This window comes from Dehalococcoidia bacterium (assembly GCA_041649635.1).
Lineage (GTDB): Bacteria > Chloroflexota > Dehalococcoidia > E44-bin15 > E44-bin15 > JAYEHL01.
The window spans coordinates 57,672-173,014 of record JBAZMV010000005.1; the positions used below are offsets into that span (position 1 = coordinate 57,672).

At 53.4% G+C, this 115,343-nt stretch carries 102 protein-coding genes, 9 tRNA genes, 2 pseudogenes and 1 riboswitch (2 of these 114 cut by a window edge); of the genes and pseudogenes, 48 read left to right on the top strand and 65 right to left on the bottom strand.

Features of this window, described 5'->3' with window-relative positions; all coding sequences use genetic code 11:
• Together WC562_07965 and WC562_07970 are read right to left on the bottom strand one after the other, a co-directional pair.
• Positions 1–4,966, bottom strand: the 5' portion of a protein-coding gene (locus WC562_07965) for a PKD domain-containing protein (GenBank protein MFA5056089.1). 2,996 nt of this gene lie to the left of the window's left edge; 4,966 of the gene's 7,962 nt are visible here — the first part of the coding sequence; its start codon is at positions 4,964–4,966; its stop codon lies beyond the left edge, outside the window.
• A 58-nt stretch (positions 4,967–5,024) separates the two neighbouring features.
• On the bottom strand, positions 5,025–5,417 hold the full coding sequence (locus WC562_07970; GenBank protein MFA5056090.1) for a hypothetical protein: 393 nt from the start codon (positions 5,415–5,417) through the stop codon (positions 5,025–5,027).
• Positions 5,418–5,639: 222 nt separating this feature from the next.
• A riboswitch (cyclic di-GMP riboswitch) is annotated at positions 5,640–5,725 on the bottom strand.
• Positions 5,726–5,951: 226 nt separating this feature from the next.
• Between WC562_07970 and WC562_07975 the strand changes: the two genes are divergently transcribed.
• From WC562_07975 to WC562_08005, 7 genes are all read left to right on the top strand, one after another.
• Positions 5,952–6,899 carry a hypothetical protein gene (locus tag WC562_07975; GenBank protein MFA5056091.1) on the top strand — a complete coding sequence of 316 codons (948 nt, stop codon included), beginning with the start codon at positions 5,952–5,954 and terminating at the stop codon, positions 6,897–6,899.
• A gap of 387 nt (positions 6,900–7,286) precedes the next feature.
• Entirely contained in the window at positions 7,287–7,583 is a 297-nt protein-coding gene (locus WC562_07980) for a hypothetical protein (GenBank protein ID MFA5056092.1), read from the top strand.
• A 469-nt stretch (positions 7,584–8,052) separates the two neighbouring features.
• A complete protein-coding gene (locus tag WC562_07985) occupies positions 8,053–8,958 on the top strand; it encodes a hypothetical protein (GenBank protein MFA5056093.1) in 906 nt (301 codons plus the stop codon).
• 222 nt (positions 8,959–9,180) lie between these two features.
• Entirely contained in the window at positions 9,181–9,606 is a 426-nt protein-coding gene (msrB, locus tag WC562_07990; protein ID MFA5056094.1) for a peptide-methionine (R)-S-oxide reductase MsrB, read from the top strand.
• Positions 9,607–9,756: 150 nt separating this feature from the next.
• Positions 9,757–10,680: a branched-chain amino acid transaminase gene (locus WC562_07995; GenBank protein MFA5056095.1), complete on the top strand. Its 924-nt coding sequence runs from the start codon at positions 9,757–9,759 to the stop codon at positions 10,678–10,680.
• A 103-nt stretch (positions 10,681–10,783) separates the two neighbouring features.
• Complete coding sequence (locus WC562_08000; protein ID MFA5056096.1) at positions 10,784–11,233, top strand: MarR family transcriptional regulator; 450 nt, start codon at positions 10,784–10,786, stop codon at positions 11,231–11,233.
• A gap of 12 nt (positions 11,234–11,245) precedes the next feature.
• On the top strand, positions 11,246–12,865 hold the full coding sequence (locus tag WC562_08005; GenBank protein ID MFA5056097.1) for an MDR family MFS transporter: 1,620 nt from the start codon (positions 11,246–11,248) through the stop codon (positions 12,863–12,865).
• Between the two features lie 36 nt (positions 12,866–12,901).
• Here WC562_08005 and folE read toward each other — a convergent pair whose 3' ends face one another.
• The 18 genes from folE to WC562_08095 form a co-directional block, all read right to left on the bottom strand.
• A complete protein-coding gene (gene folE / locus WC562_08010; GenBank protein MFA5056098.1) occupies positions 12,902–13,456 on the bottom strand; it encodes a GTP cyclohydrolase I FolE in 555 nt (184 codons plus the stop codon).
• A gap of 27 nt (positions 13,457–13,483) precedes the next feature.
• Positions 13,484–14,050, bottom strand: a complete 567-nt coding sequence (locus WC562_08015; protein ID MFA5056099.1) for a flavin reductase family protein — start codon at positions 14,048–14,050, stop codon at positions 13,484–13,486.
• Positions 14,043–14,999 (bottom strand): diacylglycerol kinase family protein, encoded by a 957-nt coding sequence (locus tag WC562_08020; protein ID MFA5056100.1) that lies wholly within the window; start codon positions 14,997–14,999, stop codon positions 14,043–14,045. Before WC562_08020 ends, WC562_08015 begins: the two co-directional genes overlap by 8 nt.
• Complete coding sequence (locus WC562_08025; protein MFA5056101.1) at positions 14,999–15,964, bottom strand: diacylglycerol kinase family protein; 966 nt, start codon at positions 15,962–15,964, stop codon at positions 14,999–15,001. The genes WC562_08020 and WC562_08025 overlap by 1 nt, the downstream gene beginning before the upstream one ends.
• Before the next feature lie 4 nt (positions 15,965–15,968).
• A complete protein-coding gene (gene thrC / locus WC562_08030) occupies positions 15,969–17,018 on the bottom strand; it encodes a threonine synthase (protein ID MFA5056102.1) in 1,050 nt (349 codons plus the stop codon).
• Between the two features lie 2 nt (positions 17,019–17,020).
• The gene (locus WC562_08035) at positions 17,021–17,659 is read right to left on the bottom strand and encodes a hypothetical protein (GenBank protein ID MFA5056103.1); all 639 of its coding nucleotides are present in this window, start codon (positions 17,657–17,659) and stop codon (positions 17,021–17,023) included.
• Between the two features lie 60 nt (positions 17,660–17,719).
• Positions 17,720–19,018, bottom strand: a complete 1,299-nt coding sequence (locus WC562_08040) for a homoserine dehydrogenase (protein MFA5056104.1) — start codon at positions 19,016–19,018, stop codon at positions 17,720–17,722.
• Between the two features lie 15 nt (positions 19,019–19,033).
• Entirely contained in the window at positions 19,034–20,014 is a 981-nt protein-coding gene (locus tag WC562_08045; GenBank protein ID MFA5056105.1) for a peptidylprolyl isomerase, read from the bottom strand.
• 88 nt (positions 20,015–20,102) lie between these two features.
• Entirely contained in the window at positions 20,103–20,423 is a 321-nt protein-coding gene (rpsR, locus tag WC562_08050) for a 30S ribosomal protein S18 (GenBank protein MFA5056106.1), read from the bottom strand.
• A 22-nt stretch (positions 20,424–20,445) separates the two neighbouring features.
• Positions 20,446–20,847 carry a single-stranded DNA-binding protein gene (ssb, locus tag WC562_08055; GenBank protein ID MFA5056107.1) on the bottom strand — a complete coding sequence of 134 codons (402 nt, stop codon included), beginning with the start codon at positions 20,845–20,847 and terminating at the stop codon, positions 20,446–20,448.
• A gap of 15 nt (positions 20,848–20,862) precedes the next feature.
• Positions 20,863–21,150, bottom strand: a complete 288-nt coding sequence (gene rpsF / locus WC562_08060; protein ID MFA5056108.1) for a 30S ribosomal protein S6 — start codon at positions 21,148–21,150, stop codon at positions 20,863–20,865.
• Positions 21,151–21,217: 67 nt separating this feature from the next.
• A complete protein-coding gene (gene glyA, locus WC562_08065; GenBank protein MFA5056109.1) occupies positions 21,218–22,486 on the bottom strand; it encodes a serine hydroxymethyltransferase in 1,269 nt (422 codons plus the stop codon).
• A gap of 155 nt (positions 22,487–22,641) precedes the next feature.
• A complete protein-coding gene (locus WC562_08070) occupies positions 22,642–23,349 on the bottom strand; it encodes a ComF family protein (GenBank protein ID MFA5056110.1) in 708 nt (235 codons plus the stop codon).
• A 59-nt stretch (positions 23,350–23,408) separates the two neighbouring features.
• Positions 23,409–23,621, bottom strand: a complete 213-nt coding sequence (locus WC562_08075; protein MFA5056111.1) for a hypothetical protein — start codon at positions 23,619–23,621, stop codon at positions 23,409–23,411.
• Positions 23,622–23,735: 114 nt separating this feature from the next.
• On the bottom strand, positions 23,736–26,339 hold the full coding sequence (locus WC562_08080) for a hydrophobe/amphiphile efflux-3 (HAE3) family transporter (GenBank protein ID MFA5056112.1): 2,604 nt from the start codon (positions 26,337–26,339) through the stop codon (positions 23,736–23,738).
• 15 nt (positions 26,340–26,354) lie between these two features.
• Positions 26,355–26,864 carry a MarR family transcriptional regulator gene (locus WC562_08085; GenBank protein MFA5056113.1) on the bottom strand — a complete coding sequence of 170 codons (510 nt, stop codon included), beginning with the start codon at positions 26,862–26,864 and terminating at the stop codon, positions 26,355–26,357.
• Positions 26,865–27,203: 339 nt separating this feature from the next.
• Positions 27,204–27,785 carry an RNA 2',3'-cyclic phosphodiesterase gene (thpR, locus tag WC562_08090; protein ID MFA5056114.1) on the bottom strand — a complete coding sequence of 194 codons (582 nt, stop codon included), beginning with the start codon at positions 27,783–27,785 and terminating at the stop codon, positions 27,204–27,206.
• On the bottom strand, positions 27,786–28,619 hold the full coding sequence (locus WC562_08095; GenBank protein ID MFA5056115.1) for an amidohydrolase family protein: 834 nt from the start codon (positions 28,617–28,619) through the stop codon (positions 27,786–27,788).
• A 536-nt stretch (positions 28,620–29,155) separates the two neighbouring features.
• On the opposite strand from WC562_08095, the gene WC562_08100 reads away from it, so the two are divergent.
• From WC562_08100 to WC562_08110, 3 genes are all read left to right on the top strand, one after another.
• Positions 29,156–29,983, top strand: a complete 828-nt coding sequence (locus WC562_08100) for a transketolase (protein ID MFA5056116.1) — start codon at positions 29,156–29,158, stop codon at positions 29,981–29,983.
• A gap of 1 nt (position 29,984) precedes the next feature.
• Complete coding sequence (locus WC562_08105; protein MFA5056117.1) at positions 29,985–30,932, top strand: transketolase family protein; 948 nt, start codon at positions 29,985–29,987, stop codon at positions 30,930–30,932.
• A 94-nt stretch (positions 30,933–31,026) separates the two neighbouring features.
• A complete protein-coding gene (locus WC562_08110) occupies positions 31,027–31,629 on the top strand; it encodes a hypothetical protein (protein MFA5056118.1) in 603 nt (200 codons plus the stop codon).
• Here the strand turns inward: WC562_08110 and WC562_08115 are convergent.
• The 4 genes from WC562_08115 to WC562_08130 all read right to left on the bottom strand — a co-directional run bounded on the left by WC562_08115 (position 31,619) and on the right by WC562_08130 (position 35,988).
• Positions 31,619–32,884 carry a glutamate-5-semialdehyde dehydrogenase gene (locus WC562_08115; protein MFA5056119.1) on the bottom strand — a complete coding sequence of 422 codons (1,266 nt, stop codon included), beginning with the start codon at positions 32,882–32,884 and terminating at the stop codon, positions 31,619–31,621. The two genes, WC562_08110 and WC562_08115, sit on opposite strands and share 11 nt — an antisense overlap.
• 373 nt (positions 32,885–33,257) lie before the next feature.
• On the bottom strand, positions 33,258–34,382 hold the full coding sequence (proB, locus tag WC562_08120; GenBank protein ID MFA5056120.1) for a glutamate 5-kinase: 1,125 nt from the start codon (positions 34,380–34,382) through the stop codon (positions 33,258–33,260).
• A gap of 71 nt (positions 34,383–34,453) precedes the next feature.
• Positions 34,454–35,290, bottom strand: a complete 837-nt coding sequence (locus WC562_08125) for a DUF5677 domain-containing protein (protein MFA5056121.1) — start codon at positions 35,288–35,290, stop codon at positions 34,454–34,456.
• Between the two features lie 35 nt (positions 35,291–35,325).
• Positions 35,326–35,988, bottom strand: coding sequence for a hypothetical protein (locus WC562_08130; GenBank protein ID MFA5056122.1), 663 nt, complete (start codon positions 35,986–35,988; stop codon positions 35,326–35,328).
• Between the two features lie 294 nt (positions 35,989–36,282).
• Here WC562_08130 and WC562_08135 point away from each other — a divergent pair, with 294 nt between their 5' ends.
• The 7 genes from WC562_08135 (at position 36,283) to WC562_08165 (ending at position 45,520) form a co-directional block, all read left to right on the top strand.
• Complete coding sequence (locus WC562_08135; protein ID MFA5056123.1) at positions 36,283–36,723, top strand: CBS domain-containing protein; 441 nt, start codon at positions 36,283–36,285, stop codon at positions 36,721–36,723.
• 268 nt (positions 36,724–36,991) lie between these two features.
• Positions 36,992–40,294, top strand: coding sequence for a transcription-repair coupling factor (gene mfd, locus WC562_08140; protein MFA5056124.1), 3,303 nt, complete (start codon positions 36,992–36,994; stop codon positions 40,292–40,294).
• A gap of 535 nt (positions 40,295–40,829) precedes the next feature.
• Positions 40,830–41,561 (top strand): hypothetical protein, encoded by a 732-nt coding sequence (locus WC562_08145; GenBank protein MFA5056125.1) that lies wholly within the window; start codon positions 40,830–40,832, stop codon positions 41,559–41,561.
• A 148-nt stretch (positions 41,562–41,709) separates the two neighbouring features.
• Entirely contained in the window at positions 41,710–42,186 is a 477-nt protein-coding gene (gene greA / locus WC562_08150) for a transcription elongation factor GreA (protein ID MFA5056126.1), read from the top strand.
• Entirely contained in the window at positions 42,186–43,649 is a 1,464-nt protein-coding gene (gene lysS, locus WC562_08155) for a lysine--tRNA ligase (protein ID MFA5056127.1), read from the top strand. The genes greA and lysS overlap by 1 nt, the downstream gene beginning before the upstream one ends.
• Positions 43,650–43,670: 21 nt before the next feature.
• Positions 43,671–44,930 carry a serine--tRNA ligase gene (gene serS / locus WC562_08160; GenBank protein MFA5056128.1) on the top strand — a complete coding sequence of 420 codons (1,260 nt, stop codon included), beginning with the start codon at positions 43,671–43,673 and terminating at the stop codon, positions 44,928–44,930.
• A 32-nt stretch (positions 44,931–44,962) separates the two neighbouring features.
• Positions 44,963–45,520, top strand: a complete 558-nt coding sequence (locus WC562_08165; GenBank protein ID MFA5056129.1) for a transposase — start codon at positions 44,963–44,965, stop codon at positions 45,518–45,520.
• Between the two features lie 91 nt (positions 45,521–45,611).
• On the opposite strand, the gene WC562_08170 is transcribed toward WC562_08165, so the two are convergent.
• Positions 45,612–46,322 (bottom strand): phospholipase D family protein, encoded by a 711-nt coding sequence (locus WC562_08170; GenBank protein ID MFA5056130.1) that lies wholly within the window; start codon positions 46,320–46,322, stop codon positions 45,612–45,614.
• Between the two features lie 274 nt (positions 46,323–46,596).
• Here WC562_08170 and WC562_08175 point away from each other — a divergent pair.
• The 6 genes from WC562_08175 (at position 46,597) to surE (ending at position 50,176) form a co-directional block, all read left to right on the top strand.
• A tRNA-Ser gene (locus WC562_08175) sits at positions 46,597–46,684 on the top strand.
• Positions 46,685–46,713: 29 nt separating this feature from the next.
• Positions 46,714–47,007: a helix-hairpin-helix domain-containing protein gene (locus WC562_08180; GenBank protein ID MFA5056131.1), complete on the top strand. Its 294-nt coding sequence runs from the start codon at positions 46,714–46,716 to the stop codon at positions 47,005–47,007.
• Between the two features lie 25 nt (positions 47,008–47,032).
• Positions 47,033–48,202 (top strand): ADP-forming succinate--CoA ligase subunit beta, encoded by a 1,170-nt coding sequence (sucC, locus tag WC562_08185; GenBank protein MFA5056132.1) that lies wholly within the window; start codon positions 47,033–47,035, stop codon positions 48,200–48,202.
• Between the two features lie 16 nt (positions 48,203–48,218).
• Positions 48,219–48,527 carry a hypothetical protein gene (locus WC562_08190; protein MFA5056133.1) on the top strand — a complete coding sequence of 103 codons (309 nt, stop codon included), beginning with the start codon at positions 48,219–48,221 and terminating at the stop codon, positions 48,525–48,527.
• Between the two features lie 9 nt (positions 48,528–48,536).
• Entirely contained in the window at positions 48,537–49,412 is an 876-nt protein-coding gene (gene sucD / locus WC562_08195; protein ID MFA5056134.1) for a succinate--CoA ligase subunit alpha, read from the top strand.
• Positions 49,409–50,176, top strand: coding sequence for a 5'/3'-nucleotidase SurE (gene surE, locus WC562_08200; protein MFA5056135.1), 768 nt, complete (start codon positions 49,409–49,411; stop codon positions 50,174–50,176). Before sucD ends, surE begins: the two co-directional genes overlap by 4 nt.
• Before the next feature lie 32 nt (positions 50,177–50,208).
• Here the strand turns inward: surE and WC562_08205 are convergent, their stop codons facing one another.
• The 13 genes from WC562_08205 to mnmE form a co-directional block, all read right to left on the bottom strand.
• Positions 50,209–52,773 carry a hydrophobe/amphiphile efflux-3 (HAE3) family transporter gene (locus WC562_08205; GenBank protein ID MFA5056136.1) on the bottom strand — a complete coding sequence of 855 codons (2,565 nt, stop codon included), beginning with the start codon at positions 52,771–52,773 and terminating at the stop codon, positions 50,209–50,211.
• 242 nt (positions 52,774–53,015) lie between these two features.
• Positions 53,016–53,399 (bottom strand): LiaF domain-containing protein, encoded by a 384-nt coding sequence (locus WC562_08210; protein MFA5056137.1) that lies wholly within the window; start codon positions 53,397–53,399, stop codon positions 53,016–53,018.
• Positions 53,400–53,445: 46 nt separating this feature from the next.
• A complete protein-coding gene (locus WC562_08215; GenBank protein MFA5056138.1) occupies positions 53,446–53,964 on the bottom strand; it encodes a MarR family transcriptional regulator in 519 nt (172 codons plus the stop codon).
• Between the two features lie 57 nt (positions 53,965–54,021).
• The gene (locus WC562_08220) at positions 54,022–55,509 is read right to left on the bottom strand and encodes a CoA-binding protein (protein MFA5056139.1); all 1,488 of its coding nucleotides are present in this window, start codon (positions 55,507–55,509) and stop codon (positions 54,022–54,024) included.
• A 57-nt stretch (positions 55,510–55,566) separates the two neighbouring features.
• Positions 55,567–55,652 (bottom strand) — tRNA-Leu (locus tag WC562_08225).
• A gap of 90 nt (positions 55,653–55,742) precedes the next feature.
• A tRNA-Cys gene (locus tag WC562_08230) sits at positions 55,743–55,815 on the bottom strand.
• A 35-nt stretch (positions 55,816–55,850) separates the two neighbouring features.
• Positions 55,851–55,925, bottom strand: a tRNA-Gly gene (locus WC562_08235).
• 3 nt (positions 55,926–55,928) lie between these two features.
• Positions 55,929–56,015, bottom strand: a tRNA-Leu gene (locus WC562_08240).
• A gap of 3 nt (positions 56,016–56,018) precedes the next feature.
• A tRNA-Trp gene (locus WC562_08245) sits at positions 56,019–56,094 on the bottom strand.
• Between the two features lie 157 nt (positions 56,095–56,251).
• The gene (locus tag WC562_08250) at positions 56,252–56,614 is read right to left on the bottom strand and encodes a LiaF domain-containing protein (GenBank protein ID MFA5056140.1); all 363 of its coding nucleotides are present in this window, start codon (positions 56,612–56,614) and stop codon (positions 56,252–56,254) included.
• Positions 56,615–56,733: 119 nt separating this feature from the next.
• Positions 56,734–56,810, bottom strand: a tRNA-Arg gene (locus tag WC562_08255).
• Positions 56,811–56,911: 101 nt separating this feature from the next.
• Positions 56,912–56,987, bottom strand: a tRNA-Ala gene (locus tag WC562_08260).
• A 76-nt stretch (positions 56,988–57,063) separates the two neighbouring features.
• Positions 57,064–58,401, bottom strand: coding sequence for a tRNA uridine-5-carboxymethylaminomethyl(34) synthesis GTPase MnmE (gene mnmE / locus WC562_08265; protein MFA5056141.1), 1,338 nt, complete (start codon positions 58,399–58,401; stop codon positions 57,064–57,066).
• 110 nt (positions 58,402–58,511) lie between these two features.
• On the opposite strand from mnmE, the gene WC562_08270 reads away from it, so the two are divergent.
• From WC562_08270 to WC562_08280, 3 genes are all read left to right on the top strand, one after another.
• On the top strand, positions 58,512–59,738 hold the full coding sequence (locus WC562_08270; protein ID MFA5056142.1) for an MFS transporter: 1,227 nt from the start codon (positions 58,512–58,514) through the stop codon (positions 59,736–59,738).
• 26 nt (positions 59,739–59,764) lie between these two features.
• Positions 59,765–60,355 carry an NYN domain-containing protein gene (locus WC562_08275; GenBank protein MFA5056143.1) on the top strand — a complete coding sequence of 197 codons (591 nt, stop codon included), beginning with the start codon at positions 59,765–59,767 and terminating at the stop codon, positions 60,353–60,355.
• A gap of 71 nt (positions 60,356–60,426) precedes the next feature.
• Complete coding sequence (locus WC562_08280; GenBank protein ID MFA5056144.1) at positions 60,427–60,768, top strand: hypothetical protein; 342 nt, start codon at positions 60,427–60,429, stop codon at positions 60,766–60,768.
• Positions 60,769–60,788: 20 nt separating this feature from the next.
• Here WC562_08280 and panC read toward each other — a convergent pair whose 3' ends face one another.
• The 8 genes from panC to polA form a co-directional block, all read right to left on the bottom strand.
• On the bottom strand, positions 60,789–61,625 hold the full coding sequence (gene panC / locus WC562_08285; protein MFA5056145.1) for a pantoate--beta-alanine ligase: 837 nt from the start codon (positions 61,623–61,625) through the stop codon (positions 60,789–60,791).
• Between the two features lie 41 nt (positions 61,626–61,666).
• The gene (locus WC562_08290; GenBank protein MFA5056146.1) at positions 61,667–61,966 is read right to left on the bottom strand and encodes a GYD domain-containing protein; all 300 of its coding nucleotides are present in this window, start codon (positions 61,964–61,966) and stop codon (positions 61,667–61,669) included.
• Positions 61,967–62,034: 68 nt separating this feature from the next.
• Entirely contained in the window at positions 62,035–62,871 is an 837-nt protein-coding gene (gene panB / locus WC562_08295; protein MFA5056147.1) for a 3-methyl-2-oxobutanoate hydroxymethyltransferase, read from the bottom strand.
• A complete protein-coding gene (panD, locus tag WC562_08300) occupies positions 62,868–63,233 on the bottom strand; it encodes an aspartate 1-decarboxylase (protein ID MFA5056148.1) in 366 nt (121 codons plus the stop codon). The genes panB and panD overlap by 4 nt, the downstream gene beginning before the upstream one ends.
• A complete protein-coding gene (locus WC562_08305; protein ID MFA5056149.1) occupies positions 63,187–64,116 on the bottom strand; it encodes a DUF2520 domain-containing protein in 930 nt (309 codons plus the stop codon). The genes panD and WC562_08305 overlap by 47 nt, the downstream gene beginning before the upstream one ends.
• Before the next feature lie 261 nt (positions 64,117–64,377).
• Entirely contained in the window at positions 64,378–65,196 is an 819-nt protein-coding gene (gene mutM / locus WC562_08310; protein MFA5056150.1) for a bifunctional DNA-formamidopyrimidine glycosylase/DNA-(apurinic or apyrimidinic site) lyase, read from the bottom strand.
• 143 nt (positions 65,197–65,339) lie between these two features.
• Positions 65,340–65,900, bottom strand: a complete 561-nt coding sequence (locus WC562_08315) for a hypothetical protein (protein ID MFA5056151.1) — start codon at positions 65,898–65,900, stop codon at positions 65,340–65,342.
• Positions 65,901–66,186: 286 nt separating this feature from the next.
• Positions 66,187–68,913: a DNA polymerase I gene (polA, locus tag WC562_08320; GenBank protein MFA5056152.1), complete on the bottom strand. Its 2,727-nt coding sequence runs from the start codon at positions 68,911–68,913 to the stop codon at positions 66,187–66,189.
• A 604-nt stretch (positions 68,914–69,517) separates the two neighbouring features.
• Between polA and WC562_08325 the strand changes: the two genes are divergently transcribed.
• From WC562_08325 to WC562_08345, 5 genes are all read left to right on the top strand, one after another.
• On the top strand, positions 69,518–71,143 hold the full coding sequence (locus WC562_08325) for a CTP synthase (GenBank protein MFA5056153.1): 1,626 nt from the start codon (positions 69,518–69,520) through the stop codon (positions 71,141–71,143).
• Positions 71,144–71,597: 454 nt separating this feature from the next.
• Positions 71,598–72,245: a fructose-6-phosphate aldolase gene (fsa, locus tag WC562_08330; GenBank protein MFA5056154.1), complete on the top strand. Its 648-nt coding sequence runs from the start codon at positions 71,598–71,600 to the stop codon at positions 72,243–72,245.
• A 2-nt stretch (positions 72,246–72,247) separates the two neighbouring features.
• Entirely contained in the window at positions 72,248–73,564 is a 1,317-nt protein-coding gene (gene rho / locus WC562_08335; GenBank protein MFA5056155.1) for a transcription termination factor Rho, read from the top strand.
• Positions 73,565–74,576: 1,012 nt separating this feature from the next.
• The gene (locus WC562_08340) at positions 74,577–78,362 is read left to right on the top strand and encodes a hypothetical protein (GenBank protein MFA5056156.1); all 3,786 of its coding nucleotides are present in this window, start codon (positions 74,577–74,579) and stop codon (positions 78,360–78,362) included.
• Between the two features lie 735 nt (positions 78,363–79,097).
• On the top strand, positions 79,098–82,244 hold the full coding sequence (locus WC562_08345) for a hypothetical protein (GenBank protein ID MFA5056157.1): 3,147 nt from the start codon (positions 79,098–79,100) through the stop codon (positions 82,242–82,244).
• A gap of 466 nt (positions 82,245–82,710) precedes the next feature.
• Here WC562_08345 and WC562_08350 read toward each other — a convergent pair whose 3' ends face one another.
• From WC562_08350 to hrcA, 7 genes are all read right to left on the bottom strand, one after another.
• Positions 82,711–83,361, bottom strand: coding sequence for an MBL fold metallo-hydrolase (locus WC562_08350; protein ID MFA5056158.1), 651 nt, complete (start codon positions 83,359–83,361; stop codon positions 82,711–82,713).
• 1 nt (position 83,362) lies between these two features.
• Positions 83,363–84,739: a sodium:solute symporter family protein gene (locus WC562_08355; GenBank protein MFA5056159.1), complete on the bottom strand. Its 1,377-nt coding sequence runs from the start codon at positions 84,737–84,739 to the stop codon at positions 83,363–83,365.
• 9 nt (positions 84,740–84,748) lie between these two features.
• A complete protein-coding gene (locus WC562_08360) occupies positions 84,749–85,717 on the bottom strand; it encodes a biotin--[acetyl-CoA-carboxylase] ligase (protein ID MFA5056160.1) in 969 nt (322 codons plus the stop codon).
• A 188-nt stretch (positions 85,718–85,905) separates the two neighbouring features.
• Complete coding sequence (locus WC562_08365; GenBank protein ID MFA5056161.1) at positions 85,906–86,889, bottom strand: beta-ketoacyl-ACP synthase III; 984 nt, start codon at positions 86,887–86,889, stop codon at positions 85,906–85,908.
• Positions 86,890–87,039: 150 nt separating this feature from the next.
• Complete coding sequence (gene dnaK / locus WC562_08370; GenBank protein ID MFA5056162.1) at positions 87,040–88,959, bottom strand: molecular chaperone DnaK; 1,920 nt, start codon at positions 88,957–88,959, stop codon at positions 87,040–87,042.
• A 48-nt stretch (positions 88,960–89,007) separates the two neighbouring features.
• Complete coding sequence (locus tag WC562_08375) at positions 89,008–89,619, bottom strand: nucleotide exchange factor GrpE (protein MFA5056163.1); 612 nt, start codon at positions 89,617–89,619, stop codon at positions 89,008–89,010.
• An 11-nt stretch (positions 89,620–89,630) separates the two neighbouring features.
• Positions 89,631–90,653 carry a heat-inducible transcriptional repressor HrcA gene (hrcA, locus tag WC562_08380; protein MFA5056164.1) on the bottom strand — a complete coding sequence of 341 codons (1,023 nt, stop codon included), beginning with the start codon at positions 90,651–90,653 and terminating at the stop codon, positions 89,631–89,633.
• Between the two features lie 173 nt (positions 90,654–90,826).
• Between hrcA and dnaJ the strand changes: the two genes are divergently transcribed.
• Genes dnaJ through WC562_08395 form a run of 3 tightly spaced genes read left to right on the top strand, consistent with a single transcriptional unit; the run spans position 90,827 to position 93,732 of the window.
• Complete coding sequence (dnaJ, locus tag WC562_08385; GenBank protein MFA5056165.1) at positions 90,827–91,957, top strand: molecular chaperone DnaJ; 1,131 nt, start codon at positions 90,827–90,829, stop codon at positions 91,955–91,957.
• A gap of 23 nt (positions 91,958–91,980) precedes the next feature.
• Positions 91,981–92,727, top strand: a complete 747-nt coding sequence (locus WC562_08390; GenBank protein MFA5056166.1) for an RsmE family RNA methyltransferase — start codon at positions 91,981–91,983, stop codon at positions 92,725–92,727.
• Between the two features lie 60 nt (positions 92,728–92,787).
• Positions 92,788–93,732 carry a DUF5050 domain-containing protein gene (locus WC562_08395; GenBank protein MFA5056167.1) on the top strand — a complete coding sequence of 315 codons (945 nt, stop codon included), beginning with the start codon at positions 92,788–92,790 and terminating at the stop codon, positions 93,730–93,732.
• Positions 93,733–93,752: 20 nt separating this feature from the next.
• Here the strand turns inward: WC562_08395 and WC562_08400 are convergent, their stop codons facing one another.
• The 8 genes from WC562_08400 to WC562_08435 form a co-directional block, all read right to left on the bottom strand.
• Complete coding sequence (locus WC562_08400) at positions 93,753–94,751, bottom strand: NAD(P)H-dependent glycerol-3-phosphate dehydrogenase (protein ID MFA5056168.1); 999 nt, start codon at positions 94,749–94,751, stop codon at positions 93,753–93,755.
• Positions 94,748–95,386, bottom strand: a complete 639-nt coding sequence (plsY, locus tag WC562_08405; GenBank protein ID MFA5056169.1) for a glycerol-3-phosphate 1-O-acyltransferase PlsY — start codon at positions 95,384–95,386, stop codon at positions 94,748–94,750. Before plsY ends, WC562_08400 begins: the two co-directional genes overlap by 4 nt.
• On the bottom strand, positions 95,383–96,696 hold the full coding sequence (gene der, locus WC562_08410) for a ribosome biogenesis GTPase Der (protein ID MFA5056170.1): 1,314 nt from the start codon (positions 96,694–96,696) through the stop codon (positions 95,383–95,385). Before der ends, plsY begins: the two co-directional genes overlap by 4 nt.
• The gene (argF, locus tag WC562_08415; GenBank protein ID MFA5056171.1) at positions 96,693–97,586 is read right to left on the bottom strand and encodes an ornithine carbamoyltransferase; all 894 of its coding nucleotides are present in this window, start codon (positions 97,584–97,586) and stop codon (positions 96,693–96,695) included. The genes der and argF overlap by 4 nt, the downstream gene beginning before the upstream one ends.
• A 141-nt stretch (positions 97,587–97,727) precedes the next feature.
• Entirely contained in the window at positions 97,728–98,162 is a 435-nt protein-coding gene (locus WC562_08420) for a TIGR03067 domain-containing protein (protein MFA5056172.1), read from the bottom strand.
• Positions 98,163–98,274: 112 nt separating this feature from the next.
• Positions 98,275–98,889, bottom strand: coding sequence for a cohesin domain-containing protein (locus WC562_08425; GenBank protein ID MFA5056173.1), 615 nt, complete (start codon positions 98,887–98,889; stop codon positions 98,275–98,277).
• Between the two features lie 190 nt (positions 98,890–99,079).
• Positions 99,080–99,568, bottom strand: a complete 489-nt coding sequence (locus WC562_08430; protein MFA5056174.1) for a hypothetical protein — start codon at positions 99,566–99,568, stop codon at positions 99,080–99,082.
• Positions 99,540–100,622, bottom strand: coding sequence for a hypothetical protein (locus WC562_08435; protein MFA5056175.1), 1,083 nt, complete (start codon positions 100,620–100,622; stop codon positions 99,540–99,542). Before WC562_08435 ends, WC562_08430 begins: the two co-directional genes overlap by 29 nt.
• A 441-nt stretch (positions 100,623–101,063) precedes the next feature.
• On the opposite strand from WC562_08435, the pseudogene WC562_08440 reads away from it, so the two are divergent.
• The 8 genes and pseudogenes from WC562_08440 (at position 101,064) to WC562_08475 (ending at position 105,994) form a co-directional block, all read left to right on the top strand.
• A pseudogene (locus tag WC562_08440) lies at positions 101,064–101,555 on the top strand (prephenate dehydrogenase/arogenate dehydrogenase family protein).
• Entirely contained in the window at positions 101,544–101,918 is a 375-nt protein-coding gene (locus WC562_08445) for a prephenate dehydrogenase (GenBank protein MFA5056176.1), read from the top strand. Before WC562_08440 ends, WC562_08445 begins: the two are co-directional and overlap by 12 nt.
• Before the next feature lie 18 nt (positions 101,919–101,936).
• Complete coding sequence (gene aroA / locus WC562_08450) at positions 101,937–103,208, top strand: 3-phosphoshikimate 1-carboxyvinyltransferase (protein MFA5056177.1); 1,272 nt, start codon at positions 101,937–101,939, stop codon at positions 103,206–103,208.
• 35 nt (positions 103,209–103,243) lie between these two features.
• Positions 103,244–103,512, top strand: a pseudogene (locus WC562_08455) (DUF370 domain-containing protein).
• A complete protein-coding gene (gene gmk, locus WC562_08460) occupies positions 103,492–104,106 on the top strand; it encodes a guanylate kinase (GenBank protein ID MFA5056178.1) in 615 nt (204 codons plus the stop codon). The pseudogene WC562_08455 and the gene gmk overlap by 21 nt, the downstream one beginning before the upstream one ends.
• On the top strand, positions 104,103–104,297 hold the full coding sequence (locus tag WC562_08465; GenBank protein ID MFA5056179.1) for a PLD nuclease N-terminal domain-containing protein: 195 nt from the start codon (positions 104,103–104,105) through the stop codon (positions 104,295–104,297). Before gmk ends, WC562_08465 begins: the two co-directional genes overlap by 4 nt.
• Positions 104,298–104,303: 6 nt before the next feature.
• Positions 104,304–105,245, top strand: a complete 942-nt coding sequence (locus WC562_08470; protein MFA5056180.1) for an ABC transporter ATP-binding protein — start codon at positions 104,304–104,306, stop codon at positions 105,243–105,245.
• The gene (locus WC562_08475) at positions 105,242–105,994 is read left to right on the top strand and encodes an ABC transporter permease (GenBank protein ID MFA5056181.1); all 753 of its coding nucleotides are present in this window, start codon (positions 105,242–105,244) and stop codon (positions 105,992–105,994) included. The genes WC562_08470 and WC562_08475 overlap by 4 nt, the downstream gene beginning before the upstream one ends.
• A 104-nt stretch (positions 105,995–106,098) precedes the next feature.
• Here the strand turns inward: WC562_08475 and WC562_08480 are convergent, their stop codons facing one another.
• The 4 genes from WC562_08480 to WC562_08495 form a co-directional block, all read right to left on the bottom strand.
• A complete protein-coding gene (locus WC562_08480; GenBank protein MFA5056182.1) occupies positions 106,099–106,929 on the bottom strand; it encodes a TIM barrel protein in 831 nt (276 codons plus the stop codon).
• Positions 106,930–107,027: 98 nt separating this feature from the next.
• Positions 107,028–107,756: a hypothetical protein gene (locus WC562_08485; GenBank protein ID MFA5056183.1), complete on the bottom strand. Its 729-nt coding sequence runs from the start codon at positions 107,754–107,756 to the stop codon at positions 107,028–107,030.
• A gap of 16 nt (positions 107,757–107,772) precedes the next feature.
• Positions 107,773–107,847, bottom strand: a tRNA-Thr gene (locus tag WC562_08490).
• A gap of 64 nt (positions 107,848–107,911) precedes the next feature.
• Positions 107,912–108,406: a hypothetical protein gene (locus WC562_08495; protein MFA5056184.1), complete on the bottom strand. Its 495-nt coding sequence runs from the start codon at positions 108,404–108,406 to the stop codon at positions 107,912–107,914.
• 264 nt (positions 108,407–108,670) lie between these two features.
• Here WC562_08495 and WC562_08500 point away from each other — a divergent pair, with 264 nt between their 5' ends.
• The 6 genes from WC562_08500 to WC562_08525 form a co-directional block, all read left to right on the top strand.
• Complete coding sequence (locus tag WC562_08500) at positions 108,671–109,597, top strand: dihydroorotate dehydrogenase (protein ID MFA5056185.1); 927 nt, start codon at positions 108,671–108,673, stop codon at positions 109,595–109,597.
• A gap of 78 nt (positions 109,598–109,675) precedes the next feature.
• Positions 109,676–111,340: a dihydroxy-acid dehydratase gene (gene ilvD / locus WC562_08505; protein MFA5056186.1), complete on the top strand. Its 1,665-nt coding sequence runs from the start codon at positions 109,676–109,678 to the stop codon at positions 111,338–111,340.
• Between the two features lie 9 nt (positions 111,341–111,349).
• A complete protein-coding gene (gene ilvB / locus WC562_08510) occupies positions 111,350–113,041 on the top strand; it encodes a biosynthetic-type acetolactate synthase large subunit (protein MFA5056187.1) in 1,692 nt (563 codons plus the stop codon).
• Positions 113,041–113,595 (top strand): acetolactate synthase small subunit, encoded by a 555-nt coding sequence (gene ilvN / locus WC562_08515; protein ID MFA5056188.1) that lies wholly within the window; start codon positions 113,041–113,043, stop codon positions 113,593–113,595. Before ilvB ends, ilvN begins: the two co-directional genes overlap by 1 nt.
• A gap of 12 nt (positions 113,596–113,607) precedes the next feature.
• Positions 113,608–114,603 carry a ketol-acid reductoisomerase gene (gene ilvC / locus WC562_08520; protein MFA5056189.1) on the top strand — a complete coding sequence of 332 codons (996 nt, stop codon included), beginning with the start codon at positions 113,608–113,610 and terminating at the stop codon, positions 114,601–114,603.
• Positions 114,604–114,854: 251 nt separating this feature from the next.
• On the top strand, positions 114,855–115,343 hold the start of the coding sequence (locus tag WC562_08525; protein ID MFA5056190.1) for a 2-isopropylmalate synthase. The gene runs 1,026 nt beyond the window's last position; 489 of the gene's 1,515 nt are visible here — the first part of the coding sequence; its start codon is at positions 114,855–114,857; its stop codon lies off the right edge, out of view.

Here is a 115,343-nt window from a genome sequence, read left to right on the forward strand (position 1 = left end):
TGCCGCCGTCATCATCCGTGACGGTCAACGTTACTGTGTAGCCCCCGTCGGAAGAGTATGTATGAGACGGCGTCAGCGTACCGGTGACCGTAGATGTGCCGTCGCCGAAATCCCATGCGATGGTATGGGTATCGAGCCATCCCGGGTCGGTGAAGCTGCCATTGAATCTCACGCTTGAGCCGATGAGCACGCTTGCTACATCCGGCCCCGCGTTCACCGCAGGCGCGACATTGGCTATTGTCGTAGTGGTTGCAACAGTGCCGGTTGCGCCGTTATTATCGGTGACAGTGAGCGTGACTGTGTATGTGCCGTTGTCACCATATGCATGAGTTGGCGCAGGCCCTGTCCCTGTTGATGAGCCGTCTCCGAAGTCCAATTCGTAGCTTACGATTGTTCCGTCGGGATCGTATGAAGTGGAGCCGTTGAATGTGATCGGCGAACCTTCATCAGCCGTGTATGGCCCGCCGGGATTGGCAACCGGCGGCACATTCACATTAATAGCTACGGTATCGGTTCCCGTGCCACCGTCGTCGTCGGTTACCGTTAGCGTTACCGTATAGTCGCCACCAACACTATATACGTGAGATGGTGTAAGCGTGTCTGTGACTGTAGCTGTACCATCCCCGAAGTCCCATGCGATAGTATGGGTATCTAAAGTTCCCGGGTCGGTGAAACTGCCGTTGAAGCTTACGCTTGAGCCAATGAGCACACTTGCTATATCAGGTCCCGCATTGACTGTAGGCGCGACATTGCTTATATCGGATGTCGTTACTGATGTGTTTGTTAATCCATAGTCATCTGTGACAATGAGAGTCACATTATATGTACCATTATCTATGTATGTGTGAGTTGGAATGGCAGTACCTGTAATTGACGATGAGCCGTCTCCGAAGTCCCATTCATAGCTGATAATTGTGCTATCGAGATCATATGAGCTGCTGCCGTTAAAGATTATTGAAGATCCTTCATTTCCAGTGTACGGGCCTCCGGCATCAGCTACTGGCAGCCTGTTCATGATTTCAAATGGTCGGCTATCATAGAAAGGCAGGTAGTCCATATCGCCATCAAAGCCATATTCGATATAGTAGAACTCGCTTGGGGTTTGATTGAGCGTTAGGGAAGCAGTTGCTACACCGTTGGAATCGGTTACGGCCGACGCCGATTGATTTCCAATCGTGAAGTTGACGGTTTTCTCCAGTATGGGACTTCCTACCTCTGTAGTCAGGACAGCGTTTACACCGACAGAGTCAAACCTGTAGCCGCTTGTATCGCCGCTGTAATTCAGTGTTGTTGTTATTCTTTGTTTGTATTCATACGTATATGGCTCTGCAGGGATGTTTTCGATAGAGACATTCTCCGCTAGCACGATAGTAGTAAATCCCCTATTATCCTCATTCTGAGACGTGATCAGCGTGTAAATGTCCGAGGGGCTTGCGTTCGGTGCTGCTATAACCTGGATCGAATAGTTGCCTGTTTTTCTATCCTTTATCAGGACCGAGTCATCCAGTACTCCATCTCCATCATTATCTTCTTCGCTATATATCGCGCCGGGTATTTGATTTATTTCTTTGCTTATAGTAAGACCATCCGGATCGGTGATGATCATGTCAACGGGGCAATCTGTGTTAAATATTTGATCCCAGAAAGATATTATCTGAGTCCAATCAATTGAGCCAGGGGTACTGATTTGAACTATCCTTGCGTTAGGAAGCCCCTTATTTTCACTTGTTTGCACAGCTTGAAAGCCGAACGGGGTCTCCTTGTCCCAATCCGTAAAAGTTATGCCTGTGTTTACTCCATGTAAGTGACCATAGAACTGGAATGCTACACTATTATTTCTAGGATTGTAATCAGGTTGATTGAGGAAGGTGGCCATTGTCTTTAAGTCTTCATTGCTGAATCCGTACCCATAGTATTGATACATAGGGTGATGCGAGAGCAATATTACATCTCTATAAAGTGGGATGTGTATTGGATAGAAATAAATGTCAAATTGGGTCTTGAACCAAGGCCAGGTAGCTTTTACAGAGGAGTCGATGTAATCTACAAAATCATTCAGCTTTGCTTGCGATGATACGCCTGGATTATTTAACGGAGCCTGATCTCTGTCGTTAAAGTCCGATCCGATGAAATGATATCCCCTGTAATCGAAGGCCAGATTTGTGAAACACCACTTCGGACCGCTTGCGGTTTCCTGAACTGGGTCAGATATAGTCCAATTCCAATTGTAGGTGGAAGATAGATTATTATACTGCGGCCCAATTAACTTCGAATAAATCCAATAATCAACAGCGTTATTATCGGCGTCTATTGGATTTTGTGCCTCTGGAACTCCTGAGGAATAAGGCCATACGTCATGATTACCTATCAAAGGTATCCATGGGACATTGAGGTTACTTAGGATGGATTTTGCTTTAAGGATTTCGGAGGTCTCTGCGCTATCCGTTATATCACCCAGAATCACCACGAATTTGATTTTGTATTGCTCAATATTCTGATTGATTTCATAGACGGTTAGACTTAGTTTATTGGTTATGTTGTTTTCTTCACCCGTATCACCGTCGTCCCAACCAGTTCCGCCATAATTAGTAACTCCACTGAGAATATTACCCGACTCTCCAACATGCAGGTCGGTGATAATCGCAAATGACCAGGGCTCGTAAGTAAAGGTAGCGGTAACTGCCTTATTGCCGTTCATGTTGATGGAGGTAGGGTTGGTGGTGCCTGAGAGAGAACCCGACCAGCTGGAGAAGGTCCAGCCGTCGGCTGGGGTCGCGGTTAACGTTACGGGAGTGCCGATGGTATAGGTATGGGTACCGGGGGCGGGAGTAATCGAGCCGCTACCTACAACTGAAGTAGTAAGTGTGTAATATATTGGGTTTTGAGTAAAGGTAGCGTAGACGGCTTTGTTACTGTTCATGGTTATATACACTGGGTTGGAGGTGCCTGAGGCGGCGCCGGACCAGCCGGCAAAGGACCAGCCTGATGTCGGATGGGCAGTGACCTCTACAACTGTGTTGGCGTCATAGGTACTGCCGGAAGAGGGAGAAACCCACCCGCTGCCCGACGATACGCCTGTAGTCAAGGTGTAAGTAGGCGGGGCGCTTTCCGTAGTGAAGGTACGTGTTGAATAAGACCATGTTGAAGATGTAGAGGAACCGCAGTTATGGACCGCTTCAACTCTCCAGTAGTAGAGCGTGCCATAAGCTAGCGATGGATAGAGTTCGCTGTTCCAATACTCTGTACTAGTGTACTTAGAGTCTGGATAAATATGAGTGTCGATATATACATTATAATAACTGACACCAGAAGAATCGGACCAGTCCAGATATGGGTTGATAGTAGTAGGGGCGCCATTGGATGGGCTGGCAAGGTCGAATGCGCCGGGATTGGTGCACGGAGCGGCGCCGGTTTCGAATTCCCATACCGGCCCCCAGACGTAGCTTGAGTCACAGTTCCTGATAGCTTTTATCTGCCAGTAATAGTGGGTGTATTCTGATAATGTATCTAATGAGCAAGAAGCACTTGTTACCGTTGTGTAGTAATAGTAAGAGGGTTGGTAATAAGTACTGAAATAAACCTCATAGGAATCAGCGTTCCCGTACCAGCTGAGATCAGCATTTACGGAGATACCAAGCGCGCTGCTCGACGGACTCGGCGACTGAGGTGTTATAAGGGGAAGACAAGAGATGAAAGTGATAGTGAGCGTGGTACTTGGCATTATGATTATGAACTCATCACCGGATGGTTGGGTGCCGGCAATGTCCCTGCTGCTTCTCAAACATAACTTTGTCCAGACACCTTTTTGCACCCAGGTGGGATTCAGACTAATGTAGTTGTATCCGCTTCCACTGAAACTGCCGGTTCCTAACTGCCCGCCGTTGCCGCTGTAATAGCCTTTGTAGTAGTCATTTAATGATAGAGGCTGCTCAGGATGAGAGGGCATGCCGGTCTGGACTACTATGTTGAAATCCGTTGCTGAGGTATCGTTATTGCCTAACAGACTAATCTGTGCAGAAGTGATGGTAGCGCTAGTGGAAATAGATGATGTGTCATAGTAAAGAAAGTTTCTTTCTACAAAATAGGTTCCATCAATAAGAGCTTGTCCTATCCAGTTTCTTCCTTGAAAGTTGGTGTTTTCATCAGCGGTTGCACGGGACCATACATCCCCATAGGATGAGCCCATGCAATACAGAGATCCGTAATCAGTGCCGCCTATGCTGTCGTCTACAACAACCGGATAGATTGCATCGGCGAACTCAGATGCGTTCACCGTCTTGCCGTTATCGTCAACTATAACCTTAATCGGATTAAGACCGGCATCATATCCGTACGGGTCTCTCAGCCATATGAAGTTGGGAGTTTTATATGCATTGGAGTCGATTCTCACATCGGCACAGGGGTCTTCGTTGAAGATGTAGTTCTCAACCAGCTGCCCCTCAGTTAATCTGAGCTGTCTTATACATACATCGTAATCCCATTCCAGGATGTTGTTCTGATAGTTCTCGTTAGTTGGGTCGATAGCTATCAACTTTGGATTATCGGGAGCTTCGATAACCTGGCCTCCGATATACACTATGGGGTCCCATTGGAACTCCTCTCCGTCTTGGAATGCGGTAACCTGAGACCCGTTGACTATTAAATCAAAAATGTTGGCGCCTGATTGCCAGGTTCCTGTACCCGGATTCCAATGGAATCTTGGATCGATCCTCGTTTGCAGATCAGGCAGATACAGAGGCACAGAACTTATGTTAGCCCGATATTCGTAAACTGTTTGCCCGGTTTCCTCATCTATCGATGAGTTCCCCGTATATTCGGCTTCCGTATACTGATTGAGAACAATTACGCCTGACTCAGGCTCTTCAGCCGCAGCGCTTTGAGGATTTGCCAAGGGAATTGAAACCGCCACGGCTATAGAGCTTACAATCAGAATGAGAGTCAAAACTGCAAACAATAGCCTCTTCATTAAATGCCTCCTTGGGATATTTGCCTGTGATATAAGAGAGATTGCCTTTTTAAAGAAATCACGGGAATACGCCTTGATACCAATTCTCGCTATTGGCTTCGCAATCCTCACCTATGCAGGTAGAATATACGCTACCATTAGTATCAATTGCCCAAATGTAATTGTAATTAGCATTACATCCGCTGCAACCTGCGTCACAGTTATCGTTATCTGAGTTGTTAACGCTGGCGCAGCCATCAGGAACGTAATTAAGATCACCGCCTTTTGAAGTTAGAAGCGCACAGATATCAATGATATGATAATCCGAGTCGTTTATTGTTATAGTACCGTTAATTATGGGCAGTTCTCCATAATTATTATTCATATAAGCTATTACCGCTGATCGTATTTCTCTTCTAGTGGCATAGTAGTTTCCTCCTGGGCTAGGTTTACTAGTTCCTGGTATTGACATCACAATTCCTAAGAAAGCTACTACACAAACAACAGCAAATATCGCAATTAACGTTAAACGTTTTTGATACCATTTTTAAGTTGGTTTTCTTTGTTCTTCACTCATGGCTCATCTTCTTTAAAGCTGCTCATCTTGGTAACCGTTCTGAGACTAAATAGTTACCGTTGTAAAATAAAAAGCTTCTCTCAGTTCAGAGAAAAGCTTACAAATACCCAACCTGTCTTCGGCAGCCCAGCCATCCTTCTTCCTCTATCCCAGGACCTGCGGCTTTGCGCCCCCCGATTCCTCGGGGTTTGCCTTTCTCGAAACCCAATTCACTAATACCTCAATGGGGCATTATAGAATTGTCATAGTGGGTGCTATATTAACATACAGGGTTGTGTGATGTCAACAATAAAATAGGGAGCAACCGTTACCCCGCCTTATGGAGCTCAGGCCTTGAAATGCAGTAAGACTGATTGACAAAGTTCGAACAACGAACTAGTATTTCCTCTATATTAACTACTAATAGCAATACTTCAATAAAGATCCAGTATGCGACTAAAAAGTATATTTGTAATAGTGCTCCTAAGTGTTATTCTGGCTTCTACAATTGCCTGTGAGACAGAAACCTACAGTCTATACACTACGACAGACGGGCAGGGAGTAATATCGCCTTCTTCAGGGACATATGATGATGGAGAAGTAGTTGCAATAACTGCGAGCCCAGCGTCCGGTTGGGAGTTTGATCGCTGGGAGGGATTCTTTAATGGCAGCGAGAATCCGGTTTATATACGAATGAATTCCGATAAGACACTGAATGCTTATTTTACAGAACTCCCGACACCTACTCCAACGGCAACACCCATTCCTACTCAAACGTTTACACCTACCCCAACACCGACCCCTATAGCTACTTCAACCAGTGCACCAACTCCCACTCCGGTTCCATGGAGTCCAGACCTGTGTGGTTCTTATTGCTGTAAGACATTTGAATTTGCCGGAAGCTCTATGGTGATGGCGTGCGGTGTAAGCTGGGAGGATAATGTGTTTGTATATTCCGGGGAGTTTATCTATGAGGATGAGCCTGATAGAGGTTATAGGAATCTCAGAGACCCGTCGTATGCCGAACTTATAGGATTTTTAGCGACTGATAAGACCAATGAGATTACATATAGTTTCCCGGATTTCGTGTGCCTTCAATTCTCGTTGACATTGAGAGAAAACGCGAACAAGCAAGGTTGGCGATGTGCCTTTGTAGAAACAAATTCTGTGCTAATAGGAAGTAGCGGCTATAATTCACATGCTATTTCGGCTTTCAATACTACGGATAGAGGGATCATCTATATTGATCCGCAGACTGACCGTATATGTCTAATTGGAGAGCAAACAACACAGCCTTCTATGTGTTGTGGTGAGAACATAGAAGAATTGTATAACCTTTGCGATATACCTATTGTTAACCAGCCAGGCTATATCTTCCGTATAATCCGTATTTGGTAAGTTGTCATTTATTGTACTCATATCAGTTTGTGCTATAGTCAAAAATAAAGAGGATATTTCCTTCAATCTTCTCTCGAAGCGGGGAATCGTAGAAGGCAGTTCACAATTGAAATAGCCATTAACATATGTTGACATATTACGCTATCCACATTAAAGTAATACTATCTTATATATACCAATAGACCTAATAGAGTCTTGTTAAGAGAGCAGAGATGACATGAATAGGCCGTAGTTTCAGATTAGCAAATCATGTAGGCGGATACGGTATGAAAACTACTGAGATCATTTTATTAGTGATAGGATTGACTGGCATATATATTATTAAGACCACCCAAAAAAGACAAGCAGGAGTAATCATTCTCTCTTCGAGATCCTGAAGGACAGATAATGGCGGCCAAACACGCGAGAAAAGCTAAGCCAGAAAGAAGTGGGATGACAGTTACAGGCATCGTTTTTTTCTGTATAGGAGTAGTGGAGCTTCTCGTCAGCCTCATTCTATTTATCATAAATAGGGGTATTTTTAATGAAGATTTAGCAGGCATACTGATATGGTTTGTTAATTATTTGATAGCACCAACCGGTTTCATTTCCGTACTGACAGGGGCAATTCTGTACGTCGTGGGTAAGAACAGAGAAACGATGCAAAGGAATCTCCACGAAGCGGACGATTCACAATCGGAATAGTTTTGGCAACTTATCCAAGAGGATATAGGAAAAAGATTAGTGGCATCGTTTTGTTCTTTTTAGGAGCAATGCTCTTTGTTACTTGTCTCATGTTGTCGTTTTCTTCTCTGATGGTCGAGCGTTATGAAGTAGGTCTTGTTTCTTTTATTGTAGTAATAACTTGTCTATTAATGGCCATCGCGGGGGTATACATATTCTTCAGAGGAAAGTCCGAGATGAAGAAACAGAAGAATCAAAACACTCCTCTAGCTTGACATATCGTCTCGTTGATATTGATCGTATCGTACTCAGCGTGCGCAGGGTCATGAGGACTGTGGTATGTCAACACCAAAACAGGGAGCAACCCTTAGCCTACATCATAAAATTCAGGATTTGAAACACATGAAAAGCCGATTGACAAAGTTCCATCAACGACATAGTATTTTCCCGATATTTATATTAAATATTTACTTATTTTAGAAGAATCTTCATGCGACTAACAAGTATATTTTTCATAGTGCTCCTAAGTGTCACTCTTGTTTCCACAATTGCCTGTGAGCCAGAAACCTATCATTTGAATACCAGCGTCAGCGGTCAGGGAGTCGTATTACCTTCTTCAGGGGAATATAAGGATGGAGAGGTAATTTCAGTGGCTGCCATCCCGGCGTCCGGTTGGGAGTTCGATCGTTGGGAGGGGTTTTATAACGTTAGTGAGAATCCGGTTTATATACGGATGGATTCCGATAAAAACCTGAGTGCTTATTTTATGGAACTCCCGACACCCACACCGACGCCAACGCCGTCCCCGACTCCTACACCTACTCCGACACCGAAGGGGCCGGAAAAAGCAGGCTGTTGTGATGATAATTGCTTTATGACCTTGGAAGATTATGGTAGTTCAATGAAAATAACACTTGGTGAATGCTGGGAGGATGGCGTATTTGCATATAAAGGAGAGTTCATATATGATGACGAGCCTGATAGAGGATATGACAATCTCAGAGACCCGTCGTATGACGAACTCATTGGGTTCCTTGCGGATGATAAAACCAATGAGATCCCTTATAGTGCGCCAGACTTTATGTGCTACCATTACTCAATGACAGTAAGAGAAAATGCTAATGACCAAGGTCTAAGGTGTGCAGCAGTAATGGTATCCTCTGTCGTACTTGAAGTCGGAGTTTACAGAACATCTGCACACACTATAGTAGCTTTTAATACTACTGATAAAGGGATTATCTACATTGAGCCGCAGAATGATAATATATGCCAGATTAGCGAGCAATGGCAGCCTTTTCTCTGTTGCGTGGAGAATATAGAAGAATTGGATGATGCGTGTAATCCAACCAACTTTCAATTCGAACGTTATATTTTCCGTATAATCCATATTTGGTAGTCTACTGTGTTATTTATATCGGCTTGCTCTATGGCTTGTCAAGCCCAATTTCTTGCAATGGAACAAAAGTCACATACAAAGCCTCCGCTTGCCATTATTATCAATTTATGTAATAAAATATAAACGAGCGGGGGGTGCGCCATGGTTTTCAGTTATCTTTTCGGCCGAGGGGGTTGAGGATCGCGAGAGCGGCCCGTGTGTGCCGTGGAGGAAGTGGGTGTAATGAACGAGGAACATGAGCTTCAGTATCAGGATATACAATATTCCCGTGTGGCCGACGATCAGTGGCGGCAAGTGCTTACTACCGAGCAATACGTGGTTACCAGGCGCGGGAAAACCGAGAGACCGTTCTCCGGCAAGTACCACGATTTCAAAGATGAGGGCGTCTATCAGTGCATTTGTTGCGGAACTGACTTGTTTAGTTCGCATGCCAAATTCGACTCGGGAACGGGCTGGCCTAGCTTCCATTCCACTATCGGCGATCGTGTTGTTGATACGCGCCCGGACAAATCGGAAGGCATGGAGAGGGTGGAGGTTCGCTGCAGAAAGTGCGGGGCGCACCTTGGACACGTGTTCGATGACGGCCCTCAGCCCACAGGCAAACGCTACTGCATCAATTCGGTGGCTTTAAAGTTCAAAGAAACATAAGTAGTCGTTTCCCTGCGGAAGCTTGTCCAACGGCGCGTAACCCGCGTTAATCATTCTCGGTTTTTATTGATAACACCATTTTTCAACCTTGTCACCGCGTCTATTTAAGTTATATAATTAGGCGCAGTCTGCAATTGCAAGGAGTACAAAATGCCTTCCTATACTTTCTTCGACGGTAAATTCACCCCGCTTGCCAAGGCGAAAGTCGGGGTCATGACTCATGCCTTCAACTACGGTACAGCCTGTTTCGAAGGCATACGCGGCAACTGGAACAAAGAGCAGGGACAGATGTATATATTCCGCATTAAAGAACATTACAAACGGCTGCTCGATAGTTGTAAAGTTTTGAAGATAGATCTGCCGTACAGCATCGACGAAATGTGCGGTCTCAGCGTTGAGCTGGTGCGGCGCTGCGGCTGCCGCGAGGATACATATATACGCCCGATCGCTTATAAGAAGACGGAGCAGGTCGGCGTCAGGCTGCATAATCTGGAGCCCGGGTTCGCTATGTTCGCCATGCCTTTCGGGGCCTATCTGGATATAGAGAAGGGTGCGAAATGCTGCATCGCGTCGTGGCGCAGGGTGAGCAGCGATATGATACCGATCAGGGCCAAGATAAACGGCATCTATGTCAACAGCGCCCTGGCTAAGACAGAGGCGTACGAGCGGGGTTTCGACGAGGCCATCTTTCTCACGCATGAAGGACATGTCTGCGAGGGCAGCGGCGAGAACATCTTCTTAGTAATCGACGGCAAGCTGGTGACGCCGCCCAAGTCCGATGACATACTTGTCGGCATCACACGTGACACGATCATGAAGCTGGCGAAGAAAGAGTTCGGCATCGATACCGTGGAGCGTTCCATCGATCCCAAAGAGATCTACACCGCTGACGAGTGCTTTATGACCGGCACGGCAGCTCATGTGACCCCCATCATCGAAGTCGAGGGGCGCAAGGTCGGCAAAGGCTCCATCGGCAAGACGACTAAAAAGCTCCAAGCTATGTATTTCGATGTAATACTTGGCAAGAACAAGAAATACATGAGCTGGTGCACCCCCGTCTACGATGGGAAGTAGTCGATGGCCACAAGAAGCAAAAATCCATTGACAGAAGCGCTTTGTGATTATATAGTTAATTTTGTTAATTATTAACGAAATAAACTATAAGTTTCGATCATCTATGACAATGAGAGATAGCGAATTAGATAGTATAGTCGACAACATACTTGTAGTTCTTCCTCTGTTTCGCAGGAGCTTCCGCAATATTGATTTCGATCGGGTGGCCGAAGGTCTGTCACATCCGCATATTATGGTCATGAGGATGCTTGAGGATCATGAGAGGCTGTCGGTCTCCGCTATCGGCGATAAGCAGTTCATATCCAGACCGCAGATGACTCATATCGTCGATAAGCTGGTGAGCTTGGGTATGGTGGAAAGAATCGTCGATGAAGACGATCGTCGTGTGATTAACGTTGTGCTCACGGACAGGGGCAGAAGCGTTATAAGACAGTGCGATACGATTATTAAAACCAGTATAAAGAAAAGCCTCGCTGTTTTAGATGACAAAGATATAGAGGAGTTGTCGTCGGCGCTGGGCAAGCTGGCCGCAATAGGCTCAAAAATAAAATAATATCGGTGTCGGATGAAGAAAGCAGAAGAGAGCACCATTAATAGAGATAATAAGAGTGCGGGACATCGCGATATGCCGAAACGGCAGGTGGTACTCACTATGGCCGGCATCATGCTGGCCATGTTCCTGTCATCGCTCGACCAGACCATAGTCGGTACGGCTATACCGCGCATCGTCGTCGACCTCGGCGGATTCACCCAGTACACATGGGTAGTCACTGCCTACATGATAGCCGCTACCGTTACAGTGCTCATCGCCGGCAAGCTCAGCGATATATATGGGCGCAAGTGGTTCCTCGTCGTCGGCATCGTAATCTTCCTGGCGGGCTCGGCGATGTGCGGCGCTAGCCAGGACATGGCTCAGCTCATCGGGTTCCGTGCGTTTCAGGGCATCGGCGCGGGAGCCATCATGGGGCTGGCATTCATCACTATCGGCGATCTGTTCCCTCCTTCGGAGCGCGGCAAGTACGCCGGTTTCATGTCGGCGGTGTTCGGCCTTTCATCCGTTATCGGGCCTACGCTGGGAGGCTTCATCACCGACAACCTGTCGTGGCGCTGGGTATTCTATATCAATATCCCATTCGGCATACTGATAATACTGCTCTTCATCTTCTTCTTCCCGCATGTAAGGCCTCAGGTAACGAAACGCAGGATCGACTACGCCGGCATGCTGGCGCTGATACTCACCGTCGTGCCTCTGCTACTGGCGCTGAGCTGGGCCGGCGTCGAGTACGATTGGCTTTCGCCGCAGATTCTCGGCATGTTCGTTTTCTCGGCTTTCATGTTCCTGGCGTTCGTGATTATCGAAAGCTATGCAGCGGAGCCCATATTGCCGCTGTGGATATTCCGCAATCGGATAGTAGGTGTATCATCCATCGTTACATTCTTTCTCGGATTCGGCATGTTCGCCTCCATTGTTTTCATCCCGTTGTATTTCCAGGGCGTGCTGGGCTCTTCGGCTACGGCCAGCGGCAGCTTCCTGACCCCGATGATGCTGGGAATGGTGGCCGGAGGTGTTATATCGGGCCAGATGCTGTCGCGCGCCGGCGGGCACTATCGCTGGCAGGGACTGTTCGGCATCGGAGTGATGGCCGCCGGGATGTATCTGCTTTCATGTATGACGACCGGTACAACTCATGCAACGGCGGTGTTCTTTATCATAATCACGGGCTTCGGGCTGGGCGTTACCATGCCGGTCTACACTATAGCGGTGCAGAACGCTGTGCCTTACAGGATAATGGGAGTGGCCACTGCAAGTAATCAGTTCTTTCGCTCCATCGGCGGCGTGCTGGGGCTGGCGGTGGCCGGATCGATACTTAATAACCGTTTCGCTTCCGAGTTTCTCGGCGGATTGCCGCAGGGTGTTGAGTCGGTCATGCCGCCGGGAAGCCTGGACTCGATAGTGGACAACCCACAGGCGCTGGTGAGCCCGGAGGCGCTGGAAGAGCTTACCAAGGCGTTTCAGTCTCTCGGCGATCAGGGGATGGCTCTACTGGATCAATTGATGACTACATTGCGAGAAGCTTTAAACTCGGGTATTACCGAGGTATTTTTCGTAGGCTTCTGCGTGGTCGGGGCAGCATTTGTCGTCAACTTCTTCATCAAAGAGATTCCGCTGCGAAAGCATCTGTGACAGTGAGGATATCGGGGGCGTCGTCGCATTACATAGCTATTTTATCAGCGACAGGAACTCCGACCGCGTCACGGCGTTGGAACGGAATATCCCCCTCATCGCCGACGTTACGATGTTAGAACCAGGCTTCTTCACCCCGCGCATCGTCATGCACATGTGCTCGGCCTCGATAACTACCGCTACGCCCTGCGGCTGCAGCGCTTCGACGATCGAGTCGGCTATCTGTGTCGTGAGACGCTCCTGAAGCTGGGGCCTCTTCGCAATTATCTCCACGACGCGGCCCAGCTTTGATGCGCCAACTACGCGCCCCTTTGGTATATAACCGATGTGGGCCATACCGTAGAATGGAAGCAGGTGGTGTTCGCACATGGAATAGAACGGAATGTCTTTGAGGATGACCATCTCGTGGTGTCCCTCTTCAAAGCCGACACTGAGCACCTCCCTGGGATCCTCAGTCATGCCGCGGAAGACCTCGGCGTACATCTCGGCGATGCGCCGGGGGGTCTCCCTGATGCCTTCGCGGGATGGGTCCTCGCCGATGGCGACCAATATATCATGAACAGCCTTTTTAATCTTATCCTGATCGATCATGTCCGGTGCTCCTCGTATCGTTTCGTTTTACTTACTGCGCTCTATCATCTTAATGTCGGCATTCGATGGAATGGTGTATCTATCGGCTCCCATATAGAGTACGGGCGAGACGTGGTCCAGGTCAACGGTTTCATCTTCGTTGAAGAGCGCTTTATCGAAATGAGTGGCGACTATCTCTCCAACCAACCAGATGTGGTCGCCGTACTTACGACTGTCGATTAAGCGGCATTCGTACGCGGCGTAGGCGTCACTAATTATCGGCGCAGTCGTCTTGATCGGTTCCTCCGTTTTGATATCGAACCTCTTGTACTTATCGACTTCGGCTCCGGATACGCTGCCCACCGATACTAACAGCTCCGCCTTGTCGAATGATAAGAAATTTATGGCGAACTCCTTCGCTTTTTCGATGAGTTTGTACGTGTAGCGCTTGGGCGCCAGCGAGACGCCGAACAGCGGCGGGGTGTGTGATATCGGGGAGTGCCATGCGGCGGCCATAATCCCCTTCTTACCCTCGAACTGTGCTGTTATTACGGCTGCGTGGCTCGGGTAATGATGATAGAAATTTCCACACCCCGGTATATTGGATTTAACCATTGAGACCTCCCGTTATCACCCTCAGCGCTGATGGTATTATACTAAAACTGGCGGGGGATTCTCCCACAACCTCCCCGTCGAGTTGCAGGAGCAACTTCCCGGATGTCTGTACATCGACACGTTTTGCTTTGTAGACGTCGACCATGGGATGGGTCGTATGTGTCCCCTTGTATAGTCTGGGGAAGTTGTACAGCAGCCTCAGTTTATTCACGTCTCTTACGGTGACTATGTCCAGCAGCCCGTCGCGGGGGTCGGCATCGGGAGTGATCTTCATTCCGCCGCCGAAGTAACGTCCGTTGTTTATTACGATTAGCAGTTGCCGCTCCTGCTTTATACGTCCGTCGATATCGAAGGCAACATTTTTAGCTTTGTATGAAGCGAATACTGTCGCGAAAGCCAGCAGGAACGGGATTGTTCCTCCCATACTCTTGAAACGCTTGGTGCGCTCGGCTACGGCGGAAGCGAAACCGAGAGACGCTGTATTGATGTAGAATCGACTATTTCTATACGAGTCGTTCACATATTCAGCAACACCTAAGTCTGTGTCGACGCTGCTGCGTTCGGCGATTAACTGACAGGCCTTGCTCAAGTCAGCCGGGATATTCAGGCTTCTGATGCAGTCCCGGCCGGTGCCGGTGCAGATGATACCGAGCGTCGCCATGCCCTTGCCGTCGTTATTGACGATTCCGTTAACCACCTCGTTCACCGTGCCGTCGCCGCCGACCGCTACGACCGTTTCATACCCGGCGTTCACCGCCTCTTTCGCCAGGTCGATGCCGTGCCCCGGCCCTTCCGTAAAAGAGGAGTCGAAATGGATGTCGTTTCTTTTTAGCTGCTCGCTTATTTCGGGCCATTGACGGGCGGTTCTGCCTCCCCTGGCGGCGGGGTTAACTACTACCTTTGTGCGAGGGGTGTGAACGGCTCCGGCGTGGTGCTGCGCGTCGGCCATCAGGATATTCCCGGGGTCGTTTCCATTTGGGATTTCTTCTGAGGAGAGTGTACTCTGATCGCGACCTCCAGTGCGGATGGAATCACCCGGAATACCGCCGGAGTCAGTCCGACTATCTCGCCGTCGATCTGTATGGGCAGCCTCTGCGGGGAATCGACGATGACGTTTCGCGCCTTGTGCAGTTTGATCTTCTGCGGGTCGTAGTATGTGCCGGTAAAGAACAGCGGGAAGTTCAGCAGGGCTTCCACCTTGCTGATGTCGCCGATTACGGCTACATCCAGCAGACCGTCGTACGGCGTTGCGCCGGGGAAGGCCCTCCCGCCGCCGAGGTAGCGTCCGTTGTTGACGACGACGCTGAAGTAGCGCTCCTCCCTCTTTTCGCCGTCGATGCAGATCAATACGTCCTTGTTACGGTATTCCAGCGCCTTGGGTATGACGCCTATGGCGTAAGGTATGCCGCCGCCGAGGACCTTGAGCCTGGTGTGGGATATAGAGCCTTCGATTACATCGGTAACGAACCCGATGCCCGCCGTGCTGATGTAGTAACGCCGTCTTACCTCGTTGTTATAGGTGCATTCCACGGCCCCGATGTCGATCTTGACCGTCTTGAAGTTCCTGAAGAGCTGGCACGCCCTCAGATAGTCCCTTGGGATGCCCAGCATGTGGGCGATATCGTTCTGCGTGCCTGCGGAGATAATACCAAGAGCAGCCCTGCATCCGCCGTTTTCATCCATCAGGCCGTTGACGACCTCGTTCACCGTTCCGTCTCCGCCCACGGCGATCACGAGATTATATCCTTTTTCAACAGCTTCTTTGGAAAGCGCAATGCCGTGTCCCTGGCCCTGCATAAATTCATAATCGAAGGGAAGGCCTGTGGTTCTGAGCAGCGTGTTGAGAATGGGCCACGTTTTGCCCGCGGCCCCGCCCCGCGACATCGGATTCACGATGACCTTAGCGTAATACATTGTATTACCCCAGCCCAAGGGCTTGCTCGATGGCAACCATATCCGCCGGCACCGGTTTCGGCGGCTCGGCGCACTTGATGGCCGTGTCCGGGTCTTTAAGCCCGCTGCCTGTGATGATGGCTACCGCCGTTTTACCTTTTAAGCTCAGGCCGCCTTGCGTTGCCTTCAGCAGGCCGGCTATGGATGCCGCGGATGCCGGCTCCCCGAAAACGCCCTCCTCCTGCGCCAGGATTCGGTAGGCGGCGAGTATCTCGTCATCGGTTACTGCGTCAATTATACCACCGGAGTCATCCCTTGCGTTAGTAGCCCCCTTCCAGCTTGCGGGGTTGCCTATGCGGATCGCGGTCGCTATCGTCTCCGGTTTTTCTACGATTTTATTCTGAACGATAGGAGCGGCCCCTGCTGCCTGGAATCCCATCATTTTTGGCTTCCTTGTCGATTTACCGGCGTCGTAGTATTCTTTATATCCCTTCCAGTAGGCGGTGATGTTTCCGGCGTTTCCGACGGGGATGAAATGGTAATCGGGAGCGTCTCCCAGCGTGTCGATAATCTCGAACGAACCGGTCTTCTGCCCCTCGATGCGGAACGGGTTTACGGAGTTCACCAGCGTAATAGGGTGTTTCTTGCTGAGGTCCATTACTATCTTGAGCGCCTGGTCGAAGTTCCCGTCTATCGCGAGGAGCTTAGCGCCGTATATCAGGGCCTGGGCCAGCTTGCCCAGCGCTATTTTGCCTTCCGGGATGATGACGATTGTCTTCAATCCGAACCTGGCGCCGAAGGCAGCCGCCGATGCGCTGGTATTTCCTGTCGAAGCGCAGATGATGGCCTTGCTCTTCTCCTCGACGGCCTTGGCCACGGCCATGACCATGCCGCGGTCCTTGAACGAGCCTGTCGGGTTGCAGCCCTCAAGTTTAAAGTAGAGCTTGCAACCGAACCTCTTCTCTATCGAGCGTGAGCGCACCAGGGGGGTATCACCCTCGCCGAGGGTCAGCATGGGGGTCTTATCGCTTATCGGCAGATATTCGCGGTATCTCTCTAAAACGCCTTGTTTCATTTCTATCGTCCTATTCTTTTCAATACCACCGAGTGCGGCGGCCAGTTTACCCTCTCATCCTCTGTGTCGGAGTGTATCTTCGAGAGCGCTATGAGAAGGTCGAAATCCATGTCCTCGAATTTGCACTGCATAAATTGCCCGCCCATCAGGTCGTTCTTATCCGCCAGAGGCATCTCTCCGGAAATTTTCCTGTGTAAGATGAAGTTTACCACAAATGGCTGCGCGTCGCCTTGCAGGGCGAGGCGGATATCCCGCTCATCGCAGCCGGATATCTCGACCATCCCGGACGGATGCTCGGGGGCTATCGACAGGATTGTGATATTTGATCTGGACTGAAGCGACGGGTCGCCGTGCGCGGAGTGCCGCGTGCGCTTGATGATTTTCGATTGAGTCAACCCTTCATCGATGACGGACAGCTTTCCTCCTTCGAACGATTCAGGTTCTGCCTCGGGCAAATGTATGCGTATGATATCGCGTTCCTCGGTCGAATCGCCGTCCGATGCCGCAATCTTCCTGAAAAGTCGGAAGTATAACGAGTTATCCGCGCTGTCGGCGATAAAGCTCGCGAATTTATAGTCCCGGCCCTTATAGCCGAATAGTATGCGAGTGTCTTGTGGTTTGACGGATTTAATTTCGTCCATTTGCATACAGCCGAAGCCGGGAGTTGATAGTTCCTTGCGGGCCTCCCGATGTTCTATAGTCTAATCTTCGACCCTGATGAAATTGGAGATCTCTTTAATCACGTCGAGGCGTGATATCTTGGCCATTGCTTTCTGCATGGCCTGCTCATTTGCCGGATAGGTCATGAGAACTATCTCGGCGGCCTTCTTGGAGACGTCGCTTTCCTTCTGGATCACCGACGAAATGCTCACTTCTTCATCAGCCAGCGCCTTTGATATTTTCGCCAGCACGCCGGGCCTGTCCACGGCGTTCATCCTGAGGTAGTAACGCGTCGTTATTGCAGACATCGGTTTGCCCCGCTTTTTCGGATCGAGGCGCAAAGTCGGCGTCAGGCTGATGCCCCTGTTGATGCGCTGTGCCACATCGATGACATCGGCGAGTATGGCGCTTGAGGTAGGAGCGGCGCCGGCGCCCCGCCCGTAGAACAGCACCCGTCCCACCAGGTCCCCCTCCACCTGCACGGCGTTGTAAACCCCGTCGACGCTGGCAAGCAAGAGGTCTTGAGGCAGGAACACGGGGTGTACCCGAACTTCGATCGAGCCCTTCTGTTCCTTGGCTATTGCAAGGAGCTTGATTTCATAGCCCAGCTCGTTGGCGTAACGGAAATCGCGAGCCGTCAGGCGCGAGATTCCTTCATGATAGATGTCTTCCGGTTTTATCTTTACGTGGAATGCCAGCGTTGCCAGTATAGTGAGCTTATAGGCGGCATCTATGCCCTCCACGTCATTCTTAGGATTAGGCTCTGCGTAGCCCAGCTTCTGCGCCTGCTTCAACGCCGTGTTGAAATCGATCTGTTCGGAGGACATTCGCGTCAGAATATAGTTTGTAGTGCCGTTGATGATGCAGTGTAGCGCGGATATATCATTGGCCAGCAGGTCCTGCTTGAAGGGCGCTATCAGCGGTATGCCGCCGCCGACCGTCGCTTCATACATGATATCGACGCCGTTCTCCTGTGCCAGCTTTAGAAACTCGGGAAAGTGCTTTGCCATGACCTCTTTGTTAGAGGTGACGACGTGTTTTCCCTTGCCTAGTGCTTTCTTAATGAATTCTGCGGCGGGATGTTCTCCGCCCAGGACTTCGATGACGATGTCGATGTTCTTGTCGTTGAGTATGTCGGATGATTTCTGTGTAAACAGGGTCTTATCGAGCTTGGAGGCTTTTATCTTGGCGGAGTCTTTTTCCAGGATGCGTACGATTTCGAGCTTGCATCTCGCCTGTGATGAAAGCGCCCCGGCCTTCTCAAGCAACACCCTGGCCACGCCGCTGCCTATGACTCCGTATCCGAGGATGCCTATGCCGATGACGCCCTTCTTACTCACTCTCAGCGTCCTCCGTTACTGCAACTGTTCGACGGCCCAAGCGTATACTTCCGCCAGGTCTAGTTTAAGATTGCGTTCCACCTTGTCCGCGTAGGCTTGATAAAACCATTTATCTAACTCGGCGCTTCCGGACTGCTGGCGCAGGGTCTCGTCTATAGGGCCGTCTTTGCGGTCCAGTACTTTGATAACATAGTATCCCGTCCCGTAGGGAAACGGGTCGCTTATGTTGCCGATTTCTATGGAAAACGCAACACTATCGAATTCTTCCTCCATAAATCCTTTGATCAACCATCCGGAGCTACCTGTATTACTATACATCTCCGCAAGCGTCTCAAAATCATTTCCATCACGCCAAAGCTGAGTTACTTCGTAAGCATTGCTTTCGTTAGAGAGAAAGAAAGTTTCCGCGGCCACCTGTTCGCCTGATTCTGGAATCTGGTCTATGTAATATAAGAGCAGATCTTGCTTGAGCAAGTCGCCCTTTACAAATTTACGAAATTCCTGATCGGAGAGGCCCATGTTGTTAATCATGTCCTGGTATTGCTCTTGAAAATTGGTGTCGGTTATAGACTCGTTATCTGTTTGAAACATAGAACGTATAGTATCAGTGACTTCGGCGTCGGATACAGTAAGCCCAAACGATTTAGCGCTATCTTCGATTAATATGTTTCTTTCAATATTGATTAGCGGGGCTTCGCTAGTAATTGTTGAAGAATTGTATGCGCCAACTGCAAAGAGGAGCTTCAATTCGTCCGCATAGTCCGCTTTCTTGATGGCTACAGTGCCGGAATCAGTTTCAACTTTGCTCAACCAGTCGCTGGAGCGGGTGGCCACGAAGCCGCCTACGATAATTCCAAGCACTGCCACAATTATGACGACGCCCGATAAGAACGTGATCCGCTGCCTGCGCTTCTCCCGTTGCCAGCGCGCTACGCGACGCGTGGTTACATGTTTGGATACGGCCTGTTTTTGCTGGTTTTTTCCTTTTTTTGCCATCGTCCTGCAAATTCCTACAAGGATTCACTGATTACGGTCAAGGCGGTCTTGAAATTCACTAGTGAGCTAAATAGCTTTGCGGAATTATCTAATCCCGCAGTCCTACTCTACCTGAATCGCGAATGTGTTCAGGAGTGAACGGCAGCAAGGCGATGTGTCTTGCCCGCTTTATCGATTCCGCTAATGTGCGCTGATGTCTGGCGCATGTGCCCGTGCGGCGCCTGGGCTCTATCTTGCCGCGGTCTGAAATGTAGCGCTGGAGCATGGCCACATCCTTGTAATCTATAACACTGATATGGTTAGCGCAGAACGTACAGACCTTGCGCTTGGGTACGAATTTACGGGACCTGCCCCTTGTGTCCCTCCCTTTATTTTTCGATGCTGGTCTACTAGGCTTCCTTCCCGGCATTTTTTATTCCTTCCTAAATTACTTAAAACGGCAGTTCTTCCGGAGGCACTTCCTCCCCGCCATCCACAGCCTCATCCGGAAGCGGCGCCGCTCCGGCGCGGTCTAGGAATATGACCTGGTTGGCTATTACCTCGGTGCTGAACCGCTTGATTCCTTCCTTGTCCTCCCAGGATCTTGTCTTGAGTCTTCCCTCAACATATGCCATGCGGCCCTTGGCTAGGAACTGGTTACAAAGCTCGGCAAGCTTGCTCCAGGCCACGACGGTGAACCACTCCGTCTCCTGCTTTCTCTCGCCTTCGGGTGTAGTGAACGTCCGAGAACTGGCCATACGAAAGGATGTTACGGGCTGTCCGCCGGGGGTGAATCGCATCTCGGGATCTGTGCCGAGGTTTCCGATAATCATGACCTTGTTAAGGCTTGCCATTATTCACTTCTCCCCTTAAGCGTCTAATCTAACCAGCATGTGCCGTATGATGTCATCCATAAGTTTCAGGCTTGCTTCCAGCTCGGTGGCCAGCTTGGGGTCGAAACTACATTTAATGAGGGCGTAATTACCCTCGGTACATTTCTTAATAGTGTATGCCAATTTCTTCCGTCCCCACTGATTGACTTCGGCAACGGTGCCGCCGCGGTCGGTTACGAATGTCTTCAGCTTCTCTAACGTTGCAGGGACGTCGTCATCTGCAACTGACGGATTGACGATCACAACAAGTTCGTAGTCGTGCAATACAATTACCTCCAGATTTATCGCCTCAATGCATTGGATTATAGCATGAAAAGATTATGAGCCACAACTAATCGAGGCCGGGCACCGGGTATCGGCTGGTGATATCGTCCACGGCATCGCGCACTTCTTTATAAACGTTCTCGTCCCCTATGTTGGTCAATACCCTTATAATGAGTTTTGCTACTTTACTAACCGTGGACGCGTCGAGCCCGCGGCTGGTCACGGCCGGCGTGCCGATCCTTATGCCGCTCGCTACCCGTGGCGGTTTGGTGTCGAAGGGGATGGCGTTGCGGTTAACCGTTATCCTGACGGAATCGAGCGCTTCCTCGGCCTCCCTGCCGGTGATGTTTATCGGCGTCAGATCGACGAGCATCAGGTGGTTGTCGGTTCCGCCCGAAACGAGCCTCAGCCCGCCTTTCTTAAACTCGTCAGCCATCACCTTCGCATTCTCTACAATGGCTTTTTGATATGCGATGAAATCGGGCTTCAGCGCCTCGCCGAAGCACACGGCCTTGGCTGCGATGATATGCAGCAGCGGCCCGCCCTGAGTGCCGGGATCCACCGACTTATCTATTTTCTCGGAGAATGGCTGCCGGCACAGTATAAAACCGCCGCGTGGCCCGCGCAGAGTCTTGTGAGTGGTTGAGGTGACTATCTCGGAATAGGGCACAGGCGAAGGATGTACGCCGGCCGCTATCAGTCCCGCGATGTGGGCCATGTCCACCATCAGCTTGGCTTCCACCAGGTCGGCTATCTGGCGGAAGCGCTGGAAGTCGATAATCCTGGGGTATGCGCTGGCGCCTGCAACGATGAGCTTGGGACGGTGTTCCTTTGCCAGCTTCTCGACCTCGTCGTAATCGATGCATTCCGTTGTCCGACTGACGCCGTAGCTGACGAAGTTGTATATCTTGCCCGAGAAGTTTACCGGGCTGCCGTGCGTCAGATGGCCGCCGTGAGCCAGACTCATCGCCAGGATCGTATCTTTTGGATTAAGCAGGGCGAAGTACGATGCCATGTTCGCCTGTGAGCCGCTGTGGGGTTGGACATTGGCATGCTCGGCTTTGAACAACTTTAAGGCACGTTCCCGAGCCAGGTTCTCGGCTATGTCGACCGCTTCACAGCCGCCGTAGTAGCGTTTCCCCGGATAGCCTTCCGCATATTTATCGGTCAGCACGGTCCCGGCTGCTTCGAGCACGGCTTTAGAGGCGTGGTTCTCGGAAGCGATGAACTCCAGGTTGCGCGTCTGGCGTTCCGACTCGCGGCGTATCGCCGAGCACACCTCGGGGTCGTTCTTTTCTAGCTCTGTACCATTGAGATATTTCTTAGCTTTATCCATGACTGTCCTTACGGGTTAAATTAAACAAAGAAGGCCACGAAATACTGTGGCGGTAGTAAGTTTACTTCACAGCCTGTTTCCTGTCAATGGTCGGACGTTGTCCGCAGCTGCTGGTGTCGAACGCGTTGTTGCGGTGTCAGCTTTTCTAGTCAGTGTTAGATTTCCTTGGCGAGCGTGAGGCCCCAGACCGATGCCGCTCCGGCCGATTTCAATGAAGCGGCGCATGAGTTAAGAGTAGCGCCGGATGTGCATACGTCGTCGATTAGAAGGATGTGTTTGCCCGATACGCTCCAGCTGACGCATTCAAAAGCGTTTCTGATATTCTCTTTGCGCTGTTCAACGCTTTCGGATTTGGCCTGGGAAGGGGTATGCCTGGTGCGGACAAGGGCTCCTTCCATAAGCGGTATTCGGGACATGCGGCTTAGCCTCCGGGCCAGCAGCGCCGTCTGGTTATAGCCCCGCTCCCGCAGCCTTCGCTTATGTATCGGGACCGGGATGATGATATCAAAGGACAGGCGATGTTCGCTCAGATATTCCTTCAAGAAGCGGGACAGCGGAACCGCGAGCGTTTTGATGTTGTGATATTTAAGATTTATGATGGCTTGGCGGATGACCCCGCCGTATTCAAAAATCGAGTACACGCCGTCCAGTTCCCAGTCCTCCAGCCGGCATTTGCGGCAGATAGTTCCTTCCGATATCGGTAAGCTGCATCTTCGGCACAGCGGCGGCTGGAGGTAGATAAGGGCGGCCCGGCATTTACGGCATAAAAGAGAACCCCCCTTGCCGCAGCCTACGCAGCGAGGAGGGAACAGAAAATCGAGCGTTCTATGTTTAAATAAGTTAAATAAACTATCCAGGTTCACCTCGCTTGTGAGCCTGCCTTTTCAGTTTATCGAGTAGGCGTAATAGTAAGCCCGTATGATTAACGTATCTTGGCGCTGTGTCCAACGCCGCTGACGATGGGCTCGTTGATATATAGATCGCCGTTCCTGATCTTAAGGTTGAATCCGCAATCGGGGTTAGTACAAACCCACGCTTTATAATGAATCGGCGCTCCCTGGCTGCCAAAGTCTGATAGCGGTACTAGATCTCCGACGTTGCATTTGAGACACTTGGGGAATGAATTACTGTCCAACACGAACCTCCCATCCTGATATCGGTATGTAGTATACACCCTCGGCCTGTTATTGACAACCCGAGGTTTTTATTTATGATTCTGGTGTAGTGTGCCGTCGATAGCATGCTTCAGTTAGGGCGACCCCTGTCTGGCTATGCGTCGCCTCTCCCTCCACGAGTCGATCCAGACTATGAGCGCCGGTAGTACGATCAATGTGCTCACGAGGGCGAAGAACACGTCTATTACCGTGATAAGGCCGAAGGAGCGCAGCACCGGGAAGTTCTGCGCTATCAGCAGCGCGGCGAAGCCGCCGATAACCGTCAAGCCCGATGCGATTATGGCGCGCCCGATCCTGGTAATGGCGATTTTCATGGCCTCCACGGGGTTTTCGCCCTTTTCGCGTTCCTCGTAATAGCGCATCATCAGCAGTATGGTGAACTCGGTGCCGATTCCTATGATCAATGCGCCCATAGCGGCGGTGGCGGGCGTATACTTGATGTCGCCGAGCCACATCACGCCGCTGGACCAGCCGATGATGAGGGCTACCGGGAGTATGGCCATAAATACTTTTAAGATGTTAAACCTGAAGAGTAACAACAATCCGACGAAGATGAGGGCGATGCCGATGAGAGTCATCTCTACCCGGCCCCCGCTGAGGCCGTCACCGAGTATCCGCATCATGATAGGCCACCCCGTTACGGTGACCGTAACCCCCTCCGGATGTTGAGAAGCATATTCATTTAATGCCGTTTCAAGATCGCGCACCTGCGGGCCGCTGATCTTCCCGATGGTGACCATTAAGTTGGATCGAGTGTAATCCTCGGTGAGCAGATTGGCCCGTAACTGGGTTGGCAGCCCCTGGAGGGTGTCCTTGGTCTCTTCAGCCGTCTGCGGCACCGAAAGGTTCATTACATTGACCAGTTGCATCATAGCGCTGGCATAGCTTTCGGTGCCGCTCACCAGGTCGCCGTTTTCGGCCTCGATGCGGTCCTGCAGTTCCAGCACCCAGTTCACTATTTGAGGGTCGGTTACATCTTCGGCTTCTATAAGGAGACTAAGGAATTCCAGGCCTTCGACCACGCTTTCTACCTCGCGGAGGTCCTTGATCACCTGTGTCTCCTGGGAGATCATATTCATTTCGTCGGCCTCGGTTTCGATGTAAGGATCGGCGACGAGTCCGGCCACGGTTAGCGCGAGCGCTATGGGTATGATGATCAACGGGTGTTTTACGACCCATGGTGCCAGGCGGTCGAGCCCGCTGTCCACGATATGTCTGGGTTTCTCTCTGGTCTTTTGCGGGAGCGCGATGCCCAGACGTTCGCGGTGCAGCTCTATACCAAGGCTTATGGCCGAGGCCAAAATGCCGAATACGGTGATGCCGATGCCGACGGCGAATCCGAGGTTGCCGAAAGAGATATCGCAGGCGATGAATACAATGCCGAACCCGACCAGGCTCAGGGTGAGGACGGCGGCGGCAAGCTCGGGCCCCAGCGTGAATTTGTTCTTGGGTTTTATCGTCCATTTGATACGGCGATTGTTGGCTGGTTTGGTGTCGGCCAGCCGGTCGCGCCGGTAAAGCGCGGAAAGCAGAAGGAACACTGAGAGGATATAGCATATGATCACTCCCAATATCAGCGTAAAGCCGAACCCCTGTATCATGGGAATAGGCGAGAAGAAGAGGGCGGCGAAACCCAGGCATCCCGCTACTATGGCGATGCCGATAGCCGGTCCGATATGCGTGACGGACTCCGTTATGGCGCCGGCAACCGTACTGCCTTTCTTCGATTCCTCGTCGTAGCGGTTATGGAACTGGATGGCGTAGTCTACGCCCAGTCCCAGCAGGATAGGGAAGGCGGCCATGGTGACCATGGTCAGTGGTATGCTGAGTATGCCCATGATCCCGAAGGTGTAGATGATGGCCAGCGCCACAACTCCCAGAGGCAGCCAGCGCCAGGCGAAGAAGCCGCGCACATTGAATATGAGCGCCAGGATGAGGAGCATCAATATTACAGATACGATGAGCATATTGAGCATATCCTCTACCATCAGGTCCCCGATACTGGCGTATACGGCGCAATTGCCGCTGACGATCACGCTCACGTCATCGTTGAAGCCCGCCGAGGCTGCCAGGTCCTCCACCTTGCGTACCATGTCGCCCTGCTCATCCTGGGTCAGCGACCCGTCGAGCAGGATTGAGATGAGGGCGTGCTGGCCGTCGGGGAATACGTGCGTAAGTTCCGAAGCGACATCGCCCGTCTCGGGGTCTTTAATGATGTCAGCAAGCTCGGCCGGATCCGTGGGGAACTCCATGGAAGTAGTCGCCCCCGACAGCACTCTCTGCAGATGGGCCATTTCCAGGAGGAAAACCGGGCCTACAACAGAGTGGCTTGAGTTATCGGAGATCATGCTTTCTTCTATAAAGTCCATGGCCGCGATGTTCTCCGGCTCAAGCAATTGGATAAGGTTATCTCCCGTTATCAGTACCACTATGGCATCGCTGCTGAAGTACTCGTTGTATCTGCTGAGGTCCTTATAAGCCTGCGAATCTGAAGAAACGAAAGTGTCGAAGCCGGTTTTCATCTCGACGCCATAGTATGCCGCGAAGACCGTAGGCACCAGAAGAACAAGGCTCAGAATCAGGAAAACCAGATGTCTTCTTTCGATGAACCTTCCCATGCTTCTAAAGGCCTGTTCGGCCGAAATGATCCTCGATGGCTTTCTAAATGCTCGCTTCATCTATGACTCCATCAGTTATTTCGTTTCATTCAGGTTGAATACGCGCGCCAGCTTGTCGAACACCTGGATGATGGCTGATTGCTCCTTATCGGTAAGCAGCTGCATGGTTTCTCTTACGCGCTTGATTACATGGATCTCGATGTACTCGTGAAGCTTGCGCCCTTCATCGGTCAGGGCCACTCTGACGATCCTGCGGTCGTCCGGGTCCGACAGCCTTTGCGCATAGCCGTTGTCCACGAGCCAGTTCATCATTCTGGTTGTGGAGGACATGGGCGCCGAGATGGTCTTGCTAAGCTCTCCCATGGTGAGGTTTTGTGTTCCGTAGAGGGCGCTTGTCATGCTGTAGAACATGGCGTCTTCCGGCAGATGGTTCGTTGTGCCCGTTGACCTCATCTCGTCGAAGTATTTCTGCAGCAGCGTCAGTTCTTCCTCAAGGAGGTTTTTCAGGGACATGGTAACACAGATAGCGTTTGCCACCAGCGACGATATCTGACTGTCCGAATTTATTTTGGAGGGTTTTTTCATGGATGTTTCAATATGGAATATTTCTAAATGGAAATATATTCCAAATTATTGTGTTTGTCAACCCCCTGCAATCCCCCTTTTTAAGGGGGAAACAATAACCGAACCCCCTATAGTCCCCCATATGTTGGGGGACATAAAATACCTAGGGGACACCCCTAAAACCCCGTCAGGAGACGAGTCTCCTGTACCTCTTTTCTGTAACTAACCTCTCTTTTCAAAAGAGAGGGCTAGGGTGAGGGCACATGCCTCGTGTCTGTCATTCTGAATGAAGTGAAGAATCTCGGACTTGTCGGCTGGCTATTATGTTGGTAAATCATCGGCGGAGGGAGCTTGAATTTCTTAGGCAAGGAACGGTGCGGAATCGAGTCGATCGTAGATAGCTCCGGTGGGCGTCAGGGTGCTCTTCATCAGGCTGAGCTCTCGGAGCGTGAAAACGGCTTCGTAGTCGATCTTCTTATCTTTCACTACACCGGCGATCTCTCTGCGTTCGTCGGGGGTGGCGTTATCGCGCACACGCCCGAGGGTGAGGTGCGGCGTGAAGGCGCGGTTCTCCGCCACGAAGCCCAGCGGCACCAGCGCCTGCTCTATCTCGCGCTGCATTGCGGCCAGCGGCTCCGTATTGCCCTCAAGCGCGACCCAGATAACGCGCGGCCTCTGCTCATTGGGGAACATGCCCAGCCCGCCGAGCCGCAGTTCCAGCGGCGGAACCTTGCCGGCGGCCGTACTCATGATATCCGTTATCTGCGGTATCTGGCTTGTGAAGATATTGCCAAGGAACTTGACGGTCAGGTGCGTCCCATCGGGGGAGACCCATTTGACGTAGCGGTGCTGGGCCGGGCGCAGACGCTTGATGATCAGGGAAACGGTTTCCTTTACATCGTTGGGCAGTTCGAGAGCGATAAATGAGCGTATCGTCTCCATCTACAGTAACCTTTCGGCGTTGCCGTGGAGTATCAACTCCCTCGACTCTTTATCCATATCAACGGCGTCGATCTGTTTAAGCACCTTGCTCGGCGGCATCAGCGGATAGTCGCTGCCGAAGAGTATCTTATCGGCCCCGAAGATATTAGTAACATGTGTGAATATGTCGGCTGTATACAAGTAAGGCGATGCCGACGTGTCGACGTAGGTGTTCTTCATCGCCTCTCTTACCTCCGGCATCAGGGCGTAGAAGGGCATGCCGCCGCCCCAGTGCGCCAATATGAGCGTCAGGTCGGGATAATGCAGGATCAGCCTGTAGATCTTGTCCGGCGTGAAGGTGTATTTGCCGGGGTAGTCATGTCCGACGGGCTCTGATGCGTGGATGCAGAGCATGAGATTATGACGCAGAGCGATATCGATGACCGGGTCGAGCACCGTCTCATCGCCTTTATCGAGCCCCTGGAATTCCGGGCGCATCTCGCCGATGCCACGGACGCCCGCTTTGATGCAGCGCTCAAGCTCGGCTATCCTCTCCCCGTCGTTCGTCGGCGGGAGCGAGCAGAAGCCGACGAGGCGCTTGGGGTATCGGGCGATGGAGTCGAGTATATGGTCGTTCGTTTCCTTAACCAATTCCAAACTGCTCCAGTTGGCGTTCATGACCACGGCGCGCTCGATGCCTTCCTCGTCCATCTTGGCGATGAGTCCGTCGCAGTCGGTTATCTTTGCCTTGGGTTTGGCATAGATGCGGGCGAACAGCGGGTCGCGGTCTATGTAGCGCTCTCGGTTGTCGCTCATCTTGGAAGGGAAGATATGAGTATGAAAATCGATAATCATGGTTAAATTGTAGAGAACACGGGGATTAAAATCAATACGAGTGATATTTGTCGGAAGAGGTCGCAGACCGATGGAAGACCGAACCCCCTGCTAGTCCCCCACACGTTGGGGGACGTAAATTTATTTAGGGGACACCCCTAAAACCCCGTCAGGAGAGGAACTCTCCTGTACCTCTGTCATTTAGCTAACCTCTCTCGGAGAGAGGGCTATAATGTCGGTTTTGGCGCTCCACTTGGGCGTATCAGTTCCCCCTCTTTTGAGAAGAGGGGGTAAGGGGGTGTTCTATTAAATTAATCTTCCCTCTCCCTCTGCAGGGAGAGGGTCAGGGTGAGGGTCGCATTTGTCATTGCGAGTCCTTCCAAGGTTAATATTATATGGAAGGATTCCATGATATCACGGTATATGGAAGGACGACGTGGCAATCTCGTTGCCAACATTCGTAGCGGTCGAGCCTTCAAATCCCTAGACAATCGAGCGTAATATAATCTATAATCAAACGTGCATTACGGTATAGCAAATCGCCCCGGAGGAATTCGTTGACTCAGTTTCAGCCGTGTCCCGTTGAGGACTTACAAGAGAAAGCAAAGACGCTGCGACGCCATATTATCAAGATGATAGCAGCTTCGCAGAGCGGACATCCGGGCGGCTCGCTGTCTGCGGTCGAAATCATTAGCGCGCTTTATTTTAATGTTCTGCGTCACGATCCAAAGAACCCTGAATGGCTGGACCGTGATCGATTTGTGCTGAGCAAGGGGCACGCCGCGCCTGCGCTTTACGCCGCGCTGGCCGAGTGCGGATATTTCCCCGTCGATGAGCTGACTACTCTGCGCAAGATGGACAGCAGGATGCAGGGACACTGCGAGGTGGGAACCACGCCTGGCGTCGAGATGTCGACCGGGCCACTGGGACAGGGACTGTCCTTCGGCGTGGGATGCGCGCTGGCGGCACGCCTTGATGAGCGTGATTCCCGAGTATATGTCCTTCTCGGCGACGGCGAGCTGAACGAGGGGCAGGTGTGGGAGGCGGCCATGTCCGCGGCTCATTTCAAGATAGACAATCTCGTTGCCATCGTCGATCGCAACAGCATACAGCTAGACGGATGGACGCACGATATCATGGAGACCGAGCCGCTGGCCCAGAAGTGGCGCGCCTTCGGCTGGCGCGTCAGCGATGTCGCGGGGCATGACATCGATCAACTGCTGACGGCGCTGGAGAAGGCCAAGACGATAAAAGGCAAGCCGACCGTTATTATCGCAAGGACAATCAAGGGCAAGGGCGTCAGCTTCATGGAGAACAAGGCCGAGTTTCACGGCAAAGCCCCCACGCCGGAGCAGGCCGAGCAGGCGCTGAAGGAGCTGGAGTAACATGGCAGCCGAAGCATCCATGAGGGAAACGTACGGCAAGACGCTTGTCGAGCTGGGCAAGTCGAATCCGGACATCGTAGTTCTGGATGCCGACCTCTCTTCCTCCACGCAGACCAAGTTCTTCGCCAAGGAGTTCCCTGAGAGGTTCTTCAACTGCGGCATCGCCGAGCAGAACATGATGGGCATCGCCGCCGGGCTGGCCGCCTCGGGCAAGACGGCCTTCGCCAGCACGTTCGCGGTGTTCGCCACGTCGCGCTGCTTCGACCAGGTGCGCTGGTCCATCGCGCAGCCGTATCGTAATGTGAAGATCGTCGCTACCCACAGCGGCATCACTGTGGGAGAGGACGGCGCGTCGCACCAGGCTATCGAAGATTTGTCTCTCATGTGCGCGCTACCCGGCTTCACCGTCGTAGTTCCCGCCGATGCCGTTGAGACGGAACAGGCGGTGCGCAAAGCAGCGGCGACGCTGGGCCCGTGGTACATCCGCCTGCCAAGGCTGAAATCGGCGCTGGTCTACGATAAAGATTATCGCTTCGAGTTGGGTAAAGCGGTGACGATGCGCGAGGGCAAAGACCTTACTATCATCGCCATGGGGCTCATGGTGGAGCGGGCTCTCAAGGCCGCGGAGGCGCTGTCGGGAGAAGGCATCGATGCCTGCGTGCTGAACATGCATACGCTCAAGCCTCTCGATGAGGACGCCGTTGTGAAAGCGGCGAAAGAGACGGGCGCAATACTTACCGTCGAGGAGCACGTGCGCCAGGGCGGGCTGGGCAGCCGCGTTGCTACAGTGGTGGCGGAGAGCACCCCCATACCGATGTCTTTCATAACTATCGAGGACTGCTTCTCATCTTCGGGACAGCCGGAGGAACTGCTGGCAAAGCACGGGCTTACCGCGGAGAATATTGTGAAAGAGGCTAAGGCGCTGGTTAAGAGGAAGCATAAGTCCTGACAGCAAATAGCATCTATCAAAGAATTTTTTCACCTCAACTTTTCAGCGAGGTGAGAACCGCCGCGACGCCAAGCGGAAATTATCTAAGGATAAGATGAAATACCGTCCAATAAAAGCACATATTTTTCCATCGACTCTTGACGATATGCATAAGGGATGGATTAGAATTTCTGATGATTTGCGTGACGAAGTTGGAATTCAATATTTATCTTATGTACGGTTTCATGCGAATAATAGAAGGGTGTATTGCCAAGTCCGTGGTACACCGGGAAAACAAGGAAGAATAGAAATAAATGAGTGGTATAGAAAAGCGTTGGGTTGGGATGATCCTCCTTTAGAAGAGGTAGAAGTTAATATAGAGCCAGTTTCTATTATGAGAAGGATTACTGTATTGTCTTATCATCCTGATGATGCTGTGCGTATAGGTGTAGCATTAGGATTAATCAGTGTTGGTCTAGGATTATTGGCTGTTATGGCAGCGATTGTCGGTCCATTTATTCGTGCTATGGCGAGTGGCAATCAAATTCAAATGATTGGCGGCTTTGTAAGCTTAATATTGGCAACGGCCTTAATGCTCTTCATAATAACATTCTCATTAGGACAAGGCTTTTTGGGCATTGTAAAATTATTTCCAAATACAATGGAATCCCCGAAGAAGTTCAGCAAAGAGTGGTTTAGAAGAATTATTAGGCCCTGACCTGCCCGCTGCCGAGGATGATCCATTTATACGTCGTCAGCTCCCGCACCCCCATGGGCCCCCGCGCGTGCAGCTTCTGCGTTGAGATGCCCACCTCCGCCCCGAGCCCGAACTGCCCCCCGTCGGTGAAGCGTGTGCTGGCGTTGACGTACACGCACGCGGAATCCACCTCGTCCACGAAGCGCATCGCGTTGGAATAGTCCTCGGTGGCGATGGCGTCGGAATGCTGAGAGTTGTGCTCATTGATAAAGTCGATGGCCTCATCCAGCGAGTCGACGACCTTGACGGCCAGCACCAGCGCCAGGAACTCTTTACCCCAGTCCGAGGCCGCGGCCTTTTTGGCTTTGAAGCCGGACAGAATCTCAAGGGCGCGCTTGTCGCAGCTAAGCTCGACGTTGGCCTTGCTCAATTCCTTGGCCATCATGGGCAGGAACTTTTTGGCTACCGAGCTGTGAACCAGCACGCAGTCCAGCGCGTTGCACACGGTGGGGCGCTGCACCTTGGCGTTGAAAGCAATCGCAGCGGCCTTCTTCAGGTCGGCGGTCGGATCGATATACAAATGGCAGATGCCCACGCCGCTGGCCAGCACGGGTATCGCCGAGTTCTCGTTGACCATCGTCACTAAGCCCTCGCCGCCGCGCGGGATGACCAGGTCGATGTAATCTTTCAGCTTGAGCAGCTCGTAGACCAGCGTGCGGTCGGTGGACTCGATGAACTGTATGGCGTCGGCGGGCACCCCGCCCGCCCGCGCCGCATCCCTGATCACTTTGGCCAGCGCGCTGTTGGAGCGCAGCGACTCCTTGCCGCCGCGCAAAACGACGGCGTTGCCGGATTTCAGGCACAGCGATGAGATGTCGGAGGTGACGTTGGGCCGGCTCTCGTATATTGTGCAGATGACGCCGAGGGGCACGCGGCGCTTCTCCAGCCGCAGGCCGTTGGGCAGTGTCCGCGCCTCGATGGACTCGCCCACGGGGTCGGGGAGCGCGGCCACGGTGCGCACATCGTTCGCCATCCCTTTGATGCGGTCCGGGTTCAGCATCAGCCGGTCCAGCATCGCCGCATCCATGCCCGATTTCTTCGCATCGTTATAATCGAGTTTGTTGGCCTTGATTATCTCGTCCTGCCGTGCGATGAGCGCGTCGGCTATGCTGTGCAGCGCCTTATTTTTCGTCTGTGTGGATAGCCGCGCCAGCGTCCGCGACGCCTGCTTGGCGGCTTTGACTTTTTTTGTGAGCTCTGTGGCTTCAGATTTCATGATATCAACCCCCTGTATTTCAATCCCCCTTGGTCCCCCTTTTGTAAAGGGGGATTTAGGAGGATTTTTGTAGGGGCAATTCATGAATTGCCCCTACGGGCGTTACCCGTCATTCCGGCGAAGGCCGGAATCCATAGCGGGCGAGGCGACCTCGCCCCTACATTTTGGTGGGCACAGCCCACCCTACGGAACGGTCATTGTGTAGGGGCAGGGTTTCCCTGCCCGAGAACGAGGGCGCAGCAAGCGGCGCCCCTACATTTTTAATCTGTCATTGCGAGCGAAGCGTGGCAATCCCAAAGATATTACGGAGATTGCTTCGTTGCCCTTCCATGACAGAACTACATAGAAGGACTCCTCGCAATGACAATAAACATTACAACACCACAATATTATCACGGTGCACGACCTCGTCGCCGTAGCCATGCCCCAGCAGGCCCTCGATCTTATCCGAGCGGGCGCCCTTTATCTTCTCGATATCGGCGGCGGAATAGTTGCTGATGCCGCAAGCTATCCGCTCGCCGGATTCCGTTGCAATATCCACCGCATCCCCGCGCTTAAAGCTGCCCTCCACCCCCTTCACGCCGGCGGGCAGCAGGCTCTTGTTGCCCCTGCTCAATGCCGCCGCCGCGCCGCCGTCGACGACGAGCTTGCCCTTCGTCGAAAGGCCGGAGAGTATCCAGCGCTTGCGGCTCTCTATCTTATCCGTCGCGGGCAGGAACATGGTGCCGATGGACTCTCCGTCGATCAATCTCGGCAGTAAATCGGGCTCGCTGCCGTTGGCGATGACGACCGCCGTCCCCGATGCCGTAGCGAGTTTAGCCGCCTGTATCTTGGTGGTCATGCCGCCCGTCCCGCGCCCGCGCGTTCCGCCCGCCATCTTCTCGATATCCTTGTCGATACGTTTCACGACGGGGATCAGCTTGGCCTTCTTATCGATTGCAGGATCGGCGCTATACAATCCGGCGACATCGCTCATTATCACCAGCAGATCGGCGTCGATCAGATTCGCCACCATGCCGGAGAGATTATCGTTATCGCCGAAGTGCGCTCCCTCCAGCTCCTCGATGGCCACGACGTCGTTCTCGTTGATTATCGGCACCACGCCTAGCTCCAGCAGGATCAGGAGCGTGTTGCGGGCGTTGAGGTAGCTTATGCGGTCGGCCAGGTCCAGCTTGGTCAGCAGCGCCTGCGCCGTGACGATGCCCTCCCTGCGGAACAGCTCCGTGTACGAGTTCATCAGCACGTGTTGCCCCACGGCCGCCATGACCTGCCGCATGGGTACGTCCTTCTTGTCTTTAGGCACCTTGAGGTATTGTTTCCCCGATGCCACCGCGCCGGACGAGACGAGCGCTATCTCCCGCCCCTGTTTCCTGAGCTCCGCCGCCTGTCGCACGATGCCGGCAATCACGTTCATGTCGATGCTGTCGGTTCCGTTGGTGAGCAGGTTGGTGCCGAATTTGGCAACGATTCTTTTGTATTGTTTTCCCTGTTTAGCCATATCTGGAAACTCCAAGTTGCACTATTATAACATAACGAGGAGTGGTGAGAAGGGGAGGGAGGTTTGTGTGCCTATTTACGTGGTGGGTTTGATTGGGACTTTTCGCAGAAAGGTACTTTCTCTTGAAATAGCTTTGATAGTTTCAAGAAGCTTATCATATAGTCTGTATCCCCCGTATTCACGAATTCCAATAGATACTCTAGAAAATCATATACAATTGCGCGCCAAGACGGAGTGCTAGCATTCAGACCTTCTTGCACTATCATTACACCAACAACTATTGTATTAGATAGAACCGAGCGCTGCTCAGGGAAATCTGGTGATGGCTCAAGCTTAGTGATTGTGAAGAAATCTTGTAAACCATCATTTGCCATAGGGTGCACATGCATGGAGGCATAGTCATAGCCAAAGTCATAGAGAAATCTCATGTCAAGTCGCTTGGCTACTTCCTCTGCCTTAGGGCGTTGCCAAGATGTAGGATTTTTTGACAGCGCTTTCGCCCGTTTCTTCTGCTCTAGAGTAAAGTTGAACCTTTTGCTCTTGTGTGCACCTTCGCACCACGGATCGCTTCGGACTTTGTTTATTGAGTTGTACTGTTCAAGGAATGACCATTTTTCAAATACTTCAAACTGGTTATGCTCGTGTAAGTGACTTAGGTGGAAAAATCTATCCATAAGACAACGATATAATATCCAGCAATCTTGGTAGTCCTGCATATCCCACAGATGGAATATTGCTTTCATCATCATGTCTGTTCGAGCAACGAAGTTGCAGAGGATGCTGTCACGAATTTCCTGTTCTTGGCGTGCGAACTCAAAAAGAATCATTGCTGAAACAGCGTGGAAAGTTTCAAGAGCTTCCTTGTAAGATTCTACTGGCAAATAATGCTGTGCATCGAACTTTGGCATGTTTTATTGTTGCAGACCGAATCAGAAGGATGCAGCTAAAAGGCAGCTACATATTTGCATCTGCAAAATCCCTTTCTCTCACTATTCAATGTACGAGTGCAGTCTTTACAAGGAATTGGCATGAGCCGAAGCGCTTCGTCAATAGTATATATTTTGCCATGTTGTTTCTGACAGCCTTCGCACGAGTTACCTATACCAGCAGACAGTATTTCTACCTTTACAACATTAAGCTTTTTATATTGTAGTAGGTCCATTTTTGCAGCTTGTTCTAGAAGCGGTCTAAAATCGCGGTTTTCCTCGTCTAAAAATACAGCCATCTCATAGTTTAGGGTTTTCAGAGAATGAAGATCGCGTTTAATTGTAATTAGTCGGTTAAACAGGCTCCAAATTACATCTCTGTCTTTAGCTTCATGCCCGAACTTTTTTGTGAGTTGACCTTTTTCACGTTCGTAGTCTGTCTCTGAAGTACCGTATGAACTGAGTATTTGCATCCACTTTTGTCTGCTCTGGCTGGTTGCCCACTCAGTGTCGATTTCCTTGGCACGAGATTCAGTAACTATAACCCGTTCTCGTGTTGTAGGCAAAGTGCGTATGTACATAAAATTACCACAGGAAGGGCACTTGGCTTTGCGTTGCGGAGGTTTCTTTAGTGTGAAATTACAATATGGACAAAATGCGGAGGATTGTTCCATTGTCATTTTCTAAGCCTCCTTTTGTGATGGCACTATTATAGGCACGTATCCAATTTGAGTCAACGAACGCCCCCTTGGTTCTGTTGCTTCCCCCTCTTTAATCAAAGAGGGGGTTAGGGGGAGTTCGCATTCCCGTTATTGGCGCATTGTAGGGGCTTGATTAATCAAGCCCGTTCATGTCTTCCATCCCCGCTAAAAGACCAACGTGTTATGGACGCTTAAAAATCCTTGACAACAGGTTGCGTTTGGAGTAGGATTACTCATCTTCCATGCCAGGGGAAAAACACAAAGGAGGTTAACATGAGCACGGTAAGAGACGTCCTCAACGGGAAAAGCGGCAAGGTGGAAACCATATCTCCCAAGGTAACCATTTATGAAGCCCTGGAAAAGATGGCCCAGAAAGACATAGGCGCTCTGGTGGTCATGGAGAACAAAAAGGTCGTGGGCATTGTTTCGGAAAGGGATTATGCCCGGAAAATCATCCTCAAGGGGAAGAACTCCAAGAAAACCCTGGTCAAAGAGATCATGACTTCCAAGCTGGTTTCTACAAACCCCAATGCCAGCGTAGAAGAGGCGATGGTTCTGATGACGGGAAAACATGTTCGGCATTTGCCCGTCTTTGAAAAGAGCAAGTTCGTTGGGATCATTTCCATTGGCGATGTCATGAAATCAATCGTTTCCAATAAGGATTTTTTGATTGATCAATTGAGCGACTATATATCTGGGAAATATATTACTTAGGATCGACAGAATAAGACCGGGCACGAAAGCCTGCTACTAAATCAGTAGCAGGCTTTTTTTACTGTCGGCTAACTGTTTTCAGAGGTAGATGGTGGATTTCGCGACCCGTCATTGGCGTATCGTAGGGACTTGATTGATCAAGCCCGCTCCCGTCGGGTATCGGACGCGATGAATCGCGCCCCTACGAGTTTGTTCCGTATATTCGTGTTATGCTACAATCTGGACAGGGCGGGTCAGCGGTGACCGGCCCTTTGGGCGTTTTGATTTTATGGAAAAGTTGAACCTGAAACAGCTATTACCGCTCATCGACGGGATGCCGGAATACGCACGGCTGGCTGATGCGCTGCAAGGTGGCGGCGTTCGTAAGCTGGTCGTCCTCGATGCCGCCAAGCCGTATACGCTGGCGGCGCTGCATCGACGTTTGAAGCTGCCGATGCTGGTGGTGTCGGCCAAGCCGGAGCGGGCGCGGTGGCTGCAGGACCAGCTCAGGTGCTGGGGCGCGGAGGCGGCGCTGTTCCCGGAGCCGGACTCGCTGCCGTATGAGCACATGGCCTCCTATCCGTATACTATCGCTCAACGTGTGCGCGCGCTGCATTCACTCGGAGTCGATAAGTCTGCGCTGGTGGTGACCTCGGCGCACGCGCTGGCGCGCATCACGCTCTCGCCGCAGAGGTTCCACGATGAAGTTCACACCATCAAGCGTGGAGCGAGCGTCGATCTGGAGGGGACGCTGGCGGCGTGGGTGGGGATGGGCTATCAGAACGAGCACATGGTGGAGACGCCCGGCGGTTTCAGCAGGCGCGGCGGCATCATCGATGTCTACTCGCCCGCGCACCCGATGCCGGCGCGCATCGAGCTCTTCGGCGACGAGGTGGAGAGCATACGATTCTTCGACCCGGCGACGCAGCGTTCTATCGAGACTGTCGCTGAAATAACCATCGTTCCCGCCCGTGAGCTGTCGTTCGATGGCGTTGTAACCGAGCGCGACGCCGGAGCCATCGTCGATTACCTGTCTGCCAAGTCGATTCTTGTCCTAGACCAGCCTGACGAGGTCGAGCGCTCGCTGGTGGAGTTCGACGAGGAATCGAGCCAGATACGGGAGGAGCAGGAGGCGCGAGGGGACATATCGTCGGATTTCCCGACTACGTATTTCAACTGGGAGGAGCTTTCGTCTCGTTTTGCCAAAGTCGGCCGACGTCTCGACTTGCTCTCGTGGCGCAGCGATGACGAGCAGGAGGCGCTGCCATTCGTTGCGGCGCCGATATACGGCGGCAGGCTGGAGGATTTCCTTGTAAACGTCGCGGATATGACACGCGTCGAGCGTAAACGCGTCGTCGTCATCTCCCACCAGGCGCGCAGGCTGACCGACCTCTTCGAGGAGAAAGACATCATCGCCCCCGTGCTGCCAAAGCTGAAGGGGTTGCCGTCGGAGGGCGGGGTCGCATTGATTCAGGGGTCGCTGGCCCAGGGCTGGGCGCTGGGTTCGACCGTCCTCCTCACCGACACCGAGATATTCGGCTTCACAAAGGTGCGGGGGCGCGAGCGGCGCGGCCCGCCGCGGCGGCTGGGGGCGCTTTCGGAGCTGGTCGTCGGCGACCACGTGGTGCACGTGGAGCACGGCATCGGCATATTCGCTGGAATGAGGACCATGGCCGTGGGCGACCGCGAGAAGGAATACCTCGTGCTGGAATATGCGTCGGGCGATAAGCTGTACGTGCCCAGCGACCAGATCGACCGGCTGGGGAGGTACATCGGCGAGGGGGAGGAGCCGCCCGCGCTGAGCCGCCTCGGCTCTCAGGAGTGGGCGCGCACGCGGCGCAAGGTGAAGCAGGCCGCGGCGCTGCTGGCGCGGGAGCTGCTCTCGATCTACGCCGAGCGCGAGGTCGTCACCGGCTTCGCCTTTTCATCCGACACAGTGTGGCAGGGCGAGATGGAGGCCTCGTTCCCGTACGAGGAGACGCCGGACCAGCTCAAGGCGGTCGCAGCGATAAAGCAGGACATGGAGCAGCCGAAGCCGATGGACCGGCTGGTCTGCGGCGACGTGGGCTACGGCAAGACGGAGGTGGCGCTGCGCGCGGCGTTCAAGGCGGTGATGGACGGCAGGCAGGCGGCGGTGCTGGTGCCGACCACGGTGCTGGCGCAGCAGCACTACGAGACCTTCTCCGAGCGATTACGCGCTTTCCCTATCAACGTCGCCGTCCTCAGCCGCTTTATCTCGCCCGGCGAGCAGAATAAGGTTGTCGCGAAGATAAAGCAGGGCGGCATAGATATCGTTATCGGCACGCATCGTTTGCTGCAGAAGGACGTCGCGTTCAAGAATCTCGGTTTGCTCATCATCGATGAGGAGCAGCGCTTCGGCGTGGCGCATAAAGAATATCTCAAGAAGCTGCGCCGCGAGGTCGATGTGCTCACGCTTACGGCAACGCCGATACCGCGCACGCTGTACATGTCGCTGTCCGGTGTGCGCGATATGAGCACCATGGAAACGCCGCCCGAGGAGCGCCTGCCGATTAAGACCTACGTCGGAGTGTACGATGAGAAGATAATCCGCGACGCGATATTGCGCGAGATGGACCGCGGCGGGCAGATATTCGTCGTCCATAACCGCATCGATAGCCTGCACCGCATCGCCGAAGAGATAGGGAAGCTCGTGCCGCATGCCGTCGTTACCGCAGCGCACGGCCAGATGTCGCCGGAGCAGCTCGAGAACATCATGTTCGATTTTTACGAGGGGCACATCGATGTGCTGGTCTCGACGACCATCATAGAGGCCGGGCTGGACGTGCCCAACGCCAACACGCTCATCGTGAGCGACGCCGACCGGATGGGGCTGGCGCAGCTGTACCAGCTCAGGGGACGGGTGGGGCGCAGTTCCAACAGGGCCTACGCCTATTTTCTCTACGAGAAGGGCAAGCCGCTCACGCCGCAGTCGTCGCGGCGGCTGGAGACCATCGCGGAAGCCACCGAGCTCGGCGCGGGCTTCCGCATCGCGATGCGGGACCTGGAGATCCGTGGGGCGGGGAACATCCTGGGCTCGGAGCAGAGCGGCCAGATAGGGGCTGTCGGCTTCGACCTGTACTGCCGCATGCTTAATGATGCCGTCGAGGAACTGCGCACCGGCAAGATAAAGCCGGATGTCGTTCAGCAGGGCCCGTCCGTCGATCTCCCCGTCAAGGCCCGTGTTCCCGAATCGTACGTGTCCGACCTCGACGTTCGATTGGAGCTTTACCAGCGCATCTCGAAGCTGACGTCGCGCGATGAGGTCGAGGCCATGCGCGGCGAGCTTATCGACCGTTTCGGGCCGTTGCCGCCGCAGGTGGTTAACCTGCTCTACGCTGTGGATATCAAGGCCATGGCCATCGCCGCTGGCGTCGATTCCATCGGTGTCGAGGACAGGCACATGGTCGTCAAGATGCTGCCGGAACGCCATCTGGACAAGGCGAAGCTGCAGGCCAAGTTCGGCGCGGGGGTCAAAGTCGGCTCCAGCCAGGTACGCCTGGACATGGGGGCTCTGGGAGCGCGGTGGCGGGTGGTGCTGGAGGGGGTGGTGAGGGGGGTGGGTGTCCCGTAGGGGCGATCATTGTGATCGCCCGCCGTGGGCGAATACGAGATTCGCCCCTACACGATGACCAAAATAAAAATGTAGGGTGGGTTCACAAACCCACCAGAATATCCGTAGGGGCGAGGTCGCCTCGCCCGATGTGGATTCCGGCCTGCGCCGGAATGACGGTTGATAAAGAGGTACAGGAGACAGAGTCTCCTGACGGGGGAACCGGGGGTGTCCCCCGGATTTTAATTTACGTCCTCCAACGTATGGGGGACTAACAGGGGGTTCGGTTTTCTGCTCGGCATGGTGTTCTTCACCTTGCCGAAGACATCTGGATCGTTGAAGGTGAAGAACACCTTCAACAGCAGCGGGAATCAGAGATATCATCGCTGGGGGATGTCAAGTGTTGACAGCCAATATAAAGGGATGTAAATTATATCCCGATTGGGTTACTGCTTTTCCAGGGAATTATGTTCCCCAAAACATGTAAGAGTTTTAATCACCAACCCATTAAAGCACGCACAACGGCTCAAACGTCTGGGAATAGTAAGGAGGATTGATGAAAAAGTACACCGGTGTGATTCTTATCGTGGTCGGCATTGTTCTCATAGCTCTGGCGCTGGTCTTCGGCTTCCAGTCGACGGAAGAGAAGGACTTGCTGGCAGAGGGATACACATTTACCTATGACGTTACTTACAGCGAGAACGGCAGCGTAGTCGATACAAGCAATTACAATATGGTCGTAGGCGAGGTTGTGCAGGTTGATGGCAAGGACTGTTATTTTATCGATCTGAGCGTGCAGAATGACGAGGCGGGTAAGACGGGAGCGGCTCGTACGGCAAGAACAGGCGTAAACACGTCGGTGCCTACGTCGGTTATAAGCGGCGATATGTGGGTTAATGTCGACAGCCTTAATCTTGCCAAGAAACAGCCGGTTTCCCTTATCTACGGCAGCGAGTTTACCACTACCCTTACATATGTTTATGAAGGCTCGCACGGCGCTCCCTTTGAGGTAGGCAAGACGTGGTCTTATACCATCAACGTTAGTTCAACCACGGGACAGCAATATCAGATACCGGGAACCGCGACCATAGCGGGCATGGAAGACGTTGAGGTGCCCGCCGGTACTTTCGCGGATTGTTATCGTGTAGAGTACACCACCCTCGGCACCACAGCCCCGAGTTTAATTGAGTGGTGGTCTGATGACATTGGCATGTGGGTCAAGATGGCGGACTACTCCAGCTATACGGGTATCGAAATAAGAGCTCTGGAAGCATACGGCACCGATTAAGGGATACGGTCGATAAAAATCTTTACATGGGAGTGACGTACTTTACAAGCAGTATATATTGAGGTATAATAAGCAATCCCTGCAAGGAAGACGCGACTGAAGGCCGTTGCCTTCAGTCTTTTTTAGTAGAAGGTAAAGGAGGGTTGGGATGTCTGAGAAAGAGATTTTCCTTACCCCTGAGGGACTGAAAAAACTAGAAGAAGAGCTTGACCATCTCAAGACTGTGAAGCGCCAGGAGATCGCAGAGAAGATCCAGGACGCCAAGGAGTCCCGCAGCGCCGTGATCTCTCCCGAGTACGAAGAGGCCAAGAACGAGCAAGGCTTCGTCGAGGGGCGGATACTTGAGCTTGAGAGTATGATTAAGAACGCAAAGATAATCCATCACGAGGAAGTTAAGAAGAAGGGTGCTTCAATCGAGCTCGGCAGCAAAGTGGTGGTCAAGTTCGCTGAAGGCGGTAAAGAGAATTACGTCATTGTAGGGAGCGCCGAGGCCAGCCCGGGCGACGGTAAGATATCAAACGAATCGCCCATGGGGAAGGCATTGATGAACAGGAAGGTGGGAGACGAAGTTGAGTTTGATGCCCCGGCCGGGAAGCTCAAGCTTAAAATAGTGGAGATAAAATAGTGTCCCGCCTCGATGATATAACCAACCAGCGTCTCGAAAAGCTTCGAAAATTACGAGACGAAAGGCAGTTAAACCCCTATCCCCCCCGTTATCACCGCAGTCACACCTCAAAAGAAGCGATCGTCCTTTTCGAAGAGGGACAGGAAATCGAAGTCAGCCTCGCCGGACGCATAACCGCCATCCGCGGCATGGGCAAGGCCGTCTTCATGGATATGCGCGACGGCTCCGGCAGGATCCAGCTTTACATCGGCAAAGGGCATCTTGCTGAGGACAAGCTCGAGCTGGTAAAGCTGATCGACATCGGCGATTTCATCGGGGCCGGCGGCAAGGTTTTTCGTACTCGCACCGGCGAAATAACGCTCGAGGTGCATGATATCGTCATGCTGGCCAAGTCGCTGCAGCCGATGCCCGAGAAGTGGCACGGACTGCACGATGTGGAGAAGCGCTACCGCCAGCGCTACCTCGATCTCGTGTCGAGCGAGGAAGTGCGGAATATCTTCGCGGCACGCAGCAAGGTCATCTCGTCCGTGCGGCGCTTCATGGAAGGTCGAGGCTTCATGGAGGTGGAGACGCCCGTGCTGCATTCGGTGCCGGGAGGAGCCAGGGCCCATCCGTTCATCACGCATCATAACGCTCTCGACGAAGATTTGTATCTGCGCATTGCGCTCGAGCTGTATCTCAAACGGCTCATCGTGGGCGGCTTTGAGAAGGTTTACGAGATCGGGCGCGTCTTCCGCAACGAGGGCATCTCGACCAAGCACAACCCCGAGTTCACTATGATGGAGAGCTATGAGGCCTACGCGGACTACAACGATGTCATGAACATGCTGGAATCGCTCGTCTCCCAGGTCGCGCTTGATGTCATCGGAACCACCGAGGTCAAGTTCGGCGAGCACACAATCGATTTCAAGCCGCCGTGGAAGCGCGTCTCGCTCAGGGACGCGATAAAAGAGGAGTGCGGCATCGATTTTCTGGAGCACGGCGACGGGCAGTCTCTGCGCGACGCCATCAAGGCCAAGGGCGTCGAGGTGGATGAGACGTTAAGCCCGGCCTATCTCATCGATAAGCTGGTCTCCGCATATGTCGAGCCGAAACTCATCCAGCCCACGTTCCTCTACGATTACCCGGCGGAGACGTCGCCCCTGGCCAAGTGCAAGGAGGGGGATAACAGGCTCGTCGAGCGCTTCGAGGCCTTCGTCTCCGGCATAGAGATCGCCAACGCCTTCACCGAATTGAACGACCCGCAGGAGCAGGCGGCGCGCTTCAACCTGCAGGAGGAGTGGCGCGTCAAGTTCGGCGACACGGAGGCGGAGCGCTATCAGGAAGATTTCGTCACGGCCATGGAGCACGGCATGCCGCCCACCGGCGGGCTCGGCGTCGGCATCGACCGCCTGGTGATGCTGTTAACTGGACAACAATCCATCAGGGAAGTTATACTTTTCCCGCAGCTCAAGTCGAAGTAACGGCTTGAAGGCAGATGCGATATGCTCGACATAAAATTCATCCGCGAAAACCCCGACGCGGTTCGTGAGGCGCTTCAGAATCGTCATTCCGGTGATTCCATCGATGATATCCTTAAGCTGGACGAAAAGCGTCGCGCATTGTTGGTCGAGGTCGAAGGACTCAAGGCCAGGCGCAACGAGGTCAGCAAGGAGATCGGACGGACCAAGGAAAAGCCTCCGGCGCTGCTTCAGGAGATGCGGGATATCGGCGAACGCATCAAGGACCTCGATGGCCAGGTGGAATCGATAGAGAAAGACCTCAACGACCAACTGCTGCGCATCCCCAACCTCCAGCACTCCAGCGTCCCCATCGGAGCCGGCGCCGAGGATAACAAGACCATCCGGCAATGGGGAGAGCAGAAGAAGCTCGATTTCGAGCCAAAGCCTCACTGGGAGCTGGGCGAGGCGCTGGATATCATAGATTTCGAGAGGGGCGTCAAGCTGTCGGGGTCCCGTTTCTATGTGCTCAAGGGCAAGGGGGCGCAGTTGCAGCGGGCGGTGATCAACTTCATGCTCGACCTGCACGTGAAGGAGCACGGCTACACCGAGGTCATGCCTCCGTTCATGGTGAAGCAGGAGTGCATGTACGGCTCCGGCAACCTGCCCAAGTTTGCCGACAACCTGTACCACGATGCGGAGGAGGACTACTGGTTCGTGCCCACCGCCGAGGTGCCGCTAACCAACCTCTTTCGCGATGAGATACTGACCCAGGATATGCTGCCGATATACTATGTCGCTCATACGGCCTGCTTCCGCCGCGAGAAGATGTCGGCGGGAAAGGATACGCGCGGCATCAAGCGCGGCCATCAGTTCGATAAGGTCGAGATGTATAAGTTCACCACGCCGGAGACATCGTACGATGAGCTGGAGAAGCTGGTCGACAATGCCGAGGAAGTAAGCCGTCGTTTAGGTCTGGCCTATCGCGTGCTGTCGCTGTGCACCGGCGACATCGGATTCGCCTCGGCCAAGTCCTACGATATCGAGATGTGGGCGCCCGGATGCAAGGAGTGGCTCGAGGTCAGCTCCTGCTCCAACTGCATTGATTTCCAGGCGCGGCGCACCAATATCCGCTTCCGCCCCGAGGGTGGAGGTAAGCCTCAGTTTGTCCACACCCTTAACGGCTCCGGTATGGCCCTGCCCCGCGTCATGATATCGATAATAGAGAACTACCAGCAGGCGGACGGCAGCATCATCGTGCCGGAAGCCCTGCGCCCTTACACGGGCTTTGATGTCATAAAGTAGGACGGGTTTCCAACCCGCCAATTCACGCTCTAATGGCAAATCAATACGATCCCGATATTCACCACCGCCGCTCCCGTCGTTTGGAAGGATACGATTATTCGCAAGCGGGAGCATATTTCATCACAGTTTGCACGCGTAACCGCGAATGTTTGTTCGGGGATGTGATCGACGGCGTAATGGCGTTGAGTGATGTGGGGCGTGTTGTGGAAGAAGAATGGATGAAATCCGCAGACATCCGTAAGGAAATCGAATTAGACGCCTTTGTTATTATGCCCAATCATATTCATGGTATTATTGTTATCGCAAACGATTGTAGGGGCGTATGGCTATACGCCCCTACGGGGACGTTACGTTCACCGTCACGAACAATTGGTGCCCTCGTCCGCGCATTCAAATCCGCCTGCACCATCCGCATTAACGATATGCGCAATTCCCGCGGCACGCCCGTATGGCAGCGCAATTATTACGAACACGTTACCCGCGACGAGGACGATCTGAACCGCATCCGCCAATACGTTATTGATAATCCGGCGCGATGGGCCGAGGACGAGAATAATCCTGATTATATTTCTATGAAGGTTAACGATTAGCCTTTGGTTTTCCGCCATTACATGGGGCTTGAAGTGATAAGGTAAAACGCCAATTTTTCAGTTTCGATTTATGCGGTAGATTGAGTTCACTCTACGAGCCTACGGGAAACTCAAGCAAATCTTCGTATTTTTTATAACATTTGCGACAAGCTGGTTTTTTCATAGTGGACTCTTTTGGTTTGCCACAAATGTGACAGAACTCTTCCACGTAGTCACCGTCCCTGTATTTGTTCCAAATGTTGTAGCATGTCTTGCAATAGGGGGACTTTGGTTGAAGATTGATCTTTGTATGGCAACGGATGCAAAAACCGAAGGCGGTTTTCGGAGTTTTAATGGATTTATCTGAATCTTTGGTGATTTTTGAAGTTGATGTCTCGGTTTCAGCACTGGTTCGGACGAGCCTCATGGCTTCATCGTAGATATCGGAGTAGAGCTTTGGGTCCTCTTTTCTGCTAACATAGATTCCCATTTCATTGTTGTTGACTTCAGAAAAATCATAGAGGTTCATGGATGTAACGATAGCTTCCTTTTCATTTAGGTAGCATTTTGCGTGCAGATTCTGGCAGAAGCTGGAGCGAAGGCTCTTCATTGATTTTAACCAGTTGTTTTCAGAAGGTTCCAAGTCTTTTTTGCCGTAGATTACTCTGATGTCGATCTTTAAGCGATCCTTGTCTTCGATTAGTTGCTTAATCCGTTCGTTCATCTTAAGGTATGGGCTTATGAGGATTAGCTTCTCTTGAGATTCTTTGATTAGCTGTTCGAGGTAGTGTGATACCCCGCTGGTAACTAGAAACTTTGCCATCTCTAATGACTCCCTATTTGTGAAGCTGCACTTGGTAGGCTAGAACAACTTCTGTCTTATCCCCTCAGCGTAGCGCCGAGCTCTTTTATCAAAAGTTCCAAAATCTTGCCCTGATCTTTGCTAATATCGCTTTTCAGAAGCAACAATACGCTCTCATGTGGTAACACTCTAAATGCTGATGATGGATGCTGTCAAGCGAAGCTTATAGTTCGCCAAAGTTTACAATGAAGGCCTATTTGCATATAATTGGAGAACATACAAAAAGAGGCTATGGGGAGGGGTGTCCGAGTGGTTTATGGTAGCGGTCTTGAAAACCGCCGTTCTGCTTTGCAGGACCATGGGTTCGAATCCCATCCCCTCCGCTTTTAATATCTGGGCTCGATTGGAAATGATGGATACACAGGTACTCAAGGAACTTCGTCAAATCCCCGGCGTCGGCACCAGCATTGCAGCCGATTTGTACAGTTTAGGCATTCATTCCATAGTCGACCTTCGTAGCAAAGACCCCGAAGAATTGTATCTTAAACTGTGTTCGGTTCGCGGCATGCACATCGACAGGTGCGTGCTGTATGTTTTTCGATGCGCCGTCTACTACGCATCGTATGAAAGACACGATTCGGAGTTGCTCAAGTGGTGGAACTGGAAGGACAATTCGCTAGCTGCGAGAAAGCAGTCATATACATAAGACAAGACAGAAAGGAGTTTGAACTTTGAAGATCCACGAATACCAGGCAAAGGAGATTTTCGCCAAGTACGGCGTGCCTGTGCCTAAGGGGAGGGTGGCTTCGACGCCGGCTGAGGCGAAGAAGATAGCCCAGGAGCTGGGCGGCCAGGTTGTGATAAAGGCCCAGGTATACGCGGGCGGCCGCGGCAAAGGCGGCGGGGTCAAGATAGCGCAGAACCCCGACGAGGCCGAGAAGATAGCGGGCCAGATGATAGGGATGCAGCTGGTGACGCATCAGACATCCAAGGAAGGCGTGCCGGTGCACAAAGTTCTGGTCGAAGAGGCCATGGGCATCGCCAAGGAGCTGTATCTGAGCATAGTGATCGATTCGGCGAAGAGGATGCCGGTGATCATGGCCAGCGAGGCCGGCGGCATGGACATCGAGGAAGTCGCATCCAAGACGCCGGAGAAGATACTCAAGGTGCACGTCGACCCGGCCTCCGGCTACCAGTCCTACATCGGGCGCAAGATAGCGTACGGGCTGAACATGCCGGCGGACCTGATGAAACCGGCGGGACAGCTCATCGAAGGCCTGTTCCGCATGTTCCGCGAGAAGGACGCCTCGCTTGCCGAGATCAACCCGCTCGTGATTACAAAAGATAACAGGATACTGGCGCTGGACGGCAAGCTGAATTTGGATGACAACTCGCTGTTCCGCCATAAGGACTATCCCGACCTGCGCGACCCGTCGCAGGAAAACCCTCTCGATTTGAAGGCGGCCGAGGCGGGCGTGTCGTACATCAAGCTGGACGGCGAGGTCGGCTGCATGGTCAACGGCGCCGGACTGGCCATGGCGACCATGGATATCATCAAGCTCAAGGGCGGCACCGCGGCCAACTTCCTGGACGTGGGAGGTGGGGCCAGCGACGAGCAGGTTATCGACGCGTTGACCATCATGCTCTCCGATCCCAATGTCAAAGCGGTGCTGGTCAACGTCTTCGGCGGCATACTGCGCTGCGACATCATCGCGCGAGGCATGATCGAGGTATCGAAAAAGCAGGAGATAAAGGTGCCCATCGTGGTGCGTATGCGCGGCACGAATAAGGATGAGGGCAAGAAGCTGCTCGCCGATTCCGGCTTGCCGGTGATACTGGCTAACGACCTGGACGATGCAGCGACAAAGGTCGTCGCCGCAGCCAAGGGAAAGGCCAACTGATTAGGAAGTCGAAGTAATGACCGTCGAGATAATACTGCTGGTGGCAAGCATCGCTTTCATGATAATCCTATGGGTCGGCTTTGACGGTATCACCGTCAGCGGGCCGCTCTCCGTAGGGCTGATCTCCGTCGGCATCGGGATAATGGGACTGTGCTATTTTCACGAGTTCGACGCCCGCTTCGGGGTCAGCATGGGCTTTCTAGTCATCGGCGGCGCCATATTCTTCTCGGCGATGCGGAAACGCGAATCTATGAAGGAATTCAGCGCTGCGCTTTGCGTGGCGGTAGCGCTTGTCTGTGGAATATACGCGATATTAAGTCTTTAGGGGGTTAAAGTGAGCGTACTGGTAAATGAAAATACCAAGCTGCTCGTGCAGGGAATAACCGGCAACGAGGGCAGCTTTCATACTAAGAGGTGCATGGCCTTCGGCACCAAAGTGGTGGCCGGGGTCACGCCGGGCAAGGGCGGGAACAAGTTCGAGGACGTTCCCGTGTTCAACTATGTCGATCAGGCGGTGAAGGAGACCGGCGCCAACGCCAGCATGATATTCGTGCCGCCGGCCTTCGCGGCCGAGGCCATAATCGAGGCGGCGGACGCCGGGATAGAGCTTGTGGTCTGCATCACGGACGGCATACCGACCCTGGACATGGTCACGGTGCTCGGTTATCTTAGGAACAAGAAGACGCGGCTCATCGGGCCCAACTGCCCCGGTCTGATAGCGCCGAAGTACAAGTGCAAGATCGGCCTCATGCCGGGCGACATCAGCAAGCCGGGCAACGTGGGCGTCGTGTCGCGCAGCGGCACGCTGACATATGAGGCTATAGCCCAGCTCACGGAGCAGGGCATCGGGCAGTCAACCTGCGTCGGCATCGGCGGAGACCCGCTGATCGGCACCACGTTCCTGGATATGCTGGAGCTTTTCGAAAAGGACAAGGAGACCGAGATGGTTATCCTTATCGGCGAGATAGGCGGCGTGGCGGAGCAGCAGGCCGCGGAGTTCATCAAGGCCAAGATGTCCAAGCCCGTCGTATCCTTCATCTCCGGCAGCAGCGCGCCTCCGGGCAAGCGCATGGGGCATGCCGGCGCCATAATAACGGGCAGCTCGGGCACCGCGGCGGAGAAGTTCGCCGCGCTTAAGGCCGCCGGGGCGCATATCGCGTCGAGCCCGGCCGAGATCGGCGCGCTGGCCAAGAAGGTTTTGAAGTCTTGAAGATACTGGTAACAAATGATGACGGTTTCTACGCCAGGGGGCTGTGGCTGCTCGCGCGTGAGCTTAGCAAGGTCGGCGAGGTTGTAATCGTAGCCCCCGACCGCGAGCAGAGCGCTGTGAGCAGCTCGATGACGCTGCATCATCCGCTCAGGGTGAGGAAGGTCAGATCGCCGCTTGAGGGAGTGTCCAGCTATTCGGTTGAAGGCACTCCCTCAGATTGCGTCATCCTGGCGTTAGGCCGTCTCCTTACCGAGAAGGTCGACCTCGTGTTCTCAGGGATAAACGAGGGGGCCAATCTTGGCGACGATGTGCTCCTGTCCGGTACCGTCGGCGCGGCATTGCAGGGATACTTCAAGGGTATTCCTTCCGTGGCCATATCCGTCGGCGCCATCAAGGATGTGCATTTCGACGTAGCGGCAAAGCTTGCGGGCGTGCTGGCACGAAAGATGGGGGATATCCCCAGGGAGGTTCTGCTGAACGTGAACCTGCCCAATCTACCCCTCGATAAAATCCAGGGCATAGAGGTCACAAAGCTGGGGCGCAGGAGCTTCGGCGACCAGGTTGTCGAAGGGAATGACGGCAAGAGGGAGTACTACTGGATCGTCAGGGGGGAGCCGCAATGGCAGCCGTCGGAGGGCACGGACGTGAAGGCCTTTATCGAGGATAAGATATCGATAACGCCTTTATATACGGACCTCACCAGCTCTCAAGCGCTGTCCAAGCTGAAGAAGCTGCCGTCGGAACTACTGAACGGGCTCAAATAGTATCGATTCGTATTATTGCAGAAAATCGGAGGCTACCCGGCCGCGGGTAACTCCGATTTTTTTGTCTGTTTTGTTTGCGCTCGATGCTTCGCGCGTCGCCGCGCTTTCAATTCTTTCCTGCTCTGCCACGAGTCGATCCATACGATTAGCGGAGGTAGCACGAACAGCGTGCTGACCAGAGCGAAGGCCACGTTGATCATGGTCACAACGCCGAAGTCGACCAGTATAGCGAAATCGCGGGCTATGAGCAGCGCACCGAAGCCTCCGATAACGGTGAGCCCGGAGGCGACGATGGCGCGGCCTATCTTGGTCATGGCTGTGACCATGGCCGTGAACGGCTCCTCTCCCCTCTGCCGTTCCTCATAGTAGCGCATCATAAGCAGGACGGTGAACTCCACACCTATGCCGATGATGAGTGCGCTGAGCGTAGAGGTAAGAGGGGTGTATTTGATACCCAAGAGCCACATCACGCCGCTGGACCAGCCTACTATGAGTGCGATAGGCACCGTTGCCATCAGGGCCCGTATTATCCTGAGCCTGAACAGGATGAGTAGCCCGCCGAACACCATGGCGATGCCGATAAAGGTCATCTCCACTCGGCCGCCCGTGAGTGCATCCCACATCTTTTTACCGATTACCGGCATGCCGGTGACCACTCCGCTAACCCCCGAAGGCGCTGTTGAGATATAGCTCCTTAGCGATTCGATGAAGGGTTCCGTCTCTTCGCTTCCCATTAACGAATCGAGGCTCACTATGATATTGGCCGCTTTGTAATCCTCTGTGATGAGGTTGCGGGAGACCTGGGTAGGCAATGCGGAGATAAGCCCTTTGATCTGCCCCGTATCGGGGGGTATCTGCCCTCCGGCCATGCCATATACGGTGCTTGCGATGCTGTTCGTTCCAAGGACTCCCTGATAGCCGTTGTTCATAATCTGTGATTCTACTCCCAGCATCCATTCCAGCGTTGCCGGATTGGATATATCATCAGCCTCTATCAGGATGTTTGCCGAAAGAAATCCGCCGGATATATCCTGCAGCAATAACATATCCTCAATGACGGGAACATCTTCTGATATGAAATTCAACTCGTCGGTTTCGGTCTCGATGTGCCCGTCGGCGATGACGCCCGCTATGGTGAGCGCCAGAGCAATCGGCAGTATCACAGCCCGGCTTCTGATTATTCGCGGGGCCATTTTGTGGAGGCCCTTCTCGACGAAGCCCATATGGCTGTTTTCCGACTTCTTGCCGTTGTTGATCTTACGTATCCGGCGTATGACTACGGACAGCAGGGTGAAGGCGGCGATGAGCAGGCTGCCGGCGCCTATGATGACCAGTATATCCTTGTAATCGCCGAGATCGGGATTACTGGTGAGGGCGATGGCGTTTATGCAAATGTATGCGGCGAATATGGCCAGCGCGTAGAAGGCGCGCTCGGCACGCGCTTTAGCCGCCTTTGTCGGAGCCTTGGCGCGGGCGCGCCGGTAGTCATGGTTGTAAAGTATCGCCAGGAGGAAGAAGATTGCCAGCACGTAGCATGTCAGGACGCCGATGATGAGCATTGAGCCGAAGTCCTTGATCATGGGAACGGGCGAGAAATAAAGCGCGGCGAATCCGAGACACGCGGTGATTATGGCTACGCCTATCGCCGGGCCTATGTGTGTGACTGCGTCGACGATGGCCTGTTTCACGGTCTCTCCGCGCCGCGATTCCTCGTCGTAGCGGTTATGGAATTGTATGGCGTAGTCTACCCCCAGGCCGATTATTATAGGGAAGACCGCCATGGTTACCATGGTTATCGGTATGCTGAGCACCCCCATGATGCCGAATGTGTAGATGATGCCTATGAAGACTACACCCAGCGGGAGCCAGCGCCAGGCGAAGAATCCGCGCACGCTGAATATGAGAACAAGTATCAGCAGCATGAGGCCGACCGAGACAAGAAGCATGTCCTGCATGCTGCTCATCATGAGGTCGCTTATCGAGGCCCATATAACGGGAGCTCCTGTAACGATAGTGTCTACACCCTGAAGGCCGGACGCGCTGACCGCTTCACGGGCGGCTTCGACAATATCTGATTCTTCTTCCTGGGAGAGGCCTCCTTTCAGGGTTACCGCGATAAGCGCGTGCTCTGTATCGGGGAAAACGCTGGAGAATCCGTCGCGAACCTCGCCGGTCGCGGGATCGATTACTATATAGAGTGCGGTTTGTGTGTCGCCGGGCAGCGCGGGGGTTCCGGTCTGCTGATAGATGGCTTGCTTCAAGAAGAAAGTAGGGCCTATGGTGCTCAGTACATTCTCGTTGCCGCCCATCTCGTTCTCGATGGCCTCCATCGCGGCCAGGTTCGACGGATCGAGCAGCTTGGTGATATCATCGGCTGTGATCAATACGGCCAGCACGTTATCGCTGAAATGATCTGTAAATCTGACGTAGTCCTGGTATTCGGGGGAGTCCTCCGAGATGAATGTGGAGTATCCGGTTTCCATCTCCAACTGTGTCGCGCCCAGGGCCGCGGGGATCATGAGGGCAAATCCGAGGATGATTAATAAAATCCGCTTATTTTCAATAAAAATACCCAGGTGTTTGAATACTCGTTTCATTAAATTGCCTTTCCCGTATTGTCGCGACGCAGCGCCGATTAATATTAAAAGCTTCGATGGGCTCTGTCAATAAGAAAATTTTCGCTTTTTTAATTAAGGTGGCTACTTTTGTGGTATTTTAGCAACTTTACGATATTGAACCTGCCGGATATAGGGGTAACTCGACGACTATTATTTAATCTGGCTGGTTTTTTCCCTGTAATACATTATGCTGAGCCTTCCAGTCCGGCAATGCATCAGGTCTATTTCTTTTTAGGTGTGTAATTAGTCCATTGATAATCGTACTCACTCGTTTCACTTACGTAGCATCCGCCGATAAGGCAGAACGTCTTAACGTGAATCGACTTACTGTGGGGAGAAGAGTCAGCCGCTTTTCTGGAACGGCCGATTCCTCTTGTGCCGCCTATGGATATGCCGGACATGGTCACCGCTGTGCCCGGATTAACCACGATATTGACTTCTCCCAGGATGGATACCGCATTGACGACAGTGGTGCCTTCCTCAAGCTCGGCCTTTCTGAAGTCTATTTCGCAGCCGCCTATGAACGCAACAGCTGTGACTTTCTTGCCGGGACGCCAGGATTCTTTCCCCAGCCTGGAGGTTCCAATTATTGCTAAACTTCTCATGGAAGGCTCTCTCTTTCATCTGTAAAACAGATATACTGATTTATTATCACTTCAAGCCCTGTGCCACCTTGCGAATTAAAGTCAGCAGTACAGTTTGTTCCTCGGAGGTCAAACAGTTAAGACATTGCTGTACGTTTTCCGACAGCGATTTTTCTATCAGTTCATGCAATCTTTTGCCGGTGTCTGTAAGTGATACACGAACTACCCTGCGGTCTCCCGGGTCGTTAAGCCTCTGCGCGAACTCGTTCTCAACCCACCAGTCAACCATGCGTGTCGCTGTCGATAATGGAACTGAAAGCGCCTGGCTGAGCTCTCCCATGGTCAGGTTGCTGTTATGGTAGAGCGTTCTGCTGAGATTATAAAAAACACCTGGGGTTCCGGAAAAAGCCGGAACTTCTCTGGATAAAGCTTTTCCCAGCTGTGTTCTTATGTATTCGATCTCTTCGTCCGGTGGGGATATAAGCTTGGCGCTTATCTCATTTAGATACTTGAGAAAGCTGGTCAGATGTGATGCTTTGTCTTGCGATTCGAGATTATTGCCCATTATTTCCAACATTTCCGCCATGAAATATTTGCGCAGTGGAAATATATCATCAATCGAATTCGATGTCAATGTCTTTTCTTACGGCAGGCTATATTTCGGTTTGTGGTGATGGAAACGATGGTATTTCAGGAACTTACCGATAGCGCGGCTGGCCTGTTCAAGTGAGAAATATGTAGGTATTCCGGCGTTTATCAGGTCTATTCTTAGCTGTTCGCGCTGTCCCGGAAGAAATCTGATCAATCCGCCCTGCAGCACTACCACTAGCGGTTTACCCGATGCGTTCTCGCGGTCGAACTTCGTAAGCGTATCAAGCACGAGATTTGTGTGCTTCTTAATCGCGTCCTCAAAAGAGATGTTCTCGTTCTTGGTGTGTTTACTGGCGCCCAGGAGTATGACACCGGGCGGCAGCGCGAACACGACGAAATCGATGTTCGGATCGGCCGCGGATAACTCGAGAGAGCGTATCAGCACATCGAGGTCCACCATCGCAAAAGCAATGTCGATGGGGTTACGGGTGATCGTTCCCTCCGCAACTATGAATTTGAGCAGGGCTTTACGTGTCGTCTCGGCGAATGCCGGCAGCACCAGTCCGTTCTGGTCGCAGACGTCGGAGCAGGCCACGCTGTTTCCTCCGCCGCCGGCGATTAAAGCCATTCGGTTGTCTTCAGGCGGTCGCAGATATAGGAATGTCATGACCTGGTTCAGCAGTTCTTCTATGCCCTCCACCCTGATCGCTCCGGTCTGTCTAAAAAAGGCCTCCCAGACCTGTTGTTCACCTCCCAGGGAGCCGGTGTGCGAGGCCGCGGCGCGGGCGCCGCTTGGTGTCGCGCCGCCCTTCCAGATGATGACGGGTTTTGTCTTGTTTATCTCCCTTACCAGCTTTGTCAGCTTGCCGCCGTTCTTCACTCCTTCCAGGTACATACAGATAATCTTCGTCTCCGGATCTTCGGCCAGATATTCGAGCAGGTCCACGCTGTCGATGACGGCGGCATTGCCAAAGCTCATCACCTTGCTGACTCGGATGTCGTAGTCGGCTGATTCGATGACAAAGGTGCCGGCATGGCCTCCGCTCTGGGATATGAATCCTACATGGCCGGGCTCCGGATTGAGCGTTTCCCATGTTGTTATTTTCGATGCCGGTATATGAAGTCCCATGCAATTGGGGCCGAGCACGTTTATCTTGCCTCTCGTGGCAATAGCTTTGAGCTTTTCTTCAAGCGCTATCCCCTCCGCCTCCCCCGATTCCTTGAACCCGGCCGTGAATATCTGCACGTTCTTTATGCCGACGGTAACACAATCCTCAAGCATAGGTATGATATCCTTTGCCGGTACGGTCGCTGTAACTAGATCGACGTGTTCCGGTATCGAAAGCAGGTCATGGTATGACTTAAGTCCGTGTATCTCCTTGCCCTCGGCTTTTGGGTTTACAGGGTATATGCGTCCGGGAAATCCGGCACGCTGTAAGTTGGCTACGAAGTCGCCAAATAGAAGGGGCTTCCTGGAAGCCCCCACCACAGCTATTGTTTTCGGTTTTATCGCATCTTCAAAGCCCGGATAAAGCGGCATGTGGAAATCCTTGTTTGATAGTTTCGATTGTCGATTTAATTATAGCAGAATTTTGGCTGGTGCCGAGGGCGGGACTCGAACCCGCACGAGCTAGTGCCCAAGGGATTTTAAGTCCCTCGCGTCTGCCATTCCGCCACCTCGGCCTTCGATCGTTCTAGGATTTTTAAAGATAAAAAACGGGGCCGCAGTTACGTACCCCGAGCTATCATTGCATATTCATAACGCTTGTGAAGAGGCGACGGGCAGATTCGAACTGCCGAATAGGGGTTTTGCAGACCCCCGCCTTAACCTCTTGGCCACGTCGCCGCAATAACCCCGTCGTACCGGGGAGAAGATTTTTTTGGAGCGGAAGATGGGGCTCGAACCCACGACCTTCTCCTTGGCAAGGAGACGTTCTACCACTGAACTACTTCCGCGTATGGTGCCGAGGAGGAGACTCGAACTCCTATAGGCTTTCGCCCACCACCCCCTCAAGATGGCGTGTCTACCAGTTCCACCACCTCGGCTTATGGCAGGGGCGGAAGGGCTCGAACCCTCGACCTGCGGTTTTGGAGACCGCTGCTCTACCAACTGAGCTACACCCCTATTACTTAAGCTGCGTAGGCCGCGGTTAAAATCAAATCCCTCGCAGCTTCGGAACCGAGGACACTGCGGCCTCTTAACTGCGTCCCAGCTCTCCATCCTCTTTTGTTAATAATACCATTTTAATATTATAACTGATGACAACCCGTTCTTGGAAGTCTTAAGTCCATTCCTCTTCGTATTCGCTGAACTCGGTTACGTAGCATCCGCCAAGAATGCAGACAGTCTTAACATGTATGGACTTCTTCGCGTTCAGGCTGGGAACCAGTTCTTTCGTGCGCGCTATGTTTCTAGATCCCAGGATCGATACACCTGATATAGTCACCGGAATGTCCGGCGTGACCACGATGTTTACATCGCCCAGTATTGAAATCGCGCTCACTTCCGTGACGCCGTCCTCAAGCTCAGCCTGCCTGAAATCCACTTCACAGCCGCCCATGAATGCGATTGCGGTAACCTTTTTCTCCGGACGCCAAGGGCCTTTCCCTAATTTTGAGGCACCGAGTATTGCCGATTGTCGCATCTATTCTATCTCCCCTTTTTTGGCACCTCCGAGTCGACCTCAGACGCCCTCTTTTACGGTATTCATTTTTACTTATGATTTCGCTGGTATTTAGTCTGCTTGCGCCATTTCTTTAGTTATGGTACCCCTGGGGCGACTCGAACGCCCGACAAACGGTTTAGGAAACCGCTGCTCTATCCATCTGAGCTACAGGGGCATTCCTACTGTCCGGGCACGATTCCCCGTTCTACCGGCTACCACCTCCGAAGCTATGAGCAGAACTTTTTGGTACTGAACGGTCAGCGCTTTATGAATTCTTGGTGGAGATAGAGGGATTCGAACCCTCGACCTCTGCGATGCGAACGCAGCGCTCTCCCAGCTGAGCTATATCCCCCTCAGCACGAGTGATTATAACAACAGCCCCCAGTAGTGTCAAGGCAAATTATATTACGGTTTCTGCTGGGGTGGAACTACTTTCCGATGCAGAAGTTGCTGAAGATCGTCTCCAGCAGTTCGTCGGTCACCGTCTCGCCGGTTATCTCTCCGAGCGTATTCAGAGCAGACGTAAGATCGATCGTCACAAAGTCGTCCGGTATCCGCGTGTCGATGCCATGCAAAGCCTGGTCGATGTGCCTGATCGCCTGCTCGAGGCAGGACTTATGCCTGGGATTGGAAACGAGGATCGCGTCGCTGGATACAGTCTTGCCTCCGAACACGAAGTCGAACATTTTATCTTCGAGGCGGTCTATGCCGTCGCCGGTCAGAGCGGAGACGTGTACTTTGTCGAACGGGATGTCATCGAGATGCGCCCGCTGTTTCAGGTCGCTTTTATTCGCGGCAACCAGCACAGGCTTTCCCTCCAGCATCGCGACAATTTCCTTATCGGTGCTTCTAAGAGGGGCGCTCGAATCGACCACAAGAAGCACAAAGTCGGCCTTGGCGACGGCCTCGCGGCTGCGCTCGATACCCATAGATTCCACGCGCCCCTGTCTTTTATCCATACCCGCAGTGTCGATCATAACGAACGGCACACCGCGAATGTTTGCGATTTCCTCGATGGTGTCTCTCGTGGTTCCCGGCACCGGGCTGACGATGGCGCGGTCCTGTTTCAGCAGGCGATTGAGCAGGCTGGACTTGCCCACATTGCGCCGTCCCACGATGGCTGTCCTGACGCCCTGGCGGTATATCATGCCCTGATCCGCGCTATCGCTGATTAATCTCAATTTGTCGCGGGCTTCTCCCAGTATCGGGACTATATCCTGTTCCTCGATCTCGTCTTCAGGGAAGTCGATCCTTGCGGTGAGGTAGGCCAGGACTTTCATTATTTCAGCCCGAACGTCTTTGACGGCTTGCGACAATTTGCCTTCGAGCCCTCCAACGGCGACTCTCAGGCCGGCCTGCGTTTTCGCTCTTATGATATCGAGAACTGATTCCGCCTGCGCCAGGTCGATCCTGCCGTTAAGGAAAGCGCGCAGCGTGAACTCGCCTGGGTTGGCCAGTCGCGCGTCCTGCTTGAGCAATAATTCCAATATCGATAACAGCGGCATCGGGCCGCCGTGGCAGTTTATCTCGACTACGTCCTCGGCGGTGTACGTGTGCGGCGCGGCCATATAGCAGGCCAGCACATCATCGACAATGTCTTTTGTATCAGGGTCGATTATATGTCCGTGGACAACACCATGGTCTTCCAACGTGGCGTCGAAAACTTTGCCGGCTATCGCCAGCGCCTCGGGGCCGCTCAGCCGCACGATGCCGATACCCCCCTCGCCTAAAGGCGTCGATATGGCTGCTATTGTGTCGTTATACATAGCGTGGTAAGTATACAGCCTGCATGTCGAGCGGGCAAGATTCCGATTCGCGACTCTTTATAAGATAGCGCTGCCTAGTGTATACTACTGAAATAGTTTAAGAGCGGCACATGCAACAATTCTACAAAAAGCAGAGAAACGGCCTCGGGGTTAACCGCAACGTCTTCGTCCTCGGCTGGGTAAGCTTCTTCACCGATGTCTCCAGCGAGATGATATTCAGGGCATTCCCCCTCTTTCTCAATGCATTGGGAGTTGGCACTTCCATCATCGGCCTGATCGAAGGATTGGGCTACAGCGCGGCAAATCTCGTCAAGATACTGAGCGGCTGGGGCAGCGACAGGCTGGGCGAACGCAAATGGATTACCGCCGCGGGATACGGTCTCTCAACGCTGGTCAAACCGTTCCTGCTCATCGCATCAAGCTGGGGATTGGCGCTTGTCATACGTGTAATTGAGCGCGCGGGAAAGGGCGTGCGCATCTCTCCCCGCGATGCGTTGATCGCCGATTGCACTACGGATGGAACGGCGGGACGAGGTTTCGGCTTCCAGAAGGCCATGGATAGTTTCGGAGCCATGGTAGGCGTTGCCATAGCCGCGCTTGTTATCTACTTTATACTGGGCCCGGATAAGGTATTAACGGTAGAGACTTTTCACTGGCTGGTAATCATCGGGGTTGTTCCGGCTTTTATAGCCGTGCTTCTCATCGTATTCTTCGTCAAGCAAACAAGGCCGACCTGGGCCGAGCGTCTGGCCGCCAGACGTTTAGCTCAACCCAGGATACTAGACAAACGCTTCATCATGTTCCTTACGGTTATGGTGCTGTTCAACCTGGGCAACTCGGCGGATGCATTTCTTATATTGCGGGCCGGCAACGTAGGCGTATCGGTTTTCTACGTTTTCCTCCTGCTCATTCTGTATAATCTGATCTATGCTCTGGTATCCTTTCCCATAGGGAGACTTTCGGACAGAATAGGTCGCAAGAAGATTATCGTGATCGGGTGGAGCATATATGTCGTCACTTACATTCTAATGGCGGTGGCGTCTTCGGAATGGTACATGTTAATCGTCGCTATTACTTATGGGCTTTACGCCGGTCTGGCGGAGGGAGTGACCAAGGCGTTTGTATGCGATATCGTTTCGCCAAGGAGGCGGGGCATAGCGTACGGACTGTATCACGGAATGGTGGGATTTGCGCTGCTTCTCGCCAGCGTGATCGCCGGGGTGTTATGGCAGCATGTGAATCCGTCCGCGGCATTCTACTTTGGGGCGGCGATGTCCGGCCTGGCGATGATCGGCATGGTGTTCTTCGTGAAAGAGTTGCATATAACGGCAAAATAGTATAGCATCTAGCTCAGGAGGCAATTATGGAAAGTAGGGTAGCTATTTTCATCGACGGCAGCAATCTCTATCATGCGTTGCGCTCCAATTTCGGGCGCCACGATCTTAATTTTTCCGAGTTTGCCAACAGGCTGTGCGGGAATCGTTTTCTGTTTCGAACATATTATTACAATGTATTACAGAGTTCGAGCGGGAGGACGGACGGTATCCGCGAGCAGCAGGATTTCCTCAACGCCCTGCGCGAGACGCCGTATCTGGAGGTCAGGCTGGGCAGCACAAAGTTATCGCAAGGGGTGGCGGTGGAGAAGGGTGTGGACGTGATGCTCGCCACGGACCTGCTGCATTTCGCCTGGAACAATCTGTATGACGTCGCCGTGCTGGTGAGCGGCGACTCCGATTACGCATACGCTTTGCAGGCCGTCAAAAATATGGGCAAACATGTCGAGGTCGCTTATTTTGAGAATAACATTTCCAGGGATCTGCTGGACATCTCGGATAAGAGGCATCTATTGGATATTAAGTTCTTCAAAGGATTATGGACGGGCAGTGTTCCCCCGTATCGCCGCAAGCGCAAGATGCGTCCGATCGGCAAGGTGCTGCCGCCCAATAAAGGCTAGAATTGGATATTGTTTACATTTTGTTATCGTTAGTGGAATCGAATGCTGCTCCGGCGGAATAGAGGTGAATTGTGAAAAATAAAGAGTTATTCACCGGCCAGAAAGGTAAGAGCATAGTTAAGGTGTTCCTGGGATTACAATACTGGATAGCGGCAGTCTCCTATCTGATCATATTCTCCCTCTCGATATTGTGTCTAGCGGTTTATCTGCCGGACCTGTCCGGGGCCGACGTGCTGGACACAGGTACTTTGACTATCCTGAAAGCCATGTTGATTCTCATCCTGATTTTCGCGACCGGGGCGTTCGGCTGGGAGATGTTGCAGTGGAGAAAGAAGCGGACGAAGAGAGAAGAGCCCAGCCTGGAGGATATCATTAAGGATATGAAGAAGGATACAAACGGCGATTCAGTGTAAAACAGCCGTGGGTGGAAATTTTATTCACCAAGCAGGATGTTATCGATCAACCGCGTTTTACCGACCTTTACAGCCAGCGAGAGTAGCGCCGTGCGATTTATCATATCCAGTTCAATGAGCGTCTGCGGGTCCGCCACGCTGACATAGTCGATCGTAGCCAGCGGTTCCTTCTGTATAAGAGCCAACATGGCCTCTCTCAAATGTGAGGCATCCCTCTGTCCGTTCTCCCACTGCCCGCGTGCCAGGCTAAGCGCTTGCCATAGCACCACAGCCGCTTTGCGTTCCTCGGGGTTAAGGCGGACATTGCGGCTGCTCATTGCCAGGCCGTCGGATTCACGCGCGGTTGGCACCGAGATTATTTCCAGGTTCATATTCAGGTCGTTCACCATTTTGCGGATGACCGCAAGCTGCTGGGCGTCCTTCTGTCCGAAATACGCCTTGTCCGGCTCCACGATGTTGAACAGCTTGGCCACGACCGTTGTGACACCCTTGAAATGTCCGGGGCGCGCCTTGCCTTCCAGCCTGTCGGTGATGTCATTGACCTCAACCCAGCTGTTGAATCCCTCGGGGTATATTTCCTCGGGAGCGGGCATGAAAACCACGTTCACCTTTTCCTTCTGCAGCATGGACAGGTCGCGTTCTGTATCGCGCGGGTATGAGGCGAAGTCCTCGCTGGGGCCGAACTGGGTGGGATTCACAAATATGCTGACGATGACGGAGAGGTTCTCGACACGGGCGCGGCGAACCAGCGACAGGTGGCCTTCGTGAAGGTATCCCATAGTAGGAACGAAACCTACGGAACCGATAAGTTTCCTTCGGTATTCTTTCAGGGATTGCACTTTTTCTATTATTTTCATTTCGATGATATATAGGAGGAGAGGTTGTCGGTTAGGAGGGGTTATTTTTTCTTCGGCGGATTAAGTGAAGTGATGAAATCATCGAGCTGCATGGCGCTGAGGGTAGTGGTATCCAGGGTTCCGCGTGAGCCCAGCTCCACCGCTACTCTAGCCATAGTTTCATTATCGGGCGCTTCCAGGATATTAATGAAATCATATTCGCCCAGGGTGGCATATTGTTGTAGTACCTTGGCGCCCATGGCCTCCACTTCCTTGTTGACTTCCTTGATCCTGTGCGGGCGTTCCTTGACCGTCTTCCTGCCCCATACCGTAAGTTTGCTTAACATAACATAGAGAGCCATAATTCGCCTCCTTTAAAATATGATTTCCTGAGAAGAGTTAAACTGCGGTGAACTGTGATGCAACAATTTTACTGCCGTGCTTCGATTTGTGCAAGCACCGCGGCATCCATCTCGTAACTCTGCTTGGCGGTGGGGAATTTGCCGGCCTTAACTTCGGCTATGTATTCCGAGAGGGATGCGGAAATAGATTCATGGAGTCTGGCATACTGCTTGGCGTGCTTGGGGACGAAGTCGGTGTAAAATCCCAGGAGGTCGTTGATTACCTGTACCTGTCCGTCGCAGTATTTACCTGCGCCGATGCCGATGGTCGGCACGGAAACACGCTCAGTGATAAGCTTTGCCAGAGGAGTGGGCACGCACTCCAGCACTATGGAGAATACCCCTGCGCTCTCGAGGGCTTTCGCATCGTTCAGCAAACGGGCCGCGACCTCGGCCGTTTTTCCCTGTACCTTGTATCCGCCCAGTTGATGAACCGATTGCGGCGTCAGTCCTATATGTCCCTGGACAGGGATACCGGCTGCTACGATACGGCTCACTTTCTCGGCAACGGTTTCGCCCCCCTCCAGCTTAACCGCCTGGGCTCCCCCCTCCTGGATAAAGCGGCCGGCATTGCGCATGGCGTCCTCTACGGACACCTGATATGTCATGAACGGCATGTCGCCGATTATGAGAGCATTCTTTGCGCCGCGGACAACGGCTTTGGTGTGGTGGATCATTTCATCCATTGTGACCGGTATCGTGGACTCGTACCCCAGCATCACCATGCCGAGGCTGTCGCCGACCAGTATAACAGGCATACCCGCCTCATCGACGAGCTTGGCCATGGAGTAATCGTAAGCGGTGACCTCGGCGATCTTTTCGCCTTTCCGCTTCATCTCTTTAATCTGGCTGGCGGTGACTCTCATACTAAAGCGGGTTCCTTCTTCACTATTCTGTTATTCTCATCGACGAAGACGAGACTGGGCTGCACGTTCTTGGCTTCATCTTCGGTGACGAAGTTGTAGGCGATGATGATGACCTTGTCGCCGGGCTGGACGAGCCTTGCGGCGGCGCCGTTCAGGCAGACGACTCCGGAGTTACGTTCTCCGGCGATGGTGTATGTCTCTAGCCGTGAACCGTTATCGACATCGACTACGTGGACCTTCTCATAAGGCAGTATATCGGCGGCCTCCATGAGCGCTTCGTCTATGGTTATGCTTCCCATGTAGTTGATGTTGGCGTCAGTGACCCGCGCGCGATGGATTTTGCCTCTCAGCATTTCTCTCATTCTGTTTCTCCTTAAGCAGTGTCTTCAAGATATCAGCGGTTTTGTTATCGATCTTACCTTTTTCCAGGGCTATGGGAATTGTTTGAAGTCCCATCTCGAGGTACGCGTCCAGTGCTTGGGGAGTCGATTGTTCCATTGCATCTATGTGCTTTCTTATCGTGCCCGTGTCGCCGCGGGCGATTGGTCCGGTGAGACAGTCGGGGATGCCTACGCTGCCGATGTTGTTCAGTGTTCCCTGAAGCAGCGGCATCAACGCCTGCGTAGCCTGTTGCGGCTCTATGCCGAACGATTTGTAGAGTTCTGTTGCCAGTTTGACCAGGGTGACCAGATAATTGCAGGAGAGCACGGCGGCAGCGTGATACAGAACTTTATCTCCCGGGTTGAGCTTGATACAAGTTCCGCCCATCGCTACGGCCATATCACGTAGTGTCGTGAACAGTGGTTCGTCGGCCTCGATGGCGAATGTTGAGCCTGGTATGTTTTCGATGGCCTGGGATACGCCGGCGAAGGTTTGAAGAGGGTGCATGGCGCCGGTGCTGGCGCCGTCTTCCCTGGCCGGGTCCAGGATATCGAGCGACGCGGCCCCGCTGCAGTGGACGACGCTCTGCCCGCTGTGCCATTTGAGGCTGGCTGCTATGGGGGCAATTACGTCGTCGGGGGAGGTGATAAATATGAGATTGGCATTGTCGATTACGGCTTGGTTTTTCTGGTATACCTTACACTCCGGCAACATGGCTGAAAATCGCTGGATTGAGGATGGATTTTTATCCGATGCGGCCGCTATTTGATAACCATGCGTATGCAGCTTGACCGCCAGGGCCGTTCCTGCGGTTCCGGTGCCTATAAATCCTATCTTCAGTTTAGAGCTGTTCTGCCTGATCATCTCTGACACCTGCCGACTTCTTAGTCTAAGTGTTTCCCCGTGACGGCTTTTGCTCTTTACTGAACTAAAAAAGCCTTCGCGGCCGCAACCGAGAAGGCTTAAAAGCCTTTTTCACCTGTATGGCGTCTCGGTCGCTAACGATCCAAGCGGTTTTGTATTTATTAAATATTTTTAACTGTATCGACGCCTCAATAATGGAGGTCGCCGTGAACTTAAATTACCACAAGAGGGCACAGCTTGTCAAGATGTTTTTATGTAATTTTAAATATTTTTCCCCTGACATTTAGGGCAGAAATAGCTGCCTCGTTTACGTATCGGAATTCGCTCAATCTGTGTTCCGCAACTTTTGCATTTACCCCCTAATTGATGTGCTACCTTGAAGACGAATTGCGCCTCGCCCGATTTTCCGTCGGGGCGGGTGTAGTCGCTGATGCTGGCGCCGCCGTTGTCTATGGCTTGTGTCAGGACCGTGATAATCGCGCGGTGGAGTCGCTTTATTTCATCGCGAGACAGGCTGCTGGATTTTCTCTCCGGATGTATCCTGGCATCGAAGAGCGCCTCGTCGGCGTACATGTTGCCGATGCCTGCGATAACAGTCTGGTCGCAGATTATAGCTTTGGTCGGAGCACTATGCTTGCTCAGTATCGATCGCAGGGTTCTCGCCGTGAAGCACGTATCCAGAGGTTCGGGACCCAGCTTGCCGACGACCTGTTCCTCATCTTCGACGAGCCATATCATGCCGAACTTGCGCGGGTCGCGGAAGTACAGCTTGGCTCCACTGTCGAAATCGAAAACGGCGCGGACATAAGGGTCGCTGTAACTGTCATCATCGAGACGCAGCGAGCCGCTCATGCGCATATGCAGGATGAGGGCATCCCCGGTAGAAAGTTTGAAAATCAGGTATTTCCCGCGCCTTTTCAACCCTTCAATACACTGTGATACCAACCGGCGTCGGAAAGCGTCGGGGGTCATATTCTGCAGCATCCTCGGCCAGCTAAGAGTCGCGCCTGTGAAGCACAGGCCGATTACTTTAGTTTCGAGGTCGCGTTTTATTGTTTCGACTTCGGGAAGCTCTGGCATGTGATTTCTTCCTAATCTTATCGTTATTCTATTGTTCAGCGTGTGGGGGTGAATCTCGTATTCGCCCACAGCGGGCGATCACAAGGATCGCCCCTACAATGATTCCATTTCGGTGGGCACAGCCCACCCTACGCACTCATTCATCAGCGGGTCACCCAGTAGACCAGCGTCACGCCGCGGCTCTTCATCCCCGTCGTGCATTGCTGCGCGGCAATCGTCAGCGAGTAGACGCCGCCGGTATCGGCGACACAAGTGAATTCTATGCCGCCTTCACTGTTGGTATCCTGCCATACGAGAGTTGACGAACCCGCCGGCACCGCTATAGATAGGGTTGCATCCATACCCGGGTTCAGCAGGAAGCCTTGCAGCAGGTCATCCTTCTCGAGGTTTACGTTGATAATCGTTTCTTCGCCGCAGGTCAACTCGTAATCGCCGCTGTAGATCGTCTGTGTACATGATGCGCCCTCCGCTCCCTGGGATCCTTCCGGGCCGGGTGGGCCTGGGGGACCGGCGGGGCATTTATCACAGGTCGTTGTGACCGTGATCGCGATAGCCGCGGCTGAGGCCGCCAGCGCCGTGGCGGCTAGCAGAGATGTCAGGCCGGAGGGAAGCCTGAGGCTGACTCTTGCTTTTGTTCCCTTTCCCTTCTTCTTTTTCCCATCGTCATTTCCTTCTAGTACGCGATCTTCTTTATCATCCGGCATTTCAGGCCTCCTGTGTTTGTTGACGCCCACTGGATCATCGTCAAGCTTGTGAATCCCCTGCTATACCCCTTGAAAGGGGGAAACAATAATCAACCCCCTGTATCCCCCAATCTTGGGGGAGAGAAAAAATAATAGGGGACACCCCTAAAACCCCGGCAGGAGAAAACTCTCCTGCACCTCTTATTAGTGGGCACAGCCCACCCTACATCTACTTATATCGAACGCCCCCTAGGATGTATTGCTTCCCCCTCTTTAATCAAAGAGGGGGACAGGGGGAGTTCGGACTTTATTTCATCTCGCCCCAGTTTGCGCCGACCTTAACGTCGGCGACGAGCGGGACGTCCAGCTTCAGCGCCTTTGGCATGATCTCCAGCACGAGATGTTTCATCTCGTCGAGGGCGTCGGCCGGCACCTCGAAGACGAGTTCGTCGTGCACCTGCAGCAGCATGCGGCAGCCGCTGCCATTCGGGCCGAGGCCTCTGTCGTCCATCTCTTTCTGAACCATTATCATGGCCAGCTTGGTGATGTCGGCGGCCGTGCCCTGTATAGGCATGTTTATCGCCATGCGCTCGGCCGCCATGCGTATCATACCGTTGGAGTTATTGATATCGGGAATGTAACGCCTGCGTCCCAGCAGCGTCTCAACATATCCGTGCTGGCGCGCCTGCTGCTTGGTCGCTTCCAGGTATTCGGCTACGCCTTTGTATTTATCGAAATAGGTCTTGATGAACTGCGAGGCCTCGGCGCGCGAGAGGCTCGTGGCCTGCTCCAGGCCGTAATCGCTCATGCCGTAGATGACGCCGAAGTTGACGGTCTTGGCCACGCGGCGCATGTCCGAATTAACATCGTCGGGAGAAAGGTTGAATATCTTTGCCGCCGTAGCGCGGTGGATATCTTCCCCGTTGCGGAACGCCTCGATGAGCTGCGGGTCCTGCGAGAGGTGGGCCAGCGCCCGCAGGTCGATCTGGGAGTAGTCGCCGCTGAGCAGCAGGTTACCCTCTCCGGCGATGAAGGCTTTCCTTACCTGAAGCCCCAGCTCGCCTTTCACCGGTATGTTTTGCAGGTTCGGGTCGGACGACGATAATCTGCCCGTCGTCGTTGCCGCCTGGTTGAAGCTGGTGTGCACCCGCCCTGTCTTAGGATTAATCAATGCGGGAAGGGCGTCGACGTATGTCGATTTCAACTTGGACAGCTGGCGGTACTCCAGCACAAGGTCGACAACAGGATGCACCCCTCTCAGCCCCTCCAGTATCGAGGCGTCGGTGGAGTAGCCGCTCTTGGTCTTCCTGCCGCTGGGCAGGCCGAGTTTTTCAAACAGCACCATACCCATCTGTTGCGGTGAATTGATATTGAACTGCTGTCCCGCGAGTTGATATATCTCAGCCTCGATGGCGCCCATGCGCTCTCCCAGACTCCGCGACATTGCGCCGAGCGAATCCGTGTCGAGCGCTATGCCGGCGCACTCCATCTCGCGCAGGATGGGCACGAGTGGCATCTCGACCTCGTTGAACAGCTTCCAGAGCCCCTGCTCCTTAAGCTCGTTTTCAAAGATGTGCGCCAGCCGCAGCGTCATGTCGGCGTCGGCGCAGGCGTAGCTGACTGCGTCGGTTATGGCAACATTGTCGAAAGTCTGCTGTTTGGCTCCTTTACCGATGAGGTTCGTTATCGGCGTCATCTCTATGCCGAGCCGGTTGAAGGCCAGCGCCTTGAGCCCAAGCGATTTCTCGCCCAGCAGATAGGCTGCGATCATAGTGTCGAAGGACAGGTTGTCGATTTCGATTCCATTTTCGATGAGCACGGTCGAGTCGTATTTTCCGTTGTGCGTGACCTTGGCCTTCTTCGTGTCGGCTAATATCGGTTCCAGTCGATCGCGTACTTTATCGAGGGGAAGCTGCGTTCCTTCGCGGTGTCCAACCGGTATATAAAATGCTTTCCCTTCCTCGATGCAGAAGGACAGGCCGACAATGTTTGCGGACAGCGCGTTCAGGCTGTCGGTTTCCAGGTCCACGGCGAAGGTTTCGGCCTTGCTTAGCACTGAAAAAAGTCTATCCAGGGTGTCCTCGGTATCGACGACGCAGTAGTCGGAGTCGACCGTGCATACCTCGGGCCGCTGCTCCTGTTTGCTCGTCCCGACCTCGTCCAGCCTGGGCATGAGCTTGGTGAATTCCAGGTCGCGGAAAAGATCGATCAGCCTGGCGCGGTCGAAGTCGCTCCTGGCGCAGGCATCAAGGTCGAGCTTGACCGGCGCGTCGGTGACTATCGTTGCCAGCCGCTTGCTGCGGTGCGCGTCCTGCTCGCCGTCGGCTAGTGCTTTCTTAGCTTTGGCAGTATCAACCTCGTCCAAATGCTCGTATATGCCTTCGACGGACTTGTATTGCTGCAGAAGCTTGGTCGCCGTCTTCTCGCCGATGCCGTGCACCCCTGCGATGTTGTCGGAAGGGTCTCCCTTGAGACCTTTAAAATCGGCTATCTGCGCCGGGGATAGGCCGTAGCGCTCAATTACCTTCTCCTCATCGTATAGTATGGTGTCGCTGAAAGGCTTGCCCGGTCTGGGCGTGAGCACCTTCACCTGCGGTGAGACGAGCTGCAGCGTGTCCATGTCCCCGGTGACGATTATCGTATCGATGCCTGCATCGGTTGCCTGGCGCGCCAGCGTGCCAAGTATGTCGTCGGCCTCGTATCCCTCCAGCTCGATGCTGGGGATGTTGAACGCGTCGACGAGCTGGTGCACCCGCTTGAACTGGCTCTTCAGCTCCTCAGGCGCGGGCGGGCGGTGCGCTTTGTATTCGGCGAACTCTTTGTGCCGGAACGTCGGGGCTGGGTAGTCGAAGGCCACGGCGCAGCAGGCCGGCTTCAGCTCGCCCAGCACCTTGAGCACCATGTTGGCGAAGCCGTAGACGGCGCCCGTGGACTCGCCCGTCTTCCGCACCGATAGCGGCGGCAGGGCATGGAAGGCGCGGTGGATCAGGGCGTTGCCGTCGAAGAGAACGAGGAGCTTTTTCTGTTCCGACATAGTGGAAACATTATAAGGCGGGGGGATGGGGATGGCAATCAATCGTTAATACGGAATCACTTTTCAGTGCTGTTGAAGGTGTTACTCACCTTCAACAAGTCTAATGGCTGCCGTAACGGTGAAGAACAAAGCGCTGGACAAAAGGGTCGTATCTGGTAGGGGCATCCTTCCATATGCCTTAATGTCATGGAAGGACTGTGCCCCTACGTTTTTTCATACATCGGTCATCGTGTAGAGACGCAATCCTTCTAATACGGGAAGGACGTCTCTATGTCTGTCAACCGGCACAGAGATGTAGGGGCGAATAATTATTCGCCCACAGTTCAGCAGCCGTAGGGTGGGTTTGGCTAACCCACCGTCTTTGTGGTCATGGGCTGGTGGGTTTCGCAAAGCTCTACCCACCCTACATCTACATCGATAAATGGGGATTTTCTATGCAGAAAACCATTGACATCACATGATTTATCCCCTATAATTTAGACCTCAGAAGAGCAATTTCCCCGATCCCCCGTTGCTTCTTCGCATTGTTAAGACCACGAGAAGGTAGTTCTTCTCATTCATATATGTCGTTACACCTACCATCTCGCCGAAAGGAATCGAACTGATGACGAAGTATATCTTTGTGACCGGCGGCGTAGTAAGCTCAGTAGGAAAAGGTACCGCCGTCGCCTCCATCGGCAGAATCCTGAAAAGTCGCAACATCTCAGTATCGGTTCAAAAACTAGACCCTTACCTGAACGCCGAGCCCGGACTGATCTCCCCCTATCAGCACGGCGAAGTGTATCTCACCCACGACGGCGCGGAGACGGACCTGGACCTGGGCCACTACGAGAGGTTCATCGATACGGACTTGAACGCCTCGTCCAGCGTTTCGGCGGGACAGATATACGGCGAACTCATCACCAAGGAACGGCGCGGCGAGTTCAACGGCGGCACCATTCAGGTTATACCGAACCTTACCAATGAAATAAAGAGCCGTTCCCGCAAGGTAGCCCAGGAGAGCGGCGCGGATGTGGTTATTGTAGAAGTGGGCGGCACTGTGGGCGACATCGAGGGGCTTCCCTTCCTGGAGGCCATACGCCAGATGAGGAGCGAGGTCGGCAGGAAGAACGTGCTGTACGTGCACCTCACGCTCCTGCCTTATCTCCAGTCGACCCTGGAGCTCAAGACCAAGCCGACACAGCACAGCGTCAACGAGCTCAGGCGCATCGGTATACAGCCGGACGTCATCATTTTGCGCAGCGACCTGCCCATCACCGAGGATATCAGGGATAAGATCGCGCTGTTCTGCGACGTTGACCGGAAGGCCGTAATGCCCCTGCCGACGCTCCCCGTGATCTACGAAACTCCTCTCGTACTGGAGGAAGCCGGCCTGGGAGAGTTTATTGTCGAAAAGTTCGAGCTGCCGAAGAACCACGTAGATTTCAGCGAATGGAGAGACCTGGTGGAGCGGATGAAAGCTCCCAAGGAATCGGTGAACATAGCGCTGGTGGGGCAGTACGTTGAGTTGAGGGATGCGTACCTGTCGGTCAAGGAGGCGCTGCGCCACGCCGCGGTTTTTAACGACAGGGATATCAACATACAGTGGATACAGGCGGAGACGCTGGAGAAGGATGGGGACGGGCTGCTGCACTCCGCGCAGGGCATCATCGTTCCCGGAGGAGCGGGTATCCGCGGGGTGGAGGGTCTGATAATCGCGGCGCGCTACGCCAGGGAGCACAACATACCTTATCTGGGCTCGTCGCTGGGAATGCATGCCATGATCATCGAATTCGCCAGGCACGTGCTCGGCTCTCACACGCCGAACTCCACGGAGTTCGACCCGGGCACGGCTCACCCGGTCATCGACAAGATGCAGGAACGTCGCGACGAAGCGGCCTGTTCACATGCTATCAGGCTGGGCGCGTTTCCATTAAATATACTGCCCGGAACTAAGGCGGCTGCAATATATAATCAGGATTCCGTGCAGGAGCGGTTCCGCCAGAATTTTGAGTTTAACACCAATTTCCGCGATAACCTGGAAAGCGCGGGCATGGTCTTCAGCGGACTGTCGCCGGACGGACGTCAGGTGGAGATATGCGAACTTAAAGAACATAGCTTCATGATAGGTTGCCAGTACCATCCGGAATTCGTGTCGCGCCCCACCCGCCCGCACCCGCTGTTCCGTGAATTCATAGCGGCGGCCAAGGGCGTTCTGCTCGAAGGGTCGCAGCCTGCCTTGCCAATATAGAAAGCAATAATAGAAAGTATTGTATAGGCAACTCCGTAGTGGCGATTCGTGAATCGCCCTCTCCTGAATCAAGAGCAGGGCGGGTTTGAAGCCCGCCGTTGTGGAACCTTAACGGCAGCCTCCTTAACATTATTAATAAAGATTGGCGACGGCAAAGCGTCTCTAGTGCTGTGGTTCTAGGAGTGTCCCGTAGAGGCGGGTTTGAAACCCGCCCCTACACGATGACCGAAATATTGGACATAAAGGGGATTAAATACCGCGAGATTGCCACGTCGTTCTTCCTAGGAAGGACTCGCAATGACAGCAGCGAGAGACAGGGGAGTCCAGAGGGAGCGCCCTCTGACGGGGTTTTAGGGGTGTCCCCTATCTTTAATTAAATTCCCCCAAGAGTGGGGGATACAGGGGGTTGATTAGCCCCAATCGAAAATTTCAATAATCAATCGGAGACAACGGAATGCAGTTATTTCTTGACACGGCAAATATAGACCAGATACGGCAGGCCGCCAGGATGGGTCTCATCAGCGGCGTTACCACCAACCCCAGCCTGGTTGCCAAGGAAGGCTCGTCGAATCTTAAAGAGAGGATACTTGAGATATGCTCTCTCGTGGACGGCTCCATCTCGGTGGAGGTATTAAGCCTGGACACGGAGGGCATGATAAAGGAGGCCAGAGAGGTCGCCGCGTGGCACAGGAACGTGACGGTTAAGATGCCGGTATCGGAGGCGGGGTACGAGGCCATCAGCATCCTGTCGAAGGAGGATATCAAAACGAACCTCACGCTGTGTTTCTCCCCCGCCCAGACGCTGCTCGGCGCCCGCGCCGGCGCCACCTACGTCAGCCCGTTCGTGGGAAGGCTGGATGACATAGGACATCGCGGAATGGACGTAGTCGCCGAGACCGTGGAGATATTCCAAAAACACAATCTGCCGACACAGGTGATAGCCGCCAGCATAAGACACCCGCTGCACGTTATCGAAGCGGCCAAGTGCGGCTCGCACATAGCTACCGTGCCTTACGATATATTAATGAAGATGATGAAGCACCCCCTCACCGACATCGGGATCGCACGCTTTATCGAAGACTGGAAGAAGGTGAAACCATGACAATGAATACCGCGAACTCAATGAATACAATGAATACAATGAACACAGCCAACGCCCTGAATATCAGCGAGCTTGAATCCAAGACGCGCGAAGACCTGCTGGAGATGGCCAAGACCATCGGGCTGACCGGATACACCCAGCTGAAGAAACAGGACCTGGTGCTCAGGCTGCTGCAGGCCAGCGCCGAGCTTCAGGGCAACATCTTCGGGGGCGGCGTACTTGAGACCATGGACGAGGGCTACGGTTTTCTGCATCAGGAGAAGCTCAAGCCCGGCCCCAACGACGTCTACGTTTCGCAATCGCAGATACGCCGCTTCAGCCTGAGGACCGGCGATATGATAACGGGTCAGGTGCGCCTGCCCAAGAACGGCGAGAAATATCACAGCCTGCTGCGCATCGAGGCTGTGAACGGCGTCGATCCCGAGATGGCCAAGGGGCGTCCCTTCTTCAACCAGCTCACGCCGATATTCCCCAACAAACTGATAAACCTGGAGACGACCCAGGGCAACCTGGCCACGCGGCTGATGAACATGATAGCCCCCATCGGGCGCGGGCAGCGCGGCCTGATAGTCTCCCCTCCCAAGGCTGGCAAGACCATGCTGCTCAAGCAGATAGCCAACGGCGTCTCTACCAACTATAGCGATATCCATATCATGGTGTGTCTCATCGGCGAGCGTCCGGAGGAGGTCACGGACATGGAGCGCTCGGTGAAGGGCGAGGTCATCAGCTCCACGTTCGACGAGCCGGTGGAGAGCCACACCAAGGTGGCCGAGCTGGCGCTGGAGCGCGCCAAGCGGCTGGCCGAGAACGGCAAGGACGTTCTCATACTTCTCGACGGCATCACAAGGCTGACGCGCGCCTACAACCTGGCGCTTCCGCCCAGCGGACGCACGCTCTCCGGCGGCATTGACTCCGTATCGCTGTACCCGCCCAAGCGCTTCTTCGGCGCCGCGCGCAACATAGAGCAGGGCGGCTCGCTGACCATCATCGCCACCTGCCTGGTTGACACGGGCAGCCGCATGGACGATGTGATCTACGAGGAGTTCAAGGGCACCGGCAACATGGAGCTGCACCTTGACCGCAAGCTGGCCGAGCGCCGCATCTTCCCATCCATGGACCTGCTGCGCAGCGGTACCCGCCGCGAGGAGCTGCTACACGACGAGGTCACTCTGCAGAAGATATGGCTCATGCGCCGCGTGGCCAATCTGGTGGCCGCCAACTCGCAGAGCCCCACCGAGGCCGCTGAGCGCATACTGGAGCGTCTCGCCAAGACCGCCAGCAACAAGGAGTTTCTGGCAACGCTGACCAAGGAGATGTAGTCACGCGCCTTATCATTATTGTTTGATCTCCGTAGGGGCGACCGGCCGGTCGCCCCTACCCATATATAATTCTCATCGCTGTCATCGCGGGCGAATAATCATTCGCCCCTACACGATTACCGAACGTAGGGTGGGCTGCGCCCACCAAATGATGCCCGATGAGATTGCCACGTCGTCCTTCCATAATTAGGGTGTACGGAAGGACTCCTCGCAATGACAGTTATGAAGAAAGAGGTGAAGGAGAAGCCTCCTTCCGGGGGACCGGGGGTGTCCCCCGGATTTTCCACGTCCCCCAACGTATGGGGGACTAATAGGGGGTTCGGCCTACCTCGACCAACGACATTCGACATTTCAACTGCAGTTAACCCACCGTTATAACGATTTTGTGGTGGGTTAATAAACCCACCCTACGTTTTGATCTTAATGTTTGGACTCCTCGCAATGACACGTTCACGTAGGGGAGGGTTTTAAACCCTCCCCTACCAAGGGCGAACACATGGGTTCGCCCTGTACGGAACCACCCGGTCGATTTGTATCTATAGTACTCTTGGGGGGCTTGACAAATCAGCTTCAACAAGTTAGTATATCTCAACGCCCTTGCGATTTAATTGAAGAACAGTATATAGATTTTTTTTATTTTTCACTTGCGGTGAAGGATGTTATGTATTTATTTATTACCGCAGAAAATATCAGAAATTTCGGTGGAAGCTAACCTGATAGGGGGTTGGCTTCTTCTGCTTTTTAATAAGTAAGCGCGAATCTAAGAACCTTAAAAAGTGAACTCACCCTCTAATCCCTCTCTTTCACAAAGAGAGGGAAGACGACACAGGCAATGATTTGTCGGCAGGGTGAGTTAAACAAGAAATTTAGACGCCAGGACTCCATATATCCTAAGGAAACTTTAGATGAAAGGGGGTGGGATAAAGATATTGAACGCAAGGCGGAATTGGAGACCAAACAACTTTGTTCTAAACACGTATTTGAAGGTCTCGATGATTTACAAGGAGGTTTAATGAAAGGAAAGTTGACGAAACTTATGCTGGTGGCAATGATGCTCGTCACCGTGTTCGGCCTCGCGGCCTCACTGGCGACGGTATCATCCACGGCCACTGTGTCAGCTGCGGTTGATAAGTGGTCCCGGATGGATTTGCCAACCACGTTAAACTATCAAATGTTCCCGGATAGCGCTATCTGGGACGTGACAGGTGCCGATGACGGCACTCTGTTTGCCCTGGTGGAGGACACCACCGGCGACACCGACGTCATGGACGGCGCTGGCGCTCACGGGACATGGGACGGCCTGAGATGGGCTGTTTATCCGGCCTACTCGGACATAGCGCTGTTCAAGTCCACCGACGGCGGCTGCTCTTGGACACTGTGCTGGCATGTGCCCTCCTCAGAAAATGGCGCGCCAGTAGCGGTTGTACCGCAGCCCGGCTACGTCGATAACGACGCATCTAAGGACACGGTATTCGTGGCCATGGGCGCTCGCTATATCGGCAATGGAATCGATGGCGACGCCTACACTCTCTATGCCGGACCTACCGGCGTAACACCTGTCGACGCCGTGGGCAACATCTACCGCTCGGAGACCGGCTGTGATAGCTTCACCCGCGTCACCCCGCGCTGCCCCGGCGTTACCCTGGGCAGCTCCATCACATGCCTCGACGTCGTCGAGTGCAGCGTCTGCTCCGGCGGATGCCAGAACCCGTTCATGGCCATAGTTGGCACATCCAGCTTTGGTTTGAGCGCTGGCGACGCTGCGAACCCCGGTGTGACTAGCTTCGGCGAGGGCGTTTACTCCTGGAACCAGAACGGCGTGGCTATATGGAACGACATGCAGATTTCCAATGCCGTGCCCGGATTCGGCACCCCGCCCACACCCGGAACCATGGCTGCCGGCAACGGCCTGGATGTGCTCCAGGTTTACGGCTCGCGCAACTTCCCCACGGACCAGGTGATAATCGCCGTGGTTAACGACATCGCGAATGCCGACCCTGCTTATACCGCCAACACCAACGTTTTGGTTGGCGTCTATGTATGCTTCTGGGACGGCAACGACGGCTACTGGGGCGGCGATATAGACTCCCCGACAACCGCTTGCACATACGCGGCGGGCATTCCCGCTCTCCCGTGGCTTGGCGAGTCGGCCGGAGCCGCTTCCGTAACCACAGGCACAGACTTCAGCAACCTGGGAAGCTGCTACGTGTTCGTAGGGCTTGACGGCTGTTTAGCTCTTCCTACAAATAACGATGTCTGGCGCATCCGCGGACTTGCCACCGTGACAGGGCCCTCAACCACTGCTTCCTGCCGCGTAGGCATTTCCGGCGCCACCCACATCTCCGACATCATGATAAACTCGGAGATCAGCAACCCGCAGACGGCATGCTATGTCGCCTGCGATTTCCCTCCCGCACAGGCTCAGGTCTTGAGCGTATACAACCTGCTTGTATGGCCGGGCCCCGTGCCTTCCTTTAAACCACAGTCGGGCGCATTCCCGACCTACGTAACCGACGCGGCCGGCATAGTGTTTGCCGCGGGCGGCGGCGATGGCGTCACAACCAGCAGCGTGTCCAAGATGGCCGTGACCACGCGCGGTCCTGTCTTTAACGGCATTGGCATCATGGATGACATTGCTGTCAGCGAAAACATCCCCGGCTATGCAAGCCCGTGGTACGGCTCCTGGTGCCTTGCCGAGGCTGTTAGTGAGGAAGTCTCTCCCACCTATGAGAGCGACGGCCTTATCTATGTGGCCACCTACAGCGAATGGGACCACAACGGTTCCCGTTCAGATACCGCACTGAGCCTCTGGCGCCTTACCGACAGCTGCTGGGAGCGCATCATGTACGAGAACATCTCGCTCCCCGACGGCACTGTCTACTGGGGCAAAGATATGCTGCTCGATGCCGGCATAGCCACCTTTGTCGATGACTGGACCTGGTGGCCCAGGGTAGTGCCCCAGTTCTCCACCGACCAGAACATGTTCCTGATGGGCGGAGTCGCGAACTGGAATCGGTCCGTAATAAACGAGATGATCTGGACATCGCCCGACAAGGGCAACGACTGGAAGAGGCTGCCTCAGATGCCTATCGGCGCTTTCAACTATTCTGCAAACGCAGCCGGCCTTGTTGAGAGCGGCTGGTGGGTACAGGACAACAATACGCTGTTCATTGGCGATGATGGCGGCTACATCTACACGACCAAGAACCGCGGCGCGAGCTGGACAGAGGGCGTCCTCACCGGCGTCGGCCTCGAGATTGACATGATACGCACATCCCCGATATTCAGCTTCACCGGCGCTGCCGGAACCGACCAGTGCCTCATCGCGGGCACCTACGACCAGGATGGATTTACGGACGAGGTCTGGCTGTCTCAAGACGGAGCCACGGTAAAGGACCTCGAGAACATCGGCGATGAGATTTACTCCAGCCCGGGATGGATGGACATCCTTTCCCATCCGATGGGCGGCACAGTTGTAAACTTCGATAAGAACTGGGCCACAAACCACATAGTCTACGCCGCAAGCGGCGGCTGGCTGGACAGATGGCAGATGGTAGGCATGGGCGCGGGCGGCATCGTTGACCTGAACCGCATCGATTACACCGATGTGGTCGTTGCCCGTACCGAGGTCAACCTGACCGATCCTTCCGCTGCCACATGGGAGGACCTCTGGATCGCTGACGACTATAGCGACGTCGCCCCGGCACCACAGCCTCTCGATAGTATGGTGGTCGGCGATTCTCTCTATCGCTCTGTAACCCCGAGCATGCTGTCTATCGGTCCCGACGGGACGGTCTATGTGACCTTCTCCATCTGGGATTCGAGCTACAACAACAACCTCCCTAGTTCTTGGTGGGGACCCGGTGACACCCCATCTCCTAATGGCGGCGGACGCTACACCATGGGCGGCGTGCTGCGCTGTCTGGACGGCACCGCCACAGGCGCCGAGTTTGAAGTATGCCAGGACGGGCGTGGCACCTGGGACGGCCTCTGGCTCAACCGCGCTGTCCCCGGCTCAACCCACCTCATCTCCCTGACCTTCGACTGGAAGGAATGGCGCTTCAAGCTGGCCTTCTGGGAAGACACCCTCTCAGGCGCAGGCCCGGCTGCTTCCGGCCCGGCTAACGGCGCTACCGGCGTCGGCACAATCATGGCCGATACCAGCATAAGCGCACCTGTCAGCTGGGGCGCGCAGACCAGCGCCACACTGTATGAGTGGCAGGTCTCCGAGGATGCCGCGTTCTCCAATCCTCAGAGCGGCACCACCTCCGGGACATCCGTAACCGTTCCCGGACTCCAGGCTCAGACCGTATACTACTGGCGAGTACGGGCTGTTGAGCCCATGCTCGGCAAATGGAGCACCGTACAGGAGTTCACCACCGTTCCCGGCGGTGACTCAGGCGCTCCCGCGGCAGGCAAGCCTGAAGACGGATCTACAATATCGGATACCACTCCTCTGTTCACCTGGGGCAAGGTTGCTTCCGCAACCAACTACGAGTTGCAGGTAGCGACCGATCCCGGCTTCGGCGCCGCCGATATCGTCATCAACGAGACGCTCGGCGACATCTCGGCCTATGAGGCTGACAAGGAGCTGGTCAACGGCACATACTACTGGCGTGTGCGCGGCACCAACCCCGCGACCGATACCGAATCTCCCTGGAGCTTCGGCAGCTTCACCCTTGACACAGAGGCCGAGGGCGAGGGCACTCCGGTCTGGGTATGGGTGCTGATAATCGTCGGCGTACTGCTGGCCATTATCGTACTGGTGCTCATTCTGAGAACCAGACGCCCTGTTTAAGCGCTTTACGCTTAGACCACTAACCAGATAGCAGAGAGCCCCCCGCAAACGCGGGGGGCTCTTTTATTTGGCGGCGATTAGCGTTATCGCAATGTAGGGGCAATTCATGAATTGCCCCTACGGCGAGGCCACCCCTTCGTAGGGGAGGGTTTTAAACCCTCCCCTACATGAACGTGTCATTGCGAGACATTACATGGAACGGCGAAGCAATCTTATCATCTTTATAGTCGCTGTTGAAGGTGTTCTTCACCTTCAACCGTCACGCCGTCGCGCAGGGTCGAACACGGGGGGTTGCCCTGTTACAGGCCATCTACGTGGGGGCGGGTTTTAAACCGCTTCCTTGGTGATAATCTACGGAATGCGATATAATATAACACAGCAGATTTGTAGGGACTGCCAATTCGATAACAGGTAAACTTTCATATAAGGGAAGAACGGGCCGCATCATCGGCAAATGCTGGTTTTATAGCTAATGGGTATTGACATTACATAGCCGATGTGATACAAATGTTTAATTGTGTATTTTTCTTAATGAGAATACTTTAAGTGACATAATGTGAGTTGGGGAGGCCCCCTGCTCATGCTTGCTATTTGATAGATTGAAAGGAGGAGATGCCTATAGAGTGAATCGACTGGTGGATAAGGACCACGAGGAATCTGCCCCCCCTCGCGGACTACCGATCCCGGACAAATAAGGACGGGGGGCGTATAGGTTCCTTAAGAAAGGAAGGAGAAATGGAAGGAAAAAGAATAAAGGTATTCGGGGTGATCATGTCTCTCCTTCTGGTGTTTTCGTTTGCAGCGACGTTCTCTCTATCCAGTACAAGCGTTGTCTCTGCAGGAACTCAGAAGTGGACACAGATTACTATCCCCGGTACAGATGATATGCAATTGGCTCCGGGCACCGATGTCGGAGCTATGGCGGTCTCGCCTGATGGCGGGACTCTTTTTGTTGCTGTGTATGTGACTACCAACGCGTCTTTACCAACATTGATGACCGGTTACTGGTACGTCTTTAAGTCGGTTGACGACGGCTACACATGGAAAAACACCGGCTACTCTAACTCGGCTGATGTTGATCCTACGGAGCAAATCGTAGCTATTAAAACCTCTCCCGACTGGATGGATGACGGTGTAGTGGTTGTAGCAACAACGGATGACGCTTACTATTCTGCAAATCGCGGTACTGCGTTTGAATCAATGGTTTTCAACGGGACAGGAACAATTACCAGCATGGACGTATCCCTCGACAATGATGGCGATCCTACCTATGTTCTGGGAACGACCACGGATGTTTGGCTGTTAAGCGGCTTCAGCGGCTGGGAAGAACAGTATGTTGGTGATGGTTTCGCGGTAAATGTCCTTGCCGTAGCGTTTTCGCCAGAGTATGGCGAAGACGGAACGATATTTGCCATAATAACGGATGGCACTACCACGAAGATCAGGGCTGAAAGCGATATCTCGGTCAACAACTGGGGCTCGTATATTCAGGACGGGGTGTTTGATAACCCTGATCTTGGTCCCATTGTTGCCAGCACGGCCAGTATAGCATTCCCTGAAGACTATAACTCCCAGCCATCGGTATTTGTAGGGCTTGAAGCGCTTGACTTTGCAACAGGGGCGATCGAAGCGGGCGACGCGTTTCGTGTTGACCTCGTAATGGGAACCATAGCAACTTCAAATGTCGAGGACCTTGATATCAGGGGCGAAAACACCGAAACGGATGTCAACAGTATCGCTGTATCAGGTGCATCGTCCTCTGCTTTCATTATTGTGGGACTTACTGCTTTGAATAATGAAGGGCCGATGAGCGAATGGAAGGCCCAGGCTCATTACAGCCAAAACGGAGGAGAATCATGGCTGCAATGTTACAAGCCGCCGTCAGGCATGTGGTTTGTATTCTGCGGGCCAATAGTAGTTATGGCACCAGACTTCGAAGATAGCGAAAAGGCGTATTGCAGTAATGGCTACATAAACCGTCCATCCTTAGGAGGTTACCAGCCCACGTCATTCAGCGGTTTATATGTAAGCATAACGCAAGGTACTACGTGGAACGGACGCGGCCTTCTCGACCATGACATCGATGAGATTGAGGATGTGGTGCCGTCACCAAGATACGATACCGATAGTACTTTGTTCATGGTAACAAGAGATGATGTGGTAGATCTTCCATTGGGTATCAACGACTTTGGACTGCTGTGGGAGACAAAGGACGGCGGATCCAAGTGGGACCTCATTCTTGGTATGACTCTGCAGATTCCGTTGCCGGGAGTGGCAATAGACAAAATAGAGATCCCGGCTTACTATCCAGATGAGCCGTCCATGTTCGTTACGGGGCCACAAAAGCCTATAGCGCCTTATGATGATACCAACATCATCGCAAGAACGACCGACGAAGGTAATTTGTGGGCATCAACGCTCAGGGCTCCTTCCGATGGAGACAATAATCCCCTGCCAGTGGATGCTTGGAAGGTAATTGACAATAAAACTCTCATTGTTGCCAACTCAGACAAGGTTTGGAAAACAACGGATATGGGTGCCCACTGGATACAGGAAGATGGCAACAACATTACCGGAAATGTGATAGACCTGCAGCTCTGGAATGATACCACCGTGATTGTCGGCACCGATGCAGGCGATGTCTTCATCTGTCAGAACTGGGAGACGGACTTCTCCTTCACCCAGGTAGGCGACAGCCCCGGCGTAGCCGGAGATGAGGTGCGTTTGGCATTCGATACCAATTATGATGACAACGGCATGATTTATGCCGGAGTTAACGGCAGCGCTGCTACACAGGGCGTCTGGAGAATAGACGCCAATGGCGGAGACGACTGGGAGCAGATATACGATGCAGAAGACATTCTGTCCATTGCATGCGATGGCAACGGCATACTCTGGGCGGTAGCTGATGGTGGCGTTGCTTTCTGGCCTGCTGCCCTTCCTCTATACCAAACAGCAGCCATCCGCCAGGTAAATCCAACAGCCCCGATTGATGATATCTTGCCCGGTGGCGAGTCTCCCTTCGAATATGCTGTGAATGGGTTAACATCGAACCTGTGGTTAGACCTTGAGACAGCTCCTACACAGACATACGTATTCGCCATAGGCGGAGCTGGTAACACCGAGCTCTGGGCTTACATCGATACCCTGATAAAGCCTACCCTGATATCTCCCGCCGACGGCGCTACCGCTGCGGGCACAATCCTTCAAGGAAACGCCATGGCACTTCTGAGCCTCAGATGGGAAGAGATGCCCAAGGCAACGACGTATGAATATCAGGTAGCATACGATACGGGATTCGGGAGCATTGCCGTAGAAGACGATACGGTTGAGGGAACTCAAGCTACCATCCAGCTGTTCCTGGGTGAGCAGTACTACTGGCGTGTCAGGGCGGTAGAGCCCATCGTCAGCCAGTGGTCGGATGTCTGGACATTCACCACACCGCTGGGTCCTGCCAGCTCCAAACCTATCGTCACGTATCCGGGGGCGGAGGACTCACACAACGATATCCCGCTAACCCCGACGCTGACGTGGACCAGCACTGTCGAATGCACCGGATACGAACTGATGGTGGCCAAGAACTGCGACTGGTCGAGTCCGATAGTTAACCTGACCGGCTCCAGCGCACTTGGAACCGATACCTGCTACTCGATTACGCAGGCATTACATCAGGGCACCAACTACTGCTGGAAGGTTCGTGCTATCAATGAAGATACCGGTACGGCATCGCCCTGGAGCGATACCGGAACCTTCACTACACTTGTAATAGAGGAAGAAGAAGAGGAAGGCACTCCGGTATGGGTCTGGGTAGTGATCGCGCTCAGCGCGGTTCTCCTGGTAGGCGTTGTAGTGCTTATCATCAGGACCAGACGGCCTGTTTAAGCGCTTTGCGCTTAGACTCATAACCAGATAGTAAAGAGCCCCTCGCAACCGCGAGGGGCTCTTTTTAATTTATATCCCAATCCCGTTCTCATGGATAAGTTATGCCGCTCCAGTCTCTGTATACGGCTTTCGCACGTGTAAGGACAGACCTGTGCGTCTATTCTTATTTATCCGTATCCTAAATGTCATTGCGAGCCCTTCCATGAAGTTTGATATATGGAAGGACGAAGCAATCTCCGTTATCATATGGAGCCGAGTCGAAGCGTCGGCTGGATTGCCGCTCATGCTTCCATCATAAGAAATAAGAATACATGGTCGCGTTCCTCGCAATGACTTGTAAATGTCGGGTTAGAGTTCCCATATTGCAGGATGTTCGGTTCGACTTCTCAAATTCCATCAGCCTTAAATAAAAAGCCCCCGCATCCGGGGGCTGGAGAAAAATCGATTGGTAGGTTCAGAACCGTATCTAACCCGCAGACTGATAGTCCATAATAAAAACCTGAGCTTCCTGCGGCAGGCCGGATTTGCCTATCACCAGCTTCCTTTCCGGCTGGACCTCGGGTTTAACGCCCATCTCTTTGCGGAACTTGTCGATTGAGTCCATCTCTGATCTAACAACGGCGTCCGTCTTGTAATGCATGGGGATTACAACCTTAGGCTCAAGCAGCCTGGCCATCTCAGCCGCGTCCGACGCGCCGATGGTTGATGAACCGCCTACTGGAATCATCAGGATATCCACATCGGACAGGTCGGATGCCTTTTCCGCGTCCAGCACATGGCCCAGGTCTCCCAGATGGCAGATCCTGACACCGTCTATATCGATAAGATAAATGATATTCTTGCCCCGCTCCTCGCCCTTCACCGCGTCGTGGAAAGACCTTATGCCCTTTATCGCTACGCCGGACACATCGTATTCACCGGGACTGCTGATGACCCTGGGCGAACCCGAGATGCTCTTGACGCAGCAATGGCCGAGATGAAAATGGCTCAGCGTGACGATGTCGGCCTTCTGCTCTCCCATCGTATAGCCGATGGAATCGTCATACGGATCCGTTATCACCGTAACTTTTTTACCCTTGATTTTGAAACATGAATGCCCCAGCCATGTGATTTCCATCTTATTTCTTCATCCCTCCTGTGAGCCAGCTTACGCTGAATAAAAGTATAGCACAAACTCCGAATCCGAGCAGTTCAAGATTCTGCACTCCCGCCAGCTTGATGCCCAGCGCCGTTCCGCCCCCGCCCGCTATAGCCGCCAGCGCCCCCCACGAATTTACCCTGAGCTTATCCTTATAGAAGCCGGCCACTACAGGTATTACTATGCCGCTGGTGAAGATGGTGTAGGAATACAAGAGGGTGTTGATAATCCCTTTCATGTGCATAGCCACAAGCAGTGCGAACACTCCTATAACAATTACGCAAATCTTCGAAACTATCAGCTTCCGTCGTTCATTGGCATGAGGGAAAGCTTTACCATATACATCGACGCCCAGTATAGCGCTTGTCGTTAATATCACAGTGTCGGCGGACGACATCAGCGCCGCGAGCAGGGCCGCTATCACCAGTCCGCTCACTCCTACCGGCAGCAGATTCTGAATTACTGTGGGAAAGGCCTGCTCGGGTGCGATATTTGGATACAACGCCGCGGCTCCTATACCGATGAGAACGATTACGAAGGCTATGGGAATAGCCATGCCCGCAGCCGATAAGGCTGCTTTTCGGGCTACCTTCTCATCACGGGCGCAAAATAGCCTTGAATACATATCAGGGCCGACCACATAGACGGAGCCCGTTAAAATCAAGTAGAGAACCAGGTCGTACCATCCGAAGTTTTCGTTTACGGGGAAAGAGAAGTGCGCTGGCGGAAGAGCGGCCTTAAGCCCGCCGATTCCTCCCGCCTCGCTCAATACAAAACCCATCGTCACCAGCATTCCTATAATCAGGATGCCGAACTGGAAGAAATCCGTGCGGATGATGGAGTATTGTCCGCCCAGAACGGTATAGATGACGAAAACGGTGGCGCATATAGCCATCAGTGCGTTGAGATCCCATGAAGGAACAAGCACGTTCAACACCTTGCCGGCAGCGATTATCTGCGCCGCGCAAATGGCGATCCATGACACTGCTATAACTAGTGAGGCGATGAGACCCGCCTTGCTGCCGTATTGTTTCTCGACCAGCTCCGGCAGTGTATAGAGGCCGATTTTACGCACCTTTTTGGCCAGGAACAGGCCCAGGATTACCAGACCGATGGCTCCTACAAGGAGCCACCATGCGCCGGGAAGTCCCATCGAATAGCCGCTTCCCACCATCCCGATTACTACTGATGATCCCATGAAAGTGGCGCAGAGAGAGCCGGCTATGAGCAGAACGCCCCCGCTGCGGCCCGCCACGAAGAAGCCGTTGCTGTCCGAGGCTCGCCTCTTCCTGTATGCGTGAAAACCGATGGCTATTATGATTGCAAAGTACAGTACTATTATGGCCGCATCCAGCATTGTCCGCTCCTATAGTTTTCTCAATTTGATCACACCCGCGACGATTCTCTCAACGGCGCCATCAGCTTTCTTTAGAATCAACGCTCCGTCGGAGTCGATATCTTCGGCCAGACCTTTGATTTGACCCGACGGCAGTGTTACCACTACATGCGCGCCGATGGTATTGCTTAAAGCCTTCCATACAGCACGAATCGGCTCGAAGCCGCGCCCGGCCAGACTGCCGTAAAGCGATTCAAATTCGACCAGGATGGCCTGGAGAAGCTTGACGCGGGGGATTTCCCTGCCGGCAGCCTCCATCAGCGAAATTGCGCTTTCTTCGACTTCCTGTGAAAATGAATCGTGTGGTGTATTTACATTCAGGCCTATCCCTATGATGACCCAGTCCAGGCGGTCCGGCTCAGCGCTCATCTCGGTAAGAATCCCGCCGACCTTCTTTGTTTCGATCATGATGTCGTTGGGCCACTTCAGCCTCGGTTCGAGATTTATTTCGCGTTTTATCGCCTGAGCCACTGCAACGCCTGCGACCAGCGGTAAACGCAGCGCCTCGCCCGGATTTATGTCCGGCCGCAGGATAATCGAGAAGTATATCCCGCCGCGAGGTGAGGACCACGGCCTTCCCACCCTGCCGCGGCCGCCGCTCTGCGTCTCGGCGACAACGATTGTGCCTTCAGCAGCGCCCTGAGATGCCAGAGCTTTTGCGATCGCCTGCGTCGACGGAGCTTCTCCCTCATAGACGATTCGTTGGCCCATAATTTGCGTCTTGAGACCGTACGCGATCTCTTCGGGGAGCAAGTCGTCAGGCGCGCCGATAAAGTGATAACCTCTGCCAGGAACGGAATCGATGACGTATCCCTGCCGCTTTAGTTCGTTAATGTGTTTCCACACAGCCGTTCGTGATATGCCGATGGCCCTGCCCAGTTCCTCTCCCGAGACGGGGGTTCCCTGCCGTAACCGCTCCAGAATTTCCTTTTTATTCATAGGCCAAGCGCGAGCCTTTCCTGTCGCTTCACCGAAGATATGACTCCTGATACTTTAAACGAGCAAACGAACGCTTGTCAACCAAGTTTATTATTATGGTTGACAATAGATTTACAAAACTCGACGAAAGCTTAATCGGCGATAGCGTTAATAAAACAAAAAGAGGGAGGAACGAAGAATATTGTTGTCTATCCGTTCGGCTGCCAGCGCAGTGCCATAGCGGCCCAAGACAGCCCGGCGCCGAAGGCAACCAGGACTACCAGATCACCGTCCTTGAGCCTGCCCTGCTCCGCTGCCTCACACAAGGCAACCATCTCAGAGGCCGCTGAAAGGTTACCATAGCGGTCGAGATTCATGAAAACCTTCTCGTTGGAAAGATGTAATGTCTTCATCGCGGCTTTAGTGATACGCTGATTGGCCTGATGCGGGATAAGCAAATCAATATCGGATATCTTAAGTCCTGCGGCGGCTACCACCTGCTTCGCTACATCAACAAGTTTATTTACCGCAAACCTGAATACTTCACTGCCATCCATATGCAGGTAGTAATGCCCGTTGCTGGTCGCATCTATACGCTTGCCGCAGGGACCCGGAGCGTAAAGCAGGTCCGCGCCGCCGCCGTCATTGCCGAGCACAAAGCTGAGCATATCTGTCGATTTATCGTTGGCCTGCACCAAAACGGCCCCGGCGCCATCTCCGAAGAGCACGCAGGTGGAACGATCGGTCCAGTCGATGGCGCGGGTAAGAGATTCGCTGCCGATAACAAGTATATTCTTATAAGCCCCCGAGGAGATAAACTGATAGGCCGTAATAAGGGCATACAGCGAACCGCTGCAACCGGCCATCGTGTCGAAGGCGGCAGCCTTGCCTGCTCCCAGAGCATGCTGAACGTATGCCGCCGATGCCGGAACTATCCTGTCCGGGCTGCAGGTGGCCAGGATGACCATATCAAGGGCGTCGGGGCTAAGATGCGCCATCTCAAGGGCTTTTTTGCCGGCAATGACCGCCATAGTCGAAGTGGCTTCCTCATCGCCGACGATATGTCGTTCCCTTATTCCGGTCCGGGAAACGATCCATTCATCCGAAGTCTCCACTATCTTTTCCAGATCGCTGTTCTTCATGACGCGTTCCGGCAGATATTTCCCCCACCCTGTAATCCTTGCGTAAGCCATTTAAATTCTATCCTTTTCCAAGCTGCCTGAAGTATATCAAAGCGCTATTATGCCGTCAATACGAACAAACCAAGCAGGGTCACGGCGCACCGTGACCCTACTCAATCATCTATCCATAAAAACGAGGGCGCTCAGACATTATATACCGGACTAAACCTCTCGGAACTCGCCCTCCACAGTACCGTCATCCGGAGGTTTGTCACCGCCCGGAGGAGGCGGCGCCCCGGCCTCCGGTCCCTGCTGCTGACCGGCGCCCTGCTGGTAAAGCGTAGTGCCTATCTGTTGCAGTACATCCGAGAGCTCCTGCATGGTTCTCTTCATATCCTCGATATTGTTAGCATTGATAGCGTCGCGAACAGCCTTTACCTTGTCCTCGGCTCTCTGCTTCATATCCGCGGGTATCTTGTCTCCCTGCTCCTTCAGGGTCTTCTCGGCTTGATAGGCCACGGTGTCGGCGGTATTCTTAGTCTCTACCTCTTCACGCTTCTTCGCGTCCTCGGAGGCATGCGCATCGGCCTCGCGCTTCATCTTATCTATCTCATCCTTGGAGAGACCGCTGGACGCGGTTATAACTATCTTCTGCTCTTTTCCGGTGCCTTTGTCGTGCGCCTTGACGCTGACGATACCGTTAGCATCGATATCGAAGGAAACCTCTATCTGAGGCATGCCGCGCGGAGCCGGCACTATCCCATCGAGCATGAAACGCCCCAGCGTCTTATTATCGTTAGCCATGGAGCGTTCGCCCTGCAGGACGTGTATCTCCACGCTGGTCTGCCCGTCGGACGCCGTCGAGAATATCTGGCTCTTGGCCGTCGGTATAGTGGTGTTCCGCGGTATAAGCGGCGTCATCACGCCGCCCAGCGTCTCGATGCCCAGCGTCAGCGGCGTCACATCGAGGAGCAGCACATCGCTGACCTCGCCCTTGAGCACGCCGCCCTGAATCGCCGCGCCCATGGCCACGACCTCATCGGGATTGACGCCCTTGTTGGGCTCCTTGCCGAATAGCTCCTTGACCTTCTGCTGTACCAGCGGCATCCTGGTCTGGCCGCCGACGAGTATCACCTCGTGTATCTGGCTCGCCGAGAGCCCCGCATCAGAAAGCGCCTGCTTGCAGGGACCGGCGGTCTTTTCCACCAGCTCCATTACAAGCTGCTCCAGCTTGGCCCTGGTCAGCGTTATATTTAAATGCCTGGGCCCGGTCGCGTCGGCCGTTATGAACGGCAGGCTGACCTCGGTCTGCATCACTGTGGAAAGCTCGCACTTGGCCTTCTCCGCGGCCTCTTTCAGCCGCTGCAGCGCCATCTTATCCTGCCTCAGGTCTATACCCTGATCCTTTTTAAACTCATCGCAGAGCCAATCCATCACGCGCTGGTCGAAATCGTCGCCGCCGAGATGCGTGTCGCCGCTGGTCGATTTAACCTGGAACGTGCCCTCGCCAAGCTCCAGCACCGACACGTCGAATGTGCCGCCGCCCAGGTCATAAACGATCACAGTTTCATCCTTTTTCTTATCCAGCCCGTACGCCAGCGCCGCGGCGGTGGGTTCGTTGATTATACGCAGCACCTTGAGCCCGGCGATCTCACCGGCGTCCTTGGTGGCCTGCCTCTGACTGTCGTTGAAATATGCGGGAACGGTGATGACGGCCTCGCTCACCTTTTCGCCCAGGTATGCCTCGGCGTCCTGTTTCAGCTTCTGCAATATCATGGCCGAGATCTCCGGAGGGCTGTACTCTTTGCCTCCCATCAATACCCGGACCTCATTATTCGGGCCATTGGTTACCTTATACGCCTTGCGTCGCGCATCTTCTTCCACTGGCAGTTCGCGACCCGGCGGTTCCCCGAATTTGCGCCCCATGAAACGCTTAATGCTATAAACCGTATTCTCCGGGTTTGTGATAGCCTGGCGTTTCGCTATCTGGCCTACGAGTCTCTCGCCCGATTTACTCACGGCTACAATGGACGGCGTGAGACGCGAGCCCTCGGCGTTGGTGATTATCGTCGGCTCCCCGCCCTCCATTACCGCCACCTCGCTCATAGTTGTTCCCAGGTCTATCCCTATTACCTTTCCCATTTCTGCACCTCCATGATATGAAAAATTGCTTCTTTCACAATAAACGTCTTATTCCTCTTTATCGTCATCATCGCTCGAGTCGGAACTATAGCCGTTGCCTACGCTCACCATAGCCGGACGGAGCACCCTGTCGTTAAGCATGTATCCCTTCTGGATAACCGTGACGACTTTTCCTTCCTCTCCGTCGACGTGCGCCGCGGCCTCATGCAGGCATGGATCGAACTGCTCGCCCAGCGCCTTGATCTCGCTCACGCCGTTGGCCTCGAGTATTGCCATGAACTTGCGATAGATGAGAATTATTCCGTCCACCCACTTGGACGCGGCGAGCTTGCCCGAGACATGATCCAGAGCCCGTTCCAGGTCATCTACCACCGACAGCAGGTTCAGAATCAGGCCGGCGTTGGCCAGCTTGATAACATCCCCTCTTTCCTGCTCCGTGCGCCTCTTATAATTGGCGAAGTCGGCCTGAGACCTTTGCCAGTTCGAAAGGTACTGCTCCGCCTTAGCTCCCTCATCTACTAGGGCTTTTCTAAGCGTCTCCATGTCCTCGATTTCCCCCGGTTCCGCCGGTTTCTCTCCATCATAGCCGGCATCGGACGGCTGAGTGACCTCGTCCTCGTCTTCCGGTGTAATACGGTTGTCATCCATTTTCGCATTCATGAATATATCCGCTACCTGCCTTTATGCAAATCGCCGACGAGGTTTGTCATCACAGAACTCAGATAACGCACCGAGGACACCGCCCTGCCATATTCCATGCGCGTCGGTCCGATGATGCCGAGCGCTCCCTTTACCTCGCCCGGGATGCCGTAAAGTGTTAGAACCATGCTGCAGCCCCGCATCGTATCCTCCCTGTTCTCCCCACCGATGACCACATGAACTCCGTCCCAGTTAGGCACTTCCGGCAACAGCGCTTTCAGGGCGCCCTTGTTCTCCAGCACGTCCACTATACCGATAATCTCCCTGCTATCCGAGAACTCCGGCTGTATAACTATGTTTCTCAGCCCTTCGATATAAGGCTCTTCATAACTTCTCTTGTCCTCATCCGCCATTATCTCGGCTATTGTCTTTTTCACATCGGCGGCCAGCGGGGTCAGCTCTCCCTTATAGGACAGTATCTGAGACCACGTCAGGCCGGAGAGCAGATCGTTCAGTTCGCGGGAGACGGCATTCAGATCTTCCTGCGTCAGAGCCCTGTCGAAAGCGATAAGCTGATGTTTGAGCCTCGCCTCCTGCAGAAGCAGTATGAGAAGCGCCGTCGATTCCTGCAACGATACGAGCTCCACGCGCGCGAAACTGGAATGCATAGCTTTAGGAAACGTGACCAGCGCCAGGTTGTTCGCCATTCGCGCAAGCAGCGCCGCAGCCAGGCGCGTCCACTGTTCCAGCTCGCGTTCCACTTGATGGAACAGATGCGATACCATAAGCTGCTCGTCTGTAGATATGTCAGTCTTCTGCATCAAATGCTCGACGTAATACCGGTACCCCCTGTCCGAAGGGACACTGCCTCCGGAAATATGCCTTCTGAGAACATATCCGTCACGTTCCAGGCGCGCTATCTCATTTCTTATAGTCGCCGGGCTGACACCCAGATTGTATTTGTGCGCGATAGTCTCGGAGCCGATAGGCAGAGCCGTACGCACGTACTCGTCTACGATAATCTTCAATATGTTTGCAGATCGTTCCGTCAGCATTTTTATCACCGATTAGCACTCTCACCTTCCGAGTGCTAACTATATCTAATCTACTACCTTTCCTCGGGATTTGTCAAGTGGCATTATTATTCAATTCGGCAGTCGGCCCGATGATAGTAAACTTGTAATGAGATGACACGGGACTTATAATTAGAAGTTAGGTTGTAGATAAAATGGCTACGAAAAAGAGGGATTATTACGAAGTCTTAGGCGTTTCCAAGACATGTTCTGCCGAGGAGATCAAGAAGGCGTTCAGAAAGCTTGCCCATCAATACCATCCCGACAAGAACAATGATAACGGCGCTGCAGAAAAGTTTAAAGAAATTAATGAGGCATATGAAGTTCTCTCGGATCCGGAACGGAGGGAAACCTATGACCGTTTCGGACATGCCGGTGATACGTTCGGTAAAGGCTTTGACGGCGATATATTTAGCGGCTTTAGTGGAGGCTTCGGCGATATCTTCGAGACGTTCTTCGGCGGCACCGGAGGCAGGCGGAGCAGGAGCGGGCCGCAGCGTGGCGGAGATATCCGCCATCATATAACTATCGATTTTGAAGAAGCGGCCTTTGGCTGCGAAAAGGAGATCGAGGTACATCGAACCGAGGCCTGTTCAAAGTGCCACGGCAACGGATGCAAACCGGGCAGCAATCCGATTAAATGCCCAGAATGTAACGGCTCCGGCGAAGTGCGCCAGGTACAGCGCAGTTTTTTCGGCCAGTTCGTGAATGTCACAATATGTCTGCGCTGCGGCGGTAGCGGGCAGGTAACATCCGATCCTTGCACTCATTGCAACGGGTCTAAGTACGAAGAGAAAACGCGCCGCATATCCGTATCCATACCGGCCGGCGTGGATGAAGGCTCTCAAATCCGCATGAGCGGTGAGGGGGATGCGGGAAGGAACGGCGGCAGGCCAGGCAATCTATTCATAAATATCTCCGTAAAAGAGCATAAGCTGTTCAAACGCCACGATGACGATATCCTTTACGAAGTCCCGATAACTTTTCCTCAAGCGGCTCTGGGCGATGAGATAGAGATACCGACTCTGGACGGCACGGCGCCGCTTAAAATCCCGCCCGGGACCCAGTCCGGCAGGGTCATCCAACTGAAGGGGAAAGGGGTTCCTCACCTGCGGGGTGGGGGCCGCGGCGACCAGATGGTAGCGATATATGTCGTCACCCCTGAGTCGTTGACAAACGAGCAGAAGAAGCTGCTGAGTGAACTGGCAAAGACAATGGGCCCGGCCACGATGCCGAAGAAGGGCAAGGGGTTCTTCAATCGTATCAAAGATGCGTTCGAATCTTGAAATCCGCCGGGGGAACCGATAAGATGCAGCGCTTTCTTATAGACAGGCATTGCATTGACGCTGAAAGCGTCGTCCTTAAAGGCGAAGTTGTTCACCAGATCAGAGACGTGCTTAGGCTGCGGAAGGGCGCACGGATCGTGGTATTCAATGACGAAGGTTTAGAGTATACGGTCGTACTCGATAGCGTGAAGAAGGACCGCATCGCAGGCACTATCGAATCGACAAGAGAGCGCGTCGAGACGGCAGTCAAAATCACTCTATATCAGGCGCTATTGAAATCAGACCGCTTCGAGTTCGTCCTGCAGAAGTGCACTGAGATAGGGGTCACCGAGTTCGTGCCGATTATGTGCTGTCGGTGCGTTGCCGGGAAGCCCGGCGCGAACAAGATACAGCGCTGGGAGAAGGTCATTAAAGAGGCGACGGAGCAGTCCGGCAGGAGTGTACCGCCCGCATTGAAGTCGACCGCATCTTTTGAGGACGCAATACGTTCGGCGCGTGGACTGTCCATAATTGCTAGCACAGGTTCCGCCTCGTTAAGTTTAAGGGAAATAATTCGTCCGACGGCTAACGTCAATATATTAATCGGGCCGGAGGGCGGCTTCACAGACGACGAATTGGAATCGGCGCGAAGACATGGCGTGAAAGAGGCCACTCTGGGACCGAATACATTGCGGGCGGAAACGGCGGGCCTGGTTGCGGCGACGGTGATTCTTTACGAATGGGGTGAATTGGATAGACCTACTTTAAATATTTTAAGTATGACAGAATGAATAGCTACAAAATGCTAGTACAAATAAAAAACTAATATGTTAGTATAGACAAAATATTATGTGGGAGAAACTAACATTAAGCAATCATACGGACGTATCAAGATAAGAAGTTCAAATCGAAAAAGTGAGATTGCTTTAACTATATTGCTCTTATCTATTATTACCGGCGTGGTCTTCATTGCGATGCATAAAACAAATTTTCACAAAATAGAAGGGAAGATAGCTTTCGTCTCAAGTGCAATTGTCGACCAAGAAATCTATCTCATGTTAGATGACAATTGGAATATTACCAATTTGACAAATACATCTGGCAGCAATGTGGCGCCAGCTTGGTCGACTGATGGTAAACGCATTGCCTTTACTTCAATGCGGGATGGAAACTGGGAAATATATGTAATGAATGAAGATGGGTCAAATCAGATAAACCTCACGAATCATTCAGCAAATGAATCGGCTCCATGGTGGTCGCCGGACGGCAACAAAATTATATTCTTTTCTGACCGCGATGGTAACTATGAAATCTATACTATAAATTTTGATGGTTTAGAATTAGAACGTCTCACGAATAACTCTACTAACGATGCTTTGCCATCTTGGTCACCCGCTGGCAATTTGGTTGTATTCTCCTCCGACCGTGACGGCGACTATGAAGTGTATGTTATGAGCGATGACGGGTCAAACCAGGTACGCCTCACAAACAGTTCAGGTAGCGATATGTACGCTAGTATATCGCCTAATGAGGATAGGGTTATTTTTATGTCCGAGCGCACAGGCGATTACGAAATATATGTTATGAACCTTGATGGTACTGACGTCACAAATCTGACCGATAGTCCATATTCCTGGGATGCTCATCCCTGCTGGTCACCTGATGGCGGCAAGATAGCGTTCTCATCAGACCGCGAGGGCGATCCCGATATATATATTATGGACGCTGACGGTACTAGTGTAACCAGACTAACCTACGAGTATTACAACGAGACCTTTCCGCGCTGGTGGCAATAGTTCACTCGTTGCATAGTGACTCAGTCAGACAAAGGTTGTAATTCGCCTATCAGCTCGGCCATGGCCTTCGCGGGGCTGAGTCCATTGTAAAGAACCTTGTAGATTCGCTCGGTAATGGGCATTTCGACGCCGAGCCCTCTAGCTATCTTGAGCGCGGCAGCCGTTGTGGGCACTCCTTCGACGGTGCTGCCCATGGATTCGACCATCTCTTTCATCGAACGTCCGCGGGCCATCCCCTCACCAAGGGTGTGATTGCGGCTCAGCGTGCTGTCGCATGTGGCCAGTAGGTCGCCCAGACCGGACAGGCCGAGGAAAGTGACAGGATTGGCGCCCAGCGCGACTCCCAGGCTCGCAATCTCGCTGAGCCCGTGCGCCATGTATGCGGCCTTCGCGTTGTTGCCGTAGCCCAGCCCGTCCACCATGCCGGCGCCCAGCGCTACTATGTTCTTCAGCGTGCCGCCCAGCTCTACTCCGACCACATCGCCGCTGGTATAGACCTGAAACGAAGGGGAATTCAGTGCGCTTCGAGCCTCCTCCGCCGATTTCATGTCGTAGCCAGCTACCACGCTCGCGGCGGGAAGGCCGTTTGCTATCTCCTTGGACAGATTCGGGCCGGAGAGGGCGCACACATACGGCTTATATTCCACTCCCAGCTCATCGATGATGACCTCCGTCATCCGCTTGGTAGAGTCCAACTCGAAGCCCTTGGAGCAGCTGACTATAGTGGTCTTCAATGCAATGTGTCCCTTAGCCTGCTGTATATTTCTGCGCATGTCCTGCGAGGGAACCGCGATAAAGATGAGCGACGCGTTCCGCAAAACCTCGTCTATGCCGCCGAAAACCGACAGCGACGGCGGAAAACGCACGCCGGGCAACCTATCCGCGTTCTCGCGCTCAGCCGCCAGCTTCTCCGCCTCCTCAGGCGTGAAGCCCAGCAAAGCCACATCGATGCCTTTCCTCGCTATAATGATGGCAAGGGTTGTGCCCCAGCTCGTTGTACCGATGACGGCAACCTTCATTTCACTTTAACCTTCTGCCCGATCTTTGACTCGGTTCCCGCCAGCAGCCTCTTTATATTGCCGCGGTGGCGGAATATGACTATGGGAGCGACAACCAGAGAGAACGCCATGTAAGCGGCGGGCCCCGAATAACATGTAAAGAATACAACCATAGACACTACCAGCGCAATCGCCGCAATTATAGAGCCCAAAGATATGTAGCGGAAGGCCAGCGCCATCAGCAGAAACACTGCCAGACATATTAGACCAACCTGCCATGATAAAACCAGGATGGCCCCCGCCGCCGTAGCTATGCCCTTTCCGCCCCTGAAGCCGATGTAGATCGGCCAGCTATGGCCGATAACGGCGGAAGCTCCCCCCGCCATCTGGCCCCAGTACACCATGTCATGATTGGCCGAATAAAAGACAGCCCACGCCAGGGCTACGACCCCGGCCCCCTTAAATACGTCGAAGATTAAGACGATCAGTCCGGCCTTGGCCCCGACCGTGCGCATGACGTTGGTCATGCCCATGCTGCCGCTGCCGTATTCGCGCACGTCGATTCCGCGCGTCATCTTGCCTATGATAACGCCGAACGGTATCGCTCCCACAAGATATCCTATGACCACCATGCCGATAAATTGCAGTGCGATCATTGTCCTCCCTTCTGTTTGAAGACAAGTTTCAACGGAGTGCCCCTGAATCCAAAGCTCCGCCTCAGCTGGTTTTCCAGATATCTTTCATACGAGAAATGCAGTAGCGACTTATCGTTTATCGAGAAAACGAAGGTCGGAGGATTGATCTCCGCTTGGGTCGTGTAGGTGATGTTGAGCTTTCTGCCCCTGACCGAAGGAGGGGAATGCGCGGCGACCATGTCACGGACGGCGTTATTGAGATAAGCCGTAGGGATGCGCTTGCATCTCTCCGCGTAGACTTCCCGTGCGGCTTTAAGGACATTCTTTATCCCTCTGCCGTGCAGCGCGGAGATGAAAACTATGGGCACATCGGGCATGAATTTCAGTTTGCTGCGGATGTCGGCGACATACTGCCGCCTTTCGGCCGTGTCTTCGACAAGGTCCCATTTGTTAACTACAACCACCATGCCTTTGTATGCCTCGGATACGAAGCCGGCGATGTGCAGGTCCTGAGCCGCCAGCAGGTCCGTAGCCTCTGTCACGAGGATAGTGATATCGGAGCGCTCGATGGCTTGCGATGCCCTGTCAACGCTGTAGCGCTCAATGCCCCTGTCTATGCGCCCGCGCCGCCGTATGCCCGCCGTGTCGATGAGCAATACGCGCTCGCCGTTCCATTCGAACATCGTGTCGATGGCGTCCCTGGTCGTGCCGGGCTTGTCCGATACGATGACGCGCTCCTTGCCCAGGATGGCGTTCAGCAGCATCGATTTACCGACGTTGGGCCGGCCCACGATGGCTATTTTCATCACGGCCTGTTCCGCCTCGGAGTGAACCTCGGGCAGATGCTTAGCGACCGCGTCTATCAGGTCGTGGATGCCCGTGCCGTGATAGGCGCTGATAGGAACGGGGTCGCCCAGAGCAAGTTCGTAGAACTGGGCCGCGCTGTAGCCCCGCTGCTCGTTATCGGCCTTGTTCGCGGCCAGCACCAGCGGCTTGCCGCTGCGCCGCAGCAACTCGGCCAGATCCTTGTCGACTACAGTAATGCCATCCAGAACATCGATAACGAATATGATGACATCGGCTTCCTCGATCGCGGTTACCACCTGATGTTTAATAAGTTGCTCGATACTGGTCGAAGGGTCGGCTAGAAGGCCGCCGGTGTCGATTAGGGAAAAAGATTTTTCCTTCCATGAGATGTCGGCATAGAGGCGGTCGCGGGTGGTGCCGGGCTCGTCCTCGACGATGGCCACCCGCCTTCCCACCAGGCGGTTGAACAGTGTGGACTTGCCTACGTTGGGCCGTCCTATGATGGCGACTATAGGCTTGGTCATTTCATCAGCTTTACAAGTATTGCCTTCTGCATATGGAGGCGGTTCTCCGCCTGGTCGAAAACTACCGAGTGCGGATTCCTCAGCATGCCCGCGGCGACCTCCTCGCCGTAGTGCGCCGGAAGCGGATGCATGAGTATCACGTCTTTCTTGGCGACGGCTATCAGCTTGCCGTTCACCTGGTAGCCGGAGAAATCCTTGCGGCGTTTCGCCGACTCCTCTTCCTGACCCATGCTGGTCCACACATCGGTATATATAACGTCGGCGCCGCTAACCGCCTTTTTCGGATCGTCTGTGATTACAACGCGGCCCTTCTTCCCTTTGGCCTTGAGCAACATCGCTTTCGACGGAGCATATCCGGCGGGGCAGGCGATGCGAAACTCCATGCCCGTGATGGCGCAGGCCAGGAGCAGGCTGTTGGCGCAGTTGTTGGCATCGCCGATATAAGCTACGGACAATCCCTTCAGCGCCCCCTTTTTCTCGTAGATAGTCTGCAGATCGGCCAGTATCTGGCACGGGTGCTCCTCATCGGATAGGCCGTTGATCACGGGTACGGTCGCATATTTCGCCAGTTGCACGACTGTATCATGAGAGAAGGTGCGGGCCATGATGCCGTGAACATAGCGCGAGAGCACCGCGGCCACGTCCTCAACCGGCTCGCGCTTCCCCAGCCCTATCTCGGCGGGTGACAGATATATCGAGTGCCCGCCCAGTTCGTACATGCCTACGTCAAAGCTGACGCGCGTGCGCAGCGAAGGCTTCTCGAAGATCAACGCCAGCGTCTTGCCTGCAAGCTGTTTGCCGATGCGCTTGCGCTTAAGCTCGATGGCGCTGTCTATCAGTCCCTGTATGTCTTTGGATGACAAATCGGCTATGGATATTAAGTCTTTCATGTTTCCGTTCCTTGAATGGGACTAGTATATCATATTTGAATTTAAAACTAGAACAAGCGGGGAAAAAGGTAGGGGCACAGCATGTTGCGCCCCTATGTAGCATAATATAACGCGTTATAAAAATCCGAGATGGATTTTCACTTATTGCTTGATAAGAATAATCGAGTTATCCTCGGCAAATGATGTCGGTCTAACACCGCCCGCTTCTCCTAGTGCGAGCTCCAGATTTGAACCATTGAGCTGATAGATGCCCATTGCAGTTTTTCCTTCGTACTCAGGACCATATTCATCTGTGACAATGTAAAAGTCGATCGTCTTGGGATTGGCTACGGTATTAAGAGTAAATGTCCCTGAAATATCTTTCCCATTGTTTGTTACCGCTAAATCATCACCGTTAAAGGTAAACGTAATATCGTATGTTCTACACGGAGGTGTATAGCATGTCTCGGTTAAGATCCCGACCCATGTCCCCTGCAATTCAGTATTGCCTGACGAAGATGTGTCGCTCGATCCACACCCGACGATGACAATGGTTATTATCAAAACAGGAATGATGGAAAGAAAGAATTTCTTCATTTAATACCCCTTCTTTTTTTGCTCGGCGTTGCGTTCTTTACATCGCCGAATGAGGTAGTGCTTATTGAAGGTGAAGAACACCTTCAACAGCGAAAATAAATCGATACTATGTTCACTCTATGGTTACCGAGGCGTCGACCCATGTCGCGGTAATCTCGAGGATTTGTGTATTAACAATAGTCAGATGGCCCGCCGGGTCCCCGAGACCCTCAACGAAAGATATGGTGCTGGAATCGCCGGGGTCGCCCATGATTTTAAAATATATATCGGCTAAATAGCCTTCGCCGCTTATACTATCGGCGCCGGCGCTGGCCGGCACGGTATTGAATATCCTCAAGGTGCCCTGGGTATTCGCCGGCACGTAGCCCCATTCTTCGATACGTGTTGCTGTATCGGAAATATCGCCTACGCGTACGTCCTGAACCCTGATGACGTCCGGGTCGTAAGATATGTCATATTGCGCGATAAAGAAGCCGTCTACCGGGGTGATTGCAACATAAGCGTGGAAATAACGTCCGGAGCTCTTCTTCACGGTTTCCGGCGCATCGATCGAGACGGTTACAGAAGCCGCGGCGGGTGTTGTTGCCGTTGGCGTTACCGTCGGCTGTTGCGTAACGGAAGCGGCAGGCGTGGGCGTCGGTTCCTGTTCAGAGTTGGAATTACAGGCAACAGCAGCCAACAGTGAAATACCCAGCAGCGCTAATAAAGTTATCCTCGTCAGTCTCATATCGTATTCCCTTCAGTCCAGAGTTTATCTGTATACATATGGATCTATTCGTGATTTATGGATTTGGTATAGTTTAAATGGACATCGGGTTTTTGTCAAAGCAACAATTGATTTCTGCTCGGTGTGGTGTTCTTCACCTCGCTGACAGCGACCCATAGATTGTTGAAGGTAAAGAACACCTTTAACAGCATTAACTAGTGGCTTCTTTTCTGCTAGTAAATTTATAACTTGCGCTGACTGCAAGCCCCATGCTGGTTGCCGACTTAGCCATATGGTTAATATTAAATTTAACATAGCCATGAAATATCTGTTTGTCTAGTATCCTGATATCAACCTCGAAAGTCGTATTCTCTGATTTCCTACGTTTGGGACAATGACCCTTATATCCTCCCTTTCCTTTTTTAAAAGACTCTGCTATAGTATTCGTCACCCCATTAATATCAACGTTTAAATGATCATCTTTTTCATCCCAGCGAAATAAAAATGAAGGCGGAACGCCTTCCTTATTCCGTAGTTCAGCAATCACAAGACGCCCATCTGGTGCTGTTCTTCGTTCCTTATACTCTTCCAAGATATAATCTTTATCACAATAACAAACTTGCCACGAAACGTTAAATGCCCCATCAGCTCCCTGCTCAAAGTTGTCACCTTTATATTTTGCGCCTTTCCAATGGGACATGACTTCCCTCCTTTCTGCTATTATTAGTTGTGATCAACTCGCATTCCTGTTCCCTAAAGCACTGCAAACTGCATAAAAGGCCACAGAGAGATTCTCTGGAGATACTTTTAAACGTATTAGGAAGACTAAAAATAAATATGAAGAATCCAGTTATTAGTCCCAACGTAGCTCCTACCAGAGAAATCACTAATCCATAACTAACTTGACAGGAACTAGAAAATCCATCACGAGTTATTGAGAAAAATGCGCTTGATATAACTGCAGACAAAAAACAGACGAGTATCACTGCGTTAGAAAATAGCAAAATCCTGGACTGCCGAATTCTAGATCTCTGATGCAGAACGACAAGAGCGATCACAGAAAAAACTGCAATAAAAATCCCAAAAATAAAGGATGTGATCGCTTTATTGTAATCAGTAATCCCGTAGTGTATATATTGTGATAGACTCCAACCCGAGATTGATAACCCATTTGACTGTATCCACGGTTGAAATACTCCTACAACTATTAGTATTGAGAATAACAAAGCTATAAGATACAGAATTTTATGAGTCACTCGACTAACATCCCATCTAACTCTGCGACGAACATATTGAAGAAAGATTGCTATGACGTTACCAGAATCCCTTCCTGTACCAGCACCTACCACAACTAAAGAAGTAACACAATATATTAATGCAAGAGTTGTCCATTTGTTATCGTAAAAGGTTAAGCCTGCCCCTACTAATCCTAAAGACAATGATACATGTACGAGATTAATTCCAGCTAATTGAGCTCCAATTTGTTTCCACCAGTTATAAGGTAAGAACTTGTCAAAATATATGAAAAAACCTGCTATAGTAAGAAATGCCATAAAACATATAACGACATATATAAGCGGTGCATTGATTCGTGTTAAAGTACCACTTAAAGCTGCAGCCACTCCGAAACAAGACAACCCCTTAGATTTTATGTACTTTTGACTATTTGTTTTTAAAATCTCCAGTTTATATGAACTCAGATGATGCAAGTCCGGCAAATCATTATTATTTGTACTATTAAAGTCATTTACCATGATCGACCTTGTTTCTTTATCCAATGTGCGGGTTCTGCAATATCGGACACTTATTATCATCTGCCATTTGATAACTCCATTGGGTTTATTCGTAACTCATGAGGTGGGTATAGTTTAAATGGACATAGTCTTTTTGTCAAAGCAAAGACCGCGATAACGTTATTGCGAGGGGATGATCCCTAGAGTTTTAGTATGGAATGTCGACGTGGCAATCTTGATAGTTAGTTTCATATAGTTTTGATAGAGATTGCTTCGTCGTCCTTCCATGATATATAGGTATATGGAAGGACTTGCAATGACGCATGGTATATGAACTGGGGGCGAGACGATCCTCGCCCCTACGATGTTGTCACGGATGACGGTGGAGAACCTCTGCGGATTTTTCTTCTACTAATGAAAAGGACTGTGTTATAATGTGCTAATTCTAAAAAGGATGAGAGGTGCGGTCGAATGCGGGTGGCTATTATAGGGCTGGGGCTCATCGGCGGATCGCTGGGGCTGGCACTGAAGGCGGCTGGAGCCGAGGTGTCTGGGTATGCGAGGCGTTCTGAAACTGCCTCTGCTGCGTTAGCTCGTGGGGTTGTCGACAAGTGCGGTTCCGATATGCCGTCGACGATCAAGGGCGCGGATATCATAGTTATCGCGACTCCCGTCCTTGCCGTGAAAGACGTATTGGTGGAAATAGCTGAGCATTTTACAAAAGGAGTCATCGTCACCGATGTCGCCAGCACCAAAGCCGACGTCATGAAATGGGCAGAGGAATATCTTCCCGAAAAGGCCTATTTTATCGGCGGGCATCCCATGGCTGGGAGAGAGTTCGCCGGTATAGCCGCCGCCGATGCCGATTTGTTCCGTGGCTGCACGTATTGCCTGGTCCCCGGCGGCAACGTTAAGGCCGAATCGCGCAGGAAGATGGAAGACATGGTGAAGACCGTCGGCGCCAAACCCTTCTACATCGATGCGAAGGAGCATGACGCGTTTGTCGCGGGTATAAGCCACCTGCCGCATTTGCTGTCGGTCGCGCTTGTGTCGACAACCGTCAATGATCCCAACTGGACGGCCATGTCCAGGCTGGCGTCGTCGGGTTACAGGGACACAACGCGTCTGGCGTCCGGCGATCCGAGGATGAGCCGCGACATATGTCTTACCAACAAAAAACATATCGTTGAAGCTTTAGACAGATACATCGACAGTCTTCAAGAGCTGCGTCGTCTGGTAAGCGGCGGAGACGAGAAAATAGAGGAATACTTCATCAAGGTCAGAGAAGCAAGAGAGGACTGGCTGCGCCAGAGATGATGTCTATTGGATAAGTGTTTGACCAATCGCAAATCCCTGCGCGGGGACATCACTACACCCGGAGATAAGTCGATATCTCACCGCGCCCTTATTTTGAACAGTATCGCCAAAGGAAAGGCGCGCATAGAGAACCTTTCATCAGGCGATGACGTTCGTTCCACTATGTCGTGTCTTCAGGCGCTGGGCGTAAAAATAACAGGCGAGGGCGATGTCTTCATGGTCGACGGCGTCGGCCCCGGCGGGTTCAGGTCTCCGGACGATGTGCTCAACGCCGGCAATAGCGGCACTACGATGCGTCTTATGGGGGGCCTGCTCGCGGCTCAGCCGTTCTTCTCGGTTATAACGGGCGACGCTTCGCTGCGCTCGCGCCCTATGGACCGTCTGATCAATCCCCTGCGTCACATGGGCGCGGATATATGGGGGCGGAAGAATGATTCACTGGCGCCGCTGGCGATAAAAGGCCGCGGGCTGAAGGGTATAACGTACAAAATGCCGGTGGCCAGCGCCCAGATAAAGTCAGCGATACTGATTGCCGGACTCTTTGCCGAGGGCAAGACCACGATAACGGAGCCGTCGATTTCCAGAGACCACACTGAACGCATGATCGGCGCGCTGGGCGTGAGGATTACCCGAGACGATAAGACCATAGAGCTGACTCCTTCCGCTCCTCGCGCTCCCGTCGACGTGTCGGTGCCGGGTGATATCAGTTCGGCTGCTTTCTGGCTCGTCGCGGGCGCCATACATCCCGACGCGAAACTGCGGATTATAAATGTGGGCATCAATCCAACCAGGGCCGGCATAATCGACGTGCTGCTCGAAATGGGCGCTAAGCTGAAAGTGGATCGCGTATCAAAGGAGGGCGGTGAGCCCGTAGCAGAAGTTTCGATCGAGACGAGCCGGTTGATGGGAATAAGGATCAGGGGCAATATGATCCCGCGCATAATCGATGAGATACCCCTCATAGCGCTGGCCGGCGCATGCGCAAACGGCAATACGGTTATCCGCGGCGCGCAGGAGCTGAGGGTGAAGGAATCGGACAGGATCCGCACGACCGTGTCCGAGCTGTCGAAGATAGGTGTTGATATTGAGGAACTATCCGACGGCATGGTTATTCACGGGGGTGGTGGCATCAAGGGAGGGGAGTGCCAGAGTTACGGGGACCATCGTCTGGCGATGACGATGGGCATCGCTTCACTCGTGTCAAAGGGGGAAATAGTTATCCACGACGCGGATGCGGTAACGGTCTCTTATCCCGGTTTCTGGGAGGAGCTTGAACGCATTTCCACTTAGAACGTTGAGAAAGGTCAGGCGTTAGGGTAAAGATTATGAAGGCGGAACTGGTGCATGTCGGCTTCGGTAACATCATCGCTGTCAACAAAGTCGTGGCGATCGCGCATCCGGCTTCGGCTCCGATGAAGCGGATGGTTCAGGAGGGCAAGGAGGATGGGCTGGTGGTGGACCTGACCAGCGGCAGGAGGACAAAGGCGGTAATAATAATGGACAGCGGCCATATAGTACTGGCGGCCATAGCCCCGGAGACCATCTCCGGCAGGGCTGCGGGAAGCAAAGTGGATTGACACTGAAGGAAAAAGTAACCGGCGACAATAAGCATGTGCTGTTCGTGCTGTCCGGCCCGTCCGGTGTGGGCAAGGACGTTGTGCTGATGCGCATAAGGAAGCTGGCGCGATCCATGCGATTCGTTGTGACGACCACCACCAGGGCTAAGCGCGAGATTGAATCGAACGGGGTGCATTACGATTTCGTGTCCCGTGATAAATTTGAGGATATGATCGAGAAAAAGAAACTGCTGGAGTGGGCCGAGGTCTACGGCAACTACTACGGGGTGCCGCGGGACAGGGTGGAGCGGGCGTTTAAAGAGGGGCATGACGTCATGGTCAAGGTAGACGTGCAGGGGGCGATGACGATAAAGAAGGTCATGCCGCATGCAGTGCTGATATTCCTGGCGCCGCCCTCGATGGAGGAGCTGGAGGATCGCCTGCGCAAAAGGAACACCGAGTCATCCGCAGATCTGAGCAGGCGCATAACTACGGCGCAGGAGGAGATGGCTCTGGCGGAGACGTTCAATTATATAGTGGTTAACAATGTTATCGAAGATGCAGTCGATGAGATAATGGACATCATCGCCGCGGAGAAGCGCCTGGCGAAGACGGGGAAGGTGAAGCTATGAGCGGCACAATGATAGCATTGATAATACCCCTGGTGCTGATCCAGTTGGGACTCATGATATTCGCTCTCGTCGACCTGGTCAAAAGGGATAAGGTCAAAGGCGGGAACAAGGTCGTCTGGGCTCTCGTCGTGATTTTGATAAATATCATCGGCCCCATCGTCTACCTCATTTTCGGCAGGGAGGACGAGTGATTCGCTGTGGAAGCGATCGCATGCCGTGGTTTAACCAAACAATACGGCAGCGTCATCGCCGTAGATAATCTCGACCTGTTCGTTGAACAGGGCTCGGTCTTCGGTTTCCTCGGCCCCAACGGCGCGGGCAAAACAACCACGGTCAGGCTTCTCGTAGGGCTCAGTCAGCCCACAGTCGGTCAAGCTTCCATCATGGGCGAACGTGTCCGGATCAACTCCGTCCATTTGCGCAACAGGATCGGCTACCTTCCCGAGGAGCCGTCGTTCTACAACTGGATGACCGGGCGCGATTTTCTTCTGTATGTCGGCGAGCTGTTCCGCCTGCCGTCTCATGAAAACAGGAAACGGTGCGACGAGATGCTGGAGTTCGCCGGACTGAAGGATGCGGCGAAACGGAAGATCGGCGGCTACTCCAAGGGCATGCGCCAGCGACTCGGCCTGGCTCAAGCGATGATGAATCGTCCCGGGGTGCTGTTCCTTGATGAGCCGTGCTCGGCCCTTGATCCCATCGGCCGCCGCGAGGTGCTGGACGCCATCATAAAATTGAAGTCGCATACAACCATCTTCATGTCGACGCATATCCTGTCCGATGTGGAGCGCACCTGCGATACGGTCGGCATCATCGATAAGGGTCGCCTCGTGATACAGGAGAGCACAAATAGATTAAGGGAGCGTTTCGCCAGTCCCGTCTTTGAGTTGGAAGTGGAAGGCGATGCGAGCCCGCTCGCCGCGCGCCTCAGGTCGCTGCCCTGGGTTACTGCGGTGGAGGAGGCCGGGCGCGACGCAGGAGCCATGCTTCGCATACGCACGGACGATGTGGCCGTGGCCAAGCGCGAGCTTCCCGGCATAGTATCGGACAGCGGCCTCGTTCTGATCCGCTACGAGCTGATATCGCCGAGCCTGGAAGATGTCTTTATACAGATGATCGGCGCTCGAGAGAAGGTATGAAGGGTTTCTTAGTACTGTTCAAAAAAGAACTGCGGGAGCAGGCAAAGACCCACAGGCTGCTTATAGTCCTGGCGGTTTTCCTGGTGCTGGGTATGGGCACGCCGCTCATGCTGTACTACCTGCCTTCGATAGTAAATACATCCGAGGGCACACAACTGCCCATACCGGATTTCACCGCCGCCGATGTTTCCATGGAGTTCCTGGGCAGCATCGCCCAGATAGGAATGGTGGTTGTCATCCTCGTCGCCATGGGTGCCGTGTCGCGGGAGCGGGAGCGCGGCACCGCTCTGCTCACCCTGTCGAAACCTGTAGGCCGTGGCACGTTCGTCGTCGCCAAGCTGGCAGCGCTGGCTGTAACTTTCGAGATCAGCCTGATAGTAAGCGCACTGTTCTGCTACATTTACGTCGGCGTCCTGTTCGATGGCGTCGGGGGTGCGGCATTCGCCGCCGCGACCGCGCTGGCCGGGCTGTTCCTTCTGCTCTGCATCTCGATAACTTTGCTGTGCAGCAGCATCTTTAAAAGCGCATTTGCCGCCGGCGGGGCGGCTCTGGTTGTAATCGTTGTTCTATGGGCGCTGTCTGCGATTCCGAACATCGGATCATACGCGCCGATGGGGGTACTGGATTGGGGCAACGGTCTCATCCTGGGGAAGGGCACGGGTGCGTGGGGCTCGCTGTGCATCAGCGCGGGGCTGGCGGTTGCTTTCATCGTCGGGGCGTGGCAGGCGCTGATGAGGAAAGAGATATAGGATTATCAACCCCCTGTAATCCCCCAATCTTGGGGGAATTTTTTAAAAAATAGGGGACACCCCTAATACCCCGTCAGGAGACAGGGTCTCCTGTACCTCTGTTTTTACAGCGAGTTATACGTCTCTTGCATGATGAGCGCGTCGGCTTCAAGGCTGGGGCTTTCGCAGATGACCAGCCCTTTGATATCGAATTCTTTCCATGTCCTGAAAAGTTCCAGGTAGTTCATATCGGAATCTTTGAGGTCGAGGTGGCCAAGCTCGCCTTTGCTGGAGTATTTTATGCCTGACAGATGGATGTGCATATCGTTCAGGGCGTCGCGTCCCAGCCTATCTTCGACCTGTCCCAGTATCGACTTAAATTTCGCATAAGTATTCGCCTTGCCGTGCCGCGCGTGCAGATGTGCGAAGTCGATACACGGTGCCACGCCGTCGATTTCTGCGCTCAGGCGCAGCACCTCGTCCAGGTTGCCGAACTGGCTTGCTTTACCTGTGGTCTCTGTCCTGAGCGTAACTTCGAGATTTTCTGATTTCATCGCGCTTACGATGTCTTCAAGTTCTTTTTTTACCCGGGCGTATACTTCATCGGGGGGGTCTTTGAGGTAGAAGGCGGGGTGAAAGATAATGCTCTGCGCTCCTATAATCGATGCGATTCGGACCGTCTGCATCAGCCGCTTCCTGCTGGCGATGAGCTTCTCCTCTTCGTGCGCGTTCAGGTTTATATAGTACGGGCCGTGCGCGCTGAGCTTTACGTTGAGTCTCTTAGCCGTCTCGCCTACCTTGCGGGCCATGGCCTGGCTCATGTTGACGCCGTAGACGAATTCGACCTCCATGCAGCCGAGTCCCAGTTCGGCGATGCGCTCGATGCCGTCCGCCGTGCTTTCCGATCTGGAGGTGTGCGGCGTGCCGCCTGTGCCGAAGAGAAGTTTGTCATTCATCGAATCGTCGTCAACCCACTGTAAAACTCAGATTTGGGGGAATTAAAAGGGATAGGAGATACATGTAAAATCAGGTAGAGGCTTCTTGATCGGGCCGTTTACTCATCGTCCTCGTCCGGCTCTTCACTTTCAGTCGGGGCCGACGGCGCGATTGAAGGCAGAATGGCGCTGGCTCTGGGGCCGCGTTTTCTCCTTGCTGCGGGCAGAGCGTCGACGGCCTGGCGCAATGCCGCGAGTTCTTTCTTAGCGTCGCCTTTCACGGGGACGACGATCCCGATCATGCCTATCTCCCATAGCTCTCTAAGTTCCGCCGGCGATATTTCCAATGGTACGCGCACCAGAAGGTATTTGCCGATAAGATTCGCTATGTGCTGGCATGTGAGCAATCGTTTCATGGATACGGCGGTATCGCCCGAGATGAGGACCATGTCAACGGGCAGTTGGCTTGCCGCTCTTATCTGGCCGTCGGGCAGGGCGGGATCGATCTCGATAATGCGGCAGAGCTTTTCTTCCTGAAGCAGAGCGACCGGCGATTTTTCAGTATCGATCAATATAAAATCGCATCCGCTGTCTTTTACATCTGACGGATCGCTTACTGGGGCTCCCCAGGGAAGACTGCTTTTAGCCGCGAGATTTTTCCTGTCGAGGCTGTTCAATACGATCGCATCGGCATAGTCCGCGGCGATAGCCGCCGCCTTGTCGTTATCGCCCACATCGGCGATGATGAGCATACTGGCAAGCTTTGATTTAGCGGCAATGGCTGCGAAGCCCATGGGCTTGGAGTTGCCTCTCGATATCTGCTCCAGTTTTTCCAAAAGCCTGCTCAATTGTCCCTCCAAAATTTGGAGCCAGCGGTCGGAATTGAACCGACGACCGGTGGTTTACGAAACCACTGCTCTACCCCTGAGCTACGCTGGCGTTTCGTATAGAGTATATCATAGTATTTCTTGGCTTCAAATAACCGATGACGTATATATGTTCGCTACCACACCAGGACGTATCTGATAATATTATCGTCATGGTCTGACGCCTGGTACCCGTTTTGCTCCGAGTAGCTGCTGCCTATAGTAAGCTGCACCTCGTCGTCGTACTGAGGCTCGATAAAGATAATTCCTTTATCGACGGTCTGGAAAGCGTTGATGGCGTGTCCCGATCCGTCAGGATATGCGATGTACACGTAAGCGGCGTTATATCCCAGTTGAACCGCATTGTTGTTGAGGCTTGCGGCAAAGTCGCTGCATGAGTAGATACCTTCGACATACTCGTTTTTATCCGTATTGTCTTCTTCGATGAATCGTTGCAGTTCAGAGTATGTCGGGTCTCTCAGTTCGTATCCAGTGCCCGCTCCGTCGATCACGCCGGTGTTGTAGCCTTCATCGTATCCATATGAATCGCCGCGCATGTAGCCTATATAGTAAGACGCGGCGCCGATTATAATGCCGATTACGGCGATACTTAGAAATATTACAGCTCGCATATTCCCTGCCCTCGAATTATTCAATTCATCGATTCTGTTAGTTTAAAGTATGGGGCGGCGATGTCAAGTGTAGGGGGTATTGTCCGAACCGCCTGTTAATTCCTCGTACGTTGGTTATCAGGTAGGGGCAGGGCTTGCCCTGCCCGATAAAAAGGGCGCAGCAAGCGGCGCCCCTACGGGGTATTGCTACCGGTTCGATTGCGGACAGTTGAACGGCAGATATAGAAGGGGTATCATAGTGTAAGTATTTCGGAGGGATGTTCCTTGAACCTGAAAGTGCAGATAGCGCCAAAAAATGAACGCGGGCTGGAAATCAAGAACCCGGTAATCGCCGCGTCCGGAACCGTGGGCTACGGCGACGAATATGCCGGGATGGTCGATATCGATAAACTCGGGGCGATAATCTGCAAGGGCACTACGCTGAAGCCAAAGGCCGGCAACGCGCAGCCGCGCATATATGAAACAGCTTCGGGCGTTCTGAATTCGATCGGCCTTGAGAACATCGGCATCGATGCCTTGATTAAGGATAAAGCGCCGGTATGGGCGAAGTGGAAGGTTCCGGTTATAGTCAACATAGCCGGCGAGAACGTCGACGAATATGCAGAGCTGGCTTACAAGCTCGATAGCGTTAAAGGCATCGCCGGAATCGAAGTAAATATCAGCTGCCCCAACGTGGCGCGCGGCGGCATGGAGTTCGGCACGAACGCGCGTGACGCAGCTGAGGTGACGAGGGCTGTCAATGGACATACGAGCCTGCCTTTCATAGTGAAGCTCAGCCCGAATGTAACCGACATCGTCGAGATAGCGCGCGCGGTCGAGGCGGAGGGCGCGGATGCGATATCGCTGATAAACACGTTGCGCGGTATGGCCATCGATATCAAGGCCAGGAGGCCGTTCCTCGGCGCGACGACGGGAGGGCTCTCCGGACCTGCCATCAAGCCGGTCGCTCTGTATATGGTCTATCGCGTGTCGGGCGCGGTGAAGGTGCCGGTCATCGGCGGCGGCGGCATCGCAAGCGCGGAAGACGCCATCGAGTTCATCATGGCGGGAGCCAGCGCGGTATGGCTGAGCACGGCGATAATGGTCAATCCTCAGGCTCCTCTGGAAGTTCTCGACGGTATCGCGGGCTACATGAAGAAGGAAGGGCTTAAGGATATATCCCGGCTGGTCGGCGTAGCCAAATCTGCTTGACAATAGATTGGCGCTGTGATACCGTTTGCGAATGATTTTCTGTTATACTATTATATTGTTTTCGAAAGGATGCCGGTTTTGAGAAGCGATACAGTTAAAAAGGGATTCGCGCGAGCGCCGCATCGTTCGCTTTATTATGCGATGGGCTTGACCGATCTTGAAATAAAACAGCCTTTCATAGGTGTCGTCAACAGCTTCAGCGAGGTGATCCCCGGCCATATTCATCTGCGCCAGATCGCCGATGCGGTCAAGGGCGGGATTCGCAGCGCGGGCGGCACTCCGTTCGAGGTCAACACAATCGGCGTGTGCGACGGCATCGCTATGGGGCATATCGGCATGAAGTACAGCCTGCCCAGCCGCGAGCTCATCGCCGACTCGGTGGAGACCGTGGCCCAGGCGCATGCCTTTGATGCGCTGGTGTTCATCCCCAACTGCGATAAGATAATACCTGGCATGATGATGGCGGCGGTGCGTCTCAATATCCCGTCGATTTTCATCAGCGGGGGGCCGATGCAGGCCGGACGCCGCGGCGGCAGGCCGGACGAGAAGATAGATTTAAATACCATGTTCGTCGGCGTGGGACAGGTCAATTCGGGAGAGATGACCGAGGAGGAGCTTCTGGAACTCGAACGCATCGCTTGTCCAGGTTGCGGGAGCTGTGCAGGCATGTTTACTGCCAATACCATGAACTGTCTTACCGAGGCGCTGGGCATGTCGCTGCCCGGCAGCGGCACCATACCTGCCGTCGACGCCAGGCGCATCGCGTTAGCACGCGAGACCGGCAGGCAGATTGTCGATCTGTTGCAGTCGAACGTTTGTCCGCGTGACATCGTAACCAGGAAGGCGGTGCAGAACGCGTTCATGGTAGATATGGCGCTGGGCGGCAGCACCAACTCGGTGCTTCATCTGATAGCTATCGCCAACGAGGCCGGGATAAAGTTCCCGCTTGAGGATATAAATGAGATAAGCGATAGGACGCCGCATCTGTGCAAGCTGAGCCCGGCCGGCGAATATCGCATCGAGGACCTCAATCTGGCGGGCGGCATCCCTGCGGTTATGAAGGAGATCGAGCCGCTGCTGAACAAGAGCGTTAAGCGGGCATCGGGCAAGACCATCGGGCGCGAGATCATCAAGGCGCGGGTGCTGGATGCGGATGTTATAAGGCCGTTCTCCAAGCCGTATTCCAAGACGGGCGGCCTGGCGATACTGTTCGGCAACCTGGCTCCGGACGGCGCGGTGGTCAAGCGTGGCGCGGTATCGCCGAAGATGATGAAACATACGGGTAAGGCTCGGGTGTTCGACAGCGAGGAGGAGGCCACTGCGGCCATCCTCGGCGGGAAGATAAAGCCGGGCAATGTTGTCGTCATACGCTACGAAGGGCCCAAGGGCGGGCCGGGCATGCGCGAGATGCTGGGCCCGACGTCGATAATCGTCGGCATGGGGCTGGGCGACAGCGTCGCGCTGATTACGGACGGGCGTTTCTCCGGGGCTACCAAGGGGGCGGCCATCGGCCATGTTTCGCCGGAGGCGGCATCGAGGGGGCCTATCGCCGCGCTGAAGGACGGCGATACCATATTAATCGATATAGCGAAGAATCGGCTCGATGTCGATTTAACGGATAAGGAGATAAAGGCTCGGCTGGCGAAGCTGCCGCGGTTCGAGCCGAAGATAAAGTCGGGGTATCTGGTACGCTACGCCGAGAAGGTTACATCGGCGGGCAACGGGGCAGTTTTCGAGAGTTAGGGGGCATAGATGAAGCTGACGGGAGCACAGATAGTTTGTGAGAGCCTTCTTAAGGAAGGCGTAAAGGTTATGTTCGGCATACCCGGCGGCGTACTGTTGCCCTTCTACGATACGCTGCCGCAGTACGGCAAGCTGCATCACGTCTTATGCCGGCACGAGCAGGGCGCGGCGCATGCGGCCGAGGGCTATGCCAGGTCCTGCGGCAAGGTCGGGGTGTGCCTGGCGACCTCGGGGCCGGGGGCGACTAACCTGATAACGGGTATCGCCTCGGCTTATCTGGACTCGGTGCCCATGGTGGCCATAACCGGACAGGTGGCTCGTCCGTTCATTGGAAAGGACGCATTTCAGGAGATAGATATTACCGGCATCACGCTGCCGATAACCAAGCATAACTATCTGGTGGCCTCGGCGCACGAACTGGCGGCTGTGATCAAGGAGTCGTTCCATATCGCCAGCACGGGCAGGCAGGGGCCGGTGCTTGTCGACATACCGCGCGACGTTTTCGTCGAGGAGTCGGAATATCATTATCCAGAGAAGGCGGAACTGCCGGGCTATAAGCCCACCGTCCGCGGCCATCCGGCTCAGATAAAGAAGGCGGTCAAGTTCATAAATGAAGCAAAGCGGCCGCTGATAATAGCGGGAAAGGGAGTCATAGATTCCGGCGCCTGTGCCGAGTTGAAGGAGCTTGCCGAGAAGTCGCAGATACCTGTGGTGAACACGCTGCTCGGCCTCGGATCGTTCCCCGGTACGCATATGCTGTGTCTCGGCATGCTGGGCATGCACGGGCTGGCTCACGCCAATATGGCTGTGAACGCTGCCGATCTTATCATCGCTGTCGGGATGAGGTTCGATGACAGGGCTACGGCCAGCGTGGCCGGGTTCGCGACCAAGGCCCAGATCATTCATATAGATGTAGACCCGGCTGAGATCGGAAAAAACGTCAGGGTTGATGTCCCTATAGTCGGGGATATCCGGCATGTTCTTAAGGTTTTGAACGCTCAGATCGAGGTGGAGAATCATGTCGATTGGATATCCCAGATACAGGAGTGGGAACGCGAGCATCCGCCTCTTGCGATAAGGCAGTGCGAGAGCGTGTTGCCGCAGTATGTGGTGAATCAGATATATGAGGTCACAAAAGGTGAGGCCATAATCGTTACCGGTGTCGGACAGAATCAGATGTTCGCGGCTCACTATTTTAAATACGATAAACCTAATAAGTTTCTTTCTTCGGGAGGTCTCGGCCCCATGGGGTTCGAACTCCCGGCCGCTATGGGCGCAAAGGTAGCTTGTCCACATGATGCCGTATGGTGTGTCGCCGGAGACGGCGGTTTCCAGATGACGTTGCAGGAGCTGGCCACAATCGTACAGGAGAAGCTGGCGGTCAAGATAGCGATCCTGAATAACGGATACTTGGGCATGGTACGTCAGTGGCAGGAGTTGTTCTATGATCGCCGCTATGTCGCCACGCCGCTTTATGGTCCCGATTTCGTTAAGTTGGCGGAGGCTTACGGCATAGCGGGAGAGAGGGTCACTGACAGGCGCATGGTGACGGGTGCGATACAGCGCGCCATGAAGCACGACGGGCCGTTCCTGATCGATTTCCGCACGGAGCCGGAGGAAAATATCTATCCCATGGTGCGCCCCGGCGCAAACCTGTCTGAAATGATAGAGGAGCCCAGGGAGAAGGCCAGGAGAAAATAATGGCGAAACATACTTTAATAACATGGGTCGAGGACAAGCCCGGTGTGCTGAACCGGGTCTCAAGCCTCTTCCGCAGAAGACAGTTCAATATAGACAGCATAGCCGTCGGCCATACCGAGGTCGCCGGCGTATCGCGCATGACCATTGTAGTAGACGGCTCGACGGTCTCCGTGGAACAGGTGAGAAAACAACTGGACAAGCTGGTCAACGTGCTGAAGGTCCTCGATATCACGGAGGAGGATATGGTCGCCAGGGAGCTTGCTTTGATCAAGGTCAAGGCCACGCCTGAGACCAGGAGCGAGATAATGCAGGTGGTCGATATATTCAGGGCAAAGATAGTCGATGTCGCCGCCGATTCCGTTGTCGTTGAGGTCACCGGCGACGAGGATAAACTTGAGTCGCTGCTGCGCCTCCTGAACGACTTCGGCGTGCGGGAGTTGACGCGCACGGGCAGGATAGCCATGACGCGGGGCGTAGCCGGTGCTCATCATGATACTAGTAAAATCGTGGCGAGGAGCGCTCGCCCTAAGAAATCAGAGGTAACAAACTGGTAAGGAGATATGTAAATGGTGAAGATGTACTACGATAAGGACGCCAAGCTGGAACTGCTCAAGGGCAAAACCATCGGCATAATCGGCTTCGGCAGCCAGGGGCATGCGCACTCGCAGAACCTGAAGGAGAGCGGATGCAAGGTCATCGTGGGCGAGCTTAAGAACAGCGTCCCATGGAAGGCCGCGGTCAAGGCCGGCCTGGAAGTGGTCACAGCCGAGCAGGCGGCCAAGGCCTCCGATATCATCATGATGCTGGTGCCGGATCAGCTGCAGAAAGAGATATACAAGAGCTCTGTTGAAGCCAACCTGAAGAAGGGCAAGGTGCTCATGTTCGCGCACGGCTTCAATATCCACTACGGGCAGATAGTGCCGCCCAAGGACGTGGATGTCACAATGATAGCTCCAAAGTCGCCGGGACACATGGTCCGGAGGCTCTATACCGAGAAGTCGGGAGTGCCGGCCCTTGTCGCGGTATATCAGGATGCGTCCGGCAAGGCCAAGCAGATGGCGCTGGCCTATGCCAAGGGCATCGGCTGCACACGCGCCGGTGTCATAGAGACCACATTCGCGGAAGAGACCGAGACCGATCTGTTCGGCGAGCAGGCGGTGCTCTGCGGAGGCATAACATCGTTGATCAAGGCCGGATTCGAGACGCTGGTCGATGCCGGTTACCAGCCGGAGATCGCTTATTTCGAGGTTTGCCATGAGTTGAAGCTGATAATCGATCTTATATACCAGGGCGGTTTCGAGTACATGCGCTACTCGGTTAGCGATACCGCGGAATACGGCGATTACTCCCGCGGCCCGCGCGTGATCGATGACTACGTTCGTGAAGAGATGGCTCAGATACTTGCCGAGATTCAGGACGGCTCCTTCGCGCGTGAGTGGATACTGGAGAATCAGGCGGGACGGCCTGTTTTCAACGCGGCGCGGCGCAACGAGGCAGAGCATGAGATTGAAGAGGTCGGCAAGAAGCTGCGGGCCATGATGCCGTGGCTCAAGGGGAAATAGCGACGGTTGTAGTATAAATCGTAGATATAGAACGTTACGTAGGGGCGATTCATGAATCGCCCCTACAAGAAATATCGCGGGCATAGACAAAGTTACATAAGACATAATATAATTTTAAAACAGCCATGTCGTACTATATGGGTTCTCAACTGCGGAGAGTTATTCTCATCCTTACCGGCCCCTCTCTGAAATGAAGGAGAGGGGTATAAGCAGTTGTGTAATGAATAATTCTCCAGGGAGGACGTATATTTATGGACAAGGTTATTATTTTTGATACCACTCTTCGTGACGGGGAGCAGGCTCCCGGCGCAACCCTCAATCTCAACGAGAAGCTCGAGATAGCGCTTCAACTGGAAAAGCTCGGCGTAGATGTCATCGAGGCCGGCTTCCCCATCGCCTCGCCCGACGATTTCGAGGCGGTGCGCCTCATATCGGAAAAGGTTAAGAAATCCTCGGTATGCGCCCTGACTCATGCAAACGCGGAGGCTGTTGACCGCGCGTGGGAGGCGGTGAAGGGCGCCAAGAAGCCGCGAATACATGTGTTTCTCTCGACGTCTGACTATCACCTTAACTTTCAGCTGAAAATGAGCCAGGAGAAAGCCCTGAAGCTGGCATGCGATATGGTCAAGCGCGCCAAGAAGTACACTAACGATGTGGAGTTCTCGCCGATGGATGCCACCCGCACCCAGCCGTCATTCCTCTATAAAGTCGTGGAAGCGACGATCGCTGCCGGCGCCAGG

Coding starts and splice junctions, on each gene's coding strand:
- WC562_08475 (MFA5056181.1), top strand. CDS start 105,242: ATGAAGGGTTTCTTAGTACTGTTCAAAAAAGAACTGCGGGAGCAGGCA.
- WC562_08210 (MFA5056137.1), bottom strand. CDS start 53,399: ATGAGAAGTTTAGCAATAATTGGAACCTCCAGGCTGGGGAAAGAATCC.
- WC562_08190 (MFA5056133.1), top strand. CDS start 48,219: ATGACCGTCGAGATAATACTGCTGGTGGCAAGCATCGCTTTCATGATA.
- WC562_08220 (MFA5056139.1), bottom strand. CDS start 55,509: ATGCCGCTTTATCCGGGCTTTGAAGATGCGATAAAACCGAAAACAATA.
- WC562_07985 (MFA5056093.1), top strand. CDS start 8,053: ATGCGACTAACAAGTATATTTTTCATAGTGCTCCTAAGTGTCACTCTT.
- der (MFA5056170.1), bottom strand. CDS start 96,696: ATGACCAAGCCTATAGTCGCCATCATAGGACGGCCCAACGTAGGCAAG.
- WC562_08125 (MFA5056121.1), bottom strand. CDS start 35,290: ATGCCAAAGTTCGATGCACAGCATTATTTGCCAGTAGAATCTTACAAG.
- WC562_08345 (MFA5056157.1), top strand. CDS start 79,098: ATGGAAGGAAAAAGAATAAAGGTATTCGGGGTGATCATGTCTCTCCTT.
- WC562_08095 (MFA5056115.1), bottom strand. CDS start 28,619: ATGATTATCGATTTTCATACTCATATCTTCCCTTCCAAGATGAGCGAC.
- WC562_08390 (MFA5056166.1), top strand. CDS start 91,981: ATGCAGCGCTTTCTTATAGACAGGCATTGCATTGACGCTGAAAGCGTC.
- WC562_08135 (MFA5056123.1), top strand. CDS start 36,283: ATGAGCACGGTAAGAGACGTCCTCAACGGGAAAAGCGGCAAGGTGGAA.
- WC562_08015 (MFA5056099.1), bottom strand. CDS start 14,050: ATGGTTAAATCCAATATACCGGGGTGTGGAAATTTCTATCATCATTAC.
- WC562_07980 (MFA5056092.1), top strand. CDS start 7,287: ATGGCGGCCAAACACGCGAGAAAAGCTAAGCCAGAAAGAAGTGGGATG.
- mfd (MFA5056124.1), top strand. CDS start 36,992: ATGGAAAAGTTGAACCTGAAACAGCTATTACCGCTCATCGACGGGATG.
- WC562_08105 (MFA5056117.1), top strand. CDS start 29,985: ATGGCAGCCGAAGCATCCATGAGGGAAACGTACGGCAAGACGCTTGTC.
- ilvB (MFA5056187.1), top strand. CDS start 111,350: ATGAAGCTGACGGGAGCACAGATAGTTTGTGAGAGCCTTCTTAAGGAA.
- WC562_08375 (MFA5056163.1), bottom strand. CDS start 89,619: ATGAATGCGAAAATGGATGACAACCGTATTACACCGGAAGACGAGGAC.
- WC562_08110 (MFA5056118.1), top strand. CDS start 31,027: ATGAAATACCGTCCAATAAAAGCACATATTTTTCCATCGACTCTTGAC.
- polA (MFA5056152.1), bottom strand. CDS start 68,913: ATGTCGGAACAGAAAAAGCTCCTCGTTCTCTTCGACGGCAACGCCCTG.
- WC562_08170 (MFA5056130.1), bottom strand. CDS start 46,322: ATGGCAAAGTTTCTAGTTACCAGCGGGGTATCACACTACCTCGAACAG.
- WC562_08180 (MFA5056131.1), top strand. CDS start 46,714: ATGGATACACAGGTACTCAAGGAACTTCGTCAAATCCCCGGCGTCGGC.
- WC562_08020 (MFA5056100.1), bottom strand. CDS start 14,999: ATGGCCGACGCGCAGCACCACGCCGGAGCCGTTCACACCCCTCGCACA.
- WC562_08495 (MFA5056184.1), bottom strand. CDS start 108,406: ATGCGAGCTGTAATATTTCTAAGTATCGCCGTAATCGGCATTATAATC.
- WC562_08315 (MFA5056151.1), bottom strand. CDS start 65,900: ATGCCGGATGATAAAGAAGATCGCGTACTAGAAGGAAATGACGATGGG.
- dnaK (MFA5056162.1), bottom strand. CDS start 88,959: ATGGGAAAGGTAATAGGGATAGACCTGGGAACAACTATGAGCGAGGTG.
- plsY (MFA5056169.1), bottom strand. CDS start 95,386: ATGATCGCACTGCAATTTATCGGCATGGTGGTCATAGGATATCTTGTG.
- WC562_08080 (MFA5056112.1), bottom strand. CDS start 26,339: ATGAAGCGAGCATTTAGAAAGCCATCGAGGATCATTTCGGCCGAACAG.
- WC562_08115 (MFA5056119.1), bottom strand. CDS start 32,884: ATGAAATCTGAAGCCACAGAGCTCACAAAAAAAGTCAAAGCCGCCAAG.
- WC562_08340 (MFA5056156.1), top strand. CDS start 74,577: ATGAAAGGAAAGTTGACGAAACTTATGCTGGTGGCAATGATGCTCGTC.
- WC562_08420 (MFA5056172.1), bottom strand. CDS start 98,162: ATGAAGAAATTCTTTCTTTCCATCATTCCTGTTTTGATAATAACCATT.
- folE (MFA5056098.1), bottom strand. CDS start 13,456: ATGATCGATCAGGATAAGATTAAAAAGGCTGTTCATGATATATTGGTC.
- WC562_08275 (MFA5056143.1), top strand. CDS start 59,765: ATGGAAAGTAGGGTAGCTATTTTCATCGACGGCAGCAATCTCTATCAT.
- panC (MFA5056145.1), bottom strand. CDS start 61,625: ATGAAAATAATAGAAAAAGTGCAATCCCTGAAAGAATACCGAAGGAAA.
- WC562_08430 (MFA5056174.1), bottom strand. CDS start 99,568: ATGTCCCATTGGAAAGGCGCAAAATATAAAGGTGACAACTTTGAGCAG.
- panD (MFA5056148.1), bottom strand. CDS start 63,233: ATGAGAGAAATGCTGAGAGGCAAAATCCATCGCGCGCGGGTCACTGAC.
- WC562_08005 (MFA5056097.1), top strand. CDS start 11,246: ATGAAGAAAGCAGAAGAGAGCACCATTAATAGAGATAATAAGAGTGCG.
- serS (MFA5056128.1), top strand. CDS start 43,671: ATGCTCGACATAAAATTCATCCGCGAAAACCCCGACGCGGTTCGTGAG.
- WC562_08305 (MFA5056149.1), bottom strand. CDS start 64,116: ATGATCAGGCAGAACAGCTCTAAACTGAAGATAGGATTTATAGGCACC.
- WC562_08290 (MFA5056146.1), bottom strand. CDS start 61,966: ATGGCTCTCTATGTTATGTTAAGCAAACTTACGGTATGGGGCAGGAAG.
- glyA (MFA5056109.1), bottom strand. CDS start 22,486: ATGGATAAAGCTAAGAAATATCTCAATGGTACAGAGCTAGAAAAGAAC.
- proB (MFA5056120.1), bottom strand. CDS start 34,382: ATGGCTAAACAGGGAAAACAATACAAAAGAATCGTTGCCAAATTCGGC.
- WC562_08365 (MFA5056161.1), bottom strand. CDS start 86,889: ATGGCTTACGCAAGGATTACAGGGTGGGGGAAATATCTGCCGGAACGC.
- WC562_08480 (MFA5056182.1), bottom strand. CDS start 106,929: ATGAATGACAAACTTCTCTTCGGCACAGGCGGCACGCCGCACACCTCC.
- WC562_08000 (MFA5056096.1), top strand. CDS start 10,784: ATGACAATGAGAGATAGCGAATTAGATAGTATAGTCGACAACATACTT.
- WC562_08035 (MFA5056103.1), bottom strand. CDS start 17,659: ATGGACGAAATTAAATCCGTCAAACCACAAGACACTCGCATACTATTC.
- dnaJ (MFA5056165.1), top strand. CDS start 90,827: ATGGCTACGAAAAAGAGGGATTATTACGAAGTCTTAGGCGTTTCCAAG.
- WC562_08400 (MFA5056168.1), bottom strand. CDS start 94,751: ATGAAGGTTGCCGTCATCGGTACAACGAGCTGGGGCACAACCCTTGCC.
- thrC (MFA5056102.1), bottom strand. CDS start 17,018: ATGAAACAAGGCGTTTTAGAGAGATACCGCGAATATCTGCCGATAAGC.
- fsa (MFA5056154.1), top strand. CDS start 71,598: ATGCAGTTATTTCTTGACACGGCAAATATAGACCAGATACGGCAGGCC.
- WC562_07970 (MFA5056090.1), bottom strand. CDS start 5,417: ATGTCAATACCAGGAACTAGTAAACCTAGCCCAGGAGGAAACTACTAT.
- thpR (MFA5056114.1), bottom strand. CDS start 27,785: ATGGAGACGATACGCTCATTTATCGCTCTCGAACTGCCCAACGATGTA.
- WC562_08445 (MFA5056176.1), top strand. CDS start 101,544: ATGGTGAAGACCGTCGGCGCCAAACCCTTCTACATCGATGCGAAGGAG.
- msrB (MFA5056094.1), top strand. CDS start 9,181: ATGAACGAGGAACATGAGCTTCAGTATCAGGATATACAATATTCCCGT.
- WC562_08270 (MFA5056142.1), top strand. CDS start 58,512: ATGCAACAATTCTACAAAAAGCAGAGAAACGGCCTCGGGGTTAACCGC.
- WC562_08360 (MFA5056160.1), bottom strand. CDS start 85,717: ATGAATAAAAAGGAAATTCTGGAGCGGTTACGGCAGGGAACCCCCGTC.
- WC562_07995 (MFA5056095.1), top strand. CDS start 9,757: ATGCCTTCCTATACTTTCTTCGACGGTAAATTCACCCCGCTTGCCAAG.
- WC562_08465 (MFA5056179.1), top strand. CDS start 104,103: ATGAGCGGCACAATGATAGCATTGATAATACCCCTGGTGCTGATCCAG.
- WC562_08165 (MFA5056129.1), top strand. CDS start 44,963: ATGGCAAATCAATACGATCCCGATATTCACCACCGCCGCTCCCGTCGT.
- WC562_08085 (MFA5056113.1), bottom strand. CDS start 26,864: ATGAAAAAACCCTCCAAAATAAATTCGGACAGTCAGATATCGTCGCTG.
- WC562_08205 (MFA5056136.1), bottom strand. CDS start 52,773: ATGAAACGAGTATTCAAACACCTGGGTATTTTTATTGAAAATAAGCGG.
- hrcA (MFA5056164.1), bottom strand. CDS start 90,653: ATGCTGACGGAACGATCTGCAAACATATTGAAGATTATCGTAGACGAG.
- WC562_08325 (MFA5056153.1), top strand. CDS start 69,518: ATGACGAAGTATATCTTTGTGACCGGCGGCGTAGTAAGCTCAGTAGGA.
- WC562_08025 (MFA5056101.1), bottom strand. CDS start 15,964: ATGTATTACGCTAAGGTCATCGTGAATCCGATGTCGCGGGGCGGGGCC.
- rpsR (MFA5056106.1), bottom strand. CDS start 20,423: ATGCCGGGAAGGAAGCCTAGTAGACCAGCATCGAAAAATAAAGGGAGG.
- WC562_08215 (MFA5056138.1), bottom strand. CDS start 53,964: ATGGCGGAAATGTTGGAAATAATGGGCAATAATCTCGAATCGCAAGAC.
- WC562_07975 (MFA5056091.1), top strand. CDS start 5,952: ATGCGACTAAAAAGTATATTTGTAATAGTGCTCCTAAGTGTTATTCTG.
- ssb (MFA5056107.1), bottom strand. CDS start 20,847: ATGGCAAGCCTTAACAAGGTCATGATTATCGGAAACCTCGGCACAGAT.
- argF (MFA5056171.1), bottom strand. CDS start 97,586: ATGAAAGACTTAATATCCATAGCCGATTTGTCATCCAAAGACATACAG.
- ilvC (MFA5056189.1), top strand. CDS start 113,608: ATGGTGAAGATGTACTACGATAAGGACGCCAAGCTGGAACTGCTCAAG.
- WC562_08350 (MFA5056158.1), bottom strand. CDS start 83,361: ATGGAAATCACATGGCTGGGGCATTCATGTTTCAAAATCAAGGGTAAA.
- WC562_08145 (MFA5056125.1), top strand. CDS start 40,830: ATGAAAAAGTACACCGGTGTGATTCTTATCGTGGTCGGCATTGTTCTC.
- WC562_08250 (MFA5056140.1), bottom strand. CDS start 56,614: ATGCGACAATCGGCAATACTCGGTGCCTCAAAATTAGGGAAAGGCCCT.
- WC562_08130 (MFA5056122.1), bottom strand. CDS start 35,988: ATGACAATGGAACAATCCTCCGCATTTTGTCCATATTGTAATTTCACA.
- panB (MFA5056147.1), bottom strand. CDS start 62,871: ATGAGAGTCACCGCCAGCCAGATTAAAGAGATGAAGCGGAAAGGCGAA.
- mutM (MFA5056150.1), bottom strand. CDS start 65,196: ATGCCAGAGCTTCCCGAAGTCGAAACAATAAAACGCGACCTCGAAACT.
- ilvN (MFA5056188.1), top strand. CDS start 113,041: ATGGCGAAACATACTTTAATAACATGGGTCGAGGACAAGCCCGGTGTG.
- WC562_08045 (MFA5056105.1), bottom strand. CDS start 20,014: ATGGCAAAAAAAGGAAAAAACCAGCAAAAACAGGCCGTATCCAAACAT.
- greA (MFA5056126.1), top strand. CDS start 41,710: ATGTCTGAGAAAGAGATTTTCCTTACCCCTGAGGGACTGAAAAAACTA.
- WC562_08435 (MFA5056175.1), bottom strand. CDS start 100,622: ATGGTAAATGACTTTAATAGTACAAATAATAATGATTTGCCGGACTTG.
- mnmE (MFA5056141.1), bottom strand. CDS start 58,401: ATGTATAACGACACAATAGCAGCCATATCGACGCCTTTAGGCGAGGGG.
- WC562_08355 (MFA5056159.1), bottom strand. CDS start 84,739: ATGCTGGATGCGGCCATAATAGTACTGTACTTTGCAATCATAATAGCC.
- WC562_08425 (MFA5056173.1), bottom strand. CDS start 98,889: ATGAGACTGACGAGGATAACTTTATTAGCGCTGCTGGGTATTTCACTG.
- rho (MFA5056155.1), top strand. CDS start 72,248: ATGAATACCGCGAACTCAATGAATACAATGAATACAATGAACACAGCC.